The sequence below is a fragment of the Stenotrophomonas rhizophila genome (genome assembly GCF_003751305.1).
Taxonomy (GTDB): Bacteria; Pseudomonadota; Gammaproteobacteria; order Xanthomonadales; family Xanthomonadaceae; genus Stenotrophomonas; species Stenotrophomonas rhizophila_B.
The window spans coordinates 230,687-342,816 of the sequence record NZ_RJKV01000003.1 but is presented as its reverse complement, the minus strand read 5'-3'; the positions used below and the strand labels follow the sequence as shown (position 1 = coordinate 342,816).

The window sequence follows — 112,130 nt, the reverse complement described above, 5'->3', positions numbered from 1 at the left end:
ACGGCCTGGCCACGCGCGGCCACGGCCAGCAGCGCCAGGTAGCGGTCCACGCCGAAGCGGGTGGGATCGGCATAAGCGATCCGCACACCGGCGTAGTCGGCTTCGGTGCGCGCCACCCGGACATGGCGGAAGCGTGCCTGCAATACATCCAGCATGGCGGCGGTCAACGAGGGTGCGGCAACGCTGGCAACGTAGGCGGTGTCGCCCGACGGCAGCGCATCCAGTGCTGCGGCCGGCATCGCTTCAGCACCATGCGGCCACGCCTGCACGTCGCCCGCGCGCACGCCCTGCAGCGGCGCGAACTTGAAGCGCGAATTGCCCAGATCAAACAACCAGTCGCTCATTGCGCCCTCACGCTGACTTCGCCCGCATGGAAAACCCGTTCACCGCCGTCGATGCGCACACGCAGCGCCCCGTCGTCGGCCAGACCCAGCGCCGTGCCGGCAAACAGCACGCCGCCTTCTTCCACCTGCACCTCGCGCCCGGCCAGGCTGTCCAGCGCGGCATACCGGGCGAGGAACGGCGCGAGGCCGTCCTGCTCGAAGGCGTCCAGTGCGGGCAGCAGGGCGGCGAGGATGTGCGCGACCACCGCGTTGCGCGAGGTCTGTGCGCCGGAGAGCGTATCCAGATCGGTCCAGGGCTGGGTGATCTCCGCCGCGAACGCAGCGGGCATCCGGACGTTGACGCCGAGACCAATCACCGCGCGCGCCGGACCGGCGAATTCACCGCCGCCCTCGATCAGCAGGCCGCCGAGCTTGTGCCCGTCGACGACAAGGTCATTGGGCCACTTCAGGGCGACGCCTGGATAGCCGGCCTCGCGCAGTGCTTCGGCCACCGCGACCCCGGCGACCAGGCTCAGCCCGCCCAGCCGCGAGAGACCACCGGCAAACCCGCGTAGCACCGAAAGGTAGATATGCGCCGCCAGCGGCGAGGCCCAGGCCCGCCCGCGGCGGCCACGGCCACGCGTCTGACGCTCGGCCAGCAGGGCCATCGCCCCGCGCTCTGGCGCGCTGCAGCGCAGCAATTCGGTGTTCGTTGACGCGACCGACCAGGCCACCTGCAGGGAGGTCAGCTGGCCGCCGGCCGCGGCCGGCAACGCGGCCTGGATGGCCTCGGCGTCCAGCAGATCCAGCGGCTGCTGCAACTGGTAGCCGTCACCGGCGCGGCCGTCGATATCGACGCCAGCCGCCCTAAGTCCTTGAATCCGCTTCCAAATCGCGGCACGGGTCTGGCCCAGCTCGCGCGCCAGCGCGTCGCCGGACAGGCGCCCGGCGCCCAGTTTGGCCAGCAGTTGGCGGTCGTCCACGGCAGCTTCCATCGGGTAAACGGGAAAAGTATGCGGGAAAGCCGCCGCCAGCGCCCGCCCGGGGGCCTTCCAATCCCCCGGCCGAATCGGGCTAGAATCGAGAACTTGACCCGCCGCTGGATGTTGACGATGCGCCCGTTCGCCCATTGCCTGCTCCTCCTGATGGCCCCGCTGGCCGCGCATGCTTCCGATGCGCTCACCACGGCGGGCCGCGGCGCGTGTGTCTATTCGGCCAACGAGAACGAGCGCAGCGCACCGGCATCTGCTTCGGCGGCTGCGGCACCGGCCACGGTGAAGCCCAGCGCCAGCACCGGTACCAGCACCGGCGGTGGCGGCGATGACGACGTGCTGCCGCGCCTGCGCGCACCGAAGTGGCACAGCTTCCTGCCGGGTATGTTCCGCTGATCGAACGACTGTTGGGCTGGCTGCGCCGCACGCCACGCGAGATCGACCCTACCCTCTGGGACACCACCTGCCGCCGCGCCGCCTGGCTGCAGCAGCTGGATCCTGCCCGCCGCGAACGCCTGCGTGCCCTGGCGGCCCGCTTCCTGCACGAGAAAACCATCAGCCCCGCCGCCGAACTGCAGCTGGAGGACGCCGATGGCGTGTTGCTGGCCGCGCTCTGCTGCCTGCCGCTGCTGGAACTGGGCGAGATCGGCCTGCGTGGCTGGTCGCAGCTGATCGTGTATCCCGAGGCGTTCCGCGTGCACCGCAGCCAAGTGGATGCGGCCGGCGTGCTGCACGAATGGGACGATGCGTTGATCGGCGAATCGTGGGACAGCGGTCCACTGATTCTGTCGTGGGCCGACATCCAGGCCGACATCGCCGATCCGGAAGCCGGGTTCTGCGTGGCGGTGCATGAGATGGCGCACAAGATCGATGCGCTGGACGGAGCGATCGACGGCACGCCGCCGTTGCCGCGCGCGTGGCAGAAACAATGGGCGGCGGATTTCCAGCAGGCCTATGACGCGTTCTGCGCCGAGGTGGACCAGGGTCGCGAGACGCTGATCGATCCGTACGCCTCCGAAGCGCCGGAGGAGTTTTTTGCCGTGGTCAGCGAGTACCACTTCTCCGCACCGGCGCTGCTGGCACGCGAGATGCCGGCGGTGGCCGCGCATCTGCTGCGGTTCTACGGTCCGTCACCGCTGACGCGGTGATGCGTTACGGTCCGGGCGGCAGCTTCACTTCAAAGCGTGCACCACCCAATTCCGGCGAACGCTTCACCTGCAGTTCGCCGCGATAATCCTTGATCAGGTCCTGCACGATCGACAGGCCGATGCCGTGACCCTGCACGCGCTCATCGCCACGCACGCCACGCTGCAGCACCTTGGCGATGTCTTCCGGTGCGATGCCCGGACCATCGTCATCCACCGACAGCACCAGGCCCGCGCGACGCGCACCGGGGGCCGGCAACGGATGCGCGGTCAGCAGCACGCGACGCTTGGCCCACTTGAAGGCGTTCTCCAGCAGGTTGCCGAGCAGTTCCTGCAGATCACCGGGCTCGCCGTGGAAACGCGCGGCCGGGTCGATATCGAATTCGCACAGCACGCCCTTGGAGGCGTAGACCTTCTCCAGGCCCCGCACGATTTCCTCGGCGTTGGATTCGATCGGCAACGGGGCGGAGAACAGCTTGTGACCGGACGAAGCCGCGCGCGCCAGCTGGTACGACACCAGGTTGTTCATGCGCCGCAGCTGCACGTCAAACTCTTCGCGCAGATCCTCATCGCGTGCGCCGCTGTCGAGCTGCGTACGCAACACCGCCAGCGGCGTTTTCAGGCTGTGCGCGAGATCGGCCAACGTGTTGCGCTGGCGTTCGAGGTTCTCGCGCTCGCTCTCGATGAAGGCGTTGATGCTGTCGGTCAGCGGTTCCAGCTCGCGCGGATGGCGTTCGCTCATGCGCTCGGTTTCACCGCGCTGGACCTTGGTCAGTTCGTTGATCACGCGCCGCATCGGGCGCAGGCTCCACTGCAGAATGACCGTCTGCAGCAGCAGCAGGATCAGGCCGATGCCGCCGAGGTAGAACCACACGCGCCCGCGGAACACGCGCAGCTGTGCGCCGAGCGCGCGCGAGTCTTCGAGCACGTAGATCGTGTACGGGAATTCGGTGGCCGGGTCGGCGTCGGCATCCCAGACCAGGCCCATGCCATAGCGGTAGGCCGAGCCCTCGCTGCCATCGATCTGGATCATCGGCAACGGGCCTTCGAAGACTTCCTGGCGCGGGGCCAGCATGCCGCCGCCTACCGTGGGCAGCATCGGGCCCTCGGCAGACATGGAGTTGCCCTTGCCGTCCGGCATCACGACCTGCAGATAGAGGCCGCTGCCCGGGACGTCAAAGCGCGGATCCGGTGGCTGCTCACGGATGTACAGCGAGCGGTCGCGGGTGAAGTCGATGCCGGCCGCGTAGGCCGTGGCGTAGTTCTTCAGCCGCTCGCGCAGGTTGGCCTTCGCGGTATCGGCGAAGGCCGCGTCCAGCGCGTAGCCGGCCAGGGCCAGGAAGGCCACCAGGCCCACCGAGGCGGCCAACAGCTGGCGCGCCTGCAGTGAGCGCGGCCGCCAGCGTTTAAAGAACCACAGACGACCGGACATCATCTATCGCCAGCCGCAGCTCAGCCTTCGTTGCGCGGAATGGCGAAACGGTAACCGCGGCCACGCACGGTTTCGATCGGCTTGAGTTCGCCGTCGGCATCGAGCTTCTTGCGCAGGCGGCCGATGAAGACCTCCAGCACGTTCGAGTCGCGGTCGAAGTCCTGCTGATAGATGTGTTCGGTGAGGTCGGCCTTGGAGACCAGTTCACCGGCATGCATCATCAGGTACTCCAGCACCTTGTACTCGTAGCTGGTGAGATCCACGTTGCTGCCGTTGACGCTGACCGTCTGCGCGGCAAGATCCAGCGCGACCGGGCCGCACTCCAGCGTCGGCTTGCTCCAACCGGCGGCACGGCGCAGCAGCGCATTGACGCGGGCCAGCAGCTCTTCCACGTGGAACGGCTTGACGAGGTAATCGTCGGCGCCCTGCTTGAGGCCCTCGACCTTGTCCTGCCAGCTCGAACGCGCGGTCAGGATGAGCACCGGGAATTTCTTGCCCTCGTCGCGCAGGGCCTTGATCAGCTCCATGCCCGACATCTTGGGCAGGCCAAGATCGATGATGCCGACGTCGAACGGAACTTCGCGGCCCATGTACAGACCTTCCTCACCGTCCTGCGCAGCATCGACGGCAAAGCCTTCGCGCTTGAGCCGGGCTGCCAGTGTTTCCCGCAGCGGGGCTTCGTCTTCGACCAGAAGGATACGCATGAACTCTCCCTAGTGTCCTGGGTATGGCCCCTTGGGGCCAGTGGGTAATGCAGATGACTGCGGACAACTATCCCTGTTCAGGGGTTATCGCCGCGTAGTGATGACATATCCGAGCGCGGCGTGCGGGGCTGTGAACGCGATGTCGCCGGATCGTCCATATAGCGGACGCGACCGCGATCATCCATGTACTTCACCCGGTTGATGTCGCGCCCATCGAAGGGCACGCGCTCGGCGCCGAGAATGTGTCCACCGGTAGTCCGCTGCACCCGACGCACGGCATCGGACAGCGAGCGCTCCTGCGGACCGCCGCGTTCGGCCGTACGCAGCATTTCGGCACGGGCCGCTTCCGGCGGCGGCATCTGCGCCCACGCACTGGTGGAGGCAGCTGCGCCCGTCGCCAGAAGGGCGAAGGCGGCAATGCGGCGGTGGCGGGTCACGGAGAACATCGGTCTGATCCTAGCGGAGCGCGGCTAAACGTTCAAAAGTTGTGAATCGGCAACCGCCAGCCTGGGCCGGCGCTTTACGAATCTTTAGCGAATTCTTGGTTTTAGCCAGTGAATCCGGTCTGAACTTTTCCGCCTGCCTCCCCGCTTTGTTCATCTAAGTGAACATTGGCAGCTAAACCGGGGTCCTTGTCAAGCTGACAAGGTGACGCGGCTCACGCCGCGACGCGCTCGGCCTGGGCACGAGTGACCGCCAACGCCTGCTCGATCAGGCTCCAGTCGGCCCCGACGCGGTGCGAGCCTTCGCTCAGGATCTGGCGGAAGGCACGGCCGCCCGGCTGGCCATGGAACAGGCCCAGCAGGTGGCGGGTGATGTGCTTGAGCGCCAGCCCACGGGCCAGCTGCGCCTCGATATACGGCTGCATGGCGCGCAGCAGCGCCTCACGCGACTGCAGCGGGGCACCGGTCTGGGCGGCCTCCAGCTGATGCAGCACGTAGGGGTCGTGGTAGGCGGCACGGCCCAGCATCACCCCGTCCAGCGCCGGCAACTGGGCCTGCGCGGCCTCGACCGTGGCCAGGCCGCCGTTGAGGACGATCTGCAGCTGCGGACGGTCGGCCTTGAGACGGTGCGCCCAGTCGTAACGCAGCGGCGGCACTTCGCGGTTTTCCTTCGGCGAAAGGCCCTTCAGCCACGCGTTGCGGGCATGTACCACGAACATCGCGCTACCGGCGTTGGCGGCTTGATCGACGAAGTTCATGAAACTTTCGTAGTCGTTGTCGTCATCCACGCCCAAGCGGCACTTCACGGTGACCGGGATGTCCACCGCAGCGACCATCGCGCCCACGCACTCGGCCACCAGGGCCGGCTCGCGCATCAGGCAGGCACCGAAGCGCCCGGCCTGGACGCGATCGGAGGGGCAACCACAGTTGAGATTGACCTCGTCGTAGCCCCATTCCTGCGCGATACGGGCGGCCTGGGCCAGCAGGGCCGGATCGCTGCCACCGAGCTGCAGGGCCAGCGGGTGCTCGCTGTCGTCGAAGCCGAGCAGGCGCTCACGGTCGCCGTGGATCACCGCGTTGGCGTGCACCATTTCGGTATACAGCCGTGCGCCCGGGGCCAGCAACCGGTGGAAGTACCGGCAATGGCGGTCCGTCCAGTCCATCATCGGGGCGACGCAGAGCCGAATACCCTTGATTTCTTTAGTTTTCATTGACTTATCAAGCATATACGTTTCTCGCTGTTTCCCGAATTTGCACCACTTTTCCCGCATTTTCCTAACCGGCTGTGCCACTGCCGTACCACGGAGGGCGTGGTACATCCGAGCTGGTACACCATGGCAACCCTGCAAAATCGAGACGGCCACTGCCGCGCTATTGTGCGCCGCAAAGGCCACCCCACCCAAACCCGTACCTTACCCACCAAGACGGCTGCGAAGGCCTGGGGGGACCGCATGGACCGCGAGCTTGCCGATCAGGAGGCCCGAGGCGCTACACCCGGTGAAGAGATCACCATCGGCAAACTGATCGCCTGGCGAATCAACGAGCTGGCCAGCATCAGCGACGTATCCAAAGACGCACTCCGGCAACATGACCAGGATCCGCGAGGGACTCGGCGACATCGTGGCCAGGAGGCTCACGGCCAACGACGTGATCGAGCACGCCCGCCGACGAATCCGCGGTGACCACATGATGGCGAAAGGCGTCATTATCCCAGCCTGCGCGCCGGCAACCATGAACGTAGAGCTGGGGTTCCTCTCGGAGCTGCTGAAGTTGGCCGGCCCGATGAAGCGCGTGAAGCTCGCCAGCGATCCGGTGGCCGAGGCGCGGCCGGCGCTCCGGCTGTTGCGCCTGGTCGGGAGGTCCAAGCGCCGTGACAGGCGCCCCACTGCCGATGAGTTGCAGCGCTTGCGTGAGCACTTCCGGGCGGCGGCATGGCGGTCGACCATCCCCATGGTGGACATCATCGACTTCGCTGTGCTGACCGCGAAGCGCGAGAGCGAGATCACCCGGCTGCTGTGGTCGGATGTCGACCAGACGAAGCGCACGGCATTGCTTAGGGACGCCAAGCACCCCCGGAAGAAGGCGGGGAACCATAAGCGGTTCCCTCTCTTGGGCGAGGCGTGGGATATCGTGCAGCGCCAGCCCAAGCCGACAGAGGATGGGCCGATCTTCCCCTACAACCCAAATTCAGTGGGTACCGCTTTTACCCGCGCCTGCACGAAGCTGCGGATCGAAGACCTGTGCTTCCACGACCTGCGGCATGAGGCAACCTCGCGGTTGTTCGAACAGGGGTATGACATTCCTGAGGTGGCGGCGGTTACCCTGCACGAGTCTTGGAATGAACTAAAGCGATATACACAGCTGCGGCCGGAGTCGCCGCACCGCATACCTCAGCAACCAATCAATGCCGAATCCCAGGGAGAAGAAGGATGAAGCTGTACAAGTTCAAGGGCGGCGGCGAGGCTCTGCACACACTCGATATCGCAATGAACGAGCGCTTGTATTGCGCAAGGTACGGGCAGTTGAATGACCCGTTCGAAGGCCAGTACCAGTCCATGATCTATCGTAATTTTCTGATCGGCGGTGCACTCGTCAACACGGTCGCGATTGGAGGAGGGCAATCCCCAGTGAAGGTGTACGGGGCGCTTGATGAATTGGATTTGGCGGCCGATCAGAATCAGCTTGTCTGCAGCCTGACAACGGCGTGGTACGACGTTCGTATGTGGGCGCTTTATGGCGATAGTTCACGCGGCGTCGCCTTCGAGTTCGAGGTCGACGAACACCATCCTGGGCTCCACCAGGTCCAGTATTTAGACGAACTACCGCACGTCGCTATTGGCCTTCTGTCCACACCGACCGCCGCGGATGTTCTTAGCCGAAAGACCAAGCATTGGGAGTACGAGAAAGAGTGGCGATTCATCAGTGCGAGTGAATACGTGAAGCTTCCCGGCATGCTCCGCCGAGTGCTTATTGGGAGCCGCGCCCCTGAGGCGCTGAAGACAGCCCTGATCAAGCTCGCCCCTTGGCACTCCGACGTCTATACGGTGATGCTCGACCACGCCGGCGTGCAGATGAAACTGGGCCACGAACTTCGGCCGTCACTCGGCAGACCTGAGGCTCAGCCCGCCGGGCGAGCCTAACGGAATCGCTCTACCCCCTCCCTGGTCGAAACCTCCGGGAAGAGGCGAGCGGCGCACCAGCGTTCGGCATATCGCTTGTCCTGGTCGACGCTGGCCGCCCGCATGTGGATGACCTGCCAGATCTTCAGTGCGCACAGCGTCATCTTCGCGGATCCGTCTGGCTGCAGCACGACCACGGCGACGGATCGGTTGACCCACCCTAGATCCCAGCGGCCGGCTCTGTAATCCCAGCCGTCATGCATCGCACTGTCCTCGATCACTCAGCGAGTCATAGCCTAGCGGCGGAAGCGCCGTGGCCAGCGCCGGTGATCGAGCACCGGAGACGGTCGCGCTGAGCGAGCGTCAAGGCGGGGCGGCAGGGAACGTGGGCGCCTCTCCGCGCCCCTTTTATGGCAAATTTTTGGATGGCCATCGGAAGCAGGTAACTTAGGTAACCACCCCTCAAAAGTCGCTCACTTTCTCTATTTAATCAATGATTTATATAGATACATCAAAGGTAATTTTAGGGTAACGCCTGGGTAATCTAATTACCTTCCCGACAGGTAATCAGGGGCTTGATAAAAGTCCTTAAAAATCAATGACATTACTTGGCCCTCGCACTGAAATTACCTCAAATCACTCGAAGAGGTAACCTCTGTAAATCCTTGTGGCACAAGGCATTGCCGCGCTTTTTCCGACCTTGATTACCGCGTTACCTAGTTCCGGTGGGACTCCAAGTAATCCGGGACGGACGTCCCCTCGCTGGAACTTCCCGGACGCGCATGAAGAGCACGCCGTTGCCGCAGGGTTCCGCAGGGATTGAGGCACCCCGGCGAGAGCCGTCAGCAGCTGCTGCGGCGGCCTCCCGGGAGGTGCTGCAGGGGTGCGGAAAAACACGGGTAAAAAGACCGCAGGCGTGGCGGGGAGACGAGTGCGCGCGCCGGGGGCAGAGGGCAAAATGCGGGCATGACCATTACCGATCAGCTCCCCATCCCGGTTGTCCGGGTGTCACCCACCGGCAGTGCTTTCACCACCAGCACGGACGTGGCCGCGTTCTTCGACAAGCGCCACAGTCATGTGCTGCGGGCCATAGAGGGCCTGTTGAGCGACTTGAGAGAGCACATTCACTTAGAGGACCAGGCGGACGTAGAGGACCTCCGGGATGATGAGGACCATCAGCCCAAAATTGGGCTGATGGTCCTCAAGGATCTATTCGAGGCGACAGAAGTGGAGGTCAGCATCGGGAGTGGCGCCGTCCGGCGCGACCCGATCTACAACCTAAGCCGTGACGGGTTTGCGCTGTTGGCCATGGGCTTCACGGGCAAACAGGCCCTCACCTTCAGGCTGGCTTACATCTCGGCGTTCAACGTGATGGAGGACAGACTGCGCCAACCTTATGTGGCGCCTTTGGCTGAGGATCTGGCGTTCGCCCAGGGCCTGCGCATTAAAGACAAGCTCATGCTCCACGAGCAGGCCTACAAAGCTTCACGGGCGTTGAGCGTCGCAACCAACGAGGACGAACGCCGGCAGGCCTATTGGCAGTTGTATCAGGTCAACACGACCCTCGGTATTCCAATGCCCACCATGGAAGCCTTGGGAGTGGTGCCCTTCGCTGCCAGCAAACGATTGCCGCACGGCCTAGACCGGAGCGACGGGTCCAGAAAATGCACCTTGTAAAGTGCGCAGGCATGGCGGGGAGACGAGTGCGCGCGCCAGCGCCTAGTCAGCTATATTTGTCTAACTACATTCAGCCGGCAGTGACCGGAGCAAAGGGGAAGGTGTGGCAAAGCGAACGGCTGTCTACATTGAGGTGAAGCAAGGGGACCGACGGTTCCTGCTCACGCGGCTCACTGCCCAGACTCTCGCGGCGATCAGCTATGCCGCAGTGCGAGGCCAATCCACCGAGGTGGGCGCTATTCAGCGAATCCTGAACAGCTCGCGCATCGGCAGTATCAAGGATTTCGCTTTAAGCGGCGGCGACTTCCCCAATGCGATTGTCCTCAACTGGGTCAAGGCGGCGAATCCCATTCTTCGTTCCGCAGGAAAGCTCACCATCGATGTAAAAGCTGGCTCAGCCCAGATCATTGACGGGCAGCATCGCGTCGCGGGTCTGCGCGCAGCAATTGAGGAAGACAAGGCGATTGGGAAGCTTGAAGTACCGGTGGTCATTTATGACAACTTGAGCACCAAGGAGTGCGCCGATCTGTTCTTGGCGATCAATACTGAGCAAAAGCCTGTACCTCGCAGTCTTGTCTTCGACCTTTACGGCGTTGCCAGCGAAGACTTGGTTGATCCAGCCGCAGTGCGGGCGAGAGACATCGCTACATTTCTTAACGAAGATCCGTCTTCACCTTACTTTGGGGAAATCAAGTTCCCAGGTCAGAAGGCAAGACGCGGCGGCATTGCTCTATCAACCGCTGTTTCAGCCATCAAGCCATTGGTCGACGACAAGGGCACTTTCGAACAGATCGAAATTCATGAGCTGGAGGTCCAGGGCAAAATTGTCCTCAACCTTTTCCTGGCCTTAGAGCAGAAATACGGCAGCGCTTGGGACGACAAATCCAATGCCTTCATGTATGCCGCCGGCTTCATGGGTGCGCTGGAATTTCTGCAGTTAAAGCTTGTCCCGTATTGCAGCGTTAAGACCTCTTTTACGACAGAAACGATTGCGGCCTCGCTCCAACTAGGCCAAGACACACTTATTCTTCAAGAAGACACAAAGGGCAGAAGCGGGTCAAGCGCGGCGAAGTACGTTTACGAAAGGCTCCTGGAAGCTTTTGTTCCGGAGACTAAAACTGCCAGATTCTCCGTCTAGTCATGCATCAAGCCGCTAACTTTCTGCATCAGCTGGCAGGCCAGACCCCTGCCAGTCAGCTCCCTCCGATGGCTGCGCCTGCGGCTCAAACGTTACGCCAAGCTCTGCTCACCGATGCAATGGGTTACTCCTATTCCGGAGTGGTATCGGCAGGCGACGCCACCCAGGCCATCCAGCGCGCTCTGTATTCTTGGGCAACGGTGAAGCTTTACTACTCCGCCTTTTACCTTGCTAGAGCAATGTTAGCGCTGGACGGCACAGCAATCTTCTACATGGGAAAAACGCCTTACAGCTGGCGGGCGGTAGCTGGGACAACACCGGTAAAACTGGCTGGGACTACACACAAGGCTGCCCTGTCGGTGTTCGAATCAACCTTCCCCACCAACACTATGGCCACTCAGCAGGTCGCAGGTAAAGGCGCCTTGGACTGGCTCATGCACTGCCGGGAGAATGTGAACTATGGCTCGCCTCGGTTTACGGAGCCTGATCCACCAAAACATTTCGCTCGAATTGCAGACATTGGTGTGAGACGCGCGATCTCCGCGTACTTGAAAGACACACAGAGTCTTTACGCATTTGACCCAGACCATGCAATGCTGGCGATGCCATTTGAGGCTTTGAAGCAGTTCCTGAGCATGGCGCGTGCTGCGAACGTCAAGGCAATCAAGGATGCAGACTCACCTTATCTCCAAACCATCTTCTCTGACGACAAAGGCCCTTTGGCAGAGGTCGCAAATCTGTTCCGCGGATTGTGAGACCTGGTGCAGTTAGCAAGGCGCTCTAAAATGCGACGATCACCTGGGTGCCGCGCCCAGGTCGAACGCGCTGAAGCGGATCACCTCAACGCCCAGCCATTCGTTGATGGCCAGCATGCGGGTCTGCAGCGGCTCCAGCTCCAGCGCGGCCCATACAGCGGCCGCGTCGCGGATGGAACCGAACCCGCCGCTGTTCTGCGGCACGATCCCCAGCAGTTGCGGCGGCACCCGTAGCGCGGCGAGCATGTCGTCGCGGGTGGTGCTCTTGATGCTGTTGAATTCGTCCTTGGCGGCCACCTCGCTGACGGGGATCAGCTGCAGCCCGTCCTTCTTGCCGTTGGGCGAGTGTAGGAACAGGTTGCGGAAGTTGCCCGGGCCGCGCGCCGACTTCAGTGCCTCGCGCAGCGCAGCCACGTCGGCATCGGCGACTTGGGCATCGTTGAGGTACAGGATGAAGCCGGCATGGGAGCCGTTGTTGTAATACTTGCGACGGAACAGCGTGGCCGATTCGTTGAGCAGCGCAGCCTGTACGGCCGGCATCCACTCGGGGATGCCGTAGATCTCCTGGTCAACGTCCACCTCGCGCAGTTGGTACACCGAGCCGGGCTTGAACTCGTGCTCAACGCGCCCTGCCCTGACTTGGAAGAACTCGCCCTCCTCCACGCCGCGCCGGGCGTACTGCGCCATCGGTACCGAGAGACTGTGTGTAGCACCGGACAGCGCCTGTCGGCGCTCCACATAGGCCATGCCGAAGGTGATGAAGTCCAAGGCCAACTGGGCGAACTGCGAGCGCGACAGCAGCGTATGCGGCACGAACTGGCGCACGAGCATGTTGCGCTTCAAGGTCAGGCCGCTCTGCAGATACGGGTTCGCCTTGGTGGTGCGGGACAGGCCGTTCAGATCCACAGGCGGCTCGTAGAAGCGCCCGTTCTGCCAGCAGTCCAGGTAGTCCAGGATGCCGCGCGTCTCCAGCACCGGCGTGGGGTCGCCAAAGGTGAAGGCCTCCATTCGGCCGGCCGGGGCCTGCGGCAGCGTCTCTCCACTGTCGTTCATCGGTAAATCTCCATGGTGCTGCTGGCGGCCATGCCGCCCTCAAGGGGTTCGTTCTGCAGGGCATGCATCACCGCCCACGCCAGGTCGGCGTGGCCACTTCATCGAATGCCGCTGCAGCACCACCGCGAGGTGCCCGAGCTTCGACCTCGCCTGGGCGCACTGGCACAAAAAATGCACGGAAGCCACCCGATGTCTTCATCGCCCACCTCGCCCGGCGAGGTGCCGCAGCTGCAGCTGCGACTGGTGGGAGGCACCGACCGATGAGCGCACCAGGAAACATGAGCGGTGGGGGCTTCGGCACCTTCTGGCTGCTGTTCGGCCAGTTCGGCCCGACCATGACCATTGAGCAGCTACGGGATGCCTACTTCCCAAGCAGCAAGCTCAAGACCATGGCCAACAAGCACAGCGCTGGCATGCTGCCGCCGCGAACCGGCGACGTCTATGACACCCGCGATGTGGCCAGTTGGTGGGACGACCAGCGAAAGGCTCGCGCTGCTTAGGAAACGACAAGGGCCGCCCATGGGCGGCCCTTTGCGTTCGGCCGGACGGCTGCAGCTCGCCAGATTTCCGATTCACTAAATAGGTGTGCAGTCCTCAAAAATAGGAGCACGACATGCACACTAAAAACGGCGATACACACATCACGAACAACTACTACTACAACTTCAACATCCTCAACAGCGACCACGCCGCTGTGACACTTCCTTGCCCTACCCCGCCCCCGAAGCAACCACCTTGGTCGACCAACTGCGCAGCGTTAGCGCTCCAAGCCCTCACAGTCATGACAACCCTCGCAAGGGCGGCACCGGCACTCGCTCCTTACTTGGGACCGCTGCTAGGTAACTAGCCTAGCCCGCCCCTTAGGGACCGATACGGCCGATTCGTCGCACCAATGGCGTACCAAAAGCCCCAAAAGCACTGTGCTATCTAGATGTCGCTCCAGTCCATCATCGGGGCGACGGACAGGCACAGGGAGGCGGCGTAACGCGCGGCGGCGTCAGTTGCGGGCTGGGTGGTCATCGGCTGCAGGCGCATCCGGAATCACTGGAATTGCCTGCGCAATCAATAGTTTAGCTACTTGGAATGAACGCTGCGCGAGGGTCGCATAGCGAAGCGGCACATTCCCCCAAGGCGTTACGACAACTGGACCAGCGCCACCACTCGCCGCAACTGGTCCCTAAATCGGACGCACGCCACGAGAGACTGCCAATTCACGCTGGCGAATCTCCCATGGGGACAACCCTGCTGAACCTGCCTGAATCCCGAACGGGCCAAAAAGATAGCGAGCAATCTTACTTAAAGAGCGCCCTCACTTTTTCAGCGATATCAGGACCTCCTTCCTTCAGAATTCTACTGAGCAACTCCTCTGAAGGACTTGCCGCCTCACTCGGCCCACTTCGATAGAGTCGAACCGGGTTGTCGCCAAAATTGCTTATAGCAGTACCAAGCAGTTTCGATACCAATCCATCGTTACCTGAAGACATAACCTCCTTCTGGTAACCCTCAAATGCAAGCGCAGTTGCTGCTTTGTAATCATAATCCTCCTTCAATTTGGATATTGTTCCCACCTGCTTCGCCGCATACCAACCAAGCCAGATCAATGGAGCGGCCAGCGCTATTCGCCTAAATAGACCAGAAGCAATCGCTTCATACGTAAGGGATTCAAGTGATGCGGCAAATACGATCGAAACGACCGCAAGCCCCCCGAGCGCTATAACAAACAGCGCGATCCAGATATATCGCTCCACTCTCAATTCGGAAGCACGCTGAGAGAATGCACTTGCCAGACCATGGCGCTTAACACTATCCAGTGTATTTTTCAGCTCAATCACAGTGTTCGCGAGATAAGCTTCTGCCTGCTGGCCCTTAAGGCGCATTTCATCCAGTGCAGCATCGTAGTGATCCCTCTTCGCCTCAGCACCTTCTCTCATAGATTGGATCTCTGAATGAAGGCGTTCGGCATCCGCTGCCCGATCCGTTAGCGTCTTAGTGACTCCCTCAAGAGATGCCCTTGCTACCTCTGCATCAGCGAGCAGAGTTCTTGCTCTACCGCCATCTTCTCGAACCTGGTCGCTGGCACTCCGTACTGCTGCTGCCGCTCCTTCGATTTCTTTTATGGAAGTAGAAGCATCTTCAGCTGCCGAACTTACTTTCCTAGCCCTATCCAAAGCCCTCCTCAGCTCCTGCTGCTCCTCCGGATTCAGGAACGCTGCGCGCGCGCCAGTTATTGATCCAACCAGCACAGAAATGTTGCCAAGTTCAGAGATTAAGGAATTGCCGTTAGATGCAGGATCAGCACCACCACGCTTGATGCGAGTAATGGCCGTTTTCGCCCGCCTCACTGCTCGCGAAACCGCGACATCCAGAATCGTCGTCTGCGGATTGATCCGAGCCTCGTCCTCACTCAACCTGTGGAGCGCCACCCACCATCCATGAAAAATCTCAGAAACGGAGAATACGTCCAACCCCTCGCTTTCGAACAACTGCCTCGCCGTCTCCGGGTTAGTGGCAGCCAAATCTTGAAGTGCCCTATCTAGCTGCTCCACTGCTTCAGTACTTTTCATCCCCTGTCCTTTGATCTTTCTCTCCTCTGGAACCGTGAGGATGCCAAGCACTGGAACTATTCTCAATCCCTGCGATTTTCTGGAACCGCGAAGCACACCGATTCAAAAGGAGGCATCATCGATGCACAAGCACTCTTAGGCTTTCTTAGTCCAACCCCAGCCCATCTAGAGTTGCCGTAATGAGGTGGGCCGAGCTTTCTGATCGCTCCGTCACTGACTATCGCGTCTGCAGCATTTGCACTAGGCCTCTTGGCCATCCTGTGCTACTCCTTCGCGATCATGACTGCATGACTGATGGACGTAATGAGCAGCGTATTGTTGCTGGAGAGGCACACTCCTACCAGAGAACTACGCGCAATGTAGTCGAACACAAACTAGTACTTCAGCAGTCGCGCCTGACGCCATGAATTTCTCTTCGCGCTGTCAGGAAATAGCGCACAATTGGTCCCCGTGGAATTGTTAGTGAGGGCAACTACAGATGAGCCAGCACCTCAAGGATTTTCTATTTTTCTTGGAACTGCGTAGCAGCTTGCAGTCATTTCGATAGCCACTTGTTTCGATAGCCTCGATGAAATTTGCCAGTACAGCCTAGCGCCACTTGGCCCTTCGGACCGGATTCAACTGTGGCGAGCACGCGAAGCTGGGTGATGTGCCAGTTCCGTTTCATAAAGCTCAAGCTTGATTCGAACTGCGGAGTCGAATGAAAAGCTATGAGCTCAAGAATCCCTAGGACTCAACGGCAGGCACTTCAGCGATCATTGTAAGCAACAGCCTGCGAGGCTAATCCGGTTTCTGGCTGACATCACGCAGTAATCCGTGGGGATCTTCCGTGTAAGGCCGTAGTTCGTAGGATTGATCATTGCGGCGTCCACAGTGGCTTGTCGAATTGTTCCAAGTGGGCTGCCACGGCGGCAGACGCGCAGCCATCACGCCGACAGGCCAGAATGCACGCATGAACCATCCATCGCGCACTACCTGATGTCCCTACTCCGCACCCGCGCGTTCGACCCCACCACCGAACAAGGCGTCCTGCGCCTGTCGATCGCCGCCTCTTTGGCGATGGCCGCCGCCGCGGTGGCCTTTGGCCTGCTCGCCAACTCCTCGCTGATCATCTTCGACGGCATCTACGGGCTCATCGACGTGGTGATGACCTGGTTGTCGCTGCTGGTGGTGCGCCTGATCAGCCTGTCGACCCACGTGGATACCCTGCAGTCGCGCTTGAACCAGCGCTTCACCATGGGCTTCTGGCACCTGGAGCCGATCGTCCTCGGGGTCAGCGGCACGTTGATGATCGGTGCCGCCCTGTACGCAGCGGTCAATGCGGTGGACGCCCTGATGTCCGGCGGACGCGAGATCGCGTTGGGGCCGGCGATCCTATTCGCGGTGATCTCGATCGTGGCCGAAACCGGCCTGGCGCTGTTCGTACGCCGGGCGAACCGGTCGATCGGCTCGGACTTCATCGCGCTGGATGCGAAGAACTGGGTGGTCGCGGCGAGCATGTCAGCCGCCTATCTGGTCGCCTTCCTCGGCGGCTATGTATTGGGCGGCACGCAGTGGGCGTGGCTGGTGCCCTACATCGATCCGGCGATCCTGCTGGTGGTCTGCCTGTTCGTGGTCGTCGCGCCGATGGGCACGGTACGACAGGCGCTGTCGGACATCCTGCTGATCACCCCGCTGGATCTGCAGACCCATGTGGACGAAGTCGCGCGCGACATCGTGGCCAGGCACGGTTTCCTGGAATACCGCAGTTATGTGGCCAAGGTCGGGCGCGGTGAGCAGATCGAATTGTTCTTCGTGGTGCGCGCCGATGATCCACCGCGGGCGCTGATCGAATGGGATCGCCTGCGCGATGAGATCGGCGAGGCGCTGGGTGAAGAGTCGCCGGACCGCTGGCTGACGATCATGTTCACGACGGATCGGGAGTGGGCGATCTGAGCGCTGCCGACGCGCATCGCGTTATCGCTCGGTCGCCACGCTGCCCTGTTTCCACTGCCGCGGCGATTGCCCGGTCTGTGCCTTGAACGCGCGCGACAACGCGGCTTCGCTACCGTAGCCCACATCGATCGCGATGCGCTTGAGCGGGTGGCCGCGGCGCAGTGCCTGCTGCACGAGGCGGGTACGCCAGCCCTGCAGATAGTGCCCGGGCGTGCTGCCGATGGTGTCGCGGAAGCTGTCGGCGAAGGCGCTGCGTGACATGCCGGCGCGCTGCGCGAGCGACTCCAGCGTCCACTCATCGGCGGGTGCTTCATGCATGGCCACCAGCGCGTGGCGCAGACGCGGATGGGCCATACCGGCGAGCAGGCCGACGCGGATCTGGCCGCTTTCCATCAGCGCGCGCAGGATCTGGATGAGCACCACTTCGAACAGGCGATCCAGCAGTGCCTGGCGGCCGCAGCGCTGCGCGAAGGCTTCTTCGAACAGCAGCGACAGCACCGGCTGGCCGCCGTACAAGCCCTCCAGCGGCAGGCAGACGATCGGCGGCAGCGCAGCGGCGACCGGGTTGTTGGCGCCCCCTTCGAACTGCAGGTTGGCGCAGGCGAAATCCGCGCCCCGCGTGGCATCGGTAACGAAGCGGTGCGCGAGCGGGCGCGGGTACAGCAGTACGCTGGGCGTGGTGATCTGCAGCGTGCTGCCATCCGGGTGCTCGACACGCACCTCGCCGTCGCGGATCAGATGCAGCTGGCCGCGCTCGCCGTCGGCCGGCAGATCGTTGATGCCGCACAGCGCGCCAGCGTGGAAGACCTCGGCCGAGACCGCGAAACGGTCCAGCAGGGATTGCAGTCGGTCGACCATGGCGGACTCCAGATCAAGTTTTCTGGACGAAATGTTGCCACAAGTACGGAGCAGACGCGCAAAGTACACCTGCCATCTGGCCCACCCCTTTCACTCCGCAGGAGATTCCCATGTCCATTGCCAACGTTCTGTATACCGCCCAGGCCACTGCCAACGGCGGCCGCGACGGCCGCGCCGTCTCTTCCGACAACGTGCTGGACATCCAGCTCTCCACCCCGCGCGAGCTGGGCGGTGCGGGCGGCCCGGGCACCAACCCGGAGCAGCTGTTCGCTGCCGGCTACTCGGCCTGCTTCCTGGGCGCGCTGAAGTATGTGGCCGGCCAGGCCAAGGTCGCTCTGCCGGCTGAAACGCAGATCACCGGCAAGGTCGGCATCGGCCAGATCCCGACCGGCTTCGGCATCGAAGTGGCGCTGGAAATCTCGGTCCCGGGCCTGCCGCGCGAGCAGGTCGAAGAGCTGGTGCAGAAGGCGCACATCGTGTGCCCGTACTCCAACGCGACCCGCGGCAACATCGACGTGACGCTGACGGTGGTCTGAAAAAAAAATGGGCGGCTGCCGGACTTGATCGTCTGGCAACCGCCCATCCCACCGCGGTGGATCCTGTGGCTGACCACGGGATGCATCTTGTTCGGCTGCAACGATCAACGGTCGTTGCCTACCTGGGCTACCGTCGTTGCCGGCCAGCGGCCGGCACTACCGGATCCGGCCTTTATGGGTCGTGCGTGATCAGCTGCACCACGCTGGAGAAATCCAGCTTGCCGCGACCGGCCTGGTGATTCATCGAATACAGGTTGCGGGCCAGTTCGCCCAGCGGGATCGAGGCACCGACACTCATCGCTGCTTCCACCGCCAGGCCCATGTCCTTGAGCATCAGGTCGCTGCCGAAACCGCCGCTGTAGCCGCGCGAGGCCGGGGCGTTTTCGAGCACGCCGGGCCACGGGTTGCACACTTCGGTGGCCCAGCTGCGGCCGGTGCTGACCGCCATCATCTGCGAGAGCACTTTCGGGTCCAGCCCGTGCGCGACGCCCAGCGCGATCGATTCACCGGTCACCGCCATGATCACGCCCAGCGCCATGTTGTTGCACAGCTTGGCGACCTGGCCGGCACCGCTGGCACCGACGTGGAAGATGTTCTTGCCCATCGCCTGCAGCAGCGGGCGCGCACGCTCCAGTGCCTCGGCTTCGCCACCGACGATGAAGGTCAGCGTGCCGGCCTGTGCACCTGCAGTACCGCCGGACACCGGGGCATCCAGCATCTGCAGGCCACGCGCCGCGGCCGCTTCGGCGACCTTGCGGGCGGTGGCCGGGGCGATGGTGCTGCAATCGATGATGAGCGCGCCGCCCGGGATGTCGCCGAGCAGGCCGTCATCACCCAGGTACACGCCTTCCACGTGGCGGCTGGCCGGCAGCATCGAGATGACGATCTCGGCGTCGGTCAGGGTATCCAGCGCCGAGCTGGCGGCGGTGGCGCCGGCATCGACGGCGGCCTGCACGGCAGCCGGCACCAGATCGAACACGCGCACGGCGTGACCGGCTTTGGCCAGGTTGGCGGCCATCGGGCCACCCATGTTGCCCAACCCGATGAATGCAATACGGCTCATGCGTGGCTCCTTTCAGGGACGGTGGCGCCGAGGTCGGCCAGCGGATGCGCGGCATCGGACCACGGCGAAACGAAGAAGGTGCGGGCCCACTCGGCCGTCGCGTCCGCCAGCGTGCGCGGCTGCCACTTCGGGGTGCGGTCCTTGTCGATCAGCAGCGCGCGGATGCCTTCGGCGAAATCGCCATGGGCGGCCGCATGCAGGGCTGCGATGTACTCGATGCGGTAGACCTCGGCCAACGAGGCGCCCTCGGCCAGGCGCTGCAGCTCGAACGCGAGCCGCGCCGAGCCGGGCGCACCGGCGGCGAGCGTGGCCTGCGCGTTCTTCAACCAGGCGTCCTCGGTCTCCAGGGCAAGGATCGCCTCGACGATCGCGCCGACGTCGTCACCGGTGCACAGCGCATCCACGGTGGCGGCATTGCGCAGCAACGGGCCGGTGGCCGCATCGCTGGCGTGCTGCTGCAGCAGCGCGGTCAACTGTTCGTGGTTGCGCTTGGCCTCGCGGCTCCAGTGCACGTCCACCAGCGCATTGAACACGGTCTCGCGCTGTGCCTCGGCGATGTGGATATCGGCCAGGCCGGCGTAGATCGCATCGCCTGCGTTGAGCGGCGCACCGGTCAGGGCCAGGAACAGGCCGCCGTGGCCGGGCACGCGCGGCAGCAGCCAGCTGCCGCCGACATCCGGGAACAGGCCGACGGTGATCTCAGGGAACGCCAGCTTGGAGCGCTCGCTGACCACGCGGTGGCTGGCGCCGGACATCAGGCCGATGCCACCGCCCATGACGATGCCATGGCCCCAGCACAGGATCGGCTTGGGATAAGTGTGGATCGCGTAGTCGACGCGGTACTCGACGTCGAAGAACTCGGCGGCGTAACTGTTGCCGCGGATGTCGGCCTTTCCGCTCTCGCGGTAGTCGACCATGCTGCGGTACAGGCTGTGCAGGTCGCCGCCGGCGCAGAAGGCTTTTTCGCCCGCGCCCTGCAGCACGACCAGCGCGATGCCGTCATCAACGGCCCAGGCCTCCAGCCGCTCGCGCAGCAGGTGCGCCATCGGCAGCGAGAACCCGTTGAGGGTGCGCGCGGCGTTGAGCGTGGCGATGCCGATGCGCGTGCCATTGCCGGCGGCGCGCTCTTCGAACAGCACCGGCGCCTCGTCAGGGGCGACGGCGGTGCTCATGCGTTCTTCCATTGCGCAGCGCGCTTTTCCAGGAAGGCGTTCACGCCTTCGGCCTGGTCGGCGCTGTCGAACAGATCGACGAAGGCCTCGCGTTCGGCGACCAGCGCCGAGGCGTGGGTACCGGTACGGGTGGCCTGCACCAGCGTTTTGCACGCGGCGATGCTGGTCGGGCTCTGCTTGCCGGCCTTGTGCGCCCATGCCAGCGCCAGTGCCTTGGCTTCGCCCTTGGCGACCTTCTCTTCGACCAGGCCGATCCGCAGTGCGGTGTCCGCATCGACGCGCTCGCCCAGCAGGATCATGCGCTTGGCCCAGCCTTCGCCAACCAGACGCGGCAGGTTCTGGGTGCCGCCGGCGCACGGCAGCAGGCCGACGGTGGCCTCCGGCAGCGCCACCTGGGCGTGTTCTTCGATGATGCGCAGGTCGCATGCCAGCGCGCATTCCAGACCGCCGCCCATCGCGTAGCCGTTGATAGCGGCGATGGACACGCCACGGAACCCGGACAGCGCTTCGAAGGCTTCGCCGAAGCGACGTGCAGCTTCGCGTGCGGCGGCCTTGTCGCCGGAGGCGAACTGCTTCAGGTCGGCACCGGCGGAGAAGAACTTCTCGCCATCGCCGGTGATCACCAGCGCATAGATATCGCGGTCTGCATTGAGCGCGCCGACCAGATCGCGCAGCGCGGACAGGCTGTGCACGGTCCAGGTGTGCGCTGGCGGGTTGTTGAGGGTGATGACCGCGACGTGGCCATCGGCCTCGACCTTCAGACCGACATGATCATGCTGGCGCCACTCCATCATCGCAGTTCCTCTTCAGTGTTGAGCAGATGGCGGGCCACGATCACACGCATGATCTCGTTGGTGCCCTCCAGGATCTGGTGCACGCGCGAATCGCGCAGCAGCCGTTCAATCGGGTATTCACGGATATAGCCGTAGCCGCCGTGGATCTGCAGCGCGTCGTTGCAGATGTTGAAACCGGCATCGGTGGCGAAGCGCTTGGCCATCGCGCACCACACGTTGGCATCGCTGGCACCGGCATCAAGCTTGCGCGCGGCGGTGTGCACCATCTGCCGGGCGGCGACCAGCTGGGTGACCATGTCGGCCAGCTTGAACTGCAGTGCCTGGAACTCCGACAGCGCCTTGCCGAACTGACGGCGCTCGCCCATGTAGCGGCGGGCGGCATCCAGTGCGCCCTGGGCCGCGCCCAGCGAACAGGCGGCGATGTTGATGCGCCCCCCGTCCAGGCCCTTCATGGCCAGCTTGAAACCGCTGCCTTCCTCGCCGAGCAGATGGCTGACCGGCACGCGCACGTTCTCGAACGTGATGCCACGGGTCGGCTGGCTGTTCCAGCCCATCTTCTCTTCTTTGCGGCCGTAACTGATGCCCGGCAGGTCGGCCGGCACCGCGATCGCGCTGATGCCGCCCGCGCCCGGGCCGCCCGTACGCGCCATCACCACCAGCAGTTCGGTGGCACCGGCGCCGGAGATGAAGGCCTTGGAGCCGTTGAGTACGTAATCGTCGCCGTCACGCACCGCGCTGGTTTTCAGCGAGGCCGCGTCCGAGCCGGCACCCGGCTCGGTCAGGCAGTACGAGGCCAGCTTGGTGCCGGACGAGAGGTCTGCACCCCACGCGGCACGCAGGCTCTGCTGGCCCCATTTGGCCACCATCCACGACGCCATGTTGTGGATGCTGACATAGGCCGCCGTGGACGGATCCACATTGGCGAGCTCCTCGATGACGACGGCGGCGTCCAGACGGCTCAAGCCGCTGCCACCGACCTCGGGATCCATGTACAACCCACAGAACCCGAGTTCCCCTGCCTTGGCGATCGCCTCGCGCGGAAAGATGCCCTCCGCATCCCATCGCGCGGCGTGCGGCGCCAGTTCGGCCTGGGCGAAGTCACGCGCTGCCTCTCTATAGGCCTGCTGCGCTTCGTCGAGTTCCGTCGTCATCGAGTGGCTCATGGTCGAACTCCGTTGTTGCTGTTGCTTACTTCAGGCTGATGGTGGTGTTGACGCCATGACCCAGCGTCTCGTCATCGAACCAGCGTGAGGTGATCGTCTTGGTCTGGGTGTAGAACATCACCACCTGCTTGCCGTACGGGCCCAGGTCACCGAGCTTGGAGGCACGCGAGCCGGTGAACGAGAACAGCGGCACCGGCACCGGGATCGGCACGTTGATGCCGACCTGGCCGACGTCGATGTCTTCCTGGAACTTGCGGGCGGCCGCACCCGATTGGGTGAACAGCGCGGTGCCGTTGCCGTTCGGGTTGGCGTTGATCAGTGCGATGGCGTCTTCGAGCGTGTCCGCTTCCAGGATCACCAGCACCGGCCCGAAGATTTCCTCGTCGTACACGCGCATGCCCGGCTTGACGCCGGCGAAGATGGTCGGGCCAACGAAGTTGCCCTTCTCGAAACCATCGACCTGCGGGTTGCGGCCGTCGAGCACCAGCTTGGCGCCCTGCTCCACGCCCGAGGCGATCAGGCCTTCTACACGCTCACGCGCGGCGCATGAGATCACCGGGCCGACATCGGTACCGGCGACACTGCCGCCGCTGACCTTCAGCGTCTTGGCCTTGGCCACCAGGTCCGGCACCCACTCGCGCGCTTCGCCCACCAGCACCAGGGTGGAGGCGGCCATGCAGCGCTGGCCGGCCGCACCGAAGGCGGCACCGACCATCGCGTTGAGGCTCTGTTCCTTGTTGGCGTCCGGCAGCACCACGGCGTGGTTCTTGGCGCCCATCATGCACTGCACGCGCTTGCCGGCCAGCGAGGCGCGGTTGTACACATGGGTGCCGACGCGGGTGGAACCGACGAAGGACACCGCCTTGATATCCGGGTGGTCGCAGATCGCGTTGACCACGTCTTCACCGCCGTGCACGACGTTCAGCACGCCCTTGGGGATACCCGCTTCCAGCGCCAGTTCGACCAGGCGCATGGTGACCATCGGGTCCTGCTCGGACGGCTTGAGGATGAAGGTGTTGCCGGTGGCGATGGCCATCGGGAACATCCACAGCGGAATCATCGCCGGGAAGTTGAACGGGGTGATGCCCGCGCACACGCCGAGCGGCTGCAGCAGGGTGTAGGTGTCCACGCCGTTGGCCACGTTGTTGGCCAGCTCGCCGAGCTGCAGGTTCCCGATCGCGGCAGCGTGCTCGACCACTTCCAGGCCACGGAACACATCGCCCTCGGCATCCGGCACGGTCTTGCCCTGCTCGGCGCTGAGGATGTGGGCCAGCTCGCTCATGTTCTCGCGGATCAGCTGCTGGTACTTCAGGAAGATGCGCGCGCGGGTGCCGATCGGGGTCTTGCGCCAGGTCTTGAACGCTTCCTTGGCCGAGGCGACGGCGGCGTCGACTTCGCTGGGGGTGGCAAACGGGACCTGGGCCAGGACGTCCTGGGTGGCCGGATTGACCACGTTCTGCCACTGCGAGCTGGCCGATTCGATGAACTGGCCATCGATCAACATGCGGATACGGGGCGCTGCAACAGTCATGGACAATCCCGGCGGGTCGAAAGTTGTTTGCATTATTCACAGTGCCACCCTCGATTTCCGGCCTGTATGCGCTTAATCTGGCCAATCCCCGCTACGATTTTTGTGAATTCTGTGAATAGCCAGCCCGTCCAACGCCAGATCGGCCTGCGCCTGCTCAAGCTGCGCGAGCAGCGCGGCTACAGCCAGCTGGCGCTGGCCAAGGCGCTCGGGCTGTCGGCCAGCTACCTGAACCAGATCGAGCGCAACAAGCGGCCGCTGACCCCGGCGGTGCAGGGCAAGCTGCGCGACGTACTGGGCGATGTCAGCGAGCTGTTCGAGGTCGATGACCCCGGCGCGCTGCAGGAATCGCTGGGCGAGACCCTGCGCGACCTCGGCCTGGCCGATGTCAGCAGCACCGAACTGCGCGCGATGGCGGGCAACCTGCCGCAGATCAGCCGTGCCCTGCTCGACCTGCACCGCCGCCACCTGATGCTGCGCGAGCATGCCGCCGCGCTGGAGTTCCAGCTGGGCGATGTGCATGCCGGGCAGGCGCTGCCCGCGGGCGACCAGGTCCGCGATTTCTTCAACCGCATGCACAACCACATCCCCGAGCTGGATGACCTGGCCGAGCAGCTGTTCGGCGAATGGGGACTGGTGGCCGGGCACGTGGCGCCGCGACTGCGCCAGCTGCTGGCCGACCGCCATGGCGTGCTGGTGGAAGTGGGGCCGCTGCAGGCCGGGCGCGAGAAGCGCGTCTACGACGGCGGCAGCCGCACGCTGTGGCTGCCCGACTATCTGGAGCCGGGCCAGCAGGCGTTCCAGATGGCCGCGGAGCTGGCCCTGCTCGGGTATGCGGCGCAGATCGATGCGGTGATCGCACGCGCCGGGTTTGGCGAGGCAGAGCAGATAGCACAGGCGCGGATCGGCATGTCCAACTACTTCGCCGGTGCGCTGGTGATGCCGTATGCGCAGTTCCTGCGCGCCGCCGAGCACAGCGCGTACGACATCGATGCGCTGGCCCATCGCTTCGGCGTGGGCTTCGAGGCGGTCTGCCATCGCTTGAGCACGCTGGCGCGACGCAGCGCGCCCGGCCTGCCGTTCTTCTTCATCCGCGTGGACCGCGCCAGCAATGTCTCCAAACGGCATTCGGCCACCGATTTCCACTTCTCACAAGTGGGTGGCTCGTGCCCGTTGTGGATCGTGTACGAAGCCTTCAACCAACCCGGGCGCGTACTGACCCAGACCGCGCGGATGCCTGACGGACGCCGCCACTTCTGGCTGGCGCGGCAGGTGAGCAGCGGCCCGATCGGGCATGGCCAGCCGCGCAAAACCTTCGCGGTGGCGCTGGGCTGCGATCTGCAGCACGCCGAGCGGTTGATCTACACGCGCGGGCTGGATATCCAGAGCCCGGGCAACTCGGTCTCGATCGGCCCGGGCTGCCGCGTGTGCCCGCGCGAGGACTGCATGCAGCGCGCGTTCCCGCAGCTGCCGGGCCGCGGCTGATGCGGTCCGGTGGCAGTTGGATCGTGCCGGCCAACGGCCGGCACCTACCGGTTTGAAGGACACCGGTCTAGTAGATCGGCGTCACCTTCATCTGCGGCAGCGGGCGCGGCGCGCCGTCGGTGAGGTCCGGCCCCAGGTCTTCCCAGGTCTGGCCCTGCTCGACCATGTGCCGCCACAACTGCTGCGATTCGCGGCGTTTGTCTTCCGAGCTCAAGCGGTAGGACGGCGGCACCGGCGTGCCGGTGGCCACACTTTGATACGCCGCTTCGTAGGCCGCCACGCGTTGTGCGGGGTCATCGGTGCGCGCCACATCCAGCGTGTAGCGCTGGTAGGCCGAAGCCAGGTTGCGCCAGCGGATCCAGTAGTGGTTGGCGAAAGAGAAATCGCAGAAGCGCTCCCCGGCGATGCTGCCCTTGTCGGCGATGCGGCTGAGCACGGCCTGCGGCATGTCCAGGTTCATGCCACCTTCGTCGCCCTCCAGCGCGACATGCACGATGCGGTCGCGGTACCCCGGCGCACGCGCCTGCAGCACATCGCGCCAGTTCTGCATGGTCGATACGATCGAGAACAGGAAGCCGGACATCTCCGCGGCGGCCAGCGGCCGCGCGATGGACTGGTAGGTGCGCTGCCAGCCATGGCGGTTCTCGGTCGGCAGGAACACCGCCTGCTCCGCCCGCGCATGCGCGCTCGTCTCCGCCTCAGGCACTGCACTGATCGCCTCGGCGGCCTGCGCATAAACAAGATTGATGCCGAACGTGGGCCAGCGCGGTAGCGCGGCATCGAACAGGTGGATCGGGAAGTTGCTGCTGATCCCGCCATCGGAGAACCAGCACACACGGAACGCGGTGATCACCGGGCCGCAGTTCTGGCCACCACTGGTCAGCCCTTCCATGCTGTCGGCGACGTTGGTGTTGTCGCGACGAGGCTCGGCATCGGCCACCGGCGCGCAGCGACGTTCGCGACGGGCAGGCTCGTGCAGCGGCACCGCGCTGATCAGCAGCGGGAAGCTCAGGCTCATGCGGGTGGCGACCAGCACCGGCAGCTCCTCCCCGTCCACCAGGCGATAGTAGTCGCGCCCGTCCACCCGCTCCGGCGCGCCGGCCCGTGCAACCAGCCACTCGACCACGCTGGCCGGGAACAGCTGCGCGAACTCTTCGCGCAGGAACCAGAAGTGCGCAGCACTGAATGGCAACGTGCGCGGCTCACTGTGCGACACGCAGGTGGTGATCATCTGCAGCGTGATCGCGTGCGCACCGCTGGGCTCGCCGGGATAGCGTGGGGCCGTATGCAGATCGCCGAAGGTCAATGGCTGGTCATGCGGCTTGCCGGCCAAGGCCTGCAGCTGGGTATGCAGCCAATCCGTCAGCGCCGGCGCGGAGGCATTCGGCTGGGTGCTGCCGTTGCACAGGCCGAGCAGATTACGCCGGGCCACCCGGGCCACGCGCAGCGCCGAGGCCAGTACACCGGCGCCGTAGGCGCACAACAGGGAGGGCAGCAACGTCGCCCAGATGCCATCAATGCCACCGGCCAGGTAGCCGATGCCCAGCAGGCCAGCCAGCGACAGCAGCACCTCCAGCGGCGCGATCGCGAACACCGCGGCGAGCAGACAGGCGATCTTGCGCAGCAGGCCGGCCTTGCCGGTGAGCATCACCAGCAGGCGGTACGCGGTGCGCGCGCCGTACGCCGGTTGGAACAGGCTGTGGATGAAGCCCTGTCGGGACAGCTGGGCGGACACGTCGGCCAGCCCCGGAAAGCCCACCGCCGCCGCTACCGGCTCCCCGGCCTGGCGGCGCCGATCGCCCAGCGCGGCCGCCGCGGCCACGGCGGCGGCAATGGCGCCGGCCGAGGTGCCACCGATGCTCTTGAAGCGGTACTCACGGGCCAGCGAAAGCACCGCGTTGGGATACACGATGCCGCTGGTGATGCCGCCCTTCATGACCAGATCGCAGTACTTGTCCGCCACGTTGCCGTCCTCTGTCCGCCCGTGCGTGGCCGATCCACGCACCCTCCACAGCGGTGCCTGCCACGAGGCAGGCACCGGGGAGATCGATGGCGACAGTATCGCCCGCGCGCTTCTCAGGGCCTGAGAAGCGCGGCACGGAACGGCTTATTCAGCGTTGCCGGACTGCGGCACGCGCCGCACCTGGGACAAGTCGTAACCGAGCGCGGCGATGCGGGTCATCGCCGCTTGATAGTCGGCATCGGAGATGGTCGGGGTGCGCGCCATCAGCCACATGTAGTCGCGCTTGCTGCGGCCCACGATGGTCTGCTTGTAGTCCGGATCCAGGTCCACAATCACGTACTCGGCCTGGATCGGCCAGATGAACTGCATGCCCCAGATCGCGCCGCCGGTGCCCTCCTTGACCGTCCCGACCGGGTGCATGGTCTTGATCGGTGCCTGGAAGCTGCCCTTGCGATAACGGAAGGTGGTCTGGATGCGGCCGTCCGGACGCAGTGCGTAGGACTCCACGGCATCGAACGCTTCACGTTCGGGCCGGCTGGGGATATGGGCGATCACATACCAGTCGCCCATGAAGCGCGGCACGTCCACATGCGCCACGGGCGGGATCGGACGGGTGTTGCCGCTGCAGCCGACGAGCATCATGCCGACAACCAGCAGGGGAACGAGAGCACGGATGGACATGACGGCTTCCTCCAGGAACGTGGGGTGATCACGGACGGTTGAACAGGTAGTGGGCCACCTGCCACTGCTGGCCCTGCTGGTAACCGAACAGCTCGGCGCAGGCCATCCAGAACATGCGCCAGCGCTGATGCCACAGCGCGGCCGAGGCGTCGCCATAGGTCTGCCGCAGCACCGCCATCACGGCCTCTTTCTCGCGGTCCTGATTGGCCAACCAGTGGTTGGCGGTGCGCTCGTAGTGGGTACCATCGAGCAGCCAGCGTTGCTGCAGCTGCAGGTGCTGCTGGAAGAACAGCAGGGTATCGGCCGCCGGCATCAGGCCACCGGTGAAGAAGTGGCGGCCCATCCAGTTGTCGTCGCCCTCGGTCTCGAACGGGTACATCAGCGTGCGGTGCACGAAGATGTGCACGAACAGCTTGCCCTCCGGCCGCAGCCACGAATGGATGCGCTGCAGCAGCTGCGGGTAGTTGCGCATGTGCTCGAACATCTCGATCGAGACACAGCGATCAAAGGTCTCGGCATCGAGCGTCAGGTGATTCACATCACGGGTCAGCACGGTGACGTTAATCAGGCCACGTGCACGACACTGCCCCAGGATGTACTCGCGCTGGCTGTTGGAGTTGGAGACGGCGGTGATCTGCGCGTTCGGATAGCGCTCGGCCATCCACAGCGTCAGCGAACCCCAGCCACAGCCCAGCTCAAGAATATGCTGCCCATCGGCCAGCTGTGCGCGCTCGCCGTACAGCGCGAGCATCGCCTCTTCGGCTTCGTCCAGGGTTTCAGTGCCGGTGGCGTAGTAGCAGCTGCTGTACTTCAGGCGCTTGCCGAGGCAGCGGTGGAAGAACTCGGCCGGCACTTCATAGTGCTGGCGATTGGCCGCATCCACGTGCAACGCCACCGCGCTGCTGGCCAGCCCGGCGATGCGCGCGGCAAAGCGCTGCGACTGGACCTGCTGGCCGCCGGCAAGCTCTTCGCGCAGGCGCTGCTCGCACTGGCGGCGGATGCCGAGCCGCAACAGCGTATCGGGCAGCACCCCGCGTTCGGCCAGGCCGGTCAGGCCCGGTGCGTAGTCCGGCAGCGGAAGACGGTCACTGGCGACATTCATGGTGAAGATTCCTTGCGGGCAGACGACGAACGGGAGGGGAACCACGGAAACAGCATCGGCGTGGTGCGTTGGTATTCGCGGTAATCCTCACCGCGCGAGCGCAGCGCCTGCGCTTCGGTGAAGGGGATGCCGCTGACCCAGCGCAGGAACACGTACATCACCAGCGGGCCGGACCAGGCCAGCCACCACAGCGGCGACTGCACGGCCAGCAGCACGTAGGTGAACCAGTGCAGCCATTCGAAGAAATAGTTGGGATGCCGCGAGTAGCGCCACAGCCCATCGCGGCAGGTCTTGCCCTTGTTGGCCGGATCGGCGCGGAAGCGCGCCAGCTGACGGTCGGCCAGCGATTCGCCGCCCACGCTCAGCAGCCACATCGCCACGGCCGCGATCACCCAACCCCAACCATGTGCTTCCGGATTCACCGACACCGCCACGAAGGGCAGCGCGAACAGCACGATCAACAGCGCCTGGAACTGGAAGAAGCCGAAGATCTTTCCCTGGTGGCCATTCCAATGCTTGCGCAGATGCTGGTAGCGGCCATCCTCGGGCTCGCTGCGCACGCGGTGCCAGAGGTGCAGCGCCAGGCGTGAACCCCATAGCCCGCCCAGCACGGCCAGCGCGATCCTCGGCATCGCCGCGCCATCGCCGAGCAGTGCCAGCAACAGGGCAGAGGCGCCCACACCCTTGGCCCAGAGCACATCGACCACGCCGATGTTCTGGTGACGGCGCTGCCACCACCAGCCCCAGGTCATGATCACGGCGGCGTACAGCCACACCACCCACAGCATCTTCATCGTGTGTCTCCTGGAGCAAGTGTGGCGAGGGGTACCGCACGGGTCTGCCAATGACGGGCGCACGCCGCAAGCACCGGCAATGCGATCGCCCAGCCCAGGCCGAGCAGCAGCACGCCGTGCCACTGCGGCGCGGCGAACACCACCGACGACCAGCCGCGCGCGGCGGACAGATATGCCAGCGGGGCCAGCAGCAGGCCAACCAGCGCTGCCGCAACCAGATGCCGCTGCAGCACCGCGAATGACACCGTGAGCGTCATCGCGAACGCGGCCCACAGCGCGAGGATCCAGACCGGGGCGATCCACGCGGGATCATTGCCGGCCGCGTACAGCACCCAGCCGGAGGCGCCGGCCAATCCGTCAACGAGCAGCCCGCAGCCAAGCGCGACCAGCATCAGCCTGACTTCAACTGACGGCTGCGCGGACCAGACCAGCTGACTAGCCACGTAAACCGCCGCTGCCACCAGCGCGGGCCAACGCAGCCCGTGACCGGCGCCGGTCACGGCGCACAGCCAGACCAGCTGGTTGCCGATCACGTTGGCCCAGAAACGTGGCACCTCAGGCCTCCCCGGCAATCAGTGCGGGCCGGTAGCCCGGACGCGCCATCAGCAGGTGCGAGACGCCGATGGAGCGCTCCAGGAAGCCACCTTCGCAGTACGCCAGATAGAACTCCCACATGCGGATGAAGCCCGCATCGAAGCCCTGTGCACGCACCGCCGGCAGCTGGGCCAGGAAGCGCTGGCGCCACGCACGCAGCGTCAGTGCATAAGACGGGCCGAAATCATGCTGGCCGATCAGCTGCAGGTCGCTGCTGCGGGTCTTGGCGGCGACGATCGCATTGATCGAGGGAATGAAGCTGCCGGGGAACACGAAGCGCTTGATGTAGTCGACGCTGCGCCGCGCCTGCTCGTAACGCTGGTCTTCGATGGTGATGGCCTGCAGCAGCGCCAGGCCATCGTCCTTGAGCAGGCGGGTCAGCGTGGCGAAGTAGGTGTCCAGGTACTGCGCGCCGATCGCCTCGATCATCTCGATGGACACCAGCTTGTCGTACTGGCCCTCCAGATCGCGGTAATCCTTGAGCAGCAGGGTGACCTTGTCCTGCAGCCCGGCCGCCTCGACCCGCTGCCTGGCCAGCGTGTACTGCTCCACCGAGATGGTGGTGGTGGTGACGTGGCAGCCGATATGGCGGGCCGCGTACAGCGCGAAGCCGCCCCAGCCGGTGCCGATCTCGACCACGCGATCGGCCGCGGTGAGCTGCAGCTGCTCGCAGATGCAGGCCAGCTTGCGCTCGGACGCGGTCTCCAGCGTGTCGTCCGGGCTGGCATACAGCGCCGAGGAGTACATCAGGTCCGGCGACAGGAACAGCGAGAAGAACGGGTTGCCGAGGTCATAGTGCGCGGCGATATTGCGGCGGCTGCCTTCGCGCGTGTTGCGACGCAGCCGGTTCCAGCCTTTCAGCAGCCAGCCGCCGATGCGCGCCGGGCCGCCCTCCATGCCATCGAGCAGATCGCGGTTGCGCACCAGCAACTGCACCAGCGCGACCAGGTCATCGCAGCGCCAGTCACCGCGGATGTAGGCCTCGCCCGCACCGACACTGCCCTGCGCGGCCACCGCGCGGTAGAAACCGGGGTCGTCCACCCAGACCGTCACCTGTGGCAGGGCGTCCGGATCGCCGATCACCACATCGCCCACGGCATCGCGCAGCCGCAGATGCCCGCCGCGCAGCGGTGCCAGTTGCGCCAGCAGTCGCCCGCGCAGGAATCCTTCAAGGGCGGACGGTTGCGGCACGGCCACCGCACGGGTCATGTCGTTCATGGGGATTTTCCGGCAAGAGATGGATGGTCGTGAACGGGGTTGCGCTTGAGCCACAGGCGCAGCGCCTGCCAGTGGATCGCGGCAACCACCTTGAGGGTCATCAGCGGGTAGCGCAGCAGCACGCCGGCCAGGCCACGACCGGTGAGCGGATGGCGCTGCATCACCAGATCGGCATCGAACTGGCACACGCCCTCGCGCCACACCTGCATATGCACGTGCAGGTCATCGCCCGGCGCGGTGAAGCGCCAGCGGTACTCGCAGTCCATCTGCATGAAGGGAGAGACGTGGAACTGCTTGTCGAAGGACCAGCACAGCGCGCGGCCCTGGGCATCGGCCTGCGCCACCGGCAGTACGTAGGCGTGGCGCTCCTTCCACGGCGTGTTGGTGATCTCCGCCACGATGCTGTCCAGCGTGGTGCCGTCGGCGGCGTAGCAGTAATAGAAGCTCACCGGATTGAAGACATGGCCGGCATAACGCGGATGCGTGAGCAGGCGGATCGGCCCGGCGGGCGCGCGGCCCAATGCCTCGGTGATGCGGGCGCGCACGGCATCGGCCAGCGGTTGATCGGGCGCGCCGAGATAGTCGCTGCGGCGGAACTCGACCACGTTGCGACGGCCCACCGACCACAGCCAGCGCCGCTCGAACAGACGCGGCAGTTCGTCCAGGTCCAGCAGCAGCTGCGCGATCGGATAGCCGAACGCATGCGCATGCGGCGCGTGCCGCCGATGGCGCATCCAGCCACGGTAGATCGCACTGGCGGTCATGCCGGCAGGGCCTCGGCCAGCGGCCAGTAAGACTCTGCATCCAGCGCCTGCAGCGCATCGACCACGCGGCGGGCACTGCGGATGCCATCTTCGTGGAAGCCCCAGCCCCAGTACGCACCCGCGAACCAGGTACGGCGATGGCCCTGGATCTCGGCCCAGCGCTGCTGCGCCCGCACCATCGCGTGGTCATGCACGGGGTGGGCGTACTGCAGGCGGCGCAGCACGGTGGCCGGATCGACCGCCTCGCTGCGGTTGAGCGTGACCACCAAGGGCGTCGGCGTGTCGATGCCCTGCAGCAGGTTCATGCAGTAGCTGACCGTGCACGGTGCGAGCGCATCGCGCGGCACATGCGCATTCCAGGCGGCCCAGGCCTTGCGGTCACGCGGCAGCAGGCTGGCATCGGTATGCAGCACGACCTCGTTGGACTGGTAGCGGATCGCGCCCAGCACCGCGCGCTCGGTAAGATCGGCATCAGACAGCAGCGCCAGTGCCTGATCGCTGTGACAGGCCAGCACCAGCTGGTCGAAGCCTTCCAGGCCGGCAGCGCTGTGTACGCGCACGCCATGCTCGTGCCGCTCCACGCCGAACACCGGACACTCCAGGCGCTCGCGCACTTGCCAGCGGCTGCGCAGTGCATCGACGTACCTGGCCGAACCGCCCTGCACCACCCGCCACGGCGCGCGCCCGGTCATCTGCAGCATCTGGTGATTGGCCATGAACTGCACGAGATAGCGCGCCGGGAAGGCGGCCAGGCTGGCCGTCGGCGACGACCACAGCGCCGAGGCCATCGGCAGCAGGTGTTCGTCGATGAAGGTGCGGCCGTAACGGCCCTGTGCCAGGAACTCGCCCAGCGACGGGCCTTCATCGTCGCTTTCCAGCAGCGCCGGTGCCTCGCGGTAGAACCGGCGCAGGTCGCGCAGCATGCCCCAGAAGCGCGGCGAGACCAGATTGCGGCGCTGACAGAACAGGGTGTCCAGCGAGGTCGCGTTGTACTCCAGCCCGCTGCGCTCGCTGTGCACCGAAAAGCTCATCGTGGTCGGCTGCGACGCTACCCCCAGCTCGTCGAACAGGCCGGTCAGCAGCGGGTAGTGTGCAGGGTTGAACACGATGAAGCCGGTGTCCACCGCCTGCGTTCGCCCATCCACCTCCACCTCATGCGTATGGGTGTGACCCCCGAGGTAGTCATTGGCCTCGAACAGCGTCACTTCGTGCTGCTGGCTCAGCCACCACGCACTGGAGAGGCCGGCGATACCCGATCCGATCACGGCGATCCGCATGTCAGTGCTCCGCCTTGGCCAGCACCCAGGCCGGCACGGGTTTGAGATCACGCACCAGCCCGAGCGCGGCCATCGCACGCAGGCCATACCAGGTGACATCCACTTCCCACCAGTAGAAGCCCTGACGCGCGGTACCCGGGAAGAAGTGGTGGTTGTTGTGCCAGCCTTCGCCGAAGGTCAGCAGGGCAAGCCACAGGTTGTTGCGGCTGTCGTCACCCGTGTTGAAACGCTGGCGGCCGAAGCGGTGCGCCAGCGAGTTGATGGTCACCGTGGCGTGGAACAGCACCACGGTGGAAATGAAGAAGCCCCACACCAGCATCTGCCCACCGGTAGTTCCCCACGACGGCGCGATATGCTCCAGCAGCGCACCCAGCCCGAACAATGCGGCGGCCAGCGCGATCGGCACCAGCGTGTCGAAGCGATCCAGCCAGCGCAGCTCCGGGTACTTGGCCAGATCGGGAATGCGCGACCAGTCGGTGCGGAAGCCTTCGACCGTGAGGAACCAGCCCATGTGGCTCCACCAGAAGCCATGCACCGAGGGCGAGTGCGGATCGGCGGCGGTATCGGTATGACGATGGTGATTGCGGTGATGGGCGGCCCACCACAACGGGCCGCGCTGCACGCTGGAGGCGCCGATCAGCGCGAAGATGAACTGCACGGCGCGCGACGTCTGGAAGGTGCGGTGGGAGAAGTAGCGGTGGTAGAAGGCCGTGATCGCAAACATGCGCACCGCGTACAGCGCGACCGCCACGCCGACCGCGACCCAGGACACGCCCACCCAGATCACCGCCAGGCAGGCCAGGTGCATCGCGGCGAACGGGATCGCCCGCACCCAGTCCACGCGCTGTGGCTGGTCCGTCGCGACAGCCGCATCGGTGCGGGTATCGAACCAGCGCAGCAGCGTCGCCCAGCGACGTGGCTGTGCGGTGCGTCCTGCGTCCGGGGTGGGGCTGTCCGACATGACTCGCTTCTCCTGAGGCGTTAACAGGAGATACGACAGGGCACGACGTTTGGATGCACGGATCCGGAAAAAAACCGCGACTCCGTGCGATTACAGGTTGGCGATGTCGCCCTTGGCGATGATCGGGCCGGTCGGAATGCCTTGCGGCGCACCGGTCGACGGTTCCAGCGTGATCGCCAGCACCGAGCCGTTCACAAGCGCATCACGCAGCGTGTCTGGTACGGCCACGGTATGCGCGCGGTCGATGGAGACCAGGCCCAGCGAACGCGGTGCGCCGCCGGCCGGGATCAACCACAGCTCGGGGGCACGCCCGGCTGCATCGGCCGCGGCCGGGACGGGCACCATCAGCACCTTGCCCTGGGCCTTGTCGACGGAGGCCAGCCACCCTGGCGTGCCATCGTCGTGCAACAGCGGTGTGACCGGCTTGGTCGCCTGTTCCGGCTCGGCCGGCGTCGTCGGCGCGGTCGGCGTGACCGCCACCGGCGTCGGCGCAGGTGCGTCGGGCTCGAGATCGCGGCGACTGAACACCGCCACCAGGGCCAGCGCGGCGGCCAGCGCTGTCATGCCCTGCCAGAAACCGGTGCGCTGCCAGACCCGGGGCGAGGCGGTCGTTGCTGCGGGCCAGCCCAGTGACGTGCGGATGCGGGGCCACAGATGCGCAGGCACCGCTTCACTGCCGAACGATTCGAGCAGCGGCGCAAGGCGGTTCTCCCACTGCGTCACCAATCGCGCAAAACCGGGATCGCTGGCGATGCGGCGTTCAACCTCGGCACGCTGGGCGGCATCCAGCACGCCCAGCACGTATTCCCCGGCCAGGATGTCGGCACTCGGCGGCTCGCCGTCGTCGTGCAGATCGTGGAGGTCGCGGACGTTCATCGTTCCAGACACACCCGCAGTTGACCCAGCCCACGACGGATCCAGCTCTTCACCGAGCCCAGCGGCGAACCGATGCGGCGCGAGAGTTCTTCATAGCTGGCGCCATCCAGGAAGGCCAGCCGGATCAAGGACCGACGACGCGGTTCCAGGCTCTCCAGACAGTCCTGCAGGCGCGCGTGGTCGGAGGCCTGCTCGGCGGCGTGCGCAGGCTGCGGGGCGACATCGGGAATCTCCTCCGCCACGGAGAGGTCATCCAGCGCGCGCGGCGGCGCGGCCCGCAGGCGGTCGATCGAGCGGTTGCGCGCCATCATCGACAGCCAGGTCATGGCCGCCGCCTTGGCGCGGTCGAACTGCGCCGCCTTGTTCCAGACCGTGATGAAGACGTCCTGCAGCACCTCTTCGGCATCGCCGCGGTCGCGCAGCACATGCAGGCAGATCGCGAACAGGCGGCCAGAGGCCAGTTGATAGACCGATTCGAACGCCTGGCGATCACCGCCGGCGACGCGGACGAGCAGCTCGTCCAGACGGTGTGATGCGGCGGTGGCGGCGTCCAGCTCGGGCATTGCAGGCTCAATGTCGATAACGGGCGTATCGGCATCCTCCCTGCTCCCGCCGCTGTCTGCAAGGGGGCACTCAGGCACCGCATGTCTTCACCAGCGGCTGCGTACGCGCGGCGGACAACTCGGCCGCAGGCGTGGCAACGGGAGCCGCCGGAAACTCGACCCGCACCTGCGGATACTTGCCCTTCTCATCGCGCACGTTGCCGGTGCCGGTGAACTGCAGCAGCCGCTGGTCCGCGGTGGCATAGACCAGGGTGACCGGGGGCACCGCGAAACCGAACCACGCATCGAGCTTCATCTGCAGTTGCTCGGCCGGTTGACCCTGCCACGTCACCGCGCCGGTGCGTTGCAGTTTCAGCGGCACCAGGCGCTGACGGCTGGGCAGCAGGAACTGGAACGCCACGCTCTGCCCCGCCTGCAACGCCGCCCAATGGCTGCGCACCGCCGCGTCGAAACCGGCATCCACCACCGCGCCCGGCGGAACAGCGATCGCGCGGCTGAACGTCGGTGCCTGCGCGCTGGCGCGGACCGATACCTGGCGGGTGGCGGCACCGCCGCGCACACCTTCCTGATAGCCGTCGCGGCCATCGTCCAGGGTGAAATCCGGCGTCTGCGGGCTGCCCTGCGGGGTCATCCACTTGCGTGCGAAGGGGCGCCCATCGCTGCAGCGGTACAGCACCAACCGCGACTGTGCGCTTGCCGGCCCCTGCAGCCAATGGGTCTCGCGGTAGAGCAGGCGCCCATCGGCGGTGGCGTACGCGCGGCCTTCCTGGCGCTGCACGGTCTGATCGGCGGCACTTACGGGGGCGGCAATCACCGACAGCAGCAGGATCAGGCAGGGCAAGGGCTGGCGCATGGGGGTCCAAACGGGCGGGCTTGCAGGGAGATACGCAGTTGGCAGTGGTTTGGATGCAGCGGGGTGAATCGGGCAGACGACTTGACCATCGCTCGCCTTCGGCCTACCTTGTGCTCGCCGAAGGTATCCATCGCTTCATGCAGATGAAGGGATGGATTTAAATGGGAATCCGGTGAAGGCGCATCCCGCGCCCATTCCGGAGCTGCCCCGCAGCGGTGAATGGAAACGACTCCTGCCAACAGCACTGGGCCTCGGCCTGGGAAGCGGCAGGTACTAGGTGGGCGCCCGCGCCCGTGTCCATCAGCCCGAATACCGGCCCCGGCCGGAGGACACGACCGTCCTCCGATTCGACCTGGAACGTCCGCGGGGAGGTTGCCGGGGCCTGCCGCCATGCCGCCTGCCTGGCGCTGCCCCCGTGCGTCCGCTTCACGGCATCCGGTTCGCCCGCGGGGGCGAAGGTCGCTGGCGGGGCGAAACGGGCTGCAAGGCCCCGGACGGCGCGCGGTTCCTTCGTTCCTCAATGCCCCTACGCAATGAGGACACGTTCCAATGACCACTGTTACCAACCTGGGTTTTCCACGCATCGGCGCCAAGCGCGAACTCAAGCGCGCGCTCGAAGCCTTCTGGTCCGGCGAAAGCACCGCCGCGTCGCTGCAGGACACCGCGGCCGAGCTGCGTGAACGCCACTGGCAGCTGCAGCGCGAGGCCGGCGTGGATGTGCCGCCGAGCAACGATTTCAGCCTGTATGACCAGGTGCTGGATGCGGCCTTCCTGTTCGATGCGATCCCGACCCGCTACCGCGCGCTTGCCGATGCCGAGCCGCTGAACGGCTATTTCGCGATGGCGCGTGGCCTGCAGCGCGATGGCATCGACCTGCATGCGCTGGAAATGACCAAGTGGTTCGATACCAACTACCACTACCTGGTGCCCGAACTGCACGCCGGCCAGACCTTCGCGGTGCGCGGCGACAAGCCGCTGGCCGAGTACCGCCAGGCCAAGGCGCTGGGGATCGAGACCCGTCCGGTGCTGATCGGCCCGGTGACCTTCCTGCGGCTGTCCAAGACCACCGACGGCAGCAACGCGCTGGACCTGCTCGATGCGCTGCTGCCGGTGTACGTGCAGCTGCTGGGCGAACTCAAGGCGGCCGGCGCGGCGTGGGTGCAGCTGGACGAGCCGCTGCTGGTGCAGGACCTGGACGAGGCCACACGTGCTGCCTTCGAGCATGCGTATGCGGTGCTGTCCCAGGCTGCCCGCCCCAAAGTGCTGGTGGCGACGTACTTTGGTGCGCTGGAGGACAACCTCGCCCTTGCCGCCTCGCTGCCGGTCGATGGTCTGCATGTGGATCTGGTCCGTGCGCCGGAACAGCTCGATGCGGTGATCAAGGCGCTGCCGGCCGGTCGCGTGCTGTCGGCCGGCCTGGTCAACGGCCGCAACATCTGGCGCACCCATCTGGACAACGCCCTGGTGCTGGCGCGCTACGCGCACGGTCATGTCGGCAGCGATGCGCTGTGGCTGGCGCCATCGTGTTCGCTGCTGCATACCCCGGTCGATCTGGACCACGAAAAGAAGCTCGATGACGAACTGCGCAGCTGGCTGGCGTTCTCCAGGCAGAAGCTCGGCGAGCTGCGCGTGCTGGCCGATGCGATCGATGCGCCGGCACGTGCCGAAGCACCGCTGGCCCATTCGCGTGCGTGCATCGAATCGCGCCGTCGTTCGCCGCGCGTGCACAACCCGGCCGTCGCCGCGCGTCTTTCCTCGCTGACCCCGGCCGATGCACAGCGCCACAGCCGCTACCCGCAACGCCACCTCGCCCAGGCCGCCGCGCTGAAGCTGCCGCGCTTTCCGACCACCACGATCGGTTCGTTCCCGCAGACGCTGGAGGTGCGTGAGGCACGTGCCCGCAACAAGTCCGGCAAGCTCTCCGATGCGGACTACGATGCGTTCCTGGCCACCCAGACCGAACACTGCGTGCGCGTGCAGGAGCAGATCGGGCTGGATGTGCTGGTGCACGGCGAGTTCGAGCGCAACGACATGGTCGAGTACTTCGGCGAGCAGCTCGATGGCTTTGCTTTCACCAAGAATGGCTGGGTGCAGAGCTACGGCTCGCGCTGCGTGAAGCCGCCGGTGATCTTCGGCGATGTGACCCGTCCGCAGCCGATGACAGTGCGCTGGTCGCAGTATGCGCAGTCGCTCACCCAGCGGCCGATGAAGGGCATGCTGACCGGCCCGGTGACGGTGCTGCAGTGGTCGTTCGTACGCGACGATCAGTCCCGCGCGGACACCTGTCGCCAGATCGCACTAGCGCTGCGCGATGAAGTGACCGACCTGGAAGCGGCCGGGATCGGCGTGATCCAGATCGACGAGCCGGCGATCCGTGAAGGCCTGCCGCTGCGCCGTGCCCAATGGCGCGAGTACCTGGACTGGGCGGTGGAAGCGTTCCGGATCAGCGCCAGCGGCGTGCGCGATGCGACCCAGATCCACACGCACATGTGCTATTCCGAGTTCAACGACATCATCCACTCGGTGGCTGCGATGGACGCGGACGTGATCTCGATCGAAACCTCGCGCTCGCGCATGGAGCTGCTGGATGCCTTCGTGCGCTTCCAGTATCCCAACGAGATCGGCCCGGGCGTGTACGACATCCACTCCCCCCGCGTACCCGACAAGGCCGAGATGCTGGCGCTGCTGCGAAAGGCCGCCGAGGTGCTGCGCCCGGAGCAGATCTGGGTCAACCCGGATTGCGGCCTGAAGACCCGTGGCTGGCCGGAAACCCGTGCCGCGCTGGAAGCGCTGGTGGCCGCCGCGCGCGAACTGCGCGAGGAAACCGCCGACGCCAACGCCGCCTGATCCGACCCTTGTAGACAGCCCCAAGGACCCCATCGCCGCCGTTGCCGGCGGTGGGGTCGACGAGAAACGCATGAACCCGCATGACCTGACACCGATCGACCGCCCGACCCTGTCCCTTCCCGACGGCCACACCAGGCTGCTGCTGCATTCGTGCTGCGCGCCGTGCTCGGGCGAGGTCATGGAGGCGATCACCGCCTCCGGCATCGACTACACGATCTTCTTCTACAACCCCAACATCCACCCGGTGAAGGAATACGAACTGCGCAAGCAGGAGAACATCCGCTTCGCCGAGAAACATGGCGTGCCGTTCGTCGACGCTGACTACGACACCGACAACTGGTTCGCCCGCGCCCGCGGCATGGAGAACGAACCCGAGCGCGGCATCCGCTGCACGATGTGCTTCGACATGCGTTTCGTGCGCACTGCGCTGTATGCGCACGAGAACGGCTTTGCGGTGATCAGCAGCTCGCTGGGCATCTCACGCTGGAAGGACATGAACCAGATCAACGATTGTGGCCACCGCGCCGCCGCACACTACCCGGGCATCCAGTACTGGGATTACAACTGGCGCAAGGGCGGCGGTGCCGCGCGGATGGTGGAGATCAGCAAGCGCGAGCAGTTCTATCAACAGGAATACTGCGGCTGCGTGTACTCACTGCGCGACGCCAACCGCCACCGTCGCGAGACCGGCCGCGAGCGGATCAAGCTGGGCGTGCTGTACTACGGCGACGGGACCTCGAAGCAGGGCGACGCCGACTGACCGTTGCGGGGGCGTCGGCTAGACTGGGCGCCCCCACAGCCGTGAAGCCGCCATGAGCCGTTACCCCGCCGATGTCGCGTTGGTCGTGATCGACCTGCAGCCGGACTTCATGCCCGGTGGCGCACTGGCCTGCGTGGACGGCGATGCGATCGTGCCGGACATTGCCGCCCTGCTCGCCGAACGCCGGTACGCCACCGTGGTGGCGACCCAGGACTGGCACCCGGCCGACCACGCCTCCTTTGCCAGCCAGCACCCGGGGCATCTCCCGTTCGAAGCGATCCTGCTGCACGCCCAGCCGCAGACCCTGTGGCCGGACCACTGCGTACAAGGCAGTGACGGCGCGGTGCTGCACCCGGGCGTGGACTGGACGGTGGCCGACCTGATCCTGCGCAAGGGCACGCGCCAGCAGGTGGACTCCTACAGCGCGTTCCGTGAGAACCATGGTCCCGATGGCACCCGCCCCGCGACCGGCCTGGCCGGCTGGCTGCATGAGCGCGGCATCCGCGAGGTGCATGTGTGCGGCCTGGCGCGCGACTACTGCGTGCTGTGGAGCGCGCAGGATGCGGTGAAGTCCGGGTTCCGGGTGAAGTTCCATTGGGACCTGACCCGACCCGTGACCGAGGCCAATGATGGGATGGTGCGCGAGGCGTTGGCCAAGGCGAAGATCGCGGTCATCTGACAGGCGAACCCGGGCGCCGGCCGGAACGGCGTACCGACCAACGGTCGGTACCCACCGGATCAAAGAACGACCGTCTGGTGCCGGCCGTGCGCTGGTAGTGCCGGCCGCTGGCCGGCTCCCGATACCGTTTGGGGCGTGCGATGAGCCGGCCAGCGGCCGGCACTACCGGAGCGTCATGCCGACCAACGGTCGGTACCTACCGGTCAGCGGAAGACGACGGTGCGATGCCCGTTGCGCAGGATCCGATGCTCCACATGCCGGCGTACCGCGCGCGCCAGGACCTGCGATTCGGTGTCGCTGCCCAGCCGCACCAGGTCGCGCGGCGTCATCGCGTGATCCACGCGCGCCACGTCCTGCTCGATGATCGGGCCTTCGTCCAGATCCGGGGTCACATAGTGCGCGGTGGCGCCGATGATCTTGACCCCGCGTGCGTGCGCCTGGTGATACGGCTGCGCGCCTTTGAAGCTGGGCAGGAAGCTGTGGTGGATGTTGATCGCCCGCCCGGCCAAGGCCTCGCACAGGCGCGGCGACAGAATCTGCATGTAACGCGCCAGCACCACCAGGTCGATCTGCTCGCGTTCGACCAGGTCGATGATCTGCTGCTCCTGCACGGCACGGTTGTCCGCGTTGACCGGCAGGTGATGGAACGGCACGCCGTAGGACCCAGCCAGGGCGGCGAAGTCCTCGTGATTGGAGGCCACCGCCGCGATGTCCACCTGCAGCTGCCGGCTGTGCGCGCGGAACAGCAGGTCGTTGAGGCAATGCCCCTGCTTGCTGACCAGCACCAGCAGGCGCGCACGGCGGCGGGCGTCATGCAGCTGCCAGTCCATCCCGAACTCGGCGGCCAGCGTGGCCATGCGCGCTTCCACGTCGCCCAGTGACTGCTCGGCGGCACGGTCGAAATGCACGCGCAGGAAGAACCGGCCACTCTCGTCGTCGCCGAACTGCTGGGCATCGAGGATGTTGCAGCCCAGCTCGAACAGCAGGCCGGACACACGGTAGACGATCCCGGTACGGTCCGGGCATGAGAGGGTGAGGATGGAATCGGGGCGCATCCTTTCAAGTGTAAAGGAGCGCCCGGATCCGCGGCACGGTTGCTCTCACCTGCAACCATTCGGCAAGGCCATCCGGGTTACCGCGGCGGATGCACCGTCCACGCCACCAGCCGCATCACCACCGGGCGCACCATGAGCACGCAACAGAACGCGGTCGGCATCGCCAACTGGTAGGCGCCAAGCACGCGCGCGGGGTAGTCCGCGCCCACGCCGGCATTGGCGGCCGTGATCACCAGGCACATCAGCATGGCCATGATCGAGGCCATGAAGAAGGCGAACACGAATGGGGTAGCGCGGGCGCCGAGCTTCCAGCGGCGCATCGCCACAGCCTGGGGAGCGGTCATGCGTAGGGTTCCTTTGATCAGGCAACCAGCGGTTGCGGGACCGGCACGATAGCCAGCGCCCGGAAAGCCTGGTAGACCGCGCCGGCTTGGCGCTTTATAAAGCAATTCTTTGCAATGACCATGGAAAATGGCCTTCAGCATGAACATTCTCCAGTCAATTCGCAGTTTCATCCGCACCGCCGATGCCGGCAGCCTGGCCGCGGCCGCGCGGACGCTGGGCATCAGCCCCGCCGCGGTCGGGCAGAACATCGCCCGGCTCGAAGCCCACCTCGGCGTGCGCCTGCTCAACCGCACCACCCGCCAGCTCGCGCTGACCGAGCGCGGCGCGGTCTATCTCGCCCAGGTGCGCCACATCGAGCGTGATCTGCAGCGGGCACAGGCCGCCGTGACCGATCTGGATGCCACGCCCGAAGGCCGGCTGCGCATTGCCAGCAGCGCGGCTTTCGGCCGTCATGTGCTGGCGCCGCTGATGCCCGCATTGCAGGCACGCTATCCACGGCTGGCGATCGGACTGCTGCTGGCCGACCGCAGCGTCGACCATGCGCACGAAGACGTGGACGTAAGCATCCGCATCGAACCGCAGCTGGAAGAAGGCCTGGTCGCACGGCCCATCGCGCAGGTGCCGTTCGTGGTCTGCGCGGCACCGTCGTATCTCGCGCGTGCCGGCATCCCGCTCACTCCAGAGGCGCTGCGCGAGCATCGCTGCCTCTTGTTCCGTTATCCGCTGGATGGGCGCTACCTGCGCTGGGGTTTCGTGCGCGACGGCATGCGCTTCGATGCCGAGGTGACCCCGGCACTGGCCAGTGATGACATCGACGCGCTGGCCGCGATGGCGGTGGCCGGCGGCGGCATCACCCGGCTGGCGGCGTTCGTGGCCGCGCCCTATCTCGCGCGCGGCGAGCTGCAGGCGCTGTTCGAACCCGGGGATTCGGCGAGCACCCAGGCCTCACCGGAACCAATGCGGTTGTTCCTGTGTGTCAGCGATCGCCGCGATCTGACCCCGAAGGTGCGGGCGCTGATGCAGCACATCATCGAAGGGCTGCCGCCGGCGTGGCGGGTGGACGTCGGCTGAGCGCAGGGTCACCCGGGATGCCGGCCAGCGGCCGGCACCACCGTCAGCGACTCAGCGTTCCGGGGCGATGAACACACCGCGGGCTTCGCGCGGTTCGCAGCGCAGGTACTGCGGTGCCGGGGCGACCGAATCGCCCAGTGCCGCGGCGGCATGCCACGGCCAGCGCGGATCGTAGAGGATGCCACGGGCCAGCGCGATCGCATCGGCATGACCATGGCGCAGGATCGATTCGGCCTGCGAGGGCTCGGTGATCAGGCCCACGGCGATGACCGGCATGCGCAGCTTGTGCGCCTTGATCGCCTGCGCGAACGGCACCTGGTAGCCCGGCGACAGCGGAATCTGCTGGCGCGGATCATTGCCACCGCTGGAAACGTGCAGGAACTGGCACCCGCGCGCGTCCAGCACGTGCGCCAGGGTCGTGGTCTGCTCGATATCCCAGCCGCCGGCCACCCAGTCGCTGGCGGAGATGCGCACACCCACCGCGATGCGATCGGAGACGGCCTCGCGCACGGCGTCGAACACGCGCACCAGCAGGCGCATGCGGTTTTCCAGCGAGCCACCGTAGTCGTCCTCGCGGCGGTTGCTCAGCGGCGACAGGAACTGGTGCAGCAGGTAACCGTGCGCGGCGTGCAGTTCGATCAGATCCATGCCGACGCGTTCGGCGCGACGGGCCGCAGCCGCGAAGGCTTCAACCACGGCATCGATACCGGCCAGGTCCAGTTCGGTCGGCGTCGGATCGGTCTTGGCGAACGGCAGTGCGGACGGCGCGACCGTGGGCCAGGCGCGCGGATCGGACGGGTCCATCGCACCGCCGCCTTCCCACGGCTTGTTGACCGAGGCCTTGCGCCCGGCATGGCCCAACTGCACGCCCAGCGGCATCGGCGACCATTGCTTGACCGAGGCCACGACAGAGGCCAGCGCGGCTTCGGTGGCGTCATCCCACAGACCCAGATCGGCCCAGCTGATGCGGCCTTCCGGCAACACAGCGGTGGCTTCCAGGATCAGCAGGCCGGCACCGGACTGCGACAGCTGCCCCAGATGGATGCGGTGCCAGTCGTTGGCGAGGCCGTCGACGCACGAGTACTGGCACATCGGCGCGATCACGATGCGGTTGGGCAGGGTCAGCGGGCCGAAGGGGATGGAGGAGAAGAGCTGGCTCAAGGGGGGAACTCGGGAAGAGGAAATGGAACCGGACGCCATTGCACTCCTGTGCGGCGGCGGAGGCAACCGTGCCAATGGATCAGTGTTTCGTAGCGGCTCAGGCGGCGGCGGTTCCCGGCAGCAGGAAGGCCAGCGCCTCGGCGCAGGATTGGTCGACTTTCAGGCTCAGCAGCGCGTCGGCGCGGGTAAGGCCGCGGTTGAGCGCAGCGATCGGCACCCCGGCCTGCGCGGCCGCCTGCACGAAGCGGAATCCGGAATAGACCATCAGCGAGGAACCGACCACCAGCACCGCATCGGCCCGCTGCAGATGGTCGTGAACGGTGGCGACCCGCTCGCGCGGCACGCTTTCACCGAAGAACACCACGTCCGGCTTGAGCACCCCGCCGCATACCGGGCAGGCCGGCACCTGGAAGGCGGAGAAATCCATCTCCAGATCGGCATCGCCATCGGGCGCCTGTCCGGCCTCCAGATGCTCCCAGCCGGGGTTTAGCGACAGCAGCCGGTGCTGGAACGCCTCGCGCGGGGTGCGTGCTTCACAGCCCATGCAGCGCACCTGGTCCAGCCGCCCATGCAGATCGATCACCGTCTCGCTCCCAGCCCGCTGATGCAGGCGGTCGACATTCTGGGTGAGCAGCAGCTCGATCTGGCCCCGGGCTTCCAGTGCGGCGAGCGCGGCGTGCGTGCCGTTCGGCTGGGCCCACCCGAACCGGGGCCAGCCCAGCAGGCTGCGCGCCCAGTAGCGCTGGCGCGTGGCCAGTTCACCCATGAAGGCCTGGTAGGTGACGGGCGGGCTGCGCTTCCACTGGCCATCGGCATCGCGGTAATCCGGGATGCCCGAATCGGTGCTGCAGCCCGCGCCGGTCAGCACGAACAGGCGCTGGGCGCGGTCGATGAACTCGGCGAGAGGTGTGCTCATGATCAGCAGATGGGGGCGCAGGCGCGGAGAGGCAATCGCCAGCCGCTTACGGGCCCGGGATGTCACCCGGCAGCGGCGGAACGGTCGTGGGGTGGCCGTCGGCATCCAGGGCGATCATCACGAAGTGCCCGCGCGTGCAGAGCTTGCGCTCACCGTTGTGCAGGTCCTCGGCGATCAGTTCGACCTCCACCTTCATCGAGCTGCGGCCCACTTCAACGATGCGGCCGACGGTTTCGACCATCTGGCCGATGCGGATCGGCAGCTTGAAATCGACCTGGTCCGAGCGCGCAGTGACCACGGTGCGGCGCGAGTAGCGGGCCGCGGCCAGGAACGCCGCCTTGTCCATCCATGCCAGCGCCTGGCCACCGAACAGGGTGCCCATGTGGTTGGTGTGGTTGGGGAACACGATCTCGGCCATGCGGACTTCGATGGGCGGGATGGTCTCAGGGATGGGGGTCATGGCGGGGGCCGGTTTGGGATGCAGCAGATCTTACGGCACTACATGCGTGCAGCATCTGCGCGCGCCAACGTCATCCCCGTTGGCCCTTTGGTACCGCACTCGCTCGCCCAAGAGACATCGCCAAGTCGCGGCGCTGCATCAGGACAGCATAACGATTCAGTCCATAACCACGACCGCCCAACAGCCCCTCGGCAAATGCTTTCGACTTAGAAGGTTCGATTTTGAAGCACCGATCTAAAGTGGCTGCTATGGCTGTAGAGGATCGATCAACGGTGAGGTAGACGACTTCGTCGAACATTTCCTTCGCTCCATACCTGATCCAGATACCTGCTGTCGCATGTTCACACTAGCTGCCAGCACAAGTGAGGATCGAGACCGAAACTCTGCGGCAACGACGATGCGGGGCATAAAAATTCCAGCTCAGACAAAATACAACATGAACGAAGTGTTCACAATGAACCCATCTTTGCTGAAAAAGCAAGCCGCGCATTATGCAGCGAGTGAATCTAGTATTGCAACAAGGGTCGCAAAAGCCTCCGCACATCAACACAAGTTATTGATTAATAAGACAATTAAAACACTCACTGCTAGCAAGATCGTTAGAGTTAATGAGCGTTGCAATATGTATGCACTAGTTGTATATTTCAATCGTGGTCAGGGATTCTCCCTGACCACTCATTCCTCAACTTCAAAGGAAGACATGACATGAAACTTCGACGGCGTATTTATAACCACGGGGAATACAAACATGAACGACGATTCAAACCCTGATAGTAGCGGCACGGCTCGCACTATAGAGCCTATAAGTAATGCAGCTGGGCGTGAAGTATCTGACGCTACCCACAGGGCTAGGCTAGAGATACAAGAGTGCTTGGTCGCACTGGCTAGTGGACTTAAGCCAACATTGGAAATAAAGCCCCTAACGGATGTAGGGGCTGGAGTCTTTGAAATGAAGACTCGAGGTCGTCCTTCATTCAGGTGCGTGTTCCACATGAAGGAGCCTGGTAAAATTGTTGTAGTGGCGGGGCGTGAGAAGGCAAAGAATGGTCCCCTTCGCCCTCTGCTTGAAGTAGTGAAGAAGAGGATGAAAAAGGGATAAGGCGGTGACGATGGGCGGCAGATCTGCAGGGGTCTGTCGCCCATTCTTCATTTATGACTTTCTAATCCCAATTTCCAATGGCTTCTTTTCGCTCTGAGGGGAAAACCTCAAATCAAATTCATAGCCCGCCCTTATGATCATCTGCAGTAAGCTGTCCACAGAGAACTTTTCAAGTCTGGAATTGCACAAGTTGCTAATTCTAGGCTGTGTAACACCCAAATTTTCAGCCGCAGAAGTTTGAGTCCAGCTTCGTTGCTCTATTATAGTTTTTAGAATTAGGGATAATCTAATTTTTAGGGCATCAATATTTAATTCAACGATATTTTGCGCAAACATTGGATGTGTAATTTCAATTTTCATAGTCATTGCCCCTTCATAGAACGATTCGACCCGCATTACGCGAATTTGGGGATGCTTTTTTAGGGCGCTGGCGGCATGCTATACATCTACTGCATAACGTGTCAACAGATGGCCAATCCGACTTGATGAACGCTTCAGCGCTCCGATGGGGTCTTCTAGTCAAGACGCAGCATTTTGATGGTTCGCAAAGCTCGCTATCGACAGATCGGCATAAGCATCAGGGAGACAGTTCGCAGCGATCCGATGTCTAGAATCCCTTGCTCTGTTGCGAACAGTGACTAGACGAAACGTTCGCCTCTTGCCACTCTCGAAGCACTTCTTGCAAGGCGAGCTTTCTATGCTCGATTTTAACGTCGGTGATTCGCAGGTGTAGGGCACTCAAGACCGGGAAACGAAAAAGCCCCGGAACATGTCCGGGGCTTTTCTAAATCACGACGTAAGCGTCAGATCAGAACGACATATCGAACGACACTTCGCCCTTCACGCCCACCTGGTAGGCCGACGAACGACGCTCGAAGAAGTTGGTCAACTCCTGCACATCCTGCAGCTCCATGAAGCTCAGCGGATTGCGCACGTTGTACTTCTTCTCCATGCCCAGGCGATGGAAATGATTGTCCGCGCAATGCTGCAGATACTGGCGCATGTCACGCGTCGAAATGCCCGCCACACCGCCCGACAGCACGTCTTCGGCGAACTGCACTTCGCACTCGATCGCATCGGCCAGCATGTCGTAGACCTCCTGCTTCATCGCGTCGTCGAACAGGTCCGGCTCTTCCTCGCGGATCACGTCCACGCACTCGAAGGCGAACTCCATGTGCGCGCTCTCGTCGCGGAACACCCAGTTGGTGCCCGAGGCCAGACCGTTGAGCAGACCGCGCGAACGGAAGTAGTAGACGTAGGCGAAGGCCGCGAAGAAGAACAGGCCCTCGATGCACGCCGCGAAGCAGATCTGGTTGAGCAGGAACTGGCGACGCTCGTCACGGGTCTCGATGCGCTTCAGGTTCTGGATCGAATCGATCCACTTGAAGCAGAAGTCGGCCTTCTTCTTGATCGAATCGATGTTCTCCACCGCGTCGAACGCCTTGGCGCGCTCGTCCGGATCCGGCAGGTAGTTGTCGAGCAGGGTCAGGTAGAACTGCACGTGCAGCGCTTCTTCGTACAGCTGGCGCGACAGGTACATGCGCGCTTCCGGCGCATTCAGATGCTGATACAGGTTCAGCACCAGATTGTTGGACACGATCGAATCGCCGGTGGCGAAGAACGCGACCAGGCGGTGGATCAGATGACGTTCGCCCGGCGACATTTTGCTGTGCAGGTCGCTGATGTCGATCTGGAAGTTGATTTCCTCGACCGTCCAGGTGTTCTTGATCGCGTTGCGATACATGTCATAGAACTGCGGGTAGCGCATCGGGCGCAACGTCAGTTCAAAACCTGGATCGAGCAGCATTTGACTCGGCTTGTCGGCCATGGTGTTTCGTCCTTCTTGGCGACTACCGACCAACGGTCGGTAGCTACCGAATGTGTGATGTTCCGTCCGTGCACCCGGCGGTGCCGGCCCGGTGGGCCGGCACGCCTTGTTTACTGGCACGCCTCGCAGCTTTCCGGGTTTTCCAGCGAGCAGGCGACGGCTTCGACCGGGGTGTAGCTGCTGACGGTCGTCTTGGCGATCTTGGTCGCCGGGCGCGAACGCAGGTAGTACGTGGTCTTGATGCCCTGCTTCCAGGCGTACATGTACATGGAGGACATCGCGCCGATGTTCGGGCTTTCCATGAACAGGTTGAGCGAGGCGGACTGGTCGATGAACGCACCGCGCTCGGCGGCCATGTCGATCAGCGAACGCATCGGCAGTTCCCAGGCGGTGCGGTACACGTGGCGCAGCGTTTCCGGAATCTGGGTGATGCCCTGGATCGAGCCTTCGGCCAGCTTGATCGCGTCGCGCATTTCCGGCGTCCAGTGGCCCAGCTTCTTCAGCTCGTTCACCAGGTAACGGTTGACCTGCAGGAAGTCGCCGGACAGCGTTTCGCGCTTGAACAGGTTGGACACCTGCGGCTCGACGCACTCGTAGCAACCGGCGATCGAGGCGATGGTGGCGGTCGGGGCGATCGCGATCAGCAGCGAGTTGCGTAGGCCGTGTTCCTTGATGCGCTCACGCAGGGCATCCCAACGCGCGGTGTCTTCGGGCACCACGTTCCAGGCATCGAACTGCAGCTCGCCGCTGGCCGCACGGGTGTCGGCGAAGGACGGGTGCTTGCCGCGTTCCTGGGCCAGCTCGCACGAGGTTTCCAGCGCGTGGAAGTAGATCGCTTCGGCGATCTTCTTCGACAGCGCGCGGGCTTCGGCACTGTCAAAGGCCAGACGCTTGCGGAAGAACACGTCCTGCAGGCCCATGCAGCCCAGGCCGACCGGACGCCAGCGCAGGTTGCCGCGGCGGGCGGTTTCGATCGGGTAGAAGTTCAGGTCGATCACGCGGTCGAGCTGACGCACGCCCAGGCGCACGGTGTCGGCCAGCTTGTCGAAATCGAACTCACCGTGGGCATCGAAATGGTTGCCCAGGTTGATCGAGCCCAGGTTGCACACTGCGGTCTCTTCGGCCGAGGTGATTTCCAGGATTTCGGTGCACAGGTTGGACAGGTGGATCACGTTGCCCGGACGCAGGGTCTGGTTGCTGGCGCGGTTGCACTTGTCCTTGAAGGTCATCCAGCCGTTGCCGGTCTCGGCCAGGGTACGCATCATCCGCGAGTACAGCTTGCGTGCGGAGATCGTGCGCTGGGCCTTGCCCTGGGTTTCTGCCTGCAGGTAAGCCTGTTCGAAGGCTTCACCGAACAGATCGGTGAACTCGGGCACCACGCTCGGATCGAACAGCGACCACTCCTGGTCGGCCTCGACGCGCTGCATGAACAGGTCCGGGATCCAGTTGGCCAGATTCAGGTTGTGCGCACGCCGCGATTCGTCACCGGTGTTGTCACGCAGCTCGAGGAAATCCTCGATATCGGCGTGCCAGGTTTCCAGGTACACACAGGCCGCGCCCTTGCGCTTGCCGCCCTGGTTGACCGCCGCCACGGACGAATCCATGGTCTTCAGCCACGGCACGATGCCGTTGGAATGGCCGTTGGTGGACTTGATCAGCGAACCGCGCGAACGCACGCGGCTGTAGCTGACGCCGATGCCGCCGCTGAACTTGGAGAGCTGGGCGATATCGCCGTACTTGGCGTAGATCGACTCCAGCGAATCCTGCGGCGAATCCAGCAGGAAGCACGAGGACAGCTGCTCATGCGTGGTGCCGGAGTTGAACAGGGTCGGGCTGGACGGCAGGTAATCCAGATTGCCCATGCGCTTGTACAGCGCCAGGGCTTCGGGCACGTCTTCGCTCAAGGCGCTGGCGATGCGCAGGAAGAACTGCTGCGGGGTCTCGATCACCTTGCGGGTGTGCGGATGGCGCAGCAGGTAACGGTCGTACAGGGTGCGCAGGCCGAAGTAATCGAAATGCAGGTCCAGGGTCGGATCGATCGCGTCGTTGAGCTTGCGCGCGTTGACCTGCACGAAATCGAGCAGGCGCGCGTTGATCAGGCCCACTTCGTGGCCGCGGCCGACCGACTGCGAGAACGCATGGATTTCCTGGCCGGACACTTCCTTGGCGATGAAGTTGGCCAGCAGGCGCGCGGCCAGGCGACCGTACTCCGGCTCCTCACCGATCAGCAGCGCCGAGGTGCGGATCGACAGTTCGTCCAGCTCCTGGGTGGTCGCGCCGTTGTACAGGCCGGAGATGGTGCGGGTCGCCACACGCATCGGATCGACCGCATGCAGACCCTCGGCGCAGCGCTGTACCGCGCGCACGATCTTGTTCAGGTCCACCAGTTCGGTCGTGCCGTTGCGCTTGGTCACGCTCATGGCGGTCGCCGTCGGCGGCGAGGTCAGCAGGAACTCGCTTTCCTTATCGATGTCAGTGCTGGTTTCGATGCTCACGGCGTTTTCCTCTGGGCGTGATTGGAAGTAGTACAGCGTCGCCTGCGTTGCAGGCCGAACCGGCGCACGGATCTACAGGGTGGACCTGCGGCGTCGCAGGAGCCGCGACAGCGCAGGCAGGCCTGCGGGCGGTTTCCCCTGCGTCACCGGTCCTCTCCCCCGGAGAGTCGTGCGACCGGCACCACACGCTGTACGTGCGTGCGGTTGTCAGTAGGTCTTCAGGCCATCGGCGTGAAGGCAATACACCCGTCGACTTGTGGTCGGCGGGACCGACGGCCACAAGATAGTGGGGGTACCAGGTGTCGTCAACGCCAAATGTAGTGAATTTCCCTAATCCCTTGTGGCGCAAGGACCGTGCCGGAAAGGCGTCCGACGAACGGTCTGGACCTGTCGAAAGCGAGTGCGCAGTCAAGGGCAGATGGCCGGATTGTCCTCCTCGAAAACAGAACAACGCCCGCTCACACCGCCCTAACGAATGGCCGCCGGTCAGGGTGACTTCCGACCCGCGCCGGGGTAGCCCCGAGGGTGCCACGCTCCGATACGCCTCCTTTATATGAATGCGACCATGCGCCTGCCTCTGATCGGCTGTCTGATGTTGGGCCTGACCGTGGCCGGTACCGCCGCGGCGGGCGAGAGCAAAGGCCCGCAGCTCTCCTCGCGCCAGTGCGGGGTGAGCACGCCTTACAACGTACTGGTGGACAGCGGCGGGATCTGGCTGCGCAACCGCGAGCAGGTGCCGGCGGAGATCTTCTTCCACGACGGCGAGCTGAACATCGATCGCCAGTCGATCCCGGTCAGCGCTGCCGACGCCCAGCGCCTGCGCCAGCTGGAATGGGGCACCCGCCAGTTGGTGCCTGCCGTGGCCGGGGTGGCCGGCGAGGCCACGGACATCGCCTTCGACGCGCTGGGGGCCACGGTGGAGATCATGACCGGCAGCCGCCGCAAGGCGCGCGAAGTGGACGGGCTGCGCAAAGATGCCCACGCGTACGTCGGCCGTACCCTGGGCCGCGGTATCTGGGAGCAGGACCTGTTCGGCGAGCAGTTCGAGGCGCGCATCGAGCAGGCGGCCGAGTCGATGTCGGCCTCGCTCGCCCGCGGCGTGATGTGGACGATGCTGACCGGCGGATCGGGCCGGATCGAAGCCCGCGCCGAGAAGATGGAGGCCGACCTGGAGCGCCGCATGGAGGCACGTGGGCAGGCGCTGGAGGCACAGGCCCAGTCGCTGTGCACGCAGGTGCTGGCGCTGGATGCGATCCAGCAGTCGCTGGAGGTGCGCTACCAGGGCAAGCCGCTGGCGATGATGGTGATGGACCGCGAGGAAGACGCGGCCGCGCCGATCGCGCACGAACAGCCGCGCGGGGCGGCGCTGGTGCTGCCCCCGTTGTAGAGAGCATCCACGCATGGCGCGGAGTTACGCGCGGTGCGGGGTGCCCAGGTACTCGGCGCTCTGCATTTCGATCAGGCGCGAGGCGGTGCGTTCGAACGCACCCTGCAGCCGGACGCCCGAATACAGCCCGACCGGTGAATCGGTCGCGGTGCAGACCAGGTTGACGTGGCGGTCGTACAGCTCGTCGATCAGGTTGACGAAGCGGCGCGCGGCATCTTCGTTGAGTGTGTCGAAGTGCGGGATGTCGCCGAGCAGCACGGTGTTGAACTCGTGCGCGATCTCGATGTAATCCGAGGGGCCACGGGGGCCTTCGCACAGCGCCTTGAAATCGAACCAGACGATGCTCTTGCCGCGGCCACGCACCGGGATCTTGCGCGCCTCGATCTCGATGTTGCCCGCCTTGGCCGGCTGCCCACCGCTGAGCTCGGCCCAGCGGCCGGCCAGCCAGGCATCGCTGCCGGCATCGATCGGGGACTGGTACACCGGCGAGCGGGTCAGCGCGCGCATGCGGTAATCCTCGGTGCCTTCGGCGTACAACTCCACGCAGTAGGTCTGCAGCAGCCCGATCGCGGGCAGGAAGCTGTCGCGCTGCAGGCCGTTGAGGTACAGGTTTTCCACCGCCGTGTTGGAGGTGGTCACCAGGGTCACCCCCTCGGCGAACATCCGCTCGAGCAGGCGCGCCAGCAGCATCGCATCGCCGATGTCGGTGACGAAGAATTCGTCCAGCACCAGCACGCGCAGCTTGCTGCGCCACTCCTGGGCGATCTTCGCCAGCGGATCGCTTTGCCCCTGGTGCTCGCGCAGGCGCTCGTGGATGCCGCGCATGAAGCGGTGGAAATGGGTGCGGTACTTCTGCTCGATCGGCAGGCCGTCATAGAACAGATCGACCAGGAAGGTCTTGCCGCGCCCCACCCCGCCCCAGAAGTACAGGCCCTTGACCGGCTCGGGCTTCTTCCAGAACGCGGAGAGGCGATCCAGCCAGCCATCCTGCGCGCTGTCGACCAGCGCGAGATGGATGCGGTCCAGCTCGGCCAGGGCGGCGTGCTGGGCCGGGTCGTTCTGCCATTCGCCCCGGGCCACGCCATCGGCGTAGCGCTGCGACGGGGTCATCACGGTGTCGCTCATGCCGCGTCGGGGGCGGGGTTGGGCAGCCACTGCTTGACGCCATGGATGAGCGCGCCGCGCAGGTCGACGATCTTGCGGTGGAAGAAGTGGCTGGTATCGGGCATGCGCACCAGTTCGTGCGGTGCGTCCAGGCCGTCCAGCCAGTCATAGACCGCCTGCGGATCGACGATCTCGTCTTCCTCGCCCTGGATCACCAGCCACTGGGCCGGGGGCTGCATGCCCTCGAAGTCCCAGCGCCCTGCGGGCGGCGCGATCGAGATCAGCGTGGTCGGCTGCAGGTCGCCCGCGGCGCGCAACGAGACGTACGCGCCAAAGCTGAAACCGGCCAGCCACAGGTCCTGGCCCGGCCGCTGTGCACGGACCCAGGCGGCGACGGCCTTGAGGTCGTCCTGCTCGCCCACGCCGTTGTCGAACGTGCCGGCCGAGTCGCCGACGCTGCGGAAGTTGAAGCGCACGGTGGCGATGCCCAGGTCGCGCAGCGAGCGCGCGGCCATGGTCACCACCTTGTTGTGCATGCTGCCGCCCTCGGTGGACAGGGGGTGGCAGACGATCGCCACCACCGGCTGTACCGCGACATCGGCCTCGGGCAGATCAACCACGACATCCAGCGGACCGACCGGTCCGTCCAGCGTCAGCGCACCGCTTTCTTGGGGAAATGGGGGATTGTGCATGGCGTCATAATACCGTCCCTCCGCGTGCTTCACCGCCGCCTCCGCCGGATCCGTACATGCACTTTCTGGTTTTCAGCGTTCTCTGCAGCGTGCTGGTGTCGGTCCTGCTGAAGCTGGCGCCGCGCCAGCGGCTGGACATGCCGCAGGTGGTGACCTGGAATTATCTGGTCGCCAGCGTGCTCAGCGCGGTGCTGCTGCAGCCCTCTCTGGCCTCGCTGCAGACCCCGCACGCGCCATGGGCCGCCCTGCTCTGCCTGGCCGTGGCGTTGCCGGCGATCTTCCTGATGATGGCCCGCGCAGTGACCCGCGCCGGGATCGTGCGCAGCGATGTGGCCCAGCGGTTGTCGCTGCTGCTTTCGCTGCTGGCTGCGTTCCTGGTGTTCGGCGAGACCGCCAACGGCTGGAAGCTGGCCGGCCTGGGGCTGGGCCTGCTGGCGATCCTCGGGATCAGCGTACGCCCGCGCGCCGGCGCGGCCGAGCCCAGCGGCGGACGGGCCTGGCCATGGCTGCTGTCCGTCTGGGTGGGCTATGCCCTGGTCGACATCCTGCTCAAGAAGGTGGCGTTGTCGGGTACGCCTTCGATGGCGGCACTTCTGGTCAGTTTCAGCCTGGCCTTCGTGCTGATGCTCATCCTGCAGCTATGGCGCCACCTGCGCGGCATCGCCCGCCTGCAGTGGCGCAACCTGGCCGGCGGCGCCCTGCTCGGCCTGCTCAACTTCGGCAACATCCTGTTCTACGTGCGTGCCCACCAGCATCTGCCGGACAGCCCGGCGGTGGTGTTCGCCGGCATGAACATCGGCGTGGTCATGCTGGGCGCGCTGGTGGGCATCGTCGGTTTCGGCGAGCGCACCAGTGTGTGGAACCGGGTGGGCCTGGGGTTGGCCGTGGCGGCGATCGGGTTGATCGCGTGGGGAACGTGGTAACCGACTGATGCGGTGCCGGCCAGCGGCCGGCACTACCAAGGCAACGCGACGGTGACCGGGCACACCGGCGTGCCGGCGCACCCGTGCGGTATCAGCGATCAAACCCCAGCAACAGCGGATCATGGTCCGAGCTGCGCCACGGGCCCGCTTCGTTGCGGTCGCGGTAACCGACATCGTCGGCCTCGTCGGCATTGATGTGCCACTCTGCCGCCGCGCGCAGGCGCTTGGCCATGCCCGGGCTCAACAGCGCATGGTCCAACCGGCCGGTCATGCCGTTGTAGACATAGCTGTACGGGTGTTCGACCTTGGCCACCGCGAACGCATCCCGCCAGCCGGCCGCGTGCAGGGTGCGGATCGGGTCTTCCATCGCGTAGGCGTTGAAGTCGCCCAGCAGCACCGCGTCGCGGGTACCCGCACCGGTGGGGTCGGTCGCCAGCCACTGGTCCAGCAGCGTGGCCGAGGCGACCCGGGTGGCATTCCAGCAGGCCTGGCCGTCCTTCTGATCGGCATCGGCGCCGGTCGCTTCGGAGCAGCCCTTGGATTTGAAGTGATTGGCCACGACCACGAACGGCGCGCCCTTGCCCGCACGGAAGGCCTGCGCCAGCGGCACGCGGCTGCGCTCGCCGAAGGGCTCCTTCTCCAGCACGGCGGGGGCGCCGACCGGGGTCACGCGCGACGCGCGATAGATGATGCCGACTCGGATCGGGTTGTCACCCGGGCCCTGCTTCGCGTCGATGAAGCGCCAGTCGGCACCCTGGCCCCGATCCGCATTGAGCGCATCGACCAGCTGGGCGATCGCCGACTGCGGGCCGTAGCCATCGTTCTCCAGTTCCATCAGCGCGGCGACATCGGCGCCGAGCGCGTTGATGGTGGCGACCAGTTTGGTTTTCTGCGCCTGGTGTTCGGCCAGCGTCCGGGCGCCACGCAGGGTCGGGTAACCGCCGCCCTGGCCGTCGCCATTGAAGAAGTTCTCCAGGTTGAACGCGGCCACATGCAGAGCCCCGGCCACCACCGGTACGGCCGGGCGCTCCAGCGCCGGCAGGTTCAGCGGGCGGGTCACCTGCAGGCGGGTGTTGCCCTTGGCATCGACGCGGACGATGCCTTCGATATTGCGCAGGACCATGCCGGTGCGCAGGTTCGCGGCCGCCGGCAGGTAGGCCACCGGGCCGGGATCCCGGGCGTCGCTGCCATCGTCCAGCACCAGCCGGCGACGCAGGTTGTCGGCCACCTCATGGGCGTGTTCCGGGGTGCCGGGTGCGGCCACTTCGCTCGGCTGCCACAGGCGACCCCCGAAGGCCACGGTCAACTCCCCAAAGCGCGACAGGCCATCGGTGCCGGCCAGGGTCAGCGGCGCGGCGATGCGGACCTGCTGTCCGTCCAGCGTGCGCCAGTCGGTGGGCGGCGCGGTCAGGGTGACCGTGGCCGACGTGGTCGGCGCCGGACGCACCTGCGGCGAGGTGGCGGGCTGCGGCTGGGCGGCATGGACCGCGCCGGACAGGGCCAGCGCGAGAGCGAACACGAGGGGGGTACGGCGCATCGGAAGCAGGACTCCAGGGAAGTGCGACAAGGCTAACCATATAAAGTGAAACGCCGCCCTTCGGCGGCGTCGGTGACCTGATCCGGCAAAGCCGTTATTTCAGGTTGGCCAGCATCCAATCGACCGTGGCATGGATCTGCTCCTCGGTCAGCGCCGGATTACCGCCCTTGGGCGGCATGATGCCACCGTCCGGGCCGGTATAGCCCTCCACCGCATGCTTGTAGAGCGTGTCCTTGCCCTGGGCGATGCGCGCATCCCAATGCCCGTGATCCAGCGTCGGCGCCTTGCCGACGCCATTGGTATGGCAGGCCGTGCAGAGGTTGTCGTAGATCACCTTGCCGTCAGTGGTGCCACCGTAGGCGACCTGCGAGGCGGCTTTGACCAGCGCGGCGGCCAGGGCCGCGGCCTGGGCGGCGGCACCGGTGCTGCCTGCGTACACCGCACCGGCCGGCGCGATGCGCTGTTCCGTGCGTTTGGCCGCCATCGGCGAGACTTCAGGGGGAATGCTGGTATGCAGGTAGGCCGCGAAGATGATGAGGCCAAGTGTGATGGCCATCAGCAGCGCGATGACCATGGAGAAGCGTTTCAGGAACTCGAGGTCGTAATTCCGCACTCTCTATACCCCTGGCTGGTAGTCGTTGGACCACGGCTTGTCGGCCGAGTATGACCAGCGTCGGCGGCGCTGCGCAAGCGACCGCCCGGTGTCGCAATGCAGCATCGGCGCGACTCAGGCTCCGGCGGCACGCAGGCAGAAAACACAGATCGACTCGACCAGCGCATCTTCATCGCCGTGCGCGTCGCGGCTGAGTGCGGTCGGGCCGACCAGCGCCTCGGTGAACGCCCCCACGATGCAGGCCGCCGCGACATGCGTGTCCTGCTGCGGGAAGGTGCCTGCCTCGACGCCATCGGCGACGATGCGCCGGAACACATCGCCGAACAGACGGCGGCAGCGGATGCGCTCGGCTTCCACTTCCGGATCGACCGGCTCGGCAATGAAGGCATAGGCCAGCCCGGGCCCGGCCAGCGCGCGCCGCACGAAGGCGGTGATCGCCCGGCGCAGGCGCTCGGGCGCGGGCAGCGGCTCGGCCGCGATCGCCTCGAAGATGCGCAGTTCGTGGTCCACCGCGGCGGTCAGCACCTCCACGAACAGTTCGGCCTTGGAGGGGAAGTGCCGGTAGATCAGGCCGGTGGACACGCCGGCCTCGGCCGCCACCGCGGTCACCGGGGCGTTGCGGTAGCCGCCGGCCGCCACCAGCGCGCGGGTCGCCAGCAGGATGCGTTCGCGGGCGCCGGCAAGGCGTTCTTCCATCAGGGCGGAGCGTTTATAGGCCATTTGTTGATTCTATGTTCAATTTTTGAATTTGTGTTCACTTCTTTGTCGAACCCGGCTACGCTGGGGGTACATCGCCCGCGGGACGGCCCTGTCAGCCCGTCCATCCCTCCCGGCGCGTCCCATCCCTTGTTGTTGCGGAGTCGCCCATGCACGTCCCGACCATGAACTTCGATCTCGGCGAAGAGATCGACCTGCTGCGCCAGAGCGTGGCCCATTTTGCCTCCGCTGAAATCGCGCCGCTGGCGGCCCAGGCCGACGAAGAGAATCTGTTCCCCAATGCGCTGTGGCGCAAGCTCGGCGAGCAGGGCCTGCTCGGCCTGACGGTGGAAGAGGAATACGGCGGCAGCGGCATGGGCTACCTCGCGCATGTGGTGGCGATGGAAGAGATCTCGCGTGCCTCCGGCGCCATCGCGCTGTCCTACGGCGCGCACTCGAACCTGTGCGTGAACCAGCTGCGCAAGAACGGCAACGAAGAGCAGAAAAAGCGCTACCTGCCCGGCCTGTGCAGCGGCGAGCTGGTCGGCGCGCTGGCGATGAGCGAACCGGGCGCCGGCTCGGACGTGGTCTCGATGAAGCTGCGTGCGGACAAGCGCGGCGATCACTACGTGCTCAACGGCAACAAGATGTGGATCACCAACGGCCCGGATGCCGATGTGCTGGTGGTGTACGCCAAGACCGATCCGGATGGCGGCGCGAAGGGCATCACCGCGTTCCTGATCGAAAAGGGCATGAAGGGCTTCTCCACGGCGCAGAAACTGGACAAGCTCGGCATGCGCGGCTCCAACACCTGCGAGCTGGTCTTCCAGGATTGCGAAGTACCCGAAGCCAACGTGCTTGGCGTGGTCGGCGGTGGCGTCAAGGTGCTGATGTCCGGTCTGGACTATGAGCGCGTGGTGCTCTCCGGTGGCCCCCTCGGCCTGATGGCTGCCGCGATGGATGTGGTGATGCCGTACGTGCACGAGCGCAAGCAGTTCGGCGAGGCGATCGGCACCTTCCAGCTGATCCAGGCCAAGCTGGCCGACATGTACGTGGGCCTCAATGCCTGCCGCGCCTATGTCTACGCGGTGGCACGCGCCTGCGACCAGGGCCGCACCACGCGCCAGGACGCGGCCGGCGCGATCCTGTATTCGGCCGAGAAGGCCACCTGGCTGACCGGCCAGGCGATCCAGATCCTGGGCGGCAACGGCTACATCAACGAGTACCCGACTGGACGGTTGTGGCGCGATGCCAAGCTGTATGAAATCGGCGCCGGCACCTCGGAGATCCGCCGCATGCTGATCGGCCGCGAACTGTTCCAGCGCACCAAGTAAGGGCCCCGCCATGACCGTATTGAGCACCCAGCTGCAACCGGGCAGCGACACCTTCGAGGCCAACCGCGCCGCGCTGCAGGCGGTGGTCGACGACCTGCGCGCTACCCTGGCGCAGACCGCGCTGGGCGGCAGCGAAGCGGCACGCGCCAAGCACACCGCACGCGGCAAGCTGCTGGTGCGTGACCGCATCGATGCCCTGCTCGACCCGGGCAGCGCCTTCCTGGAAATCGCCCCGCTGGCTGCGCACGGCATGTATGGCGATCCGATTCCCAGTGCGGGTGTCGTCGCCGGTATCGGCCGGGTCTCGGGCGTGGAGTGCGTGATCGTGGCCAACGATGCCACGGTCAAAGGTGGCACCTATTACCCGATGACGGTCAAGAAGCACCTGCGCGCGCAGGAAGTGGCCGAGCAGAACCGCCTGCCCTGCATCTACCTGGTGGATTCCGGCGGTGCATTCCTGCCGCTGCAGGACGAGGTGTTCCCGGACCGCGACCATTTCGGCCGGATCTTCTACAACCAGGCCAACCTGTCCGCGCAGGGCATCCCGCAGATCGCCTGCGTGATGGGCAGCTGCACCGCCGGTGGCGCCTACGTGCCCGCGATGAGCGATGAAACGGTGATCGTGCGCGAGCAGGGCACCATCTTCCTCGGCGGCCCGCCGCTGGTGAAAGCGGCCACCGGTGAAGTGGTCACCGCCGAAGAACTGGGCGGTGCCGATGTGCACACGCGCATCTCCGGCGTGGCCGACCACATGGCCGACAACGACCTGCAGGCGCTGGCCCGGGTCCGCGCGATCATCGCCCAGCTCAACTGGCGCAAGCCCGAACCGGCGCTGGCAGTGCAGGCCCCGGTGGAACCGCGGCATCCGGCCCGCGAGCTGTATGGCGTGATCCCGGCCGATACGCGCAAGCCCTACGACGTGCGCGAAGTGATCCTGCGCCTGGTGGACGATTCGCGCTTCGATGAGTTCAAACCGCGCTACGGCAACACCCTGGTCACCGGCTTCGCGCACCTGCACGGCTACCCGGTGGGCATCATCGCCAACAACGGCATCCTGTTCTCCGAGTCCGCGCTGAAGGGCGCGCACTTCATCGAACTGTGCACGCAGCGCGGCATCCCGCTGGTGTTCCTGCAGAACATCACCGGCTTCATGGTCGGCCGCAAGTACGAGCACGGCGGCATCGCCAAGGACGGGGCCAAGCTGGTCATGGCCGTGGCCTGCGCCAAGGTGCCCAAATTCACCGTGGTGATCGGCGGCTCGTTCGGTGCCGGCAACTACGGCATGTGCGGCCGCGCCTACTCGCCCAACTTCCTGTGGATGTGGCCGAACGCGCGCATCGGCGTGATGGGCGGCGAGCAGGCCGCCAGCGTGCTGGCCACGGTCAAGCGCGATGGCATCGAAGCCAAGGGCGGGCAGTGGTCGGCCGAGGAGGAAGACGGCTTCAAGTCGCCGATCCGCGCGCAGTTCGAATCGCAGGGCCACCCGTACTACGCCAGCGCCCGCCTCTGGGATGACGGCGTGATCGATCCGGCCGACACCCGTCGTGTGCTGGGCCTGGCGCTGTCGGCCAGCCTCAACGCCCCGGCGAAGAAGACCGACTTCGGCGTGTTCCGCATGTAATGCACGGGCGGTGCCGCCTGGCACCGCCGCCCCTGGCCCGCGCAACGAGACCACCATGTTCACCAAGATCCTGATCGCCAACCGTGGCGAAATCGCCTGCCGCGTCATCGCTACCTGCCAGCGCCTGGGCATCGCCACCGTGGCGGTGTACTCCGACGCCGACCGCAACGCGCGCCACGTGCGCCTGGCCGACGAGGCCATCGCGATCGGCCCGGCGCCGGCGCGTGAGAGCTACCTGCGCGGCGACGCGATCCTGGAAGCCGCCCGCCGCACCGGCGCGCAGGCGATCCATCCCGGCTACGGCTTCCTCTCGGAGAACGCCGGCTTCGCGCAGGCCTGCGCCGAGGCGGGCCTCGTGTTCATCGGCCCCTCCGCTGCGGCGATCCGCGCGATGGGTGACAAGAGCGCGGCCAAGGCGCTGATGCAGCAGGCCGGCGTACCGCTCACCCCGGGCTACCACGGCGACGAGCAGATCCCCGAGTTCCTGCGCCAGCAGGCCGACAGCATCGGCTACCCGGTGTTGATCAAGGCCAGCGCCGGCGGCGGTGGCAAGGGCATGCGCCGCGTGGACGACAGCGCGACCTTCACCGAGGCGCTGGCCAGCTGCCAGCGTGAAGCGCAGTCCGCGTTCGGCAACGCACACGTGCTGGTGGAGAAGTATGTGGAGCGTCCGCGCCACATCGAGATCCAGGTGTTCGGCGACAGCCACGGCAACGTGGTGTACCTGTTCGAGCGCGACTGCTCGGTGCAGCGCCGCCACCAGAAGGTGCTCGAAGAAGCGCCCGCGCCCGGCATGACGCCCGAGCGCCGCGCCGCGATGGGCAAGGCCGCCGTCGATGCCGCGCGCGCGGTCAACTACGTCGGCGCGGGCACGGTGGAGTTCATCGCCGGCCCGGATGGCGATTTCTACTTCATGGAAATGAACACCCGCCTGCAGGTGGAGCACCCGGTCACCGAGTGCATCACCGGCACCGACCTGGTCGAGTGGCAGCTGCGCGTGGCCAGCGGTGAACCGCTGCCGCTGCAGCAGGATCAGCTGAAGATCCGCGGGCATGCACTGGAAGCCCGCCTGTATGCCGAAGACGCCGACCGCGGTTTCCTGCCCTCCACCGGCACCCTGCGCCACCTGCGCCTGCCGGCCAACACCGCGCACGTGCGCGTGGACGCCGGTGTCGAGCAGGGCGATGCGATCACCCCGTTCTACGACCCGATGATCGCCAAGCTGATCGTCTGGGACGTCGACCGCGACGCCGCGCTGCGCCGCATGCAGCAGGCCCTGGCCGAGTGCGAAGTGGTCGGCGTGACCACCAATGCCGCCTTCCTGCGCCGCCTGGTGATGACCGATTCGTTTACCCAAGCCAAGCTGGACACCGCGCTGATCGAGCGCGAGCAGGCCGCACTGGCTCCCAACGACGGCGACAGCGATCCGGCGCTCTGGGCGCTGGCCGCGATGGCCGGCGTGGCCACCAGCGAAGCCGCCAGCCGTGATGCGCGCGACCCGCACTCGCCGTGGCAGGCCCAGGATGGCTGGCGCCTCGGCGCGGCGGCCGCACGCGCGCTGACGCTGGAGCACCGGGGTGCACAGCGCAGCGTGGCCGTGCAGGGCGCGGGCGAGCAGTGGACCGTGCACATGGAGGGCAATGCGCTGCAGGGCAGCGGCCGCCTGGCCGGTGATGCATTGCGCGTGCAGATCGGCGAGCAGCTGCACCGTGCCACCGTCATCCGCGACGGCAATGAGCTGTACCTGTTCGGCAGCGAGGGCGTGCAGCGCTTCACCCTGCATGATCCGGTCAGCGAAGCGGACCAGTCCGTCGCCGATGCCGGCAGCCTGGTCGCGCCGATGCCGGGCCGTATCGTGGCCACACTCGTGTCACCGGGCACGGCGGTCAAACGCGGCGCACCGCTGCTGGTGCTGGAGGCGATGAAGATGGAGCACACGCTGCAGGCGCCGGCCGATGGCACCGTGCAGGGTTACCGGGTCAAAGCCGGGGACCAGGTGGGCGATGGGGCGGTGCTGGTGGATTTCGAGGCGGGTTGATCGCGTATGCGAAGGGCCACGTCAGGGAACCCGCTCCCATACTCGCTCAACGGGATCGAACTCTGTCGTGGCCATCTGAGCGCTGCGGTGACCGAATCCGCATACGGCCAACACGCCTTGCTCCATTCCCTCCAAGTCCAGCGCGGCTTCAATATCTTTCTCGTTGATTGCGGCGGTGACAAACGCGCCTAACCCCTGTTCCGTTGCACAGGTCAACAGCAACTGTGACAGATGCCCTACGTCCAGGATCACGGCCCGGTAGGCCTTGGCGTGATTTCTGTATTTCCAGTGTGATCGCGCGAAGCGTGCCACCAGAATCACCTGAACGTGCGCATCGGAGAACCACGGTTGCCCCGCACAGATCTTCTTAGCCAAGCCAATATGGATGGCAGATTGGTCTTCAAGACGGGTCAATGCGTGGTCAAGGGGGTGATAGTGATACAGGCCCGGCGTGATGCCATCCACGTGCTGAATGAGTAGATACGCCTCGGTGGGATGAAGCCCTCCAGCTGAGGGCGCGTTCTTTTTCAGGAAAGTGCTGTCTGCATCGAGGACGTAGGTCCCCGTCGCTCCAAAGCATCGCTGCAACATGCGCACAAGCGTGTCCTTCGACAAGGAACGCTCTCGGTCAAAGTTACGGCACGTGCTGCGCGATTGGAGCAGGATGTCGGTCTCATCCAGATCGAGGTTTGGAAGGTCGATCCGGCTACCGCGGGGTGGCACCGTCGCAGGCGGTGGCGGGCCCAGCCGGTCACGGAGACCGGCTGCAGTCTGCAGCCCGGCGACGCCCAACGCCACTCCACTGTCACGTCCTTGCCACCGGGACTGCCAATGCATCATGGCAGCAGGTCCCCACCAATCCAGGCTCCGCAAGCGCTCGTCCGCCAGTGCCTCTGGAGTGATGGACCCCTCTTGCAGAACAAGTCCATGCTGTAGCAGTGCTTCCAGTTCCACGTCGATGCCTCCGCAGCGCTGAGCCTGCCACGCGTCCGGATCAACTGCCTCAAGCCGTTGCATCATGGCAATGGAGACTTCCACGGGGGCATTCAGGTGCGGGGCCAAGGCACGCCAGGCGGAGCGCACCTGAAGACCGCTGCCGCCATCGATTACTGCCTGCAATGAAAACTCGCGGCATTGCCAGGGCTCAAGGTAAAGATGTCGGCAGCGTCGGATACGAGGGAGGGGCACGTTCTGCTTCCGGGGAGAAGTGGGCTGTTACATTGTCGGCTGCAGTCCCCAGGAATGAAGCGTCGATCAGCATCAGGTCAATGCTAAAGAGGATGTACAGGTGGCCGATATTGCAGTTGCCGTTGAAGTGGCACTCACTCAACCCACTCTTCACCCAATGTGACCGACATGACCGCTGACAAGAAGCCGCTTTCCCCAGAAGATGCGGTTCGCCTTCTGGATCTTTTGTGCACCGATGATGATTTTCGCAGCCAGTTTGCCGTGGATCCCGCGTCCGCGATGACCAAGGTCAGCGACGAAGCCGCCGCTTCGTGTCACATGTGCGAGCCGGCAGGGAAACTGGCCAGCAAGGAAGAGTTTGCGCAGGCGCGCACCGAGCTACTCAAGTACCTGGCCTCGCACGCCTCATTTTATGTGCCGCATTGCTTTGTCGCAGGCAAGGTAGACGAACAAATGAAACGTAAACCCCGCCCCTGACGGTCGCTACTGCTGGCGCGCACTATGCGCGTCAGTAGCATTGAGTGCCATCAGGGAATACGTACCGGCGTTCTCCGCATACACCAGCCCACGATGCCTGGAAAGCCATACGCGTTCGCGCTCGGCTGATGCCTGATCACCCTTGTCCAGGTAGGCCATGTGCAACGCCACATGTACCTGGAACAACTCTGCACCATCCACCAGTGCACTCAGTCGTTTGATGCTGGTATCGATGCGGCCCGATCTTCGATCGATTTCCGCGCTGGCAAGTTCGGCCATCTGCCGGGCTCGCGGATCACCAAGTTCACTCGCCATTCTGGTGAACACCGGCGACCAACGTTCGGCAACCGTACTCTCCCCCGCGCGCTGGGCCAGGTATACGCCCGCAGAGCCCATGTACAGCCATTCAGCCCGGTCACTACCAACGGCCGCCATTGCCTGCTGGTGCATGTTGGAAAGGGCTTGCCCAAACTCGTCGCCGCGCGGAGCGGAGCCCGAAACAGTTCTGAGCGCCAATTCCTGAAGCGAAAGTGCATTACAGACGTGGCCCTCAATGTCGCACGACTTACGCGCCCTGCGCGCATTGCCCAGCGCCTCATCCGCCTGACCTTGATCGGCGGCAATAGCTGTTCTCTGAAACCATGCCGGCAATGAGTCGTTGGGGATCGCATCCAAGACCCTGGATGCTCCGACAAAATCATCTCGAGCAGCAAGCACCGAAGCGAATTCGCGATTGGGTTGCCCTCGCCCCGCGCTCTCCACCTGCCGATACGTCTGAAGCGCCTGATCCAGCTCTTCCTGCGCCAACTGCGTTCTGGCCAACATTTGCAGGGCGACGTTGTACATTGGATTCTGTGTCACAGCAGCAAGGCGGGCCACCGCCTCGGCGTCTCCGTAACGGCCGAGGGAGAAGAGGGCATTTGCACGGTTGGCGTGTGCGGCATGGTAGTCAGGGTACAGGTCACCAAGCAGCTTCCATTTATGCGCAGCAACAGCAACGCCTGCATCGTTGAGTTCAGATGCCCAGGCGTCCAGATAAAGCGCATCGCGCGGCGCCATCTTTGCCTTCAATGCCAGTGTACGTTTCAGCAACTGTCGCGCGCGGATCGTTTCGCCACGAGCGAAATAAACGCGCATTTGGCCAATGTACGCAAAGGCGAACTCGGGATCGAATCGTGCGGACTGCTCAAAGAATGCCAGCGCGTCCGGATATCGATACTCTCCGTATGCCTTGAGACCAGCGGCGTACGCATGCAACGCATCCAGATTGCTGGTGGCTACCTCGGGCAGAGGAGCGGACGTCCGGCTGACGTCCTTCATTGCCTCGCCCAAGCGCGTGCGTAAGGACGCAACCACACTGTCAGTGGAAGCGAGCGCCGAGTCCACACCTCGCCCGTCCGCGTACTCGGAGTAGACCGTCGCCCCTGTTCGGGGATCTACGATTTCCACTGCAACCCGCAGACTTCCGTTCACCTCCATGACAGACGGCATGATGACCGCGCGCGCGCCCTCTCGAATCGCAACTTCGTTGGCCGTGCGTCTGTCCATGGGCATGTCGGGTTTGCGCTGCATCCGGTGAAGCGTGTCGCGCACCTTCAGATCGCCAAGTACGTTTACGTACCGTGATTGCTCCAAGCTGATACGAAATGCCTGTTGCAGCGAATCATCAAGCAGAGCGTTGTCGGTCATGTTGCTGACATCACCCAGTACTACCCAATCCCGCTCAGCAAATGCTATTGCGGGCTCCGGACGGAACATTGCCCAAGCGCCAATAGCCAGCATGACCAGGACGGCCGTTTCTGCGGCCAATGCCGCTGGCTGCCGCCATAAGGGAATGTCGCGCCGCGCCTTAGCGTTGCTACGAGGCATTCGAAGAGGAGCAAAGCCTACTTCGCCAACCTCAAAGACCTCCTGGCTGGTCGGTACGCCTTTGAAGCGCCACCGCCCGTGCGACTTCCACAGCAGGTTTTTACCGCGCTCACCCAGTTCAGCAGTCGCCCGGTGGGTGAGCGATTCGGCCACCGCCGACAGCAGAATCTGCCCGGGTCGCGCCAACGTCATCAATCGGGCCGCCATGGGCTTGGCCAACCCTTCCACTTCCACCGACTTCGCCCCCACCTTGACCGCTTCCGCACTGTTTTCCCATGTGAGGATCTCGCCCACATGGAGGCCGGCGCGCGCGCGAAGCATGATGGAGCGCGCCTGCCCCAAACGCTGCAGTCCGCGCTGGTAGTCCAACGCGAAGCCGAGCGCATCTATGGCCCGCTCGAACAACAGGAACAGCCCATCCGATCGATCGATCTGCTGCCCATTCCACTGCTGCTGCAACACCAGCACCAGCCGATCATGCTCCTGGAACAACTCCGCCGCGGCCGCATCGCCAATCCGCTCCACCAGGATCAGCGAGTCGCACAGATCGGTGAACAACAGCGCCCGCATCTGCGGGGCCTGGGTCGACGTTCCGTTGTCGCCGTTCATGCCGATCTCCCGATCAGGGTGTGGCGGTCGCCGAGCGCGACCAGTGCAATCGGTTGCCGCCCAGGCGCTTGGCCTGGTACAGCGCGTTGTCGGCGCGAGCGTACCACTCGCTCCAGTCGGTACGGGGGTCGATCAGGCATACGCCGATGCTGACCGGGCAGAGGTGCGGCACGCCCTGCGCGCGCCCCATCAGGCCGTGCACGGCGCTGAGGATGAACTCGGCCGCGTGCTGCAGGCTGTCCGGGTTGACGTGGCGCAGCAGCAGGCAGAACTCGTCACCCCCGAGTCGGCAGGCAATGTCCAGCTCGGTGGTGACCGAGCGCAGGATGTTGGCCACGCTCTGCAGTACGCGGTCGCCGGCCTGGTGGCCATGTTCGTCATTGACCTGCTTGAAGTGGTCGCAGTCGATCAGCAGCAGGCCCTGCGGCGCGCTGTCTTCCTGCGCGCGGCATTCCTGCAGGTACAGCGCCAGGCCACGCCGGTTGTGCAGGCCGGTCAGCTCGTCGGTGCGCACCAGCTCACGGGTGTGGGTGAGCTGGTGGGTGGTGACGTAGAGGTTGTCCAGCGCGGTTTCGAGATCGTGGTTGCGGCGGCGCAGCTGGCGGATCAGCACCTGCTCGTTGCCCACCACGCGCATGATCGTGCGGCGCAGGAAATAGGCGAGCAGGCTGGGGTCACGGTTGACCAGGCGCTGGAAATCATCGTGGTCCAGTTCGAGCACGACGCTGTCTTCGACGGCACGTGCACCGGCACTGCGCTGGTGGTCGCCGATCAGCAGACCCAGCTCGCCGAAGAACTCATTGGGGCCCAACGACTTGACCACCAGGTCTTCGCCGAAATCCAGTTCGATGCAGCCGCTGACGATGACGTACATCGTGCTGCCGGCATGGCCGCGGTGGAACAGGTGCGTGCCTTCGTCCAGCTTGCGCTGGCGGCCGAACTCGGAGAACAATGCCGACTCGCCGCTGCTCAGGATGGCGTGCACGATCTCAGCCATCGCCTTTCGGTCGATGTCTGTTTCTCGTTCGCACATGATCGCCGCCGCACCCTTGCCGGTCATTTCCGAACACCCGCTTTCCAGCGCCCCCTGGTGAGCGATGGAGGATAGCACTCCTCAAAACTGTGCGCCCTATCCCATTTCCGACTATTACGCCCCAAAATCGTGAAACGGTGCACGTTCTGCCGCCTTCGACCCCCTGAAGACCGGGCTGCGGCACCCGAAAAGGGCGGCCAGTCCCCCGACTGACCGCCCTGCTGGCCCTCCCTGGCCCCCTGCCCGGACGGGGTCAGGCCGCCCGGTCGGCGTTGAACTGCTCTTCCTCGGTGGACCCGCTCAGGGCGGTGGTCGAGGACTGGCCCTGCTGGATCGCCTGGGTCACCGCGTCGAAGTAGCCCGTGCCGACTTCACGCTGGTGCTTGACCGCGGTGAAGCCCCGGTCGGCGGCGGCGAACTCGGCTTCCTGCAGCTCCACGAAGGCGCTCATCTGGCGGCGGGCATAGCCGTGGGCCAGGTTGAACATCGAGTAGTTCAGGGCGTGGAAGCCGGCCAGGGTGATGAACTGGAACTTGTAGCCGTAGGTAGCGATCTCCTTCTGGAACGTCGCGATGGTGGCGTCGTCCAGGTTCTTCTTCCAGTTGAAGCTGGGCGAGCAGTTGTAGGCCAGCAGCTTGCCGGGGAACTTCGCATGGATCGCCTCGGCGAACTTGCGGGCGAACTCCAGGTCCGGCTTGCCGGTCTCGCACCAGACCAGGTCGGCGTAGGGCGCATACGCCAGGCCGCGGCTGATCGCCTGGTCCAGGCCGTTGCGGGTCTTGTAGAAGCCTTCCACGGTGCGCTCGCCGGTGGTGAACGGCTGGTCGTTGCCATCCACATCGCTGGTCAGCAGGTCGGCGGCCTCGGCATCGGTACGCGCCACCAGCAGGGTCGGCACGCCCAGCACGTCGGCGGCCAGGCGCGCGGCGTTGAGCTTCTCGATCGCCTCGCGGGTCGGCACCAGCACCTTGCCGCCCATGTGCCCGCACTTCTTCACCGAGGCCAGCTGGTCCTCGAAGTGCACGCCGGCCGCGCCCGCCTCGATCATCGCCTTCATCAGTTCGAAGGCGTTGAGCACGCCGCCGAACCCGGCTTCGGCATCGGCCACGATCGGCTGCAGGAAGTCGATCTCATCCTTGCCTTCGGCGTGGTGCAGCTGGTCGGCGCGCAGCAGGGTGTTGTTGATGCGCTTGACCACCGCCGGCACCGAATCGGCCGGGTACAGCGACTGGTCCGGGTACATCTGGCCGGCCAGGTTGGCATCGGCGGCGACCTGCCAGCCGGACAGGTAGATGGCATTCAAACCGGCCTTGACCTGCTGCATGGCCTGGTTGCCGGTCAGCGCGCCGAGCGCGTTGACGAAGTCCTTTTCCTGCAGGTATTTCCACAGCTTCTCCGCGCCCAGCCGCGCCAGCGAGTGCTCCACGTGCACGGTGCCACGCAGGCGCACCACGTCGGCGGCGGTGTAGTTGCGGGTGATCCCGGCCCAGCGCGGGTCGGTGTTCCAAGCGTGCTGGATCTGTTCGGCGGTCTGCAGGGTGCTCATGTCGAATCTCCAAGGGGAACGGATGCGGTGACAGCAGGGGGATGACGGGGGTCAGTCGAGGCGGTCGTAAGCCGGCAGGGTCAGGAAGTCGGTGAGTTCCTCGCGGCGGCTGAGCTCGGCCAGCAGCGCGATGGACGCGGGGATGCGGCCGCCGCCCGGCAGCGCGGCGGTATCGCCCAGCCGCGCCGGCAGCTGGGCCAGGGTGGCGTCGAGCAGCGCCAGGTCGATGGCGGTGCCGTCGTCCAGGTGCTGGCCGGGGGTGTGCAGCCACTGCCATACCTGGCTGCGGCTGATTTCGGCGGTGGCCGCGTCTTCCATCAGGTGGTGGATCGGCACGCAGCCGTTGCCGTCCAGCCAGGCGGCCAGGTAGCGCACACAGACTTCGACGTTGCCCTCGAAGCCGGCGCGGGTGATGGTGCCGGTGGGGGCGGCGATCAGATCATCGCGGCCAACCTGCACGTCGTTGCGCAGCACGCGGTGCTGGTTCGGCCCGGGCATGTGCGCGTCGAAGATCGCCTGCGCGACCGGGATCAGCGCGGGGTGGGCGACCCAGGTGCCGTCATGGCCGGCGCTGACTTCGCGCAGCTTGTCCGCCCGCACCCGTGCCATCGCCTGTTCGTTGGCGGCCGCGTCATGGTTGATCGGAATCTGCGCGGCCATGCCGCCCATCGCATGTGCGCCACGGCGATGGCAGGTCCGGATCAGCAGCTCCGAGTACGCCTTCAGGAACGGCTGCGTCATCGTCACCTGGCCGCGCTCGGGCAGCACCTTGTCGGCGTGCCGGCGGAAGGTCTTGATGTAGGAAAAAATGTAATCCCAGCGGCCACAGTTCAGGCCGACGATGCGGTCGCGCAGCGCATGCAGGATCTCGTCCATCTCGAACACCGCCGGCAGCGTTTCGATCAGCACGGTGACCTTGATCTGCCCATGCGGCAGGCCGAGCATGCCCTCGATGTGCGACAGCGCGGTCTCCCACAGCGCCGCCTCTTCCATGCTCTGCAGCTTGGGCAGGTAGAAGTACGGGCCCCGCTGCCTGCACATCAGGGTGCGGGCATTGTGGAAGGCGAACACCGCCGCATCGAACAGGCCACCGGCGATCGGCTGGCCATCGATGCGCACGTGCTTCTCATCCAGGTGCCAGCCCCGCGGGCGCACGATCAGCACGGCCTGCTCGTTGAACGGGCGCAGCGTGTACTGCTTGCCCGGCTTGCCATCGATGGACGGCCCGGTGTGGGTCAGGTCGCCACGCACCGCGCCGATCAGCGCCTGCTGGCCGGCCAGCAGGTTGCGCCAGGCCGGGGCGGTGGAATCCTCGAAGTCGGCCATGAACACCTTGGCGCCGGAGTTCAGCGCGTTGATGACCATCTTCGGGTCGGTCGGGCCGGTGATCTCCACCCGGCGGTCCTGCAGCGCCTCCGGCAACGGGGCGACATGCCAGTCGCCGCTGCGGATCTCGGCGGTATCGGCACGGAAGTCCGGCAGGCCGCCGCCATCGAAGAAGGCCTGGCGCGCCACCCGTGCCTGCAGCCGGCGCTGGCGCTCCGGTTCCACCGCCCGGTGCAGCGACACCAGCAGCGCCAGCACCCCCGCCGGCAGCAGCGCGGACTGGCCGGCCAGCTGGGTGGTGAGGGCAATGCCCGGGGTGGCCGGTGCATCGGCGGGGGTGGGCTGGGCGGTGGCGTAAGCGACAGCGGACATGGCGGGCTCCTGCGGTGCGGTTGAGCTCCACCGTGCGCCGGCGTACCGATATTTGACAAAGCAGTTATTGCAATGGCTTACATAAGGGGTGCTTATACTCATGACGCCATGACCACGCCGCGCACGCCAAGTCCCCGGTTTTCCTACAAATCCGATCGGCTCAAGCCGCTGCGGGCGTTCTGTCAGACGGTCCGCCTCGGATCAGTCTCACGGGCAGCTGAGGCGCTGTTCGTCAGTCAACCGGCCATCAGCCAGCAATTGCAGGCCCTGGAGCGCGAACTCGGCGTCAATCTGTTCGAGCGCAGCGGCCGCCGCCTGGTGCCCAGCCGCGAAGGTCAGCTGCTGTACGAGATGGCGCTGCCGCTGGTGGAGAACCTGGACGGGCTGGAGGCCAGCTTCCGCGACAAGGTGAAGGGGCTGGATGCCGGCGAGCTCAACATCGCGGCCAACAGCTCGACCATCCTGTACCTGCTGCCGCGCATCGTGGAGCGCTTCCGCCAGCGCCATCCCGATGTCCGCCTGACCCTGCACAACGCGATCAGCGCCGACGGCACCGATCTGCTGCGCAGCGATGCGGCGGACCTGGCAGTGGGCTCGATGACCGACGTGCCGGCCGACCTCAGCTACGCCCCGGCCTACCGCTTCGAGCAGGTGCTGATCGCCCCGCCCGAGCACCCGCTGGCGCACGGCGAACTGAGCCTGGAGGCGATCTCGCAGTACCCGCTGGTGCTGCCGCCCAAACGACAGATCACCTACCGGCTGGTTGACCAGGTGTTCCAGCGGCATCGGCTGCCCTACACCGTGGCGCTGGAGGTGGGCGGCTGGGAAGTGATCAAGCAGTACGTGGCGATGGGCATGGGCATTTCGATCGTGCCGGCGCTCTGCCTGCACGATGCCGACCGCGAGAAGCTGGTGACGCGCTCGATGGGTGCGTGGTTCCCGGAGCGCAGTTATGGCGTGATCGTGCGGCGCGGGCGGTTCCTGTCAGCGCAGGCACGGGCGTTCATCGAGCTGATCCAGCCGGACCTGTTCAGCCCGCGCAGCTATGATGAAAGTGGCCATTCCGAGCGCTGACGCACGCCCCATGTCCATCGAACTCCGCCACCTGCGCTACTTCCTGGCCGTCGCCGAGACGCTGCACTTCGGTCGCGCGGCCGAGCGGCTGGGGATGTCGCAGCCGCCGCTCAGCCAGCAGATCCGTCAGCTGGAAACACTGCTCGGCGCGCGGCTGTTCCTGCGCGCGAACCGCCGGGTGGAACTGACCGACGCCGGGCGCGTGCTGCAGGAGCAGGCGCGTGAGGTGCTGGCGCGGGTGGATACCGCGATCGATCTGACCCAGCGCGCGCAGCGCGGGGAAACCGGTGAGCTGCGCATCGGGCTGACCCGGGCCACGCCGCTGTCCACGCAGATCCCGCGCGCGATTTTCGCCTACCGCCAGCAGTTTCCGCAGGTGCAGTTGAAGCTGCGCGAGATGAACACCCTGCAGCAGATCGATGCGCTGATGGCCGGCGAACTGGATGTCGGGTTGATCCGCAAACGTGCCCTGCCCGCGCCGCTGATGTCACGCAAACTGTTCAGTGATCCGCTCGCGCTGGTGGTGCACGACCAGCATCCGCTGGTACGTGAGTTGCCGGCCGATGCGGCGGTGGCGCTGCGTCTGTTCGCGCATGAGCCGTTCGTCGGGTTCCTGCGCGAGGTCGGCGCGGGCATCCACGATCACTTCATCGCGTTGTGCCGGGGCGCCGGCTTCACGCCGCGCATCGTGCAGGAAGCCGGGGAAGCCTCGACACTGATCAGCCTGGCGGCCTCAGGGTTGGGGGTAACGGTGCTACCCGCCTCGTGCAGCCATATCCAGGTGGACGGCGCGCGCTTCGTCGCACTCAGTGATCGAGCGGCCAGTTCGGAAGTGCACGTGGCCTGCCGCCGCGGCACAGCTTCGCCGTTGATCGGTCACTTCACGCGGCTCCTGCAGGGCGTCAGCGGCTGAGCGCAATCGCGGCGGCGGCCGGTTGCACGCGCTGGCCGAGACGCCACGCGATCACGCCACCGGCCACGGTCAGTACGCCGACGAAACCGCACACGCCCAGCCAGTCCCACTGCGTGTAGAACACACCGCCGAGCACGCCGGCCACGCTGGAGCCCAGGTAGTAAGCGAACAGATACAGCGCGGACGCTTCGGCGCGCATCGCACCGGCGCGGCTGCCGACCCAGCTGCTGGCCACCGAGTGGCCGCCGAAGAAGCCGAACGTCACCAGCGCGATGCCGGCCGCCATGCAGCCCAGCCACGGCATCGCGAGCAGCACGATGCCCAGCGCGATCAGTCCGTAGCAGATCGCCAGCACGCGGCTGCGGCCATGGCGATTGGCCTGCTGCCCCATCCACGCCGAGCTGAAGGTGCCGACCAGGTACACGCTGAAGATCAGGCCGACCACGGTCTGGCTGAGGCCATACGGCGGCGCCAGCAGGTGGAAGCCGAGATAGTTGTAGAGGGTGACGAACACGCCCATCAACACGAAGGCGGTGGCGAACAACCACGGCAACCCGGGATCGCCGAACAGGCTGCGCCAGCGCGAAGGCAGTTCGCGCAGGCCGCCACGGCGGCTCTGGAAGTGGCGTGACGGCGGCAGCTGGATCCACAGCAGCACGGTACTGAGCAGTGCGATCAGCGAGACCACGCCGATACCCCAGCGCCAGCCCCAATGGTCGGCAACGATGCCCGCGATGAGACGACCGCTCATGCCGCCGATCGCATTGCCGCCGATGTACAGGCCCATCGCCAGGCCCAGCGCGCGGCTGTCCATTTCCTCGGCGAGGTAGGTCATGCCCACTGCCGGGACGCCACTGAGCGCGATGCCGAGCAGCGTGCGCAACACCAGCAGCGTGGTCCAGTCATCCACCATCGCGGTGGCGACAGACAACACGCTGGACGCCAGCAACGCCGCGACCATCACGCTGCGACGCCCGATGCGGTCGGAGATCAATCCCGCGATCAGCATCGAGACCGCCAGCAGACCGGTGCTCAGCGACAGGGTCAGCGCACTGTTGGCTGCGGAGACACCGAAGTGGCGACTGAATTCCGGCAGCAGCGGCTGCACCGTGTAGAGCAGCCCGAAGGTGGAAAAGCCGGCCAGGAACAGCGCGGCCGCCGTGCGCCGGAAGGCCGGGGTGCCCTGCTGGATCTGATCGCCGGCCGCCGCTGCGGTGGCCGGGGAGCTGCGATCGGGGACCGCTGCGGTGTCGCCATTCATGCCGGTAAGGCCCGCGTAGACGGGCCGGAGCGAGGAGTCAGCGCTCAGGATAGGCAGCGCCGGCAGGTCGATCCATAACCTGATAGGTCTGAATCGAGATGTTGCAGATATCGATTCAGATCGCGACGGGCATTACAGCATCTGCCAGGTCAGGCCTTCGCCGCGTCGGTAGTAGACGTGCGAGGCCTTGCCGTACAACGCGCTGGCCTGGACCAGGCCGAAGAAGCGGCCGTCGGCACTGTTGCCGCGGTGGTCGCCGAGCATCAGCACCTGCCCGGCGGGCACGGTCAGGCCGGTGATGTCCGGACCACCGCCCTGGCCCAGATCCAGCTGCGCCAGATGCTGACCGAAGTCTTCGATCTCACCCACCCCGGCCTGAGCCAGCGGATGGCCGTTGATGCTGAGGTGACCGTCGTGCAGCTCGACCCGATCCCCGCCAACCGCCGCGATGCGCTTGATCAGCCGGGTGCCGTCCTGCGGTGAATCGAACACCGCCACGTCACCGCGCTGCGGCTGGCCGGTGTGCAGCAGTTCCACCGACGTAAACGGCAGGCGCACGCCGTAGGCGCGCATGTCCACCACCACCCGGTCGCCGGGCATCAGCGTGTGCTGCATCGAGCCGCTGGGTACCTGGTAGTGGTTGGCCAAGGTGTCGCGCGCCGCAGCGAGCAGGCCGAGCATCACCAGCAGCGGCAGGGCTTCCTTCTTCAGCCAGCGCAGCAGGCGGTGGTCGGTGGGGGCAGAGGCGGCGGCGGGGGTGTCCATACGGGCGCTCCAGGAAGTGTGTGGCTGTGACCGGACGGGAGCCGGGCAAGTTCCCTGGCCGGGTCCCAAAAACTACGCACTGTTTACGCCGGGCGTGCCGGGTCGGCATCGCGGTTTTACGGGGCGCAGCCGCATCGTGGCGACACCGCACCGAAGGGTGCTTCGAAGAGACGCTCCATGACCATCCTGCTGATCCGGCACACACCGTCGAACGCCGTGCCGGACGCGTCGCCGCTGCCTGCACGGGTCGCCGGGCACCGCCTGGCCTGCCGCGACTGCGACTCTCTGCCGGCCCTGGTGCGCTGCCTGCAGCGTGCCCAGCGCAGCCGCCCGGCGCTGGTCCTGATCGCCACCGCGGCGGTCGATGCACCGCAGTGGGCGCGCTACGGCCAGGCACTGCGCACCGCGCTGGAGGACCTGCCGGTGCCGTACATCGAGATGGCCAGCGACGACGACGACGCGCTGGACGAGCACCTGCATCCGCAGCATGCCCCGGCCGCGCGGGTCGTCTGCAGCAGCGGTCGCCAGGATGCGTGCCGGCTGTCGTTGGCGATCGCCGCCCATCGCCTGCAGGCCGTAGAGGGCTGAGCCATGTCGATCTTCATCATCCGTGGGCCGGAAGCGGCCGGGCAGCTGATCCGTACCGCGCAGCCGTTGCCGCCGCTCGTCCTCAAATCCCTGGTGCATCGCGCGATCGATGCGGGCACCACGGTGGCGATCCGCGCGTGTGGCTCGGAGCAGGAACTGCTGGATGCCCTGCGCGTGGCCGATCACAGCCGAGGCGAAGTCACCCTGCTCGATCCGGGTGCGTGCGTGGACAGCGCGCGCCTGCAGCGCCTGCTGCCGCATCTGCATAACGCCTACGTGGAAGTGCACGACGACGATGCGCGCGCCCCGGAGGCGTGCCTGCCAGCGCATGTGGGCCAGCGCATCGGCGTGGCCCGGGGGTACTGCGCGCAGAGTTACATGCACGCGCTGGAGATCGCGCTGGATCACCTGGGGTGCAGTGAAATCGCTGAGGGCGTGCATGTGGGGACGTGATGCGCCCGCCCCAGCGGAGCAGCAACCCAAAAAAAACGGCAGGGTTTCCCCTGCCGTTTTCGTTTCAGCGTGTACCGGTGGCAGGCGTACCGACCAACGGTCGGTACCTACCGGGATGCCGCGATTATTTCAGGCCACGATTGACCAGCAGCGGTTCCACCGACGGATCCTTGCCGCGGAACTCGCGGTACAGATCGGCCAGCTCCACGCTGTTGCCGCGCGAGAGGATCTTGTCGCGGAACACCTGGCCGTTCTCCGGGGTCAGGCCACCGTTCTCCTTGAACCACTCGAAGGCGTCATGGTCCAGCACTTCGGCCCAGAAGTAGGCGTAATAGCCGGACGAATACCCACCGCCCCAGATGTGATCGAAGTAGCTGGTGCGGTAGCGCGGCGGCACCTGCGGCAGGTCGACCTTGAACTTCTTCAGCGCGGCCGCTTCAAACGGGGCGACGTCCTGCAGCTTGGCGTCGGCCGGCTGGGTGTGCCAGGCCAGGTCGAGCAGGGCGGCCGAGAGGTACTCGGTGGTCGCATAGCCCTGGTTGAAGGTGCGCGCCTTGAGGATCTTGTCGACCAGCGCCTGCGGCATCGGCTCGCCGGTCTTGTAGTTCTTGGCGTAGTTGGCGAAGACCTTCGGGTCCAGCGCCCAATGCTCGTTGAACTGCGAGGGGAACTCGACGAAGTCGCGCGAGGTGCTGGTACCGGCGATGGACGGGTACTTCACCTTCGAGAACATGCCGTGCAGCGCGTGGCCGAACTCATGGAACATCGTGGTCACGTCATCGAAGCTCAGCAGCGCGGGCTGGCCGGCGGCGGGCTTGGTGAAGTTGCACACGTTGTACACCACCGGCTTGGCACCGGTCAGGCCGTCCTGTTCGACGAACACATCCATCCAGGCGCCGCCGGACTTGCTGTCACGCTTGAAGTAGTCGGTGTAGAACAGGGCCAGCGAGGTGCCGTCCTTGTCGAACACTTCGTAGACCTTCATGTCCGGGTGGTAGGTGGGGATGTCGGTACGCGGCTTGAAGGTGATGCCGTACAGCTGCGTGGCGGCGTAGAAGACGCCGTTCTGCAACACGTTGTCCATCTCGAAGTACGGCTTGATCTGCGATTCGTCCAGGTCGTACTGCGCCTTGCGCACCTGTTCGGCGTAGAAGTCCCAATCGGAGGCAGCGAGCTTGAAGCCGCCCTTCTGCGCATCGATCACCTTCTGCATTTCGCTGATCTCACCACGCGCCTTGGCGGTGGCGGCCGGCACGGTGTCGGTCAGCAGCTTGAGCGCGGCGGCCGGGGTCTTGGCCATCTGGTCGGCCAGGCTGTAGGCGGCGTAGTTCTCGAAGCCGAGCAGCTTGGCCTTCTGCGCGCGCAGCTGGGCCAGGCGCTGGATGGTCTCGCGCGTGTCGTTGGCGTCGCCCTTTTCGGCCCGGGTTTCCGACGCCTTCAGCACCGCAGCACGCTGCTCGCGGTCGCTCAGCGAGCCGAGCACCGGCTGCTGGGTGGTGTTCTGCAGCGGCAGCAGGTACTTGCCATCGAGGTTGCGGGCCTTGGCATCGGCGGCGGCGGTGTTGATCGCATCCTCATCCAGGCCGGCCAGCTTGGCCTTGTCATCGACGACCACGGCACCGGCGGCGGTCGCAGCCACCAGACGGGTGTGGAACTGCGTGGCCAGCGTGGTTTCTTCCACGTTGAGCTTGCGCAGCGAGGCCTTGTCGGCATCGTTCAACTGCGCGCCGGCGCGCACGAACTCCTGGTAGTCACGCTCGACCAGGCGCTTCTGCACCGGGTCCAGGCCCAGCGCATCGCGCTGGTCGTAGATGGTCTTGATGCGGGCGAACAGCTTCGGGTCGAGGTTGATCTCGTCCTGGTGTTCGGCCAGCTTCGGGGCGACTTCTTCCTGCACCTTCTGGCGTGCATCGTTGGTGTCGGCCTGGACCAGGCCGAAGAAGATGCGCGACACGCGGGTCAGCGTCTCGCCGCTGCGCTCCAGCGCTTCGATGGTGTTGTCGAAGGTGGCCGGCTCGGGGTTGTCGGCGATCTTGCGGACTTCGGCCAGGTGCTGCTTCATGCCTTCGTTGAAGGCCGGCAGGTAGTCACTGTCCTTGATCTTGTCGAACGGCGGCGCTTGGAACGGCAGCGTGCTGGCGCTCAACAGCGGGTTGGCGGACGCATCGGCCGGCTGCTGGGTCGGGGCGGGCTGGGTATCGGTCACGGGGGTGGACTCCTTGCCGGAACAGGCCGCCAGCGCCAGGCTGATGGCAGCGGCCAAAACTACGGTACGCGACATGAAACGGGCTCCTTGGATGAGGGCGCGGGACGGAAAATCCCGCAGCCGATCACCCTACTCCCAAAGCCCGCAGGCGGCATGTGCCGGTCGTGGCGCGTGGCTGTGCGGGCCGTGGGGGCTACCCCGCCCGACCCGCCCGGCGGCGCTCAGACGGTGCCGCGGGTCTTGCCCTGCCAGGGGCGGTAGTACTCGCGGATCGCGGCCATGTCGGCTACGTCGTTGCCGGTGGGATGGAACAACGGGCCAATGCCGATGGTCTTTTCCGGGTAGTGGAAGTACGCGGCCAGCACCGGCACATCGGCCATGCGCGCGATCTTGAGGAAGCCGGCCTTCCAGTGCTGCACCGCCTTGCGCGTGCCTTCCGGGGTGATCGCGTACCACAGGCGGTCCGAGCCACGGATCAGGCTGACCGCCTGCTCCACGGTGCCCTGCGGCGAGCTGCGGTCCAGCGGGATGACGCCGAGCTTGCGCAGCAGCGGCCCCAGCGGCCACCAGAACAGCGAGGCCTTGCCCAGCACCTTGACCTGCATGCCCAGCGCGATCTTGGCCGCCATGCCCCAGAAGCCGTCCCAGTTGGACGAATGCGGGGCGATGATGAACACCACTTTGGGCACATCGGGCAGGGTGCCGGTCACTTTCCAACCGCCCAGGCGCAGCGTGCAGCGGGCCAGCCAGCGGAGGAAGCGGTTCGGTTTGACCTGCGGCATGTTCGGCGGAACCACCGGCAACAACGGACTTCGGTTGTTCAAGCAATCACTCCCAATTGCGTGTGGTGCGCCCGCGCTTGACCTGCGCGCGCCCCTTTTTGGCGTCCAGACGACGCAGTTTCGACCCGTAGGTCGGCTTGGTGGCCACGCGTGCCTTGGGCACGCTCAGCCCCGCCTGGATGAAGGCGGCCAGTCGATCGCGCGCGTCCTCGCGGTTACGGTCCTGGGTACGGAAACGCTGTGCATCGATGACCAGCACGCCTTCGCCGGTCATGCGCCGGTCGCGGCGGGCCAGCAGGCGCGCGCGCAACGGCTCGGGCAACGAAGGCGAGCCGGCCACGTCGAAGCGCAGTTCGACGGCGGTGGAGACCTTGTTGACGTTCTGGCCACCGGCGCCGCTGGCGCGCACGAACCGCTCGACGAGTTCCGTATCCGGAATCGTCAGGTGCGCGCTGATGGTGACTGGCCCGTTGCCCATGGGCCGCATTGTAAGGGGAGGACCGCCGGCTGGGTGACTGCAACGTGCGTGGATGTCGCCGATAACGTCCTCAATTACGGTCTGATGACGCCATCGCAGGTATTCTCCGGTTTCCCGCAACGCAGGATGCTCCGCAATGTTCCCGATCCGCCCGATGGCCCGCCGTGGCCTGATCCGCATGACATTCGCCCTGGCGCTGGGCCTGGGCGCGATCGCGCCGGCCATCGCCGCGCCGCCGTCGGATGCCGACATCAACCGCCTGCTGGCCGCGTCGCGCGCGCAGACCATGCTGGACACGATGCTGCCGCAGATCGAGGCGATGCAGCGCCAGCAGTTCCAGCAGGTGGCGCAGCAGCGCCAGCTGGATGCGACGCAGCAGGCACAGTTGCAGCGGATCGAGCAGCGGACCAACCAGACCGTGCGTCAGGCGCTGTCCTGGAAGGAGCTGCGGCCGATGTACGTGGATCTGTACAAGCAGACCTTCAGCAAGGAAGACGTGCTGGCGATGGCGGAGTTCTATGAGAGCTCGGCGGGGCAGAGCCTGTTGGACAAGACGCCGGCGCTGATGCAGAACGTGATGGTGGCGATCCAGGCCAAGATGCAGCCGCTGTTCGTGGATCTGCAGAAGGACCTGGAGGCGATCGTCAATGAGCCGGCGCCTGCGGCCGCGCCGGCGAAGAAGTAATCGGGCTCAGGATCACAGAGGGGTACGTGTAAGTCCGCGTACCGCAGCTGTTCGTATCCCATGGATGAGGAAGCCGGGCAGGTCAGCGCACTTCCCAGTCGAACAGATCCATCGCCTTGCGGAATTCGCCATCCACCGGCGCGCTGATGTCCATCGGCGTGCCGTCCGGATGCGGGAAGCGCAGGCGCTCGGCGTGCAGGAGCATGCGGTGGATGCCCTGCATGCGGAAGCTGCGGTTGTGGCGGCCGTCGCCGTGGCTGGTGTCGCCGATCAGGTGATGCGAGAGGTGCTTGAGGTGGCGGCGGATCTGGCGGAATCGGCCGGTCTGCGGCTGACAGCGCAGCAGGGCGTAGCGTGAGGTGTCGAACTCGCCCATCGGGATCGCGATCTCGCCCACGGCGACACGCTGGAAGTGGGTGATCGCCTGCTTCTTGACCGGCTTGCCGGGGCCGCCATCGAGGTCGTGGTCGACGGTGAAGGCCTCGTCGGCCGGCCAGCCGCGGCAGATCGCGAGGTAATCCTTGGTGACGTCGCCGCCCATCAGCGATTTGCCGAGCACGCTGGCACTTTCGCGATCAAAGGCGAGCAGCAGGCAGCCGCTGGTGGCGCGGTCCAGGCGATGGACGAGGAAGATCGGCTTGCCGAGCTGTTCGCGCAGGCGGTCGGCGAGGAAGTCGTCTTCGCCCCGGGCAAGCTTGCTGTCGTGGACCATCAGCCCGGCGGGCTTGTTGACCACGGCGAGCTGGTCGTCCAGGTGCAGCAGCTGCAGGGGCGGAAGCGCCGCAGGCGTCTCGGCGATGGCCTCTGCCTGCAGCTCGATCGCGCTCATCGGCGCCACCAGGCACTGGCCAGCGAGAACACGCCGGCCGCGCCGGTCACCCAGCTCCACACCGGGGCATCGCCGAAGTACCAGCCACCCGGCTGCAGGCCATACAGCACCGCGGCGACGATCATCAGGCCGACGCCGGCGATCGCCGCCACCGCGCGCTTCTGCAGTTTCTGCACGCTGACATTCAGCGCCGCCAGATCGCGCGAGCGCATCGACAGTTCGTGGTCGCCTTCCACCTGCTGGCGCAGCCAGGCGTGGACCAGACGCGGCATGTCCGGCGTATGCGTCATGATTTCAGGCAGGCGCTTGCGCACTTCCTTGAGTACGCGGCGTGGGCTGTAGCGCTCGCGCAGGATGCGTTCGAGCACCGGCCGCGCGACCGCCCAGATATCCAGTTCCGGATCGAGCTGGCGGCCGACCCCTTCGATGTTGAGCAGGGTCTTCTGCAGCAGGATCAGCTGCGGCTGCAGCGTGAGCTCGTAGCGCTGGGCCACGCGGAACAGCTTGATCAGCACCTCGGCCAGCGAGATCTGCGACAGCGGGCGGGTGAAATAGGGTTCGCACACCGAACGCGCGGCCGCTTCGAGTTCATCGATGCGTACGTTGTTGGGCATCCAGCCGGCCTCGACATGCAGCGCGGCCATGCGCCGGTAGTCCTTGTTGAAGATGGCCATGAAGTTCTCGGCCAGGTAGTACTGATCTTCTTCGGACAGCTGGCCCATGATGCCGAAATCCAGCGCGATGAAGCGCGGGTTGTCGCGGCGTGCCGGATCGGTGTCGACCCAGATGTTGCCGGCGTGCGCATCGGCGTGGAAGAAGTTGTCGCGGAACACCTGGGTGTAGAACACCCGCACGCCCTTGGCGGCCAGCGCCTTGCGGTCGATGCCGGCCTTGTCCAGCGCGACGATGTCATCCGACGGAATGCCCCACACACGCTCCAGGGTCAGCGCGCGCTCGGCGGTATGGCTCCAGATCACTTCCGGTACGTACAGATCGTCCGAGTCGATCCAGTTGCGGCGCAGCACGCTGGCATTGGCACCTTCGCGCTGCAGATCCAGTTCGGCGGCCAGGGTGTTTTCGACTTCGGCGACCACTTCGCGCGGGCGGATCTTGTCGGCGCGCGGGTGCGCGCGTTCAATCAGCGCGGCGGCCGATTTGAGCAGTGCGATGTCGGCGTCGATCTGCTTTTCGATGTCCGGGCGCAGCACCTTGACCACCACCTGGCGGCCATCGGCGAGCGTGGCCGCGTGCACCTGCGCGATCGAGGCCGAGGCCAGCGGCTGCAGATCGAAGCTGGCAAACGCTTCGCTGACCGGGCGGCCGAGCGCGCGCTCGACGATGGCCTGCGCGGTGGCGCCGTCGAACGGCTTGACCCGGTCCTGCAGCAGGGTGAGTTCGTTGGCGACGTCGGCCGGGATCAGGTCACGACGGGTGGAGAGGATCTGGCCGAACTTGACGAAGATCGGGCCGAGGTCCTGCAGCGCCAGGCGCAGGCGCGCACCGCGCGACTGTGCGGCGATGTCGGCCGAGGCGCGTGGCACGAACGGCTTGGCCAGGCGCAGCCAGCGTTCGGCCGGGGTGCCCTGGAGCAGATCGTCGAGGCGGTAACGCAGGATGATGCGGCCGATGCGGCTGGCCCGGAAGATCGCCTTCATGCGCCCACCTGCCGCAGGCGCTGGACGCGCACGGCCATGCGTTCAACGTCGTCGCGCATCACGTCCACATCGTCGTGGAAGGCATCCAGTTCTGCTCGGGGTACCACGTCGCGCGACTCCTCGGTGACAAATTCAGCGGCGCTGTGCGCCAGGTCGGACGCGCCGCGGCGCGCATGCTGCAGTGCCGAGCGCAGGGTGTTGGCGATCTGCACGCCCATCACCTCGCCGAACACGCGCACGAACGGCTGCTGCCAGTCCGGATCGAAACGGGTCGCCAGCTGCTGCAGGCGGCGGGCCAGCTCGGCATCGCCGGAGACCTTGACCCGCCCGGCCGGCGCATCACCACCACGGCGTGCATTGGCCAGGAAGGGCAGCTGGGCCAACACCCCGCCCAGCGTGCTGCGCACGGCCAGGTCCGGCTCCTGCTGCGGATCGACCGGGCCGACCGTGAGGCGCTCCCCGTCCACCCCGATCCGCATCGCCAACGCAGGCGATTCCAGGGTCAGGGCGATGTGGCGGCCATCCAGCGCGGCCAGCGCGCGGCGGGTGTCCGGGTCCAGCGCCAGCGCGCGGTTGAGCGTGAGCTGCAGCGCATTGCCAGCCAGCGGCTTGAGGGAAGAGAGCAGGGAACGGGCCATCACCGCATTCTACCGTGCCCCCTTGAACGGCGGGCGTGCGCAGGCATCACGCGCTGCGCGTTTTGCCATGCACCGCGCGCCGGTCCATCCTGTGTGGCTCCAGAAGACGCAGGAGCGGCAACAGGCATGGGCAAGACCCGGGTAGGCATCATCTTCGGCGGCCGTTCGGCCGAGCACGAGGTCTCGCTGCAGTCGGCGAAGAACATCCTCGATGCGCTGGACAAGGACCGCTTCGAGGTCAGCCTGATCGGCATCGACAAGCAGGGCCAGTGGCACGTGAGCGACCCGCGCGACTTCCTGCTCAATGCCGGCGACCCGGCACGGATCGCACTGCACCGCTCGGGCAATGCGGTGGCGGTGCGGCCGGGCCTGGAGCGCCAGCAGCTGGTTCCGACCGATCCGGCTACCGCACTGGAGCAGATCGACGTGGTGTTCCCGATCGTGCACGGCACGCTGGGCGAGGACGGCTCGCTGCAGGGGCTGCTGCGCATGGCCAACCTGCCCTTCGTGGGCTCGGGCGTGCTGGGCTCCGCAGTGGCGATGGACAAGGACGTGGCCAAGCGCCTGCTGCGCGATGCCGGGCTGGCGGTGGCGCCGTTCGCCTGCTTCAACCGGTTCACTGCGGCCCGGGCCGATTACACCGCGCTGGTCGCCGCGCTGGGCACGCCGCTGTTCGTGAAGCCGGCCAACCAGGGCTCCTCGGTGGGTGTGAGCAAGGTGCGCAACGAGGCGGACTTCCATATCGCCCTCGCGCTGGCGCTGTCGTTCGATCACAAAGCGCTGGTGGAAGCGGCGATCGACGGCCGCGAGATCGAGTGCGCGGTGCTCGGCAATGAACACCCCGAAGCCAGCGTCTGTGGCGAGGTGGTCGTGCACGATGATTTCTATTCGTACGACACCAAGTACATCAGTGAGACCGGTGCCGACATCGTGGTGCCGGCGGCCATCACCGATGCGGAGCAGTCCCGTATCCGGGAGATCGCCGTGCAGGCCTACCAGGCACTGGAGTGTGCCGGCCTGGCACGCGTGGATGTGTTCCTGACCGCGGCTGGCGAGGTGGTGATCAACGAGATCAACACGCTGCCTGGCTTCACCCGCATCAGCATGTACCCGAAGCTGTGGGCGGCCAGTGGGCTGGATTACACCGCGCTGATCACGCGGCTGCTGGAACTGGCGATGGACCGGCATGCGCACGAGCGCGATCTGCGCAGCGCCATCGCAACGACGGCCTGAACACCGTTGCCGATGTCAGGCCGTCGTTATTTCCGCAGCGCGTCCCACGCCGGAGAGAGGTGGCGCGGGACGCGCCGGACACTAGGTCCGCTTGCGGAACATCGAAACCACAGCCAGGATCAGGAAAACGACGAACAGGATCCAGGCGACGTTGCTGGCGGCGCCGGCAATGCCCGAGAAACCAAGCACCGCCGCGATGATGGCGATGACAAAAAAGATGACGGCGTAATGCAGCATGTCGACCCTCGCGTTGATGCGTGCCGGAGTTGGCGTGGGGCCATGTTCACCAACCTGCGGTGTTCAGGGAGTGATGGAATCCTGTGCGTTCGATGAAGATGCCAGCCGGGCCAGCCCTTCTTCGATGCTGACCAAGGGCACATAACCGAAGTCGCGGCGGGCAGGTTCCATGCTGTACCAGTGCGGGGTGCACAGCTGCTCGGCCAGAAAGCGGGTCATCGGCGGTTCGCCGCGCAGGCGCAGCAGCGGCCACAGCCGCTCGCAGACCGCGCCGATCCGGTAGGCCGCCTTGAAGCTGATCGACTTCGTCACCGGCGGGGCATCCACCGCGGCCAGCAGCTTGTTGAGGAGCTCGCGCATCGGCAGCGGCTCGCCGTTGGAAATGAAGTACGCCTTGCCGGCGCAGGCCGCGCCCGGGGCCAGGTGTTCCAGGGCCAGAAAGTGGGCCAGCGCGGCGTTGTCGATGTAGGTGGTGTCCACCTTGTTCTGCCCATCGCCGACGAAGCGCAGGCGGTCGGCGCGGGCGCGCTCGGCCAGGCGCGGCACCAGCTGCAGGTCGCCCGGGCCCCAGATCAAGCGGGGCCGCAGCGCCACCGTGGCCAGCTTCGCATCGTTGGCCGCCAGCACGCGCTGCTCGGCGATGGCCTTGGTGGCCGCGTACGGCGCCTGGAAGTTCTCGCCATACGGCACCTCGTCCGCACCCAGGCCTTCGACCGGATGCGTGGCGCGATGGGTCACGCTGGGCGTGGAGGTGTAGACGAGCTTGCCCACGCCGTGCGCGCGGCAGGCCGCGATGACATTGTCGGTGCCGACCACGTTGGCCTGGTGATAGCTGTCGTAGCTGCCCCAGGCGCCGGCCTTGGCCCCGTTGTGGAAGACCGCATCGACCCCGGCCACCGCGTGCAGCACCGCCTGCGCATCGGCCAGGTCGCCGCGGATCTGGCCCACGCCCATCGCCTGGAGCGCGGGGTAGTGGCCGCGGTTGAACGCCAGCACCTGATGACCGCGGGCGATCAGCCCCTTGCACAGGGCCTGGCCGAGGAAGCCACCGCCGCCGGTAACGAGGATCTTCATGCGTGCTGCTCCAGTTGCGCGGTGGCCCAGACCGTGAGCTTCTCGCGGCCGATCTTGGCGTTGTGGCGGATGTCGACCGGGAAGCCCGGGTGCGGCAGGAACTGTTCGATGCGCGCGGTGTGCGCATGTGCGGCCGCTTCACGGCGCAGGCGCTCGACCAGGGCGGGCGAATCCACGGTGCCGGGCTGCAGTTCGTAGCACAGCACCGGCCGCTGCCGGCCCGGCGCGCCCACGCCGACCAGCGCGGTGCGGGCGATGCCGTCCAGCGCGTTGAACACCGGCTCGACCTGCTCGGTGTACAGCGGCCCCTGCGCGGTTTCCACGCGCTGGGTCTTGCGCCCACAGAACCACAGCCGGCCCTGCGCATCGAAGTAGCCGACATCGCCCATCCGGTGCACGACCCGGGCGCTGCCATCGGCCAGGGTTTCGGTGATCTTCGCCGCGGCGGTGGCCTGCGGGCGGTTGAAGTAGCTGTCGGTGGCGGTCGGGCCGGCCACGGTGATCTCGCCCACCTCGCCGGCGGCCAGCACGCGCGCCTGCGACCATGACGGCAGCGGCGCGTCGTCGATGGCGATGATGCGCACCTCGTTCGGCGCGACCACACGGCCGACACAGGTACCGGCGCCGGCCTCGGTGGCCTGGCGGGTGTTCTCCAGCTCGCGGCCTTCGATCACCGCCACCGGCAGGCACTCGGTGGCGCCGTAGGGGGTCCAGAACTGGGCGTCGTCGGGCAGCAGGAGGCGGATCCGCGCGACCACGTCCGGCGGCACCGGTGCCCCGGCCGAGGTCACCCGCCGCACGCTCGGCAGCGGCTGGCCGTGATCGGCAAGGACCCGCATCAGCGCCGGCGAGCCGAACAGCTGGGTGACGCCGAAGCGGTTGATGGCGTCATGCAGCTTGCGCGGATCGGCCTGGGCCGGGCGGGTCGGATCCATGTCCGGGATCACCGAGGTCAGCCCCAGTGCCGGATCGAACAGCGCGAACGGCGGGAAGGTCGGCAGGTCGACCCCACCCGGCTCCATCCCGAAGGCGGCGCGCAGCAGGTCGACCTGGCCGACGAAATGACGGTGGCGGTAGACCACGCCCTTGGGCACGCCGGTGGAGCCGCTGGTGAACAGGATCGCCGCGACATCCTCGCCATCGGTCGGGGCCAGTGCAGGCGCCGCCGTGGCGCCCTGGGCTTCCAGCCGGGCCAGGGTGGTGCCACCCCAGCCCCAGCGGCGGCCGACGGTCACCAGCAGGCGCGCAGAGCGGCACCAGCGCAGCACCAGGCGCGCCACGTGGGCCAGGCCGATGCCGATGAAGGCCTGCGGCTGGGACTCGTCCAGGCATTGCTTCAGCGCGCGCTTGTCGATGCCCGGGTCGACCAGCACCGGCACCGCGCCGTTCTTGAACAGCGCGAACATCAGCAGGAAGAACTCCGGTGAGGGCCGCACCATCACCACCGCGCGCACGCCGCGGCCGATGCCATGCGCGGCCAGGCCGGCCGCCATCGCGTCGCTGCGGGTGTTGAGGGTGCGGTAATCCAGGGTGACGTCATAACGCGCCATGCCGCCGGGCCCGGGCTTGCCGGGGCAGCGGATGGCGATCTGGTCGGGGCGTTCACGGGCCAGCTCGGGCAGGCGCGCGGCGATGTTGATGGCGCTGTTCATCCGTTCATTGTCGCCGCTGCAGAAAAATCTTGCGCGCCGGCCGGTGGCGTGGAAAATTCGCGCCCTTCCCTCCTGCTTCGCTGCCGCCCAAGGCCGGTGCCCCATGCCCCATCCCTGCCTCACCTGCGGCGCCTGCTGCACCCAATACCGTGTGGCCTTCCATTGGATGGAATCGGACGAGGTCACCCCCGGTGGCGTCCCGCACGAGCTCACCCAGGTGCTGGACCCGCACCGCCTGTGCATGCGCGGCACCCTGTCCAAGCCGGTGTACTGCGTGGCGCTGGATGCGGAGATCGGCGTGTATTCGCGCTGCAGCATCCACCCCAACCGCCCCAGCGTGTGCCGTGAGGTGGATGCCTCGTGGGAGTACGGCAAGGCCAGCCCCCAGTGCGACAAGGCGCGCGTGGCGCACGGCATGCCGGCGCTGACCCTGGCCGACTGGCGCTGGCGGGACGAGGCGGGCAATGACGATGATCACCCCGATGACAACGGCAATTCGCCGGCGCCGCCGCAGGCACCGATCGCGGCGTAACTGGCGGGCGCCCGGGGTTACGGCGCGAGGGCAGAAGCAGCCGACCAACGGTCGGCTCTACCGGTGACGGGATCGGATGCGACCCAGCGTCGATACCACACGATCAGATCGGGTTCGCGTCCAGAAACGCGCGGATCTTCGGCACCAGCACCTCGTGCTTGTCTTCCAGCACGTAATGCCCGGCATCCTCGAAGGCATGCACCTGCGCCTGCGGCAGTGCGGCCTGGAAGCCCTTCAGGAAGTGGTGGTCGAACACGAAATCACGCAGGCCCCAGCCGATGAACGCAGGGCGATCGGCATAGCTGGGCAGGGTCTGGCCGGAACGCTCCAGCAGCGACCAGGCCTTGTCGGCCGGTGACAGCGGGATGTCCTGCATGAAGCGGATGGTGCTGATGCGGTTGGCGTAGCTGTTGTACGGCGACACGTAAGCGCGGCGCACATCAGCCGGCATCTTCCGTTCCACGCCCAGCCACGAGGCACCGGAGGAGAAGGCGTTGAAGGTGCGGATGAGCCACTCGCCGACCTTCCAGTGGCGGCCCAGCGCGATCTGCCACGGCATCTTCTTCGCGGCCGGCATCGGGAAGGCGGCGGTGTTGAGGACCACCAGGCGCTTGACCTGCGCGTGGTGCGACAACGCCCAGCCGAAGCCGATCATGCCGCCCCAGTCGTGCACGGCCAGGGTCACCGGGCCGCTGATGCCCAGGTGCGCGAGCAGCGCGTCGAGGTCGTCCACGCGCGACTGCAGGGTGTAGTCGTAGTGCGCGTCATCGGGCTTGTCCGACAGGCCCATGCCGATATGATCCGGCACGATGCAGCGGTATCTGTCCGACAAGCCAGCCACCAGGGTGCGCCAGTAATAGCTCCACGACGGATTGCCGTGGACCATCACCACCACCTCGCCATCGCGCGGGCCTTCGTCGAGATAGTTCATCGACAGGCCGGGGCGCACCTCGAAGCGGTGCGGATGGGCGGGGTAACCGGGCAGCTGGGGCATGCAAACGCACCTGTGAAAAGGGCCGGCAGAACCGGCCCTTGATGTTCAATTCCAACGCCGCAGCAGCCTGCGGCGACTGGTTTACCAGACCACTTCGGCCATCGAGCAGTTCAGGCCCGAGCCGATGCCGAGCAGCGCGATGCGATCGCCCTTCTTCAGCTTGCCCAGCTGCTTGAGCTTGCTCAGCACGATCGGCACCGAGGCCGGACCGATGTTGCCGTGCTCGCCGAAGATCGTCATCACCTTCTTCGGGTCGATGCCGAAGTTCTTGATGAAGGCGGCGGTGTGCGGCTGGCTGACCTGGTGGATCACGAACTGGTCCAGTTCCTCCACGGCCCAGCCCAGTGCTTCACGGGCGGCGACGAAGGTCTTCTGTGCCAGCTTGATGCCTTCGATCAGCAGCATGCGGGTGTCGGTGACCATGCGGTCCAGGTTGCCGCGGCACAGCTGGTTCCACTCGGTGGCCGAGCGGGTCACGCCACCACGGTAACGCGGGGCATCGGGCACCAGCTCGGTGCGCGCCATGACCATCGCCGCGGCACCGCAGCCCAGGGTCAGGGCGGCCATCTCGTTGCGGAAGTCATCGGCGGTCACGCCCGGCAGGGCCATGCGCTCGAGGGTCTTCTCGTACACCAGGTTGGCGGTTTCACCGTCGACGATCAGCGCGTAGTCGATCTCGCCGCGTTCGAGCATGCGGGCAGCGATGTCCATGCCGTTGATGAAGGCCAGGCAGGCATTGGCGACGTCGAAGGTCATGCATTCGTCGCCGACCCCCAGGTTGCCCGAGACGATGCTGGCCGTGGACGGCTCCAGGTAGTCGCGGCTGACCGAGGTGTTGACCAGCAGGCCGATCTTGTCGGCGCCGATCCCGGCGTCTTCCAGTGCTTTGCGGGCGGCCAGCGTGGCGGCGTCGGAGGCCAGCATGTCGGCATCCCACAGGCGGCGGGCGTGGATGCCCGCGATATCGCCGAGCACATCGGTACGGATGCCAAGGCGATCCAGCGTCGGCTTCAGCCGTTCGTTGATTTCCTTGGACGTCAGCGTGTGCGGCGCGTCGATGTGCGCCAAGCCGGCGATCGAGACATTCTTGAAGAGCATCAGTTAGCGCCAAGGCTCAGGCAAAGGGGGCGCTATTGTAAGCCGGCACGGCTTTCACCGCACCTTTACGAATTCACGCCCGGGCGTATGGTCCGGGCGCGGGGTGAAGGGTTCAGCGTGGCGGGCACTGGAAGGCCAGGAAACGCTGGCTGCCATCGGCGGGCAGGCCCGAGGCCTGCACGGCATTGGCTCCGGCACTGGGTGCCTCGTTGCGGGCCAGGGTTTCCAGCTCTTCCTGCACACGCAACGGGTTGCGGTTGTAGAAACCCACCTTGCTCTTCACGGTGACCACCACCTCGCCCTTGCTCTGGCAGCCGCTCGGCGCGGGACCGGCCGGCAGCACGCGGACCGTCTTGCCGGAGGACTCGATCGGCACCCAGGTGCAGGCGGAAACGCTGAGGATCAGGGCGGACAGAAGCAGAATGCGCATGGACAAGGCCTGGCTGGAATACGTAAGGGAGTGTGCGGGAAACAACTGAATCGGGGGTGATCAGAGGCCGGGATGGTTCCCGGCGCCTGAGGGCGGGTCAGCGCGATGGCTGACCCGCTGTCGGCATCACCGGGCCTTGGGTGCCGCCGCCGGAGCAGCCGGAGCAGCCGGAGCCACCACCTTGCCTTCGGCATCGATCACCTGCACCTGACCGAAGTTGAGCGCACGCACCGGCGCCTCGGTCTGCTTGAGGTCACCCACCACCACCCAGGTCAGCGCGTTCGGGTCCAGCGTGGCCGCGGCCTGCTGCACCTGGGCCGGGGTCATCGCCTCGATCTCGGCCTTGCGCTGGACCACATAGTCGTCCGGGCGCTGGTACCGCACGATCCCGCTGATGGTGCCCATCACCGCGCTGGCGGTCTCGTAGGCACCGGGCAGGCTCAGGTTCTGGATGTTGCGGATGCGCGCCACTTCGGCCGGGGTGGCCGGCTTGGCACCGCTGGCGAACTCGGCGATCTCCTTGCGCATCTCCTGCATCGACTCGGCGGTCTTGTCGATCTGCACCGGTGCGCGGGCGCCCCACGGGCGCTGGCCCAGGGTGTTGCTGGCGCTGCTGCCGGCACCGTAGGACCAGTGCTTCTGCTCACGCAGGTTCATGTTCAGGCGCGAGGTGAAATCACCGCCGAGCACGCCGTTGGCGATGTCGAAGCGGGTCGAACCCGGGTCCTTGGAGGAAGGCACCACCTGGCTGGCGAACAGGTTGGCCTGCACCGCGCCCGGCTGGTCGATCAGGTACACACGGGCCTGGGTCGGCCGTGCCACATCCACCGGGGCCTTGACCTGCGGCGCCGGACCCTCGGCCTTCCAGTTGCCGAGCTGACGTTCCAGCAAGGGCACGATTTCCTTCAGCGTGGTGTCGCCGACCACGATCAGCGTGCCCTGCTCCGGGCGCAGCCAATCACGGTGGAAATCGACCAGGTCTTCGCGGGTCATGGACTGGATGTCCACTTCATTGCCGCTACCCGTGAACGGGATGGCATACGGATGGCCGGCGCCGTACAGCAGCGTCGGCATCACGCGCATGGCCACGGCGCTCGGGTTGACCTTTTCCTGCTGGATGCCGGCGATCCAGGTCGCCTTGATGCGATCGATCTCGCTCTGGTCGAAACGCGGCTGGCGCAGCATGTCCGCATACAGGGCCAGCGACGGGGCCAGGTTTTCCTTCAGCGCGGACAGGTACACGCTGGTGCTGTCCAGCGAGGCGGAGGCATCGAGCTTGGCGCCCAGTGCATCGACGGCATCGGCGAACGGCAGCGCGCCGAGCTTGCCGGCGCCCTCGGTGAGCAGGCCCATGGTGAAGTTCGCGGTGCCGGACTTGCGGCCCTGGTCGGCAGTGAAGCCGCCCGGGAACTCATAGCTGAACTGCACGACCGGGATGTCGTGACGCTCGGCCAGGATCACCTGGGTGCCGTTCTTCAGCGTGGCGCGGTGCAGCTCCGGGAACTTCAGGTCCGGGAAGGTCTTGGTCTGCGGCACGCCGGTGCTGCGGTCGACCTGCTTGGCCAGGGTCGTGAAGCTGGGATCCACCGCGGGCACGGTGAACGGCTTGGGCGTTTCCGAGGGCAGTTCGGCCAGGGCAACGCGCGCGCCGGGTTCGACCACGATCGTGTGGTCCCCAGCACCCAGCCACTTGGCACCGACATCACGCACCTGCGCAGCGGTGGCCGCATCGATGGTGGCCAGCGACTTGCGGAAGCAGCCCGGGTCACCTTCGTACACGGTGCACTCGGCCAGCGCGTCGGCCTTGCCGCCGAAACCGCCGATGCGCTCGATGCCGCGGATGAAGCCGGCGCGGAAGGCAGTCTTGCCGCGGCTCAGCTCATCGGCGGTCGGACCGTCCTTGGCCAGGCGCTTGACCTCCTCATCGATGATCGCCTCGACCCTGGCCGGGTCCACGCCCTGCTTGACGCTTGCCATGATCACGAAGTTCGAGCCCAGCTGCGAGCTGTAGGCGCCGGCGCTGATGTTGTCCACCAGCTTGTCCTGGTGCAGCAGGCGCTGGTCCAGGCGCGAGGACTTCGCACCGCCGAGAACCTGCGCGAACAGCTGCAGCTGGTCGATGTCGGTGGTGCCGACCTGGGCGACGTTCCACGCGCGGTAGATGCGCGCCTGCGGCACCTTGTCGGTCATCACATCACGCGTGCTCTTCTCACGCTTGGCCACGTCCACCTTGGGCTGGGCCATGCTCGGGCCGGCCGGGATGTCGCCGAAGTACTTGGCGACCTTTTCCTTCGCCGTGGCCAGATCGATGTCACCTGCCAGCACCAGCACCGCGTTGTTCGGGCCGTACCAGGTGCGGAACCAGGTCTTCACGTCGTCCAGCGAGGCGGCGTTGAGATCGTTCATCGAGCCGATCACGCTGTGATGATACGGATGCCCTGCCGGGTACATCGCGCGGGTCAGCTTTTCCCAGACCTGGCCATAGGGCTGGTTCTCGCCCTGGCGCTTTTCGTTCTGGACCACGCCGCGCTGTTCGTCCAGGGCGGCCTGGTCGATCGCACCGAGCAGATGGCCCATGCGGTCGGACTCCATCCACAGCGCCATGTCCAGCGCCGTGGTGGGCACGTTCTCGAAGTAGTTGGTGCGGTCGGTATTGGTGGTGCCGTTCTGGCCGGTCACGCCGACCTGCTTGAAGGGCTCGAAATACTCGCCGTCGTGGTTCTCGCTGCCCTGGAACATCAGATGTTCGAACAGGTGCGCAAAGCCGGTGCGGCCGGCGGGTTCGTCCTTGCTGCCCACGTGGTACCAGATGTTGACGGCCACGATCGGCGCCTTGCGGTCGGTGTGCACCACCACGCGCAGGCCGTTGGGCAGGGTGAACTGCTCGAACGGAATGTCGACCTTGGCCACCGTGGCCGGCTTGGCCAGGACCGGTGCGGGCGCCAGTGAGCCCAGTGCGGCGGAGAGCGCGACAGCCAGCAGCGCAGCACGCGGTCGAAGTTGGACGGTCATTCCGGTTCCTTGGTCATGAAAGTGAAGCCGGATGCTAGCGCGCCGCCCGGGCAAAAGGCATCGGCCAACAGTCATTGGGGCCCTGACGGACAGCCGCGACGGGATCCCGCGGACATCTGTCCGGACAGCGGACACTCGCGGATCAACAAAAACCCTTTGGAATCAACGGATAAAACTTGGCACGCGTCCTGCGTGGTACTGGGCAAGGGAAGCAAGGATCAAACCGAAACTGACTGGAAGCTGAACAAAAATAAGAAAGTTCAAATTGTTCTTGCACGCCCCGAACCGGTGTACTACCTTACTACCACACCACTGCTCACCAACACTAAACAGGACCTCGCCATGAACACCAAGACGCTCGCCATCGCCATCGCCCTCGCCGCCGGCTCCGCATTTGCTTCGTCGGTGCAGGCCGCCCCCGCCATCGTCACCCTGGACACCGTGCAGGTCCGCCCGTCGGCCGACCAGATCAGCCAGGCCGAGGTTGAGCGCACCAGCAGCATCCCGACCCTGGCCGTCGTGGAAGTCCGCCCGACCGCCGGCCTGATCGCCGATTACCGCGCCGAACTGACCGCCGACCGCCGCGTCACCACCCTGGCCGCCATCGAAGTGCGCCCGACCGCCGAACAGCGCCAGGCCCTGGCTGCCGAACAGACCACCGCCCGCAGCTACGTCGCCACCTTCACCGCTGCCGCCACCGCGGTGGCCAACGAAGTGATCATCAACCTGCCGACCCTGCAGGTGCGTCCGTCGCCGGCCGATCTGCAGGCCCTGGCCCTGGAAACCGCTGCCGCCGCCGCCTCGACCGCTGCCTCGACCCTGATCCGCCAGTAAGCCGTCGCTGCAGCCTCCTGCAGCCACGGCGTACACTTTGCCGATGACTGCCACGCCCACGTTCCATGTCGTCCTGTTCCAACCCGAAATCCCGCCGAACACCGGCAATGTGATCCGCCTCTGCGCCAACACCGGCGCGCGGCTGCACCTGATCGAGCCGCTCGGTTTCGACCTGAGCGACAAGCAGCTCAAGCGTGCCGGCCTGGACTATCACGAGTACGCCCGACTGCAGGTCCATCCAGATCTCGAGACCGCCCTGCAGGTGATTGCGCCCAAGCGCCTGTTCGCGCTGAGTACCCGCGGCAGCGTGCGTTACGACACCCAGCACTTTGAAGATGGCGATGCCTTCCTGTTTGGCCCGGAAACCCGCGGCCTGCCCCAGGACCTGCTCGACAGCCTGCCCCACGGCCGCCGCCTGCGCTTGCCGATGCGACCGGACAACCGCAGCCTCAACCTGTCCAACACCGTTGCGGTGGTGATGTACGAGGCGTGGCGCCAGAACGGGTTTGCCGGCGGGGAATGACTCAGAAAGCGTTGATGCCCGTGAGCTCGCGCCCGATCACCAGCTGATGCACGGTCTCGGTGCCCTCGTAGGTGATCACCGATTCCAGATTGAGTGCATGCCGGATCGCCACGTGCTCGGTGGTGATGCCCGCGCCGCCGAGCAGATCGCGGCACTCGCGCGCGATGTCGATGGCCATGCGGCAGTTGTTCCATTTGGCCAGGCTCACCTGCTGCGGTTGCAGCTGGCCGCCATCCTTCAGTCGCCCCAGCTGCAATGCCAACAGCTGCGCGGTGGTGATCCGCCGCGCCATGTCGGCCAGCTTGATCTGCGCACTCTGCGTGGCCGCCACCGGCCGGCCGAACAGCACGCGCTGCTTGGTGTAGGCCAGCGCTTCGTCCAGGCAGGCCACCGCAGCACCGATCGGGCCCCAGCTGATGCCGTAGCGCGCCTGGTTCAAGCAGCCCAGCGGGCCTTTGAGGCCCTGCACGTTGGGCAGGCGGTTACGGTCGGGCACGCGCACATTGTCGAAGAACAGCGCACCGGTGAGCGAGGCGCGCAGGCTCATCTTGTGCTTGATCTCCTGCGTGCTGAAGCCGGCCATGCCCTTCTCGAGCACGAAGCCCTGGATGCCGTCTTCGGTGTGCGCCCAGATGATCGCGATGTCCGCCACCGGCCCGCTGGTGATCCACATCTTGCTGCCGTTGATCAGCCAGTCGCTGCCATCGCGCACCGCGCGGGTCTTCATCGCTGCCGGATCGGAGCCGCCGTGCGCCTCGGTCAGGCCGAAGCAGCCGATCACCTTGCCGGTGGCCATGTCCGGCAACCAGCGCAGGCGCTGTTCTTCGCTGCCGTAGGCGTAGATGGGGTACATGCACAGCGAGCTCTGCACCGAGACGAAACTGCGCAGGCCTGAATCGCCGCGCTCCAGTTCCTGGCAGATCAAGCCGTAGCTCACCGCGTTCAGTCCACCGCCGCCGTACTGCTCGGGCAGGCTGGAGCCGAGCAGCCCGAGCGCGGCGATCTCCGTGATCAGCTCGTCCGGGAAACGCCCCTCATCAAAGGCATCACCGATGATCGGCAGCACCCGCGTGTCGGTGAAGCGCGCCACCGTTGCCTGCACCGCGCGTTCCTCCTCGCTCAGCAGCGAACGGACATCGAACAGATCGAACGGATTGAGTGACATGGCATCCCGGCAGGTGGCGGTGGAACAGGCCTCCATTGTGGTCGCTGCGCGGGTAAGGGCCAAGAGACGGGATGCCGCGCCCATTGCTGCATCGCAGCATATCGGCATCGATCGCGCACCAACACCGCTGTCATCGTCGGCGATCTAGGCTTAAATGCGTCGTGCCGGTACTCTGGCGCACTGATCCACCGTTTCGCCGTGGTGTGACACGCGCGATTCCCAGGCAACCGCCGCCGTTCACCCCGCGGCACTACCCAAGAGTTACGCAGCCCCATGAGCGAAGCAATCAACGTCCTGCCCCCGCGTGAAGTGATGGAATTCGATGTGGTGATCGTCGGTGGCGGCCCCGCTGGCCTGGCCACGGCGATCCGGCTGCGCCAGCGCGCCATCGAGGCGGGCCGCGAGCTGTCGGTGTGCATCCTGGAGAAGGGGTCTGAACCCGGCGCGCACATCCTGTCCGGCGCGGTGATGGATCCACGCGCGTTGACCGAACTGTTCCCGGACTGGGCCGAGCGCGGCGCGCCACTGAAGCAGAGGGTCACCCGCGACGAATTCCTGTTCCTCAATGAGACGGGGTCGCGCAGCACGCCCAACGCATTGCTGCCGGAGTGCTTCCACAACGAAGGCAACTATATCGTCAGCCTCGGCGAGGTCACCCGCTGGCTGGCGCAGCAGGCCGAAGCGCTGGAGGTGGCGATCTTCCCCGGCTTCCCGGCGGCGGAAGTGCTGTACAGCGATGATGGCGCGGTGATCGGCGTGGCCACCGGCGACATGGGCATCGAGAAGAACGGTCAGCCCGGCCCGGCGTTCGAGCGCGGCATGGCGCTGCACGCCAAGTACACGATCTTCGCCGAAGGCTCGCGCGGGCATCTCGGCCGCCAGCTGATCGCCCGCTTCCAGCTGGATGCCGGCAAGGATCCGCAGGCCTACGGCATCGGCATCAAGGAACTGTGGCAGATCGATCCGGCCAGGCACGAGCCGGGCCTGGTGGTGCACGCCGCCGGCTGGCCGCTGGATAACGATACCTACGGCGGCGCGTTCCTGTACCACGCCGAGGGTGGCAAGGTATCGATCGGCTATGTGGTCGGCCTGGACTACAAGAATCCGTGGCTGAGCCCGTTCGAAGAGTTCCAGCGCTTCAAGACGCACCCGGACATCCGCAAGCACCTGGAAGGGGGCAAGCGCATCGGTTATGGCGCGCGTGCGATCACCGCCGGTGGCCTGATGTCGCTGCCCAAGACGGTGTTTCCCGGTGGCGCGCTGGTCGGCTGCGAGGCCGGCTACCTCAACGTCAGCCGGATCAAGGGCAGCCATGCCGCGATCAAGACCGGCATGCTCGCCGCCGATGCGGCCTTCGATGCGCTCGCCGCCGATCGCCAGCACGATGAACTGAGTGCGTATCCGCAGGCGTTCGAGAGCAGCTGGCTGCATGCCGAGCTGCAGCAGGCCAAGAACTTCAAGCAGTGGTTCAAGAAGGGCCAGACCGTGGCCACGTTGATGACCGGCATCGAGCAGTGGCTGCTGCCCAAGCTCGGCATCCGCAATCCGCCGTGGACGCTGCGCCACAGCACCCCGGACCACGCCTGCCTGGAGCCGGCGTCGAAGCACGCGAAGATCACTTATCCCAAGCCCGATGGCGTGCTCACCTTCGACCGCCTCAGCTCGGTGTTCCTGAGCAGCACCAACCACGCCGAAGACCAGCCCAGCCACCTGACGCTCAAGGACGCCAGCGTGCCGGTGCGGATCAACCTGAGCGAATACGCCGGGCCGGAAGCGCGTTACTGCCCGGCGGGCGTGTACGAGTTCGTCGGCAGCGATGGGCACGAACAGTTGCAGATCAACGCGCAGAACTGCGTGCACTGCAAGACCTGCGACATCAAGGACCCGACCCAGAACATCGTGTGGGTGACCCCGCAGGGCGGTGGCGGTCCGAACTACTCGGGCATGTGATCGACACGGCCTGCGACCACCGGTCGCAGGTCATCGGACGCGGCAGTCACCGCCGCGCTCGCTATCCTGAGCGTCCTGTTGGACGTGACCGCTGCGCCATGGCCCCTGCTTTCCGATCGATAGTGCCGTTGCTGGCCTGCCTGCTGCTGGCGGCGTGTTCGCGCGCCCCGCAGACGCCGGAGCAGGCCCATCAGCAGGATCTGCAGCGCGCGTTCGCGATCTGCGCCGGCTGCCACACGGTCAGCCCCGGCGGCGTGCACCGCTTCGGCCCGAACCTGCACGGGGTGATCGGCCGGCGCGCCGGCAGTGTCACCGGCTACCCGTACTCCAACGCCATGCGCGAGGCCGGGCTGACCTGGAACGAGCAGACCCTGGATGCGTTCCTGCGCTCGCCGACCCGCGTGGTGCCGGGCACCCGCATGGTCAACACCACCGCCGATCCGGAGCGCCGCCGGCAGGTGATCGAGTACCTGCAGCAGCAGCGCTGACCTCCTCGCCGGTAGAGCACTCAGGACGCCTGCAACTGCGGCAGGTAGGCACGCAGGCCAGCGGCGAAGTCGGCGATGGCCCCGGCCTGCGGGGCGACCCCGCCCTGCTCCACCTGCTCCAGCAGGGTGCGCGCCCGGGTAGCCAGTGCATCGGCGCCCAGCGTCGCCAGGGCGCCGACCAGACGATGCAGCACATCGATCGTGGCTTGCCTCGCGTCATCGCGTACCGCGGCATCCAGGCGCGCCAGATCCTCTTCCGAGGTGGTGCACAGGCTGTCGATGAGCACGGTGGCGACATGCGCCGATCCGAACCGGCGCACCACCGCTGCACGATCCGGCAGTGCGTCGCCAGCCGCATCGTCGGGATCGGTGACCAGCACGTGCCCGCGCTGATCGCTGCTCGGCAACCAGCGCAGCAACGCCTGCCGCAGCAGTGCGAGCGGCACCGGCTTGCCCAGCAGATCGTCCATGCCCGCCTCACGGCACCGCTGCAGGTCATCCTCCAGCGCACTGGCGGTCAATGCCAGAACCGGCAACCGTGGCCTGCCGTGGTCGCGCTCCTGCTCGCGGATGCGCCGCGTCATGGCATACCCGTCCATCACCGGCATGCGGCAATCGGTGATGACCAGGTCGAAGCGGGCGCGGGCCAGCAGCGCCAGTGCCTGCTCGCCGTTCTCGGCCAGCACGTGTGGCAGGCCCAACTGCTGCATGCGCCAGCCCATCAGCGCCTGGTTGGTGGGATGGTCTTCCACGATCAGCACGCGCCGCTGCAGCAGCTCGGCCGGCATCGGCAGCGTGTTGGCCTGTTCTTCGGCGGCGCCGGGCAGTTCTTCCGCTGCGACGGCAGGCAGGCTCAACCGCACCTCCACGCGGGTACCTTCGCCCAGCGCGCTGTGCAGCGTCAGCGAGCCGTGCATCAACGCGACCAGCCGCTGGCAGATGCTCAGGCCCAGCCCGGTGCCACCGTACTGGTGGCTGGTGGCGGCCTCGGCCTGGGCGAACGGCGCGAACAGACGCTCACGCTGCTCGGTGGAGATACCGATGCCGGTGTCGCGCACGGTCAGGCTCAGCGTCTGCGCGCCGTCTGCATCGGTATCGATCACCGCCAGTGCAACGCTGACCTCACCGCGATGGGTGAACTTGAGGGCATTGCTGAGCAGGTTGAAGGCGATCTGGCGCAGGCGCATGCCATCGGCCAGATGCATCGCCGCTACGTCATCGTCGATGTGCATCCGCAGCGCCAGATCCTTGGCCACGGCCTGCGGCGCAAGCAGCTGCTGCACATTGCCGAGCAGCGCGCGCAGTGCCACCGGATGCGGCTGCAGCGACAACGCGCCAGCTTCGATCTTGGAGTAGTCCAGCAGGTCGTCCAGAATCTGCCGCAGCATCTGCGCCGAGTCTTCGATCACCCCGATGATGCGGCGCTGCTCGGTATCCAGGGTGGTGTGTGACAACACCTCCACCATGCCGAGCACGCCGGACATCGGCGTGCGGATCTCGTGGCTCATCGTGGCCAGGAACTCGGACTTGGCCGCGGTGGCGCGCTCGGCCGCCGCCTTGGCCAACGCCAGCGCATCGGCCTGCGCACGCCCCTCGGTGACATCGACCCAATAGCCGCTCCACAACAGCGCGCCGTCTTCGGCGTCGTAGGGCAGCGCGCGCGAGCGCACCCAGCGCAGCGTGCCACGCGGGCAGGTACGGAACTCCATGTCCAGCGGGGCGAAGTCGCGTGCGGCGCGCTCCAGTGCCTGGCGTACGCCGGCGCGATCGCGTTCGTCGATCCGGTCCATCAACGCGCTCTCGTCGGCCATCGCGTCGGCCGCGCTGAGCCCGAACAGGGCTTCGGTATCGCCAGCGATATACGGGATCGACAGGCGCCCATCGCGCTCGCGCCGCCCTTGGTAAACGATCGCCGGCAGGTTGTCGGTCACCTCGGCCAGGCGCTGCTCGGCACGTCGGCGCATCGCCACTTCACTGCGCAGCCGCCAGTGTCCCCAGCCGTGCACCAGCAGGGCCGTCAGCAGCACAAGCGTCAACGGCACCGCCCAGCGGGCGATCGCGCGCCAATCCAGATCACTGCGGTACTCGGCCGACAGCCAGTCGCTGCGGATCGCTTCGTGCTCACGCGCGCTCATACTGACCAGCATGCGGTCAAAGGTGGTGGCCAGCGGCGCGTACTGCCGTTTGACCGCCAGCGACAACCGATCACTGAAGCCGGCCGGCGCCGCCACGTGCAGTTGCGCGGGGTAGCGTTCGCGGACGATCCGGTCGACGATCGCCAGATTCCCGATGTAGGCATCGGCATCGCCATGGGCCAGTCGTGCCAGCGCGAGCTCGGCACTGCGCGCCGGTACGATGCGCGCGTTCGGCGCCTGCTGCAGGATGTAGCCGCGCAGGCGGTCCGGATCGGCAAGCAGGATGCTGCGCCCGTCCAGGTCGCGCACGCCCAGCACCGAAGGGCTGCCGGCGGCAGTGACGATCACGTTCGGCACGGTGATGAAGGGCTGGCTGAAAACCCACTCCTCGCCGAGGTAGGTCGAGTCGTTGGGGATGCCCATGATCGCGTCGACGTCGCCCCGCCGCAGTTGTTCGCGCACGTCGAACCAGTCATGCGCCGGGACGCGGGTGAGCTGTGCACCCACGGTGCGCAGCAGGCGCAGGTATTCGGCCGATACGCCACTGGGCTGATCGTTGCTGTCGATGAAGGTCAGGGGTGCCGCATTCGGCGCGAAGGCAAGCCGCAAAGGCGTGGCGAGCACGCGCTTCTCTGCAATGCCCAGAATCATCTGCGACTGGACCGACCATGCCGGCGTCTGCAGCCACCGCCGCTGCAGCTGCTCGCGATCACGGTCCGCCAGCGCCGCCAGGCCCATGTCCAGCGCTTCGGCCAACGGCTGTTTGGCGTTGGGCACACCGAAATGCAGGCGCTCCGGTGGCAGGTCGCTGGGGCGCAGCAGAGCGACATCGGTCAGCCGCCGCTCGGCAATCAGTGCCGTAGCGACATAGGCATTGCCGATGTACACATCGGCCTCGCCGTTGCCGACCATGGCCAGTGCAGCCATGGTGTTGGCGGCGATCACACGGCGGGCGGCGGGAAAGCGCGCGCGGACCTCATCACTGGTGACGAACTCGCGCTCGGTGACCACGCGCAGTCCGCGCAGGTCCGGATCGGCCGATGCGCGGGTATCGCCGGGGCGGCCGACCAGTGCCAGCGGGGCATTCGCATAGGGCCGGGTATAGACCATGCACCGCGTGCGGTCGGCGGTGAGGGTGATGTTCATCACCACGTCGACTTCGCCGCGGCAGGCGGCATCCAGGACATCGCTCCAGTCGCGGTACATCCGCACCTTCACCTGGACCCCCAGCTGCCGGGCAAGCAGGCTCAGGTAGTCGTAACCCAGGCCGACCGGTTTGCCGCCGCGCATGGATTCGAACGGCGGCCAACCGCTGTCGTACATGCCCAGGATGATGGTAGGGTGCCTGCCAAGCCACTCGCTCTGCCGGGGCGACAAGGTGGGCGGCGGAGCGGCGGATGCCGACACGCTCCATGCCGTTGCGAGCACGAACAGCACCAGCCAGCGGACGACATGGATACGCATGCTGCCTGATCTCCGTAGAATGATATCCCCATCCCGGCACGGCCCGACGGCTGCCTTACAGGCAATACTAGTCCATGACCCTGCGCATTATCATTGCCGATGACCATCCGGTCGTACGGATCGGCACGAAGGCCGTGATCGAATCCAGCGGCATTGGCCAGGTGGTGGCCGAGGCCAGTACCGTGGCCGAGCTGATGGCCGCGCTGTCCGATCACCCCTGCGATGTGCTGGTCACGGACTACTCCATGCCGGGCGGCCAGCAGGCCGATGGCTTTGCGATGATCGCCATGATCCGTCGGCGTTTCCCCGCGTTGCCGGTGCTGATGTTGAGCGTTTCCAACAACCTGGCCATCCTGCGCCTGGTGGTGGCCACCGGGGTGCTGGGTCTGGTCGACAAGACGTCTTCGATGGACGAACTGCCACTGGCGATCCAGACCGTGCATCGCGGAGTGCCCTATGTCAGCCTCACGCTGAAAGAGCGCATTGACGCGATCGGCACGAACAGCGTGGAGGAAGGCGAAGCCAAACCGCTCTCGCCGCGCGAACTGGAAGTGCTGCGTCTGCTGGGCAGTGGCATGACGGTCAAAGAGATCGCCCTCCATCTGCACAAGAGCGTGAGTACCATCAGCCGCCAGAAGGGCGATGCGATGTTGAAGCTCGGCCTGAAGGGTGATGCCGAGCTGTTCGATTACCTGCGCGACGGCGAACGCTGATCGTCGCCGTCCCGCGGACGGCACCTCTACCCGCTTCGATGCACGCGCGATGCACCGCCATCGCGATGGCGATCCGTCGTGCGTGATGTGTTGCGCGCGTACCTAACAGATCGCACACAAAGAGTTCCCTGGAATGCCGCTGCATTCATGTACTGCTCAGTTTGATATTCAGGGCTAATTCGGGTGACTAACGGATAATTCACACCTGTCGCCAGCAGCGATTTCCCCCTCCACTGCTGGCGGACAAAACCAAAAAATAAAAAGGTGTCCCCGAAAATGAAGACTTCCCTGCTTGCTCTGGGTCTGCTCGCTGCACTGCCGTTCGCTGCTTCGGCAACCGACGGTCTGTCGTACAACTATGTTGAAGGCGGCTACGTGAACACCGATGCCAAGGGCGGCGACGCTGATGGCTGGGCGGTGAAGGGCTCGGTCGCCGTGGCGCCGAACTTCCACATCTTCGGTGACTACAACGCGCAGGAAACCAAGCGCGGCAGCAACGATGTGGACCAGTGGAAGGTCGGTGTCGGCTACAACTACGGCATCGCCCCGACCACCGATCTGGTGGCCCGCGTTGCTTACCAGAAGTTCGATCCGAAGCGCGGCCTGGACTTCAACGGTTACTCGACCGAAGTCGGCGTGCGCAGCGCGTTCACCCCGAACTTCGAAGGCTACGTGATGGCCGGTTACGAGGATTACAGCAAGAAGCACGGCATCAATCCGGACGGCGAGTTCTACGGCCGTGTCGGCGCCCAGGCCAAGCTCAACCAGAACTGGGGCCTGGCCGGCGAAGTGAAGCTGGCCAAGGGCGGCGACAAGGAATGGTTCGTCGGTCCGCGCTTCACCTGGTAATACGCGATACGCACCACCGCGGTACGTTGTTGGATGGCGCGGTCTCTCTCCCCTGCGCCATGAAGCCCGGCTCACGCCGGGCTTCACTTATATGCAGCACCTGGCGACGCCCTCGTCGGTACGCCACGAAACAACCCGGCCCTGCGCCGGGTTTTTTCGTTCTGGCGCTGAAAAAAAACCCCGGCGCTTGCCGGGGTTTTTCGTGCCTCACTTGAACAGCGTGTCCGGATACTCCGGCTTCTGCTCGCGTGCCAACAGCGCACGCAATCCTTCTTCCGGCGTCTGCTCACCGTGCAGCACCGCGCGCACGCGGTCGGAGATGGGCAGATCGATCCCATGACGGCGCGCCTGGCGCATCACTTCATCGGCGGTCTGCACCGACTCGACCACCTGGCCGATCTCACGGACCGCATCGGTCAACGTCTGGCCACGGCCCAGGGCCAGCCCCAGGCGCCGGTTGCGCGAGAGATCACCGGTGCAGGTCAGCACCAGATCACCCAGACCGGCCAACCCCATCAGGGTCTCCGGCTTGGCACCGATCGCCGCGGCCAGCCGCAGCATTTCGTTGAGGCCACGGGTGATCAGGCCGGCACGGGCGTTGAGGCCCAGCTGCATGCCATCGGCGACGCCGGTGGCCACGGCCAGCACGTTCTTCATCGCACCGCCGAGCTCGGCACCGACCATGTCATCGCCGGTGTAGGCGCGGAACGCCGGACCGTGCATCGCATCGGCCACCTGCTGGGCGAAGTCCGGCGCGTCACCGTGCACGGTGATCGCGGTCGGCAGGCCCTGGGTGACTTCCTTGGCGAACGACGGACCGGTCACTACCGCCAGCGGCACGTCCGGCCCGAGGACCTCACGCGCCACTTCGTGCAGGAACCGACCGGAGCCGGGTTCGAAGCCCTTGGTCGCCCACGCCACGCCGGCCTCGGCCGGCCGCAGTGGCGCCAGCGCACGCACGGTTTCACCGAAGGCGTGCGAGGGCACCACCACCAGGATCCAGGCAGCGTCCTTGACGGCAGCGGCCAGATCGGTGGTCGCGCGCAGCGACTCGGGCAGCGGAATGCCCGGCAGATAACGGGTGTTCTCGTGGCGCTGGTCGATGGCCTCGACCATCGCCGCATCGCGCCCCCACAACACGGTCGGATGACCGTGCCGCGCGAGCAGGCTCGCCAGGGCGGTGCCCCAGGAGCCGGCGCCGAGAACCGCGATTTTGTCTGCGTGGTTGCTCATCCGTACTGCAGCGCCGATCAGGCGTTGCCGGCCGGCTCGGAATCAGCGAGCGAGGTCTCGCCCTGTTCCTGACGCTGGCGCAGGGTTTCGGCGTACAGGCCTTCGAAGTTGATCGGCTGCAGGAAGAACGGCGGGAAGCCGCCGGCCTGGATCAGCTCGCTCACCAGCGAACGCACGTACGGGAACAGGATGTTCGGGCACTGGGTGCCGAGCAGCACGTCGATCGACTGCGGGTCCAGGCCGACCAGGCCGAACACGCCGGCCTGCTGCACTTCGGCCACATAGGCGGTCTTCTCGCCGGCCTTGCAGGTCAGGGTCACGGCCAGCACGACTTCGAAGGCGCTCTCGCCCAGACGCTGCACGCGCTGGTTCAGGTTGAGCTGCAGTTCCGGCTGCACGGCGTCATTGAAGACGGCCGGAGCGTTCGGCGATTCGAACGAAACGTCCTTGACGTAGATCTTCTCGACGGTGAACGAGGGACCGGTGGCGGCGTCGACCGGCGCGACCGCGCCGTTGGTGTTCTCTTCGGACATTTCCTGTTGCTCCAAAAATGAATGCTGTAAAAACGGATTGTTACATGCCCTGCGATGGGGGCGCTGTGCGCCGCGCACAAGGCGTGCGCTGCAATCCGAGGCGGATCAGTTGCGGCCCTTGACCAGCGGCAACTCGGCCTGCTGCCACGCCGGGATACCACCGTCGAGCACGTTGACCTGGGTGAACCCGGCCTTTTTCAGCGCCTTGGCAGCGGTCTCGGAGGCATTGCCGGTACGGCATACCAGAACGACGGGGCTCTGCTGGGCCTTGGCCACCAGCTTGTGCTCCGGACCGAACTGGCTTGGCTGCACGTTGCGGCTGCCGGCGATATGGCCCTTCTCGAAATCGCTGCTCGAGGACAGATCGACCACGATGGCGCCACCGGCATTCATCAGCTGGGTCAGTTCAGCCGGCTTGAGCGACTTGAAGCCGCGGAACAGTCGGCGGACTTCGGTCACGATGATGGCCACGGTCAGGCCGACCAGGGCCATCGACAACATCGGGTTTCGGCCGGCAAAGGCCAGCAACTCTTCGTAATTCACTAAGATCACGGGTCGATAAGCGGGCGCCGATTGTCGCACATGCGGGCGAATCGGCGTCCAGCCCCGTGCGGGCGGGCCTCAGCGGTCCTGCCAGAGGTCCGGCAGCCCGTTGGCCTGGAGCCAGCGCTTGTCCTCGGCGTCCCAGCGCCAGATCTCCCGCACCCGCACCGTCCGCTCGGACTGGGTGTTGTTGTTGATCACCCGCACCTCGGCCGTGCGCCCCACCCGGCCGTCGGGCATGGGCACGTTGTCGCTGGCGCGATAGCTGGAGATTTTCACCTGCTCAAAGCGGCGCAGCTCCAGATCGCTCAGCGGGTGAACCTTGGTGTACTCCGGATCCAGGTACGGCAAAGCGTCCTCGACGGTGCCCCAGCGCATCGTGGCGTCGTACTTGATCTGGGTTTCCTCCAGCGCCTTGCGCTGCTTCCTGGTGGTCTTCTGCTCGGCGGCGAGCGCGGTCACGCTGGTCAGCGCGAACAAGGCGATCAGCAGGATCTGGAGCGTACGGCGCATGCGAATTCCCCAATAGGCAAGGCGCCCATCCTACCGCCTGGCGAAGGCCACGAAGCGCCCGCTCAGCTCTGCGGCGGCCTTGTCGCCTTCGCCCGGCTGGCGGGCGGTGAGGCTGATGCGGGCCTTGCCGCGCTGGGCGAAGGTGGCCAGGAAGCTGTCCCAATCGACCTCCGCGTCGGCCTGGGCCTGCGCATCCAGGTCGCCATAGACCGGGGCCAGGTAGCGGATGTGGCTGTCGGCCACGTAGACATCCGCATCGAACCCGGCCAGACGCAGGCGCAGGGTCACCAGCGCCCAACCGGACAGGGTCAGCGCCGAGGCGAGGCTGCCGCCGAACGCATTGCCCTTGTCGTTGACGTTGGCCGCCAGCGGGGCGCGGATATGCAGGACGCCGTCGCGATAGTCGTGGACCCGGATCTGCATGGCCGCCACCGGCGGCATGGTATCCAGGACATGCTGCAGCGCGGACAACTGCGCCGGCAGGGAATCGGTTGCGGACATCTGGCTGATCACGTCACATCGAAGGGCTCGCATAATGCCCGCAATGAACACCGAAACGAAAGTCGCGCCCTGGACCCTGATCTCGCTGCGCCCGCGTGGCCAGCATGCGCCTGTGCGACGTGCGGCCAAGGGCACCGGCGCCAGCGTCATCGCGCTGTCACCGTGGGCGCTGCAGGCGCGCAGGGATGCGGCCACCTGCGCCGACCTCGCCGCTGCGCTGGCGGCCGAGCGGGTCGTCTTCAGCAGCCCGGCGGCCGTGAATGCCGCCGCGCGGCTGACCGCCTTGGATACCCCGCACGGCGGCCAGTGGCTGGCGGTCGGCGCAGGGACGGCCGCCGCCCTGGCGCGGCAGGGCGCCCGTGATGTGCTCGCCCCCGGGCGGATGGACAGCGAAGGCCTGCTGGCGCTGCCCGCGCTGGCGGACCTGCATGGCCTGCGTGCCGGGCTGGTGACGGCACCCGGCGGTCGTGGCGTGATCGCCGACACCCTCCAGCAACGCGGCGCCCAGTTGCTGCGGGCCAACGTGTATGCGCGCCAGCCCCTGCCGTTGGCACCGCGCACGCTGCAACGGCTGCGGCAGGCAGCTGCCCCCTGGGCACTGGCAGTGAGCAGCGGCGAGGCCTTGTCACTGGTGCTGGAGCAGCTCCCCCCGGACCTGCAGGCCCGCCTGCGCACGGCAGCCGTGGCGGCCGCCAGCGACCGGTTGGTAGCGCAGGCACAGGCGGCCGGCTTCCTCAACGTGATCCTGGCCGCCGGCCCGCTGCCGGCGCAGCTGGTCCGCGCTGCACACGCCGCGCTCATGCACCCCGCATCTTCCTGAACAGGGAAGGGCTGCGGCCTTGCAGGGGGCTCGGGCGTCAGGCGATGCTGTGCGCCACGTCGCTCGCCAGCCAAGCGGACTGCCCGGCGCGCGCGACAAGGATGCCTGTATGAACGACCCTGTTTCGCCCCCCTCTTCGAGCCGCCCCCTGCGCTGGATCGTGCCGATCGCGGCGCTGGCCGTATTGGTCGGGGCCGGTGCCTGGGGCTGGATGCAATGGCAATCGCGACAGACGCAGGAGCGCCTTCGCGCCGAGAACAGTCAACTGCAGATGCAGGGCCTGCTGGACAGCGTCGAGGCGCTGCGCCGCGACCAGCGTTCGACCTCCCAGCGCGTGCAGGATGCGGCCGCGACCAACCGCGTGCTGCGCGATGAAATGCTGGGCCTGAGTCAACGCAATGCGCTGCTGGAAGAGAATCTGGCCAAGCTCGCCGACAGCACCCGCCACGGCGCCCAGGCGCTGCAGCTGGAAGAGGCCGAGCTGCTGCTGAGCCAGGCCGGGCAGCGCCTGGCGTATGCCGATGACGTCGAGGGGGCCAAGCGCCTGTACGCGTTGGCGGCGACCTCGCTGGACGACGTGCAGGGCAGTGAGTATCTGAACCTGCGGCAGGCGCTGATGCAGGAGCGCAACGCCGTGGATGCGCTCGGCCCGGGCGCACGCGCCCAGGCACAGGCCGCGCTGGCGCAGTTCGCCGCGGCCCTGACCGGCCTGCCAGAGCAGATTGACGCACCGGTCGACGCCACGGCCGTGACGCCGTGGTGGCACCAGGTGCTGGCCCCGTTCGTGACCATCACTCCCACCCGCCTGCAGGGCCCCTTGACCGAGGCCGAGCGTGTGGCCGCCTGGGATTCGCTGCAGCTGGAGCTGACCCTGGCGCGCGCCGCCGTGGAGCGCGGCGACCAGGCCGGTTACGCCCAGGCGCTGGACCGTGTGGCGCTGTGGCTGCCGCGGCTGTGGCCGGATTCACCTGCTCTGCGCGAGCGGCGTGCTGAACTGCATCAACTACGCGCCCGTGAGCTGCGTCCATCGTTGCCCGAACTGGGCAGCACCCTGCAGCAACTGCGCACGATGCGTACTGGGAGTTAATCGATGAAGCCGTTTCAATCTCTAGTGGTCCTGCTGCTGGCCGTCGCCCTGGGCGTGATCGCCTCGCAATGGCTCGGCACCGAGCAGCTGCGCCAGTTTGGTGAAGTGATCTACCGCTATGGCGGCACCGACTACCGCTCCACCGTGCCCCAGGTCGCGCTGATGGTGCTGGTCGGCCTGCTGGTGCTGTGGTTGCTGTGGAGCCTGCTGGCCTCGCCGTTCCGCGCCTGGGGCCGCTACCGCCGCAAGCAGGGCCGCGCACGCCTCACCGAAGGCCTGCAGGCACACGAACACGGCCACTGGCAGCGTGCGGAAAAGCTGCTGACCAGCGCTGCTGAAGACAAGGAAGTGAGCGCGGTTGCCATGGTGACCGCGGTGCGCAGTGCGCAGGCGCGCGATGACGATGCGGCGGTCAATCAGTACCTGCAGCGCCTGGCCACCGAAGACGCCACCAGCCATGCCCTGCTGCTGGCCGAACGCCTGCTGGCCCAGGAACGCCCGGTCGATGCGATCAACGTGCTGGACGTTGCCGCGATCCAGCCGCTGCCGCCGCGTGGCCTGTGGCTGCGTACCGAAGCGCTGGCGCGTGCCGATCGCGCCCATGAGGCGTATGGCCAGCTGGGCGCGCTGCGCAAGCAGAAGGTCCTGCCGGATGCCGCCGTGGCCGAGCTGGAAATCCGCCTGGCCGCACAGTCGCTGCTGGAAGCCGGTGACGTCAACGCGCTGGCCGCCCAGTGGGAAGCCACCCCTAAAGCCCTGCGCAGCGATCCGGATGTCGTCTCCGCCTATGCACTGCGTGCGGTTGCACTGGACTGGGACGAACCGGCCCTGCTCAACCTCGAACAGGCGCTGGACACGCGTTGGGACGAATCGGTGGTGACGCTCTACGGCCAGATGCCGGTCGAAAAGCTGGCCACGCGCCAGGCCAACCTGCAGCGCTGGTTGACCACGCAGCCTTCCAGCCCCGCATTGCTGCTGGCGTTGGGCCGCATTGCCGCGCGTCAACGCCAGCACACCCTGGCCGAGGACTATCTGCACCGCGCGATTGCCGCCGGCGCCGGCCCGGCCGCGTGGGAAGCGTTGGGCGAGGTGTTCCTGGATCGCGGCGAGACCGCGCTGGCCTCGCAGTGCTTCGCCAATGCCCTGCGCCAGCAGCGTGGTGATGACAGCGTGGCGCTGGCCCGGGCCTCTACCACGACGCCACTGGACCCGATCGTGCCCGAACGCGCCACCGTCGAGGAGCAATCGCTGATGGGCGAACCGGCCCCGGTGCAGGATCGCCTGCATGTGGAGCAAGGACGCGTGCTCGCCGAGGAAGATCGCCTGCACGTGGAGCGCGACGAGTTCGGCAACCCGCGTCTGCCGTAAAGGGCAGCGCGGCACCCGGTAGTGCCGGCCGCTGGCCGGCATTGCGGCGTCCCGGAGAGGGTTTGAGGGGCCGGCCAGCGGCCGGCACTACCAGAGCCGAATGGTGCCCACACCTCCACCGGATGCAAACAAGAAGGCCGCCCAAGGGCGGCCTTCTTCGTTCAATGCAGCGCAGGCGATCAGCGCTCGACGATCGCCACCACGCCCATGCCGCCG

Annotated in this window: 108 protein-coding genes and 1 riboswitch (2 of these 109 running past the window's edge); of the genes, 39 read left to right on the top strand and 69 right to left on the bottom strand. The window is 66.0% G+C overall.

The features are described 5' to 3' along the window. A protein-coding gene (locus EDF74_RS16590; protein ID WP_123731136.1) for a type III pantothenate kinase crosses the window boundary here: on the bottom strand, window positions 1–344 show its 5' portion. It extends 394 nt beyond the left edge of the window; 344 of the gene's 738 nt are visible here — the first part of the coding sequence; it begins with the start codon at window positions 342–344; its stop codon lies off the left edge, out of view. Next, window positions 341–1,318, bottom strand: coding sequence for a bifunctional biotin--[acetyl-CoA-carboxylase] ligase/biotin operon repressor BirA (gene birA / locus EDF74_RS16585; RefSeq protein ID WP_123731135.1), 978 nt, complete (start codon window positions 1,316–1,318; stop codon window positions 341–343). The genes EDF74_RS16590 and birA overlap by 4 nt, the downstream gene beginning before the upstream one ends. 117 nt (window positions 1,319–1,435) lie before the next feature. Between birA and EDF74_RS16580 the strand changes: the two genes are divergently transcribed. Together EDF74_RS16580 and EDF74_RS16575 are read left to right on the top strand one after the other, a co-directional pair. After that, window positions 1,436–1,711: a hypothetical protein gene (locus EDF74_RS16580; RefSeq protein ID WP_123731134.1), complete on the top strand. Its 276-nt coding sequence runs from the start codon at window positions 1,436–1,438 to the stop codon at window positions 1,709–1,711. Then, a complete protein-coding gene (locus EDF74_RS16575; RefSeq protein WP_123731133.1) occupies window positions 1,678–2,463 on the top strand; it encodes a zinc-dependent peptidase in 786 nt (261 codons plus the stop codon). The genes EDF74_RS16580 and EDF74_RS16575 overlap by 34 nt, the downstream gene beginning before the upstream one ends. A 4-nt stretch (window positions 2,464–2,467) precedes the next feature. Here EDF74_RS16575 and EDF74_RS16570 read toward each other — a convergent pair whose 3' ends face one another. The 4 genes from EDF74_RS16570 to dusA form a co-directional block, all read right to left on the bottom strand. Continuing rightward, entirely contained in the window at window positions 2,468–3,892 is a 1,425-nt protein-coding gene (locus EDF74_RS16570; RefSeq protein ID WP_070474511.1) for an ATP-binding protein, read from the bottom strand. Between the two features lie 20 nt (window positions 3,893–3,912). Continuing rightward, a complete protein-coding gene (locus EDF74_RS16565) occupies window positions 3,913–4,596 on the bottom strand; it encodes a response regulator transcription factor (protein WP_019185514.1) in 684 nt (227 codons plus the stop codon). Between the two features lie 77 nt (window positions 4,597–4,673). Next, window positions 4,674–5,042: a hypothetical protein gene (locus EDF74_RS16560; protein ID WP_123731132.1), complete on the bottom strand. Its 369-nt coding sequence runs from the start codon at window positions 5,040–5,042 to the stop codon at window positions 4,674–4,676. A gap of 212 nt (window positions 5,043–5,254) precedes the next feature. Then, entirely contained in the window at window positions 5,255–6,250 is a 996-nt protein-coding gene (gene dusA, locus EDF74_RS16555; RefSeq protein WP_123731131.1) for a tRNA dihydrouridine(20/20a) synthase DusA, read from the bottom strand. Between the two features lie 376 nt (window positions 6,251–6,626). Here dusA and EDF74_RS16550 point away from each other — a divergent pair, with 376 nt between their 5' ends. Together EDF74_RS16550 and EDF74_RS16545 are read left to right on the top strand one after the other, a co-directional pair. Further along, on the top strand, window positions 6,627–7,472 hold the full coding sequence (locus tag EDF74_RS16550; protein ID WP_260232295.1) for a site-specific integrase: 846 nt from the start codon (window positions 6,627–6,629) through the stop codon (window positions 7,470–7,472). Next, complete coding sequence (locus EDF74_RS16545; protein WP_123731130.1) at window positions 7,469–8,179, top strand: DUF2971 domain-containing protein; 711 nt, start codon at window positions 7,469–7,471, stop codon at window positions 8,177–8,179. Before EDF74_RS16550 ends, EDF74_RS16545 begins: the two co-directional genes overlap by 4 nt. On the opposite strand, the gene EDF74_RS16540 is transcribed toward EDF74_RS16545, so the two are convergent. Further along, the gene (locus tag EDF74_RS16540) at window positions 8,176–8,439 is read right to left on the bottom strand and encodes a hypothetical protein (RefSeq protein WP_123731129.1); all 264 of its coding nucleotides are present in this window, start codon (window positions 8,437–8,439) and stop codon (window positions 8,176–8,178) included. The two genes, EDF74_RS16545 and EDF74_RS16540, sit on opposite strands and share 4 nt — an antisense overlap. A gap of 685 nt (window positions 8,440–9,124) precedes the next feature. On the opposite strand from EDF74_RS16540, the gene EDF74_RS16535 reads away from it, so the two are divergent. The 3 genes from EDF74_RS16535 (at window position 9,125) to EDF74_RS16525 (ending at window position 11,728) form a co-directional block, all read left to right on the top strand. Further along, the gene (locus tag EDF74_RS16535) at window positions 9,125–9,835 is read left to right on the top strand and encodes a Rha family transcriptional regulator (protein WP_123731128.1); all 711 of its coding nucleotides are present in this window, start codon (window positions 9,125–9,127) and stop codon (window positions 9,833–9,835) included. A gap of 103 nt (window positions 9,836–9,938) precedes the next feature. After that, a complete protein-coding gene (locus EDF74_RS16530; protein WP_123731127.1) occupies window positions 9,939–10,973 on the top strand; it encodes a DGQHR domain-containing protein in 1,035 nt (344 codons plus the stop codon). Window positions 10,974–10,975: 2 nt separating this feature from the next. Further along, window positions 10,976–11,728: a hypothetical protein gene (locus EDF74_RS16525; protein WP_123731126.1), complete on the top strand. Its 753-nt coding sequence runs from the start codon at window positions 10,976–10,978 to the stop codon at window positions 11,726–11,728. Between the two features lie 39 nt (window positions 11,729–11,767). On the opposite strand, the gene EDF74_RS16520 is transcribed toward EDF74_RS16525, so the two are convergent. Further along, window positions 11,768–12,781: a phage portal protein gene (locus EDF74_RS16520; protein ID WP_123731125.1), complete on the bottom strand. Its 1,014-nt coding sequence runs from the start codon at window positions 12,779–12,781 to the stop codon at window positions 11,768–11,770. Window positions 12,782–13,041: 260 nt separating this feature from the next. Between EDF74_RS16520 and EDF74_RS16510 the strand changes: the two genes are divergently transcribed. Continuing rightward, entirely contained in the window at window positions 13,042–13,281 is a 240-nt protein-coding gene (locus tag EDF74_RS16510) for a hypothetical protein (RefSeq protein ID WP_123731124.1), read from the top strand. A 792-nt stretch (window positions 13,282–14,073) separates the two neighbouring features. On the opposite strand, the gene EDF74_RS18165 is transcribed toward EDF74_RS16510, so the two are convergent. After that, window positions 14,074–15,441, bottom strand: coding sequence for a hypothetical protein (locus tag EDF74_RS18165; protein WP_148045970.1), 1,368 nt, complete (start codon window positions 15,439–15,441; stop codon window positions 14,074–14,076). Window positions 15,442–16,323: 882 nt separating this feature from the next. On the opposite strand from EDF74_RS18165, the gene EDF74_RS16505 reads away from it, so the two are divergent. Next, window positions 16,324–17,280, top strand: coding sequence for a cation diffusion facilitator family transporter (locus tag EDF74_RS16505; protein WP_123731123.1), 957 nt, complete (start codon window positions 16,324–16,326; stop codon window positions 17,278–17,280). A gap of 21 nt (window positions 17,281–17,301) precedes the next feature. On the opposite strand, the gene EDF74_RS16500 is transcribed toward EDF74_RS16505, so the two are convergent. Further along, window positions 17,302–18,138 (bottom strand): AraC family transcriptional regulator, encoded by an 837-nt coding sequence (locus EDF74_RS16500; RefSeq protein WP_123731122.1) that lies wholly within the window; start codon window positions 18,136–18,138, stop codon window positions 17,302–17,304. 110 nt (window positions 18,139–18,248) lie between these two features. Here EDF74_RS16500 and EDF74_RS16495 point away from each other — a divergent pair, with 110 nt between their 5' ends. Beyond that, entirely contained in the window at window positions 18,249–18,674 is a 426-nt protein-coding gene (locus tag EDF74_RS16495) for an organic hydroperoxide resistance protein (protein WP_019185509.1), read from the top strand. 172 nt (window positions 18,675–18,846) lie between these two features. On the opposite strand, the gene mmsB is transcribed toward EDF74_RS16495, so the two are convergent. From mmsB to EDF74_RS16470, 5 genes are read right to left on the bottom strand one after another with little or no spacing between them, the layout of a single operon-like run. After that, window positions 18,847–19,737: a 3-hydroxyisobutyrate dehydrogenase gene (gene mmsB / locus EDF74_RS16490; protein ID WP_123731121.1), complete on the bottom strand. Its 891-nt coding sequence runs from the start codon at window positions 19,735–19,737 to the stop codon at window positions 18,847–18,849. Then, the gene (locus EDF74_RS16485; RefSeq protein ID WP_123731120.1) at window positions 19,734–20,909 is read right to left on the bottom strand and encodes an enoyl-CoA hydratase/isomerase family protein; all 1,176 of its coding nucleotides are present in this window, start codon (window positions 20,907–20,909) and stop codon (window positions 19,734–19,736) included. Before EDF74_RS16485 ends, mmsB begins: the two co-directional genes overlap by 4 nt. Next, entirely contained in the window at window positions 20,906–21,703 is a 798-nt protein-coding gene (locus EDF74_RS16480) for an enoyl-CoA hydratase (RefSeq protein WP_123731119.1), read from the bottom strand. Before EDF74_RS16480 ends, EDF74_RS16485 begins: the two co-directional genes overlap by 4 nt. Continuing rightward, complete coding sequence (locus tag EDF74_RS16475) at window positions 21,700–22,866, bottom strand: acyl-CoA dehydrogenase family protein (protein ID WP_123731118.1); 1,167 nt, start codon at window positions 22,864–22,866, stop codon at window positions 21,700–21,702. Before EDF74_RS16475 ends, EDF74_RS16480 begins: the two co-directional genes overlap by 4 nt. 25 nt (window positions 22,867–22,891) lie before the next feature. Further along, window positions 22,892–24,397: a CoA-acylating methylmalonate-semialdehyde dehydrogenase gene (locus EDF74_RS16470; RefSeq protein WP_123731117.1), complete on the bottom strand. Its 1,506-nt coding sequence runs from the start codon at window positions 24,395–24,397 to the stop codon at window positions 22,892–22,894. A 111-nt stretch (window positions 24,398–24,508) separates the two neighbouring features. Between EDF74_RS16470 and EDF74_RS16465 the strand changes: the two genes are divergently transcribed. Continuing rightward, window positions 24,509–25,879: a helix-turn-helix domain-containing protein gene (locus tag EDF74_RS16465; protein WP_123731116.1), complete on the top strand. Its 1,371-nt coding sequence runs from the start codon at window positions 24,509–24,511 to the stop codon at window positions 25,877–25,879. A 67-nt stretch (window positions 25,880–25,946) separates the two neighbouring features. Here EDF74_RS16465 and EDF74_RS16460 read toward each other — a convergent pair whose 3' ends face one another. The 12 genes from EDF74_RS16460 to EDF74_RS16405 all read right to left on the bottom strand — a co-directional run bounded on the left by EDF74_RS16460 (window position 25,947) and on the right by EDF74_RS16405 (window position 37,525). Then, window positions 25,947–27,842 (bottom strand): patatin-like phospholipase family protein, encoded by a 1,896-nt coding sequence (locus EDF74_RS16460; protein WP_123731115.1) that lies wholly within the window; start codon window positions 27,840–27,842, stop codon window positions 25,947–25,949. A 144-nt stretch (window positions 27,843–27,986) separates the two neighbouring features. Continuing rightward, window positions 27,987–28,523: a lipocalin family protein gene (locus EDF74_RS16455; RefSeq protein WP_123731114.1), complete on the bottom strand. Its 537-nt coding sequence runs from the start codon at window positions 28,521–28,523 to the stop codon at window positions 27,987–27,989. 28 nt (window positions 28,524–28,551) lie between these two features. Then, on the bottom strand, window positions 28,552–29,625 hold the full coding sequence (locus EDF74_RS16450; protein ID WP_123731113.1) for a class I SAM-dependent methyltransferase: 1,074 nt from the start codon (window positions 29,623–29,625) through the stop codon (window positions 28,552–28,554). Further along, the gene (locus EDF74_RS16445; RefSeq protein WP_123731112.1) at window positions 29,622–30,419 is read right to left on the bottom strand and encodes a DUF1295 domain-containing protein; all 798 of its coding nucleotides are present in this window, start codon (window positions 30,417–30,419) and stop codon (window positions 29,622–29,624) included. The genes EDF74_RS16450 and EDF74_RS16445 overlap by 4 nt, the downstream gene beginning before the upstream one ends. Beyond that, window positions 30,416–30,973: a DUF2878 domain-containing protein gene (locus EDF74_RS16440; RefSeq protein WP_123731111.1), complete on the bottom strand. Its 558-nt coding sequence runs from the start codon at window positions 30,971–30,973 to the stop codon at window positions 30,416–30,418. Before EDF74_RS16440 ends, EDF74_RS16445 begins: the two co-directional genes overlap by 4 nt. Window position 30,974: 1 nt before the next feature. Beyond that, window positions 30,975–32,231 carry an SAM-dependent methyltransferase gene (locus EDF74_RS16435; protein WP_123731110.1) on the bottom strand — a complete coding sequence of 419 codons (1,257 nt, stop codon included), beginning with the start codon at window positions 32,229–32,231 and terminating at the stop codon, window positions 30,975–30,977. Beyond that, on the bottom strand, window positions 32,228–32,995 hold the full coding sequence (locus tag EDF74_RS16430; protein ID WP_123731109.1) for a DUF1365 domain-containing protein: 768 nt from the start codon (window positions 32,993–32,995) through the stop codon (window positions 32,228–32,230). Before EDF74_RS16430 ends, EDF74_RS16435 begins: the two co-directional genes overlap by 4 nt. Continuing rightward, complete coding sequence (locus EDF74_RS16425) at window positions 32,992–34,272, bottom strand: NAD(P)/FAD-dependent oxidoreductase (RefSeq protein WP_123731108.1); 1,281 nt, start codon at window positions 34,270–34,272, stop codon at window positions 32,992–32,994. Before EDF74_RS16425 ends, EDF74_RS16430 begins: the two co-directional genes overlap by 4 nt. 1 nt (window position 34,273) lies before the next feature. Continuing rightward, window positions 34,274–35,233 (bottom strand): acyl-CoA desaturase, encoded by a 960-nt coding sequence (locus EDF74_RS16420; protein ID WP_260232294.1) that lies wholly within the window; start codon window positions 35,231–35,233, stop codon window positions 34,274–34,276. Window positions 35,234–35,323: 90 nt separating this feature from the next. After that, on the bottom strand, window positions 35,324–36,109 hold the full coding sequence (locus EDF74_RS16415) for an anti-sigma factor (protein ID WP_123731107.1): 786 nt from the start codon (window positions 36,107–36,109) through the stop codon (window positions 35,324–35,326). After that, window positions 36,106–36,672 (bottom strand): sigma-70 family RNA polymerase sigma factor, encoded by a 567-nt coding sequence (locus tag EDF74_RS16410; protein WP_123731106.1) that lies wholly within the window; start codon window positions 36,670–36,672, stop codon window positions 36,106–36,108. The genes EDF74_RS16415 and EDF74_RS16410 overlap by 4 nt, the downstream gene beginning before the upstream one ends. 70 nt (window positions 36,673–36,742) lie before the next feature. Next, window positions 36,743–37,525 (bottom strand): hypothetical protein, encoded by a 783-nt coding sequence (locus tag EDF74_RS16405; RefSeq protein WP_123731105.1) that lies wholly within the window; start codon window positions 37,523–37,525, stop codon window positions 36,743–36,745. A gap of 103 nt (window positions 37,526–37,628) precedes the next feature. Next, window positions 37,629–37,860: riboswitch (cobalamin riboswitch) on the top strand. A gap of 214 nt (window positions 37,861–38,074) precedes the next feature. Here EDF74_RS16405 and metE point away from each other — a divergent pair. The 3 genes from metE (at window position 38,075) to pncA (ending at window position 41,811) form a co-directional block, all read left to right on the top strand. Further along, window positions 38,075–40,372 carry a 5-methyltetrahydropteroyltriglutamate--homocysteine S-methyltransferase gene (metE, locus tag EDF74_RS16400; RefSeq protein ID WP_123731104.1) on the top strand — a complete coding sequence of 766 codons (2,298 nt, stop codon included), beginning with the start codon at window positions 38,075–38,077 and terminating at the stop codon, window positions 40,370–40,372. 70 nt (window positions 40,373–40,442) lie between these two features. Beyond that, complete coding sequence (locus tag EDF74_RS16395; protein ID WP_184997340.1) at window positions 40,443–41,132, top strand: epoxyqueuosine reductase QueH; 690 nt, start codon at window positions 40,443–40,445, stop codon at window positions 41,130–41,132. 52 nt (window positions 41,133–41,184) lie between these two features. After that, complete coding sequence (pncA, locus tag EDF74_RS16390; protein ID WP_123731103.1) at window positions 41,185–41,811, top strand: bifunctional nicotinamidase/pyrazinamidase; 627 nt, start codon at window positions 41,185–41,187, stop codon at window positions 41,809–41,811. Window positions 41,812–42,014: 203 nt separating this feature from the next. Here pncA and purU read toward each other — a convergent pair whose 3' ends face one another. Continuing rightward, on the bottom strand, window positions 42,015–42,866 hold the full coding sequence (purU, locus tag EDF74_RS16385; protein ID WP_121044317.1) for a formyltetrahydrofolate deformylase: 852 nt from the start codon (window positions 42,864–42,866) through the stop codon (window positions 42,015–42,017). 77 nt (window positions 42,867–42,943) lie between these two features. Beyond that, window positions 42,944–43,210: a DUF2798 domain-containing protein gene (locus EDF74_RS16380; protein WP_123731102.1), complete on the bottom strand. Its 267-nt coding sequence runs from the start codon at window positions 43,208–43,210 to the stop codon at window positions 42,944–42,946. Between the two features lie 139 nt (window positions 43,211–43,349). Between EDF74_RS16380 and EDF74_RS16375 the strand changes: the two genes are divergently transcribed. Continuing rightward, a complete protein-coding gene (locus EDF74_RS16375; RefSeq protein ID WP_184997339.1) occupies window positions 43,350–44,282 on the top strand; it encodes a LysR family transcriptional regulator in 933 nt (310 codons plus the stop codon). 51 nt (window positions 44,283–44,333) lie between these two features. On the opposite strand, the gene EDF74_RS16370 is transcribed toward EDF74_RS16375, so the two are convergent. From EDF74_RS16370 to EDF74_RS18160, 4 genes are all read right to left on the bottom strand, one after another. Next, window positions 44,334–45,482: an NADH:flavin oxidoreductase/NADH oxidase gene (locus EDF74_RS16370; RefSeq protein ID WP_123731100.1), complete on the bottom strand. Its 1,149-nt coding sequence runs from the start codon at window positions 45,480–45,482 to the stop codon at window positions 44,334–44,336. 58 nt (window positions 45,483–45,540) lie between these two features. Beyond that, entirely contained in the window at window positions 45,541–46,359 is an 819-nt protein-coding gene (locus tag EDF74_RS16365) for an NAD-dependent protein deacetylase (protein ID WP_123731099.1), read from the bottom strand. A gap of 46 nt (window positions 46,360–46,405) precedes the next feature. Next, window positions 46,406–46,819, bottom strand: coding sequence for an acyl-CoA thioesterase (locus EDF74_RS16360; RefSeq protein ID WP_123731098.1), 414 nt, complete (start codon window positions 46,817–46,819; stop codon window positions 46,406–46,408). A 70-nt stretch (window positions 46,820–46,889) separates the two neighbouring features. Further along, complete coding sequence (locus EDF74_RS18160) at window positions 46,890–47,117, bottom strand: hypothetical protein (protein WP_148045969.1); 228 nt, start codon at window positions 47,115–47,117, stop codon at window positions 46,890–46,892. Window positions 47,118–47,255: 138 nt separating this feature from the next. Between EDF74_RS18160 and EDF74_RS18155 the strand changes: the two genes are divergently transcribed. Together EDF74_RS18155 and EDF74_RS18150 are read left to right on the top strand one after the other, a co-directional pair. Beyond that, the gene (locus EDF74_RS18155) at window positions 47,256–47,528 is read left to right on the top strand and encodes a hypothetical protein (RefSeq protein ID WP_148045968.1); all 273 of its coding nucleotides are present in this window, start codon (window positions 47,256–47,258) and stop codon (window positions 47,526–47,528) included. Window positions 47,529–47,567: 39 nt separating this feature from the next. After that, a complete protein-coding gene (locus EDF74_RS18150) occupies window positions 47,568–47,918 on the top strand; it encodes a hypothetical protein (RefSeq protein ID WP_148045967.1) in 351 nt (116 codons plus the stop codon). Window positions 47,919–47,969: 51 nt separating this feature from the next. Here the strand turns inward: EDF74_RS18150 and EDF74_RS16355 are convergent, their stop codons facing one another. The 3 genes from EDF74_RS16355 to EDF74_RS16345 form a co-directional block, all read right to left on the bottom strand. Continuing rightward, entirely contained in the window at window positions 47,970–48,278 is a 309-nt protein-coding gene (locus EDF74_RS16355) for a helix-turn-helix domain-containing protein (protein ID WP_184997337.1), read from the bottom strand. 448 nt (window positions 48,279–48,726) lie between these two features. Beyond that, entirely contained in the window at window positions 48,727–49,746 is a 1,020-nt protein-coding gene (locus EDF74_RS16350) for a ribonucleotide-diphosphate reductase subunit beta (protein ID WP_123731096.1), read from the bottom strand. 110 nt (window positions 49,747–49,856) lie between these two features. Further along, window positions 49,857–52,241 carry a ribonucleoside-diphosphate reductase subunit alpha gene (locus tag EDF74_RS16345; protein WP_123731095.1) on the bottom strand — a complete coding sequence of 795 codons (2,385 nt, stop codon included), beginning with the start codon at window positions 52,239–52,241 and terminating at the stop codon, window positions 49,857–49,859. A gap of 565 nt (window positions 52,242–52,806) precedes the next feature. Between EDF74_RS16345 and EDF74_RS16340 the strand changes: the two genes are divergently transcribed. Next, entirely contained in the window at window positions 52,807–53,628 is an 822-nt protein-coding gene (locus tag EDF74_RS16340; protein WP_123731094.1) for a DUF2884 family protein, read from the top strand. Between the two features lie 24 nt (window positions 53,629–53,652). On the opposite strand, the gene zapE is transcribed toward EDF74_RS16340, so the two are convergent. Both zapE and EDF74_RS16330 read right to left on the bottom strand, forming a co-directional pair. After that, a complete protein-coding gene (zapE, locus tag EDF74_RS16335; protein ID WP_123731093.1) occupies window positions 53,653–54,753 on the bottom strand; it encodes a cell division protein ZapE in 1,101 nt (366 codons plus the stop codon). Beyond that, window positions 54,750–55,424, bottom strand: coding sequence for an alpha/beta hydrolase (locus EDF74_RS16330; protein ID WP_123731092.1), 675 nt, complete (start codon window positions 55,422–55,424; stop codon window positions 54,750–54,752). The genes zapE and EDF74_RS16330 overlap by 4 nt, the downstream gene beginning before the upstream one ends. A gap of 56 nt (window positions 55,425–55,480) precedes the next feature. On the opposite strand from EDF74_RS16330, the gene EDF74_RS16325 reads away from it, so the two are divergent. Continuing rightward, window positions 55,481–56,347, top strand: a complete 867-nt coding sequence (locus EDF74_RS16325) for an EamA family transporter (protein WP_123731091.1) — start codon at window positions 55,481–55,483, stop codon at window positions 56,345–56,347. Window positions 56,348–56,438: 91 nt separating this feature from the next. Here the strand turns inward: EDF74_RS16325 and EDF74_RS16320 are convergent, their stop codons facing one another. The 3 genes from EDF74_RS16320 to EDF74_RS16310 all read right to left on the bottom strand — a co-directional run bounded on the left by EDF74_RS16320 (window position 56,439) and on the right by EDF74_RS16310 (window position 59,217). After that, on the bottom strand, window positions 56,439–57,884 hold the full coding sequence (locus EDF74_RS16320; RefSeq protein ID WP_123731090.1) for an ExeM/NucH family extracellular endonuclease: 1,446 nt from the start codon (window positions 57,882–57,884) through the stop codon (window positions 56,439–56,441). 94 nt (window positions 57,885–57,978) lie between these two features. Further along, a complete protein-coding gene (locus EDF74_RS16315) occupies window positions 57,979–58,497 on the bottom strand; it encodes a c-type cytochrome (RefSeq protein WP_123731089.1) in 519 nt (172 codons plus the stop codon). A 114-nt stretch (window positions 58,498–58,611) separates the two neighbouring features. Further along, window positions 58,612–59,217 (bottom strand): TetR/AcrR family transcriptional regulator, encoded by a 606-nt coding sequence (locus EDF74_RS16310; RefSeq protein WP_123731088.1) that lies wholly within the window; start codon window positions 59,215–59,217, stop codon window positions 58,612–58,614. A gap of 146 nt (window positions 59,218–59,363) precedes the next feature. Here EDF74_RS16310 and EDF74_RS16305 point away from each other — a divergent pair, with 146 nt between their 5' ends. Genes EDF74_RS16305 through EDF74_RS16295 form a run of 3 tightly spaced genes read left to right on the top strand, consistent with a single transcriptional unit; the run spans window position 59,364 to window position 64,186 of the window. Then, window positions 59,364–60,527: an isovaleryl-CoA dehydrogenase gene (locus EDF74_RS16305; protein ID WP_102788830.1), complete on the top strand. Its 1,164-nt coding sequence runs from the start codon at window positions 59,364–59,366 to the stop codon at window positions 60,525–60,527. Window positions 60,528–60,537: 10 nt separating this feature from the next. Next, complete coding sequence (locus EDF74_RS16300; RefSeq protein ID WP_123731087.1) at window positions 60,538–62,148, top strand: carboxyl transferase domain-containing protein; 1,611 nt, start codon at window positions 60,538–60,540, stop codon at window positions 62,146–62,148. Between the two features lie 55 nt (window positions 62,149–62,203). Beyond that, window positions 62,204–64,186, top strand: coding sequence for an acetyl/propionyl/methylcrotonyl-CoA carboxylase subunit alpha (locus tag EDF74_RS16295; RefSeq protein WP_123731210.1), 1,983 nt, complete (start codon window positions 62,204–62,206; stop codon window positions 64,184–64,186). A gap of 21 nt (window positions 64,187–64,207) precedes the next feature. On the opposite strand, the gene EDF74_RS16290 is transcribed toward EDF74_RS16295, so the two are convergent. After that, the gene (locus tag EDF74_RS16290; protein WP_260232293.1) at window positions 64,208–65,374 is read right to left on the bottom strand and encodes a putative peptide maturation dehydrogenase; all 1,167 of its coding nucleotides are present in this window, start codon (window positions 65,372–65,374) and stop codon (window positions 64,208–64,210) included. Between the two features lie 168 nt (window positions 65,375–65,542). Between EDF74_RS16290 and EDF74_RS16285 the strand changes: the two genes are divergently transcribed. Further along, a complete protein-coding gene (locus tag EDF74_RS16285; protein ID WP_148045966.1) occupies window positions 65,543–65,851 on the top strand; it encodes an NHLP-related RiPP peptide in 309 nt (102 codons plus the stop codon). A 6-nt stretch (window positions 65,852–65,857) separates the two neighbouring features. Here EDF74_RS16285 and EDF74_RS16280 read toward each other — a convergent pair whose 3' ends face one another. The 4 genes from EDF74_RS16280 to aceB form a co-directional block, all read right to left on the bottom strand. Next, a complete protein-coding gene (locus tag EDF74_RS16280) occupies window positions 65,858–68,329 on the bottom strand; it encodes a putative peptide modification system cyclase (protein WP_123731085.1) in 2,472 nt (823 codons plus the stop codon). 13 nt (window positions 68,330–68,342) lie between these two features. Next, a complete protein-coding gene (locus EDF74_RS16275) occupies window positions 68,343–69,389 on the bottom strand; it encodes a GGDEF domain-containing protein (RefSeq protein ID WP_123731084.1) in 1,047 nt (348 codons plus the stop codon). 226 nt (window positions 69,390–69,615) lie between these two features. Continuing rightward, complete coding sequence (gene aceA, locus EDF74_RS16270; RefSeq protein WP_123731083.1) at window positions 69,616–70,908, bottom strand: isocitrate lyase; 1,293 nt, start codon at window positions 70,906–70,908, stop codon at window positions 69,616–69,618. A 51-nt stretch (window positions 70,909–70,959) separates the two neighbouring features. Beyond that, on the bottom strand, window positions 70,960–72,606 hold the full coding sequence (gene aceB, locus EDF74_RS16265) for a malate synthase A (protein ID WP_123731082.1): 1,647 nt from the start codon (window positions 72,604–72,606) through the stop codon (window positions 70,960–70,962). A gap of 108 nt (window positions 72,607–72,714) precedes the next feature. Here aceB and EDF74_RS16260 point away from each other — a divergent pair, with 108 nt between their 5' ends. Together EDF74_RS16260 and EDF74_RS16255 are read left to right on the top strand one after the other, a co-directional pair. Beyond that, window positions 72,715–73,680, top strand: coding sequence for a LysR family transcriptional regulator (locus EDF74_RS16260; protein WP_123731081.1), 966 nt, complete (start codon window positions 72,715–72,717; stop codon window positions 73,678–73,680). Window positions 73,681–73,690: 10 nt separating this feature from the next. After that, entirely contained in the window at window positions 73,691–74,593 is a 903-nt protein-coding gene (locus tag EDF74_RS16255; RefSeq protein WP_123731080.1) for a LysR substrate-binding domain-containing protein, read from the top strand. Here EDF74_RS16255 and EDF74_RS16250 read toward each other — a convergent pair. Both EDF74_RS16250 and lepB read right to left on the bottom strand, forming a co-directional pair. Beyond that, the gene (locus tag EDF74_RS16250; protein WP_123731079.1) at window positions 74,583–75,854 is read right to left on the bottom strand and encodes an MFS transporter; all 1,272 of its coding nucleotides are present in this window, start codon (window positions 75,852–75,854) and stop codon (window positions 74,583–74,585) included. The two genes, EDF74_RS16255 and EDF74_RS16250, sit on opposite strands and share 11 nt — an antisense overlap. Window positions 75,855–75,986: 132 nt before the next feature. Next, the gene (gene lepB / locus EDF74_RS16245) at window positions 75,987–76,619 is read right to left on the bottom strand and encodes a signal peptidase I (RefSeq protein WP_123731078.1); all 633 of its coding nucleotides are present in this window, start codon (window positions 76,617–76,619) and stop codon (window positions 75,987–75,989) included. 177 nt (window positions 76,620–76,796) lie between these two features. Between lepB and EDF74_RS16240 the strand changes: the two genes are divergently transcribed. Together EDF74_RS16240 and EDF74_RS16235 are read left to right on the top strand one after the other, a co-directional pair. Next, window positions 76,797–77,207: a hypothetical protein gene (locus EDF74_RS16240; RefSeq protein ID WP_123731077.1), complete on the top strand. Its 411-nt coding sequence runs from the start codon at window positions 76,797–76,799 to the stop codon at window positions 77,205–77,207. A 3-nt stretch (window positions 77,208–77,210) separates the two neighbouring features. Beyond that, entirely contained in the window at window positions 77,211–77,660 is a 450-nt protein-coding gene (locus tag EDF74_RS16235) for a 3-dehydroquinate dehydratase (RefSeq protein ID WP_123731076.1), read from the top strand. 124 nt (window positions 77,661–77,784) lie between these two features. Here the strand turns inward: EDF74_RS16235 and dcp are convergent, their stop codons facing one another. The 3 genes from dcp to arfB form a co-directional block, all read right to left on the bottom strand. Further along, the gene (gene dcp / locus EDF74_RS16230) at window positions 77,785–79,941 is read right to left on the bottom strand and encodes a peptidyl-dipeptidase Dcp (protein ID WP_046272277.1); all 2,157 of its coding nucleotides are present in this window, start codon (window positions 79,939–79,941) and stop codon (window positions 77,785–77,787) included. Window positions 79,942–80,087: 146 nt separating this feature from the next. After that, entirely contained in the window at window positions 80,088–80,648 is a 561-nt protein-coding gene (locus EDF74_RS16225) for a lysophospholipid acyltransferase family protein (protein WP_259260783.1), read from the bottom strand. Window positions 80,649–80,694: 46 nt separating this feature from the next. Beyond that, window positions 80,695–81,126, bottom strand: a complete 432-nt coding sequence (gene arfB, locus EDF74_RS16220) for an alternative ribosome rescue aminoacyl-tRNA hydrolase ArfB (RefSeq protein ID WP_123731074.1) — start codon at window positions 81,124–81,126, stop codon at window positions 80,695–80,697. A 178-nt stretch (window positions 81,127–81,304) separates the two neighbouring features. On the opposite strand from arfB, the gene EDF74_RS16215 reads away from it, so the two are divergent. Next, complete coding sequence (locus tag EDF74_RS16215; RefSeq protein WP_260232305.1) at window positions 81,305–81,811, top strand: DUF2059 domain-containing protein; 507 nt, start codon at window positions 81,305–81,307, stop codon at window positions 81,809–81,811. Window positions 81,812–81,893: 82 nt separating this feature from the next. On the opposite strand, the gene EDF74_RS16210 is transcribed toward EDF74_RS16215, so the two are convergent. The 3 genes from EDF74_RS16210 to EDF74_RS16200 are packed head-to-tail and all read right to left on the bottom strand — an operon-like array spanning window position 81,894 to window position 84,933. Then, a complete protein-coding gene (locus EDF74_RS16210) occupies window positions 81,894–82,640 on the bottom strand; it encodes a pseudouridine synthase (RefSeq protein WP_123731207.1) in 747 nt (248 codons plus the stop codon). Next, a complete protein-coding gene (ubiB, locus tag EDF74_RS16205) occupies window positions 82,637–84,295 on the bottom strand; it encodes a ubiquinone biosynthesis regulatory protein kinase UbiB (protein WP_019184870.1) in 1,659 nt (552 codons plus the stop codon). Before ubiB ends, EDF74_RS16210 begins: the two co-directional genes overlap by 4 nt. Then, a complete protein-coding gene (locus EDF74_RS16200) occupies window positions 84,292–84,933 on the bottom strand; it encodes a ubiquinone biosynthesis accessory factor UbiJ (RefSeq protein ID WP_123731073.1) in 642 nt (213 codons plus the stop codon). Before EDF74_RS16200 ends, ubiB begins: the two co-directional genes overlap by 4 nt. A gap of 126 nt (window positions 84,934–85,059) precedes the next feature. Between EDF74_RS16200 and ddlA the strand changes: the two genes are divergently transcribed. After that, a complete protein-coding gene (gene ddlA, locus EDF74_RS16195) occupies window positions 85,060–86,166 on the top strand; it encodes a D-alanine--D-alanine ligase (protein WP_123731072.1) in 1,107 nt (368 codons plus the stop codon). An 81-nt stretch (window positions 86,167–86,247) separates the two neighbouring features. Here ddlA and EDF74_RS16190 read toward each other — a convergent pair whose 3' ends face one another. The 3 genes from EDF74_RS16190 to oleC form a co-directional block, all read right to left on the bottom strand. Continuing rightward, window positions 86,248–86,403 carry a DUF1328 domain-containing protein gene (locus tag EDF74_RS16190; protein ID WP_019184873.1) on the bottom strand — a complete coding sequence of 52 codons (156 nt, stop codon included), beginning with the start codon at window positions 86,401–86,403 and terminating at the stop codon, window positions 86,248–86,250. Between the two features lie 63 nt (window positions 86,404–86,466). Further along, window positions 86,467–87,477, bottom strand: coding sequence for a 2-alkyl-3-oxoalkanoate reductase (gene oleD, locus EDF74_RS16185; protein WP_123731071.1), 1,011 nt, complete (start codon window positions 87,475–87,477; stop codon window positions 86,467–86,469). After that, window positions 87,474–89,129, bottom strand: a complete 1,656-nt coding sequence (oleC, locus tag EDF74_RS16180) for an olefin beta-lactone synthetase (RefSeq protein ID WP_123731070.1) — start codon at window positions 89,127–89,129, stop codon at window positions 87,474–87,476. Before oleC ends, oleD begins: the two co-directional genes overlap by 4 nt. A 103-nt stretch (window positions 89,130–89,232) precedes the next feature. Here oleC and EDF74_RS16175 point away from each other — a divergent pair, with 103 nt between their 5' ends. After that, entirely contained in the window at window positions 89,233–89,661 is a 429-nt protein-coding gene (locus EDF74_RS16175; protein ID WP_121044414.1) for a YkgJ family cysteine cluster protein, read from the top strand. A gap of 103 nt (window positions 89,662–89,764) precedes the next feature. On the opposite strand, the gene EDF74_RS16170 is transcribed toward EDF74_RS16175, so the two are convergent. From EDF74_RS16170 to EDF74_RS16155, 4 genes are all read right to left on the bottom strand, one after another. Then, window positions 89,765–90,655, bottom strand: a complete 891-nt coding sequence (locus EDF74_RS16170) for an alpha/beta fold hydrolase (RefSeq protein WP_123731069.1) — start codon at window positions 90,653–90,655, stop codon at window positions 89,765–89,767. A gap of 81 nt (window positions 90,656–90,736) precedes the next feature. Beyond that, window positions 90,737–91,753, bottom strand: coding sequence for a 3-oxoacyl-ACP synthase III (locus EDF74_RS16165; protein ID WP_019184878.1), 1,017 nt, complete (start codon window positions 91,751–91,753; stop codon window positions 90,737–90,739). 112 nt (window positions 91,754–91,865) lie between these two features. Then, entirely contained in the window at window positions 91,866–92,183 is a 318-nt protein-coding gene (locus EDF74_RS16160; RefSeq protein WP_088434811.1) for a DUF4156 domain-containing protein, read from the bottom strand. A gap of 126 nt (window positions 92,184–92,309) precedes the next feature. After that, complete coding sequence (locus EDF74_RS16155) at window positions 92,310–95,195, bottom strand: M16 family metallopeptidase (RefSeq protein WP_123731068.1); 2,886 nt, start codon at window positions 95,193–95,195, stop codon at window positions 92,310–92,312. A gap of 342 nt (window positions 95,196–95,537) precedes the next feature. On the opposite strand from EDF74_RS16155, the gene EDF74_RS16150 reads away from it, so the two are divergent. Further along, window positions 95,538–96,029, top strand: coding sequence for a hypothetical protein (locus EDF74_RS16150; protein ID WP_123731067.1), 492 nt, complete (start codon window positions 95,538–95,540; stop codon window positions 96,027–96,029). 43 nt (window positions 96,030–96,072) lie between these two features. Continuing rightward, window positions 96,073–96,552: a tRNA (uridine(34)/cytosine(34)/5-carboxymethylaminomethyluridine(34)-2'-O)-methyltransferase TrmL gene (trmL, locus tag EDF74_RS16145; RefSeq protein ID WP_123731066.1), complete on the top strand. Its 480-nt coding sequence runs from the start codon at window positions 96,073–96,075 to the stop codon at window positions 96,550–96,552. A gap of 1 nt (window position 96,553) precedes the next feature. On the opposite strand, the gene EDF74_RS16140 is transcribed toward trmL, so the two are convergent. Beyond that, window positions 96,554–97,717, bottom strand: coding sequence for an acyl-CoA dehydrogenase family protein (locus EDF74_RS16140; RefSeq protein WP_123731065.1), 1,164 nt, complete (start codon window positions 97,715–97,717; stop codon window positions 96,554–96,556). A gap of 273 nt (window positions 97,718–97,990) precedes the next feature. Here EDF74_RS16140 and EDF74_RS16135 point away from each other — a divergent pair, with 273 nt between their 5' ends. After that, window positions 97,991–99,667, top strand: coding sequence for an electron transfer flavoprotein-ubiquinone oxidoreductase (locus EDF74_RS16135; protein ID WP_123731064.1), 1,677 nt, complete (start codon window positions 97,991–97,993; stop codon window positions 99,665–99,667). Between the two features lie 98 nt (window positions 99,668–99,765). Next, window positions 99,766–100,155 carry a c-type cytochrome gene (locus EDF74_RS16130; protein WP_123731063.1) on the top strand — a complete coding sequence of 130 codons (390 nt, stop codon included), beginning with the start codon at window positions 99,766–99,768 and terminating at the stop codon, window positions 100,153–100,155. A gap of 20 nt (window positions 100,156–100,175) precedes the next feature. Here EDF74_RS16130 and EDF74_RS16125 read toward each other — a convergent pair whose 3' ends face one another. Then, entirely contained in the window at window positions 100,176–103,754 is a 3,579-nt protein-coding gene (locus EDF74_RS16125) for an ATP-binding protein (protein ID WP_123731062.1), read from the bottom strand. 74 nt (window positions 103,755–103,828) lie between these two features. On the opposite strand from EDF74_RS16125, the gene EDF74_RS16120 reads away from it, so the two are divergent. Both EDF74_RS16120 and EDF74_RS16115 read left to right on the top strand, forming a co-directional pair. Continuing rightward, window positions 103,829–104,467, top strand: coding sequence for a response regulator transcription factor (locus tag EDF74_RS16120; protein ID WP_123731061.1), 639 nt, complete (start codon window positions 103,829–103,831; stop codon window positions 104,465–104,467). Between the two features lie 276 nt (window positions 104,468–104,743). Then, on the top strand, window positions 104,744–105,316 hold the full coding sequence (locus tag EDF74_RS16115; RefSeq protein ID WP_123731060.1) for an Ax21 family protein: 573 nt from the start codon (window positions 104,744–104,746) through the stop codon (window positions 105,314–105,316). Window positions 105,317–105,523: 207 nt separating this feature from the next. Here the strand turns inward: EDF74_RS16115 and EDF74_RS16110 are convergent, their stop codons facing one another. The 5 genes from EDF74_RS16110 to EDF74_RS16090 all read right to left on the bottom strand — a co-directional run bounded on the left by EDF74_RS16110 (window position 105,524) and on the right by EDF74_RS16090 (window position 108,639). Next, window positions 105,524–106,549, bottom strand: a complete 1,026-nt coding sequence (locus EDF74_RS16110; RefSeq protein ID WP_123731059.1) for an NAD(P)H-dependent glycerol-3-phosphate dehydrogenase — start codon at window positions 106,547–106,549, stop codon at window positions 105,524–105,526. Window positions 106,550–106,566: 17 nt separating this feature from the next. Continuing rightward, the gene (gene secB, locus EDF74_RS16105) at window positions 106,567–107,082 is read right to left on the bottom strand and encodes a protein-export chaperone SecB (RefSeq protein WP_019184891.1); all 516 of its coding nucleotides are present in this window, start codon (window positions 107,080–107,082) and stop codon (window positions 106,567–106,569) included. Between the two features lie 105 nt (window positions 107,083–107,187). Continuing rightward, window positions 107,188–107,625, bottom strand: a complete 438-nt coding sequence (locus tag EDF74_RS16100; protein ID WP_088434820.1) for a rhodanese-like domain-containing protein — start codon at window positions 107,623–107,625, stop codon at window positions 107,188–107,190. Between the two features lie 78 nt (window positions 107,626–107,703). Beyond that, window positions 107,704–108,138, bottom strand: coding sequence for a hypothetical protein (locus EDF74_RS16095; protein WP_123731058.1), 435 nt, complete (start codon window positions 108,136–108,138; stop codon window positions 107,704–107,706). 30 nt (window positions 108,139–108,168) lie between these two features. Further along, window positions 108,169–108,639 carry a YiiD C-terminal domain-containing protein gene (locus tag EDF74_RS16090; protein ID WP_123731206.1) on the bottom strand — a complete coding sequence of 157 codons (471 nt, stop codon included), beginning with the start codon at window positions 108,637–108,639 and terminating at the stop codon, window positions 108,169–108,171. Window positions 108,640–108,682: 43 nt separating this feature from the next. Between EDF74_RS16090 and EDF74_RS16085 the strand changes: the two genes are divergently transcribed. The 3 genes from EDF74_RS16085 to EDF74_RS16075 all read left to right on the top strand — a co-directional run bounded on the left by EDF74_RS16085 (window position 108,683) and on the right by EDF74_RS16075 (window position 111,914). Further along, window positions 108,683–109,459 (top strand): uroporphyrinogen-III synthase, encoded by a 777-nt coding sequence (locus tag EDF74_RS16085; RefSeq protein WP_123731057.1) that lies wholly within the window; start codon window positions 108,683–108,685, stop codon window positions 109,457–109,459. A gap of 109 nt (window positions 109,460–109,568) precedes the next feature. Continuing rightward, on the top strand, window positions 109,569–110,546 hold the full coding sequence (locus EDF74_RS16080) for a uroporphyrinogen-III C-methyltransferase (RefSeq protein ID WP_123731056.1): 978 nt from the start codon (window positions 109,569–109,571) through the stop codon (window positions 110,544–110,546). A 3-nt stretch (window positions 110,547–110,549) separates the two neighbouring features. After that, window positions 110,550–111,914 (top strand): heme biosynthesis protein HemY, encoded by a 1,365-nt coding sequence (locus tag EDF74_RS16075; protein ID WP_123731055.1) that lies wholly within the window; start codon window positions 110,550–110,552, stop codon window positions 111,912–111,914. A 179-nt stretch (window positions 111,915–112,093) separates the two neighbouring features. Here EDF74_RS16075 and EDF74_RS16070 read toward each other — a convergent pair whose 3' ends face one another. After that, window positions 112,094–112,130, bottom strand: partial view of an acetyl-CoA C-acetyltransferase gene (locus EDF74_RS16070; RefSeq protein WP_123731054.1) — the end only. It continues 1,259 nt past the right edge of the window; only the last 37 of its 1,296 coding nucleotides appear in the window; its start codon lies beyond the right edge, outside the window — the gene reads right to left on this strand; it ends in the stop codon at window positions 112,094–112,096.

Coding starts and splice junctions, on each gene's coding strand:
- EDF74_RS16395 (WP_184997340.1), top strand. CDS start 40,443: ATGAACCCGCATGACCTGACACCGATCGACCGCCCGACCCTGTCCCTT.
- EDF74_RS18150 (WP_148045967.1), top strand. CDS start 47,568: ATGAACGACGATTCAAACCCTGATAGTAGCGGCACGGCTCGCACTATA.
- EDF74_RS16445 (WP_123731112.1), bottom strand. CDS start 30,419: ATGAAGATGCTGTGGGTGGTGTGGCTGTACGCCGCCGTGATCATGACC.
- EDF74_RS16235 (WP_123731076.1), top strand. CDS start 77,211: ATGTCGATCTTCATCATCCGTGGGCCGGAAGCGGCCGGGCAGCTGATC.
- EDF74_RS16215 (WP_260232305.1), top strand. CDS start 81,305: ATGACATTCGCCCTGGCGCTGGGCCTGGGCGCGATCGCGCCGGCCATC.
- oleD (WP_123731071.1), bottom strand. CDS start 87,477: ATGAAGATCCTCGTTACCGGCGGCGGTGGCTTCCTCGGCCAGGCCCTG.
- EDF74_RS16080 (WP_123731056.1), top strand. CDS start 109,569: ATGAACGACCCTGTTTCGCCCCCCTCTTCGAGCCGCCCCCTGCGCTGG.
- EDF74_RS16320 (WP_123731090.1), bottom strand. CDS start 57,884: ATGCGCCGTACCCCCCTCGTGTTCGCTCTCGCGCTGGCCCTGTCCGGC.
- EDF74_RS16580 (WP_123731134.1), top strand. CDS start 1,436: ATGCGCCCGTTCGCCCATTGCCTGCTCCTCCTGATGGCCCCGCTGGCC.
- EDF74_RS16210 (WP_123731207.1), bottom strand. CDS start 82,640: ATGAGCGCGATCGAGCTGCAGGCAGAGGCCATCGCCGAGACGCCTGCG.
- EDF74_RS16370 (WP_123731100.1), bottom strand. CDS start 45,482: ATGGCGTCCGGTTCCATTTCCTCTTCCCGAGTTCCCCCCTTGAGCCAG.
- pncA (WP_123731103.1), top strand. CDS start 41,185: ATGAGCCGTTACCCCGCCGATGTCGCGTTGGTCGTGATCGACCTGCAG.
- EDF74_RS16095 (WP_123731058.1), bottom strand. CDS start 108,138: ATGCGCCGTACGCTCCAGATCCTGCTGATCGCCTTGTTCGCGCTGACC.
- EDF74_RS16175 (WP_121044414.1), top strand. CDS start 89,233: ATGCCCCATCCCTGCCTCACCTGCGGCGCCTGCTGCACCCAATACCGT.
- purU (WP_121044317.1), bottom strand. CDS start 42,866: ATGCGCCCCGATTCCATCCTCACCCTCTCATGCCCGGACCGTACCGGG.
- EDF74_RS16355 (WP_184997337.1), bottom strand. CDS start 48,278: ATGAAAATTGAAATTACACATCCAATGTTTGCGCAAAATATCGTTGAA.
- EDF74_RS18155 (WP_148045968.1), top strand. CDS start 47,256: ATGAACGAAGTGTTCACAATGAACCCATCTTTGCTGAAAAAGCAAGCC.
- EDF74_RS16480 (WP_123731119.1), bottom strand. CDS start 21,703: ATGATGGAGTGGCGCCAGCATGATCATGTCGGTCTGAAGGTCGAGGCC.
- EDF74_RS16560 (WP_123731132.1), bottom strand. CDS start 5,042: ATGTTCTCCGTGACCCGCCACCGCCGCATTGCCGCCTTCGCCCTTCTG.
- EDF74_RS16360 (WP_123731098.1), bottom strand. CDS start 46,819: ATGACCCCCATCCCTGAGACCATCCCGCCCATCGAAGTCCGCATGGCC.
- EDF74_RS16285 (WP_148045966.1), top strand. CDS start 65,543: ATGACCGCTGACAAGAAGCCGCTTTCCCCAGAAGATGCGGTTCGCCTT.
- EDF74_RS16300 (WP_123731087.1), top strand. CDS start 60,538: ATGACCGTATTGAGCACCCAGCTGCAACCGGGCAGCGACACCTTCGAG.
- EDF74_RS16455 (WP_123731114.1), bottom strand. CDS start 28,523: ATGTCCATCCGTGCTCTCGTTCCCCTGCTGGTTGTCGGCATGATGCTC.
- EDF74_RS16190 (WP_019184873.1), bottom strand. CDS start 86,403: ATGCTGCATTACGCCGTCATCTTTTTTGTCATCGCCATCATCGCGGCG.
- EDF74_RS16405 (WP_123731105.1), bottom strand. CDS start 37,525: ATGCGCCAGCCCTTGCCCTGCCTGATCCTGCTGCTGTCGGTGATTGCC.
- EDF74_RS16545 (WP_123731130.1), top strand. CDS start 7,469: ATGAAGCTGTACAAGTTCAAGGGCGGCGGCGAGGCTCTGCACACACTC.
- EDF74_RS16500 (WP_123731122.1), bottom strand. CDS start 18,138: ATGGTCGACCGACTGCAATCCCTGCTGGACCGTTTCGCGGTCTCGGCC.
- EDF74_RS16420 (WP_260232294.1), bottom strand. CDS start 35,233: ATGTCGGACAGCCCCACCCCGGACGCAGGACGCACCGCACAGCCACGT.
- EDF74_RS16170 (WP_123731069.1), bottom strand. CDS start 90,655: ATGCCCCAGCTGCCCGGTTACCCCGCCCATCCGCACCGCTTCGAGGTG.
- EDF74_RS16225 (WP_259260783.1), bottom strand. CDS start 80,648: ATGCCGCAGGTCAAACCGAACCGCTTCCTCCGCTGGCTGGCCCGCTGC.
- EDF74_RS16340 (WP_123731094.1), top strand. CDS start 52,807: ATGCGCCTGCCTCTGATCGGCTGTCTGATGTTGGGCCTGACCGTGGCC.
- dcp (WP_046272277.1), bottom strand. CDS start 79,941: ATGTCGCGTACCGTAGTTTTGGCCGCTGCCATCAGCCTGGCGCTGGCG.
- EDF74_RS16075 (WP_123731055.1), top strand. CDS start 110,550: ATGAAGCCGTTTCAATCTCTAGTGGTCCTGCTGCTGGCCGTCGCCCTG.
- EDF74_RS16310 (WP_123731088.1), bottom strand. CDS start 59,217: ATGGCCTATAAACGCTCCGCCCTGATGGAAGAACGCCTTGCCGGCGCC.
- EDF74_RS16470 (WP_123731117.1), bottom strand. CDS start 24,397: ATGACTGTTGCAGCGCCCCGTATCCGCATGTTGATCGATGGCCAGTTC.
- aceA (WP_123731083.1), bottom strand. CDS start 70,908: ATGAGCACCCTGCAGACCGCCGAACAGATCCAGCACGCTTGGAACACC.
- EDF74_RS16525 (WP_123731126.1), top strand. CDS start 10,976: ATGCATCAAGCCGCTAACTTTCTGCATCAGCTGGCAGGCCAGACCCCT.
- EDF74_RS16275 (WP_123731084.1), bottom strand. CDS start 69,389: ATGACCGGCAAGGGTGCGGCGGCGATCATGTGCGAACGAGAAACAGAC.
- EDF74_RS16450 (WP_123731113.1), bottom strand. CDS start 29,625: ATGAATGTCGCCAGTGACCGTCTTCCGCTGCCGGACTACGCACCGGGC.
- dusA (WP_123731131.1), bottom strand. CDS start 6,250: ATGAAAACTAAAGAAATCAAGGGTATTCGGCTCTGCGTCGCCCCGATG.
- metE (WP_123731104.1), top strand. CDS start 38,075: ATGACCACTGTTACCAACCTGGGTTTTCCACGCATCGGCGCCAAGCGC.
- EDF74_RS16410 (WP_123731106.1), bottom strand. CDS start 36,672: ATGCCCGAGCTGGACGCCGCCACCGCCGCATCACACCGTCTGGACGAG.
- EDF74_RS16130 (WP_123731063.1), top strand. CDS start 99,766: ATGGCCCCTGCTTTCCGATCGATAGTGCCGTTGCTGGCCTGCCTGCTG.
- EDF74_RS16295 (WP_123731210.1), top strand. CDS start 62,204: ATGTTCACCAAGATCCTGATCGCCAACCGTGGCGAAATCGCCTGCCGC.
- EDF74_RS16380 (WP_123731102.1), bottom strand. CDS start 43,210: ATGACCGCTCCCCAGGCTGTGGCGATGCGCCGCTGGAAGCTCGGCGCC.
- EDF74_RS16350 (WP_123731096.1), bottom strand. CDS start 49,746: ATGGCCGACAAGCCGAGTCAAATGCTGCTCGATCCAGGTTTTGAACTG.
- oleC (WP_123731070.1), bottom strand. CDS start 89,129: ATGAACAGCGCCATCAACATCGCCGCGCGCCTGCCCGAGCTGGCCCGT.
- EDF74_RS16280 (WP_123731085.1), bottom strand. CDS start 68,329: ATGAACGGCGACAACGGAACGTCGACCCAGGCCCCGCAGATGCGGGCG.
- EDF74_RS16110 (WP_123731059.1), bottom strand. CDS start 106,549: ATGAGCAACCACGCAGACAAAATCGCGGTTCTCGGCGCCGGCTCCTGG.
- EDF74_RS16260 (WP_123731081.1), top strand. CDS start 72,715: ATGACCACGCCGCGCACGCCAAGTCCCCGGTTTTCCTACAAATCCGAT.
- EDF74_RS16510 (WP_123731124.1), top strand. CDS start 13,042: ATGAGCGCACCAGGAAACATGAGCGGTGGGGGCTTCGGCACCTTCTGG.
- EDF74_RS16505 (WP_123731123.1), top strand. CDS start 16,324: ATGTCCCTACTCCGCACCCGCGCGTTCGACCCCACCACCGAACAAGGC.
- EDF74_RS16255 (WP_123731080.1), top strand. CDS start 73,691: ATGTCCATCGAACTCCGCCACCTGCGCTACTTCCTGGCCGTCGCCGAG.
- EDF74_RS16250 (WP_123731079.1), bottom strand. CDS start 75,854: ATGAATGGCGACACCGCAGCGGTCCCCGATCGCAGCTCCCCGGCCACC.
- EDF74_RS16495 (WP_019185509.1), top strand. CDS start 18,249: ATGTCCATTGCCAACGTTCTGTATACCGCCCAGGCCACTGCCAACGGC.
- EDF74_RS16550 (WP_260232295.1), top strand. CDS start 6,627: ATGACCAGGATCCGCGAGGGACTCGGCGACATCGTGGCCAGGAGGCTC.
- aceB (WP_123731082.1), bottom strand. CDS start 72,606: ATGTCCGCTGTCGCTTACGCCACCGCCCAGCCCACCCCCGCCGATGCA.
- EDF74_RS16485 (WP_123731120.1), bottom strand. CDS start 20,909: ATGAGCACCGCCGTCGCCCCTGACGAGGCGCCGGTGCTGTTCGAAGAG.
- EDF74_RS16305 (WP_102788830.1), top strand. CDS start 59,364: ATGCACGTCCCGACCATGAACTTCGATCTCGGCGAAGAGATCGACCTG.
- lepB (WP_123731078.1), bottom strand. CDS start 76,619: ATGGACACCCCCGCCGCCGCCTCTGCCCCCACCGACCACCGCCTGCTG.
- ubiB (WP_019184870.1), bottom strand. CDS start 84,295: ATGAAGGCGATCTTCCGGGCCAGCCGCATCGGCCGCATCATCCTGCGT.
- mmsB (WP_123731121.1), bottom strand. CDS start 19,737: ATGAGCCGTATTGCATTCATCGGGTTGGGCAACATGGGTGGCCCGATG.
- secB (WP_019184891.1), bottom strand. CDS start 107,082: ATGTCCGAAGAGAACACCAACGGCGCGGTCGCGCCGGTCGACGCCGCC.
- EDF74_RS16120 (WP_123731061.1), top strand. CDS start 103,829: ATGACCCTGCGCATTATCATTGCCGATGACCATCCGGTCGTACGGATC.
- EDF74_RS16125 (WP_123731062.1), bottom strand. CDS start 103,754: ATGCGTATCCATGTCGTCCGCTGGCTGGTGCTGTTCGTGCTCGCAACG.
- EDF74_RS16430 (WP_123731109.1), bottom strand. CDS start 32,995: ATGACCGCCAGTGCGATCTACCGTGGCTGGATGCGCCATCGGCGGCAC.
- EDF74_RS16240 (WP_123731077.1), top strand. CDS start 76,797: ATGACCATCCTGCTGATCCGGCACACACCGTCGAACGCCGTGCCGGAC.
- EDF74_RS16415 (WP_123731107.1), bottom strand. CDS start 36,109: ATGAACGTCCGCGACCTCCACGATCTGCACGACGACGGCGAGCCGCCG.
- trmL (WP_123731066.1), top strand. CDS start 96,073: ATGACTGCCACGCCCACGTTCCATGTCGTCCTGTTCCAACCCGAAATC.
- EDF74_RS16150 (WP_123731067.1), top strand. CDS start 95,538: ATGAACACCAAGACGCTCGCCATCGCCATCGCCCTCGCCGCCGGCTCC.
- EDF74_RS16475 (WP_123731118.1), bottom strand. CDS start 22,866: ATGAGCCACTCGATGACGACGGAACTCGACGAAGCGCAGCAGGCCTAT.
- EDF74_RS16140 (WP_123731065.1), bottom strand. CDS start 97,717: ATGTCACTCAATCCGTTCGATCTGTTCGATGTCCGTTCGCTGCTGAGC.
- EDF74_RS16330 (WP_123731092.1), bottom strand. CDS start 55,424: ATGCACAATCCCCCATTTCCCCAAGAAAGCGGTGCGCTGACGCTGGAC.
- EDF74_RS16520 (WP_123731125.1), bottom strand. CDS start 12,781: ATGAACGACAGTGGAGAGACGCTGCCGCAGGCCCCGGCCGGCCGAATG.
- ddlA (WP_123731072.1), top strand. CDS start 85,060: ATGGGCAAGACCCGGGTAGGCATCATCTTCGGCGGCCGTTCGGCCGAG.
- arfB (WP_123731074.1), bottom strand. CDS start 81,126: ATGGGCAACGGGCCAGTCACCATCAGCGCGCACCTGACGATTCCGGAT.
- birA (WP_123731135.1), bottom strand. CDS start 1,318: ATGGAAGCTGCCGTGGACGACCGCCAACTGCTGGCCAAACTGGGCGCC.
- EDF74_RS16325 (WP_123731091.1), top strand. CDS start 55,481: ATGCACTTTCTGGTTTTCAGCGTTCTCTGCAGCGTGCTGGTGTCGGTC.
- EDF74_RS16365 (WP_123731099.1), bottom strand. CDS start 46,359: ATGAGCACACCTCTCGCCGAGTTCATCGACCGCGCCCAGCGCCTGTTC.
- zapE (WP_123731093.1), bottom strand. CDS start 54,753: ATGAGCGACACCGTGATGACCCCGTCGCAGCGCTACGCCGATGGCGTG.
- EDF74_RS16425 (WP_123731108.1), bottom strand. CDS start 34,272: ATGCGGATCGCCGTGATCGGATCGGGTATCGCCGGCCTCTCCAGTGCG.
- EDF74_RS16375 (WP_184997339.1), top strand. CDS start 43,350: ATGAACATTCTCCAGTCAATTCGCAGTTTCATCCGCACCGCCGATGCC.
- EDF74_RS16160 (WP_088434811.1), bottom strand. CDS start 92,183: ATGCGCATTCTGCTTCTGTCCGCCCTGATCCTCAGCGTTTCCGCCTGC.
- EDF74_RS16570 (WP_070474511.1), bottom strand. CDS start 3,892: ATGTCCGGTCGTCTGTGGTTCTTTAAACGCTGGCGGCCGCGCTCACTG.
- EDF74_RS16155 (WP_123731068.1), bottom strand. CDS start 95,195: ATGACCGTCCAACTTCGACCGCGTGCTGCGCTGCTGGCTGTCGCGCTC.
- EDF74_RS16435 (WP_123731110.1), bottom strand. CDS start 32,231: ATGAACGACATGACCCGTGCGGTGGCCGTGCCGCAACCGTCCGCCCTT.
- EDF74_RS16135 (WP_123731064.1), top strand. CDS start 97,991: ATGAGCGAAGCAATCAACGTCCTGCCCCCGCGTGAAGTGATGGAATTC.
- EDF74_RS16115 (WP_123731060.1), top strand. CDS start 104,744: ATGAAGACTTCCCTGCTTGCTCTGGGTCTGCTCGCTGCACTGCCGTTC.
- EDF74_RS16565 (WP_019185514.1), bottom strand. CDS start 4,596: ATGCGTATCCTTCTGGTCGAAGACGAAGCCCCGCTGCGGGAAACACTG.
- EDF74_RS16085 (WP_123731057.1), top strand. CDS start 108,683: ATGAACACCGAAACGAAAGTCGCGCCCTGGACCCTGATCTCGCTGCGC.
- EDF74_RS16200 (WP_123731073.1), bottom strand. CDS start 84,933: ATGGCCCGTTCCCTGCTCTCTTCCCTCAAGCCGCTGGCTGGCAATGCG.
- EDF74_RS18160 (WP_148045969.1), bottom strand. CDS start 47,117: ATGTTCGACGAAGTCGTCTACCTCACCGTTGATCGATCCTCTACAGCC.
- EDF74_RS16090 (WP_123731206.1), bottom strand. CDS start 108,639: ATGTCCGCAACCGATTCCCTGCCGGCGCAGTTGTCCGCGCTGCAGCAT.
- EDF74_RS16535 (WP_123731128.1), top strand. CDS start 9,125: ATGACCATTACCGATCAGCTCCCCATCCCGGTTGTCCGGGTGTCACCC.
- EDF74_RS16165 (WP_019184878.1), bottom strand. CDS start 91,753: ATGCTCTTCAAGAATGTCTCGATCGCCGGCTTGGCGCACATCGACGCG.